Genomic DNA, 115,343 nt, shown 5'->3' with positions numbered 1-115,343 from the left:
ACGACGAGGGCGAACGTATCGAGAACGGTGACGCCAACCTCGACATCTTCGGTTTCCCGTTCAACTTCAGCCCGGTCAAGTGGGCGATGGAGAAGCTGGCGAGGAAGAGCAGCCAGTTCGGCCAGGGCGGAGACCGGGAGTCACTGACCCTGCACGACGACGACGAGCGGCTGGTCGCCGCGGTCGCCGCCGCGAACCCGCGGACCGTGGCCGTGCTGATCGGCGGCAGCGCCATCATCATCGAGGCGTGGAGGGAACAGGTTCCCGCGATCCTGCACGCCTGGTACCCCGGGATGGAGGGCGGGCGGGCTCTGGCCGACGTGCTGACCGGCGCCGCCGAACCCGGCGGCCGCCTGCCGGTGTCCATCCCCACCAGTGCCGAGCACCTGCCGTTCTTCGACGCGGAGGCGCGCTCGATCGTCTACGACGCCTGGTGGGGACAGCGCAAACTCGACCGCGACGGGAACGCCGCAGCCTTCCCGTTCGGTTTCGGGCTCGGCTACACCACCTTCGAACAGGACCTCCTCGGGCACGAAGCCACCGAGACCACCGGCACCGCGACCGTACGGGTCCGCAACTCCGGCAAGCGTGCCGGATCGACTGTGGTCCAGATCTATGCCGCGGACACCTCGGCCGCCCGGCCGATCCCGCAGCTGATCGGTTTCCGCCGCGTCGAACTTGCCGCAGGAGCCGAGGCCACCGTCGAGGTCACCCTCGATCTGACCCCGACCCGGCAACGCGATCCGCAGACCCGGGCCTGGTCACGCCGGCCGGGGACGTGGGGAATCGCTGCCGCAGCCCACAGCCCGAGCACCTTCGACGACATTCAGCCGCTCATCACCAAGGAGCAGTGATGTCGGCGGGCCATCGGGCATCCGCACCACCACACGAACGGAAATGATCATGGGAACGCTCGACGGGAAAGTCGCCATCATCACCGGCGCCGGCGGCGGAGTCGGCCGCGGCATCGCGACCGCCCTCGCCAAAGAGGGCACCGCCGTTGCCGTCATCGACATCAACGGCGACGGCGCGAAGCAGACCGTAGGCCTGATCGAGGCCGCCAGCGCGACCGGCCTGGCCATCACCGCCGACATCAGCGACTCCGCAGCCGTCGACTCGGCCGTGGCCGACGTGGTCGACCGCTTCGGCACGGTGGACATCCTGGTCAACAACGCGCAGGCGTCTCGCTCCGGCGTGCCGCTGGCCGAGGTCACCGACGCCGACCTCGACCTGGCGTTCGGCACCGGGCCGCGGGCCTGCTTCTACTTCATGCGCGCCTGCTTCCCGTACCTGAAGGACGGCTACGGTCGCGTGATCAACCTGCGCTCAGCCTCCGAGCTGCTCGGCATGGCAGGGTACGCGACCTATGTATCGACCAAGGGCGCGATCGGCGCTCTGACCCGCTCGGCGGCACGGGAGTGGGGTGCGCTCGGCATCACGGTCAACTGCATCGCACCGGGTGTCATGACCCCGGGCGCCGAGGCGCACTTCAAGGCCAACCCGGATGACTACAAGGCCGTCGTAGCGACGATGTCGATCCCGCGGTTCGGCGACGCCGAGGGCGATGTCGGCCGGGCAGCGGTCTTCCTGGCCGGGCCGGACGCCTCGTACATCACCGGGACGACGCTGTCCGTCGACGGCGGCGGGGCGTTCTACGCATAACGCCCACGATTGGGGGCGCCCGTTCGGACGCCCCCAATCTCATCTTCCATACGGTAGATATTTTTCGTCATCCCGTTGACCCGATCGCAACCTGGCCGTAACTTCATCTACCGATCGGCAGATAGTCACTAGAAAGGCCGTCACCCGCCATGAGCAGCTTCACCTGCAATCCCCTCGACATCGCCTACCGGTTCTCGGACATGTCGGTCGGCCCGTTCTGGCGTGGTGTGTTCCGGGAGGCAGCCGACCCGTCCGTGATCCTCTACAAGGACCGCTACTACCTCTTCCCCTCGATGTCCGGCGGGTTCTGGCACTCCGACGATCTGGCCACCTGGGAATTCGCGGCCACCCCGACCCTGCCGACCTACGACTACGCACCGGATGTCCGCGAGATCGACGGCCACCTCGTCGTGTGCGCGTCACGCAGCGTCAAGCCCTGCTCGTTCTTCCGCACCACCGACCCTCTGAGCGGCCAGTGGCAGGAGATCCCGGGCACGTTCGCCTTCTTCGACCCCAACCTCTTCCAGGACGACGACGGCCGCGTCTACCTCTACTGGGGAACCTCGAACAAAAAACCCATTCAAGGCCAAGAACTCGACCGTACGACGTTCGAGCGCATCGGGCAGCCCGTGCCGATCATCAGCGGCGATGTACGCGCCCACGGCTGGGAACGCCCCGGCGAGAACCACGACCACCGCCAGTCCAACGGCATGGGTGTCCTCATGGAGAAGATCGCCGGAACCGATCCGTACTTCGAGGGCGCCTGGATGACCAAATACGACGGCGTCTACTACCTGCAGTACGCGGCTCCCGGCACCCAGCTCAACACCTACGCGGACGGCTATTACACCGCGCCATCGCCGCTCGGCCCGTTCATCTACTCCCCGCAGTCACCGTTCTCCTCCAAGCCCGGCGGCTTCATGACCGCCGCAGGCCACGGATCGACCATCCAGGACCGGCACGGCAACTGGTGGCACATGGCCACCATGCGGATCTCCGTGCAGCACATGTTCGAACGACGCATCGGCCTGTTCCCGGCCGGCTTCGACGCCGACGGCGTGCTCTTCTGCAACCAGGAGTTCGCCGACTACCCGATGACCGTGCCGAACGGCCCCGCGGACCCGTGGTCGCTGTCGGCCAAAGCGATGCTGCTGTCCGACCGGCGGCCCGTCACCGTCTCCTCCGCCGACCCCGCACATGCGGCCGAGCTCGCGGTGAACGAAGACGCCCGAACCTGGTGGGTGCCCGCCGACGCCACGCCGGGCCACTGGATCTCTGTCGACATTCCCGAAGGCGCCACCGTCTCGTCCGTACAGATCAACCTCGCCGACCACGAGATCCGCCCGCCGAAACCGAAGTGGGCCGAGACCCAGCAGACCCTGGTCTGGCGCCGGCGCATCGACATGGCCGAGCCTGCCGTGGAAGTGCTGCTCGAAGGCTCCGCCGACGGTGTGACCTGGGAACCGCTGTACGACACGCGAGGGGCGAAGGTCAGCCGCACCCACCTGTTCGTCGAACTCGACGAGCCGCGCGCCTACCGGCACATCCGCCTGACCGGGTACGCCCAGCCGTACGGATCAAAACTGGCCGTCAGCGGTCTGCGGGTCTTCGGCCACGGCGCCGGTGCCGCACCCGCGGCAGTGACCCCTCGTGCTCGCCATACCAGTCCTCTCAACGCCGCCGTCACCTGGAATGGCGCGCCGACTGCCCCGGGATACAACGTCCGATACGGTCTGGCCGCCGACAAGCTCTACCAGAGCTGGCTGCTCTACGACCGCACCGACCTCGACCTGAGCGCCCTCAACGCGGACCACGACTACTGGATCGCCGTCGACTCCTTCAACGAGAACGGCATCACCCGCGGACAACCCGTCCACCTCGCGGCGGCATGACATGAGCCTGTCGCTGTTCAACTCGGATTGGCAGGCGCAGCGGCTGCCGGACGGCTCCTCCACGCCGGTGACGCTCCCGCACGACGCGATGCTCGGTGAAGGCCGTCGAGCTGACAGCCCGTCGGGCGGGCACGGTGCCTATTTCCTCGGCGGCGCCTACCGCTACCAGAAGACTTGGCACGCGCCACGGGACCTCGCGGGCAAGCGGGTCAGCCTGCTGTTCGAAGGCGTCTACCGGCACAGCCAGGTGTTCGTCAACGGTCAGACGGTCGGCAGCACGGTCAGCGGTTACACCGAATTCGAGGTCCGCATCGACCCGGAACTCAACCTGGGCGCGGACAACCTGGTCGAGGTGACCGTCGACAACACGCAGGTGCCCAACTCCCGCTGGTACACGGGCTCCGGCATCTATCGCCCCGTGTGGGTGCGAGTCCAGGACGCCGTGCACATCGTGCCCGGCAGCGCCCGATTCCGCACCGTCGCCGGCGACGGCGCCGCCCAGGTCGACGTCACGCTGGACCTCGCCAATCCGGACAGCGAACCGATCGACGTGTACGTCGCGATCGGTGGCCTCGTCGCGACCACCCGCACAGCCGGCTCGACAGCCCAGGTGACACTGACCCTCCCCGCTCCCCTGCTCTGGTCGGCCGAGCAGCCGAACCTGTACGACGCCACGATCCGGATCAGCACCCACGGCCAGGTCCGTGACGAGCAGACGACGAAGATCGGGCTGCGCACGATCGACCTCGACGGGCGCCACGGGCTCCGGGTCAACGGCGTGCCGACGCTGCTGCGCGGCGCGAATGTGCACCACGACAGCGGGGTGCTGGGCGCGGCCACCTTCCGCGCCGCCGAGTTCCGGCGGGTCCGCATCCTCAAGGACAACGGGTTCAACGCGATCCGCAGCGCGCACAACCCGGCTTCCCGCGACCTGCTCGACGCCTGCGACGAGCTCGGCATGTACGTCATGGACGAGCTCTACGACGGCTGGTACGACCACAAGACCGAGCACGACGACGCCCCGCATTTCGCCGCGACCTGGCAGGCCGACGCCGACGCGATGATCATCAGGGACCGCAACCATCCCAGCGTGATCATGTACTCGATCGGTAACGAGAACAGCGAACCGGCCACGCCGTACGGTGTGGCGACGGCCCGCCGGATGTCCGACCACGTCCGCGCCCTCGATCCCGGCCGCCCGGTCACCATGGGTGTCAACCTGATGGCGGCGACGCTGAGCTGGCCGACAACGCTCAAGGGCAGCCCTGCCGAGCAGCCGTCGAGCAAGTCCGCCCCACCCATGAACAGCACCATGGTCAATGTCCTGACCAACCAGTTCGGCCGCCTGATGAAGACCGTGCCGCGCCTCAAGCGCGCCGACAAGGCGACCCGCGCGATCTTCGACATCCTCGATGTCGCCGGATACAACTACGGCACCGTGCGGTACGAGACTGACTCCCGGCTGCACCCGGACCGGGTGATCGTCGGCACCGAGACGATGCCCGGCGACATCGCCGCCAACTGGGCGCTGGTCGAGCGGCTGCCGAACGTGATCGGCGACTTCATGTGGACCGGCTGGGACTATCTCGGCGAGGCCGGCATCGGCACCTGGACCTACGGCACCCGCCGCGGCGGCCTGCACAAGCCGTACCCCCACCTCACCGGCGGCTGCGGCGCCATCGACATCACCGGCGAGCCCGGCGCTCCGGCATTCCTCGCCCAAACCGTCTGGGGGCTGCTCGACGCGCCCGTGATCACCGTCCGGCCACCGGACGTCGTCGGCCGGCCTGTCAGCCGGACGGCGTGGCGTTCGACCGACGCCGTCGCCAGCTGGTCGTGGTGCGGATGCGCCGGAAAACCGACGGAGATCGAGATCTACAGCGCCGGCGACGAGGTGGAACTGCTGGTCAACGGACAGTCCATCGGGCGTGAGCCCGTCCATGGCTTCGTCGCCCGATTCCGGACCCGCTACCAGCCGGGCGAGGTCACCGCCGTCGCCTACCGTGACGGCGCCGAGAGCGGGCGCTCATCGCTGCGCACCGCCGGCCGGGCCCGGTTGCGGCTGACCGCCGAGACCGTCGAGCTAAGGGCAGACGATCAAGACCTTGCTTTCGTACGCGTCGAACTCGCGGACGCGAACGACGTAGTCGACATGCTCGACGAGGACCAGATCCACATCACCGTAGAAGGGCCGGCGACCCTGGCTGGCTTCGGCAGCGCGGCACCGGCGACCGCAGAATCCTTCGCCGACCACGAACACAGCACTTACCGCGGCCGCGCCCTCGCCGTGGTCCGCGCCGGCCACGACGCCGGCGACATCGTCGTCACAGCGGTGAGCCGCACTCACGGCACCGCCTCGATCCAGCTCAAGCAGGTCACCCCCTACTAGACCACTGCCCTGTTCAGAGAGTTGACGCATATGTCCACTGAACTACCTGAACCCCGCGCCCTCGACGATCCGCCGGTGCCGGACACCACCGTCCGGTCCCGGGTCAGCCAGCGCCGCCTCGGCACCGGCCTGTTCCTCATCGGATTCGGCTGGCTCTTCGCCAACAGCGCTTTTGTCGGCGTCCTGGCCGCCGCGAAGATCGCCGTCCTGGAACCCGACGACAAAGTGTTCTACCTCGGTGCCGGAACCGCGCTCAGCGCGGTCGCCACCACGATCGCCCTGTTCGCGTGGGGCGCGATCTCAGACCTCACCCGCAGCCGATGGGGACGCCGCACACCCTGGATCGTCTTCGGCGCGGCCACCGGCGCCGGATTCCTGCTCCTAGTGCCACTCACACAGACCATCAGCAGCTTCTTCGCAGTCTGGATCGGCTACTCACTGTTCTTCAACGCACTCCCCGCCGCCGTCCTCGCAGTCTTCCCCGACCGGATCCCCACCGACAAGCGAGGCACCGCCTCCGCCATCTACGGCGGCGCCCAAGTCTTCGCCGGCGCTGCCGGATCAATCGCCGCATCACGCTTCATCAGCGACCCCGACGCCCTGTTCCCAATCCTGGCAGCAGTCATGCTGACCCTGCCGCTGTCGTTCGTGTTCCTCGCACCCGACTACCCCAGCACCGACCAGCCACGCACAAAACTCGACCTCCGCGGGCTTGCCGACACCTTCCGGTTCCCGACCGGCGCACCCGACTTCTACTGGGCCTTCGCCGGCCGCTTCCTGCTCCTGCTCGGCCTCTACATGGTGCAAAACTTCATGCTCTACCTACTCACCGACTACATCGGCCTAACCGACTCACAAGCCGGCGACACCGTCGCGATCGCCGGAGCCGCAAGCCTCATCACCATCGTGATCGGCACCGTCGTCGCCGGCCCAGTCTCCGACCGCATCGGACGCCGCAAGATGCCCATCTTCATCTCCTCCATGCTCTTCGGCCTCGCCGTAGCCCTACCACTGTTCTGGCCGACACCAACCTCAATGATCATCTTCTCCGCAGTATCCGGCCTCGGCCTCGGCGCATTCCTCTCCGTCGACGCCGCCCTCATGACCGAAGTACTCCCCTCCCAAAACGCCCGCGGAAAAGACCTCGGCATCCTCAACACCGCCAACACCGTGCCCGCCGTACTCGCACCCCTAATCACCTCAAGCATCATCTCCGCCGGGCTCGGCTACCGACCGGTATTCATCCTCTCGCTCACCATCATCATCATCGGCGCCGTCAGCATCTTCAAAATCAAATCCGTTCGCTGACCCCGGCACCACCGCACGACAAGGACCAGCGCCGATGAACTGCACACGACTGCGCACCAACGCCCTCGAACAGCCCCTGGGCGTGGACGCCCCGAGCCCCGAGTTCGCCTGGATGTTGACCACCCGGCAGGACGACGTGCGGCAGACCGGGTACGCCATTCAAGTCTCCGCCGACAGCAGCTTCGGCGACGTGGTGTGGGACAGCGGGCGCACCGACTCCGCCGAACCGTTCGGCGTCCGTTACGCCGGCCGTGCCCTGCAGTCGATGCACCGATACTGGTGGCGGGTGCGTGTCTGGCACACCACCGGTGATGCACCCGAGTCGGAAGGTGACTGGAGCGAACCCGCCTGGTTCGAAACGGCCATCCTCGACCCGAACCTGTGGCAGGCGAGCTGGATCGGCGGCGCCACACCCGCGTCCAAGCAGGACGACGCCGTCGTCTATCTTCGCGGACTCCTTGACCTCGGCGCGGAGGTGGTTCGCGCCCGGGCCTACGTCAGCGCGCTCGGTTGGTACCGGCTCTTCGTCAACGGAACTGATCTGACCGGGCATGCTCTGGTCCCCCGCTGGACGCCGTTCGACCAGGCGGTGGAATATCAGACCTACGACGTCACCGAAGCCTTGAGCCGGGGAAGCAACGTCCTGGCCCTCGCCGTCGGTGACGGCCGATACCGGGGCGGACTCGGCCTGGCCGGGAAACGGAACAACTACGGCACCCAGGTCGTCGCCTACGCCCAGGTCGTCGCCGAACTCGCCGACGGCACCACGGTCACCGCCGGCAGCGACAAGAACTGGCACGCCGGCCCCGGGCGGATCACCGGCTCCGACCCGAAGAACGGCGAACGCGCCGACCTACGCATCACCGACGACGATTGGCTCACCGGCCCGGCCGCACCCGCCCGTTTCCGGCCCGCCCACATCCTGGCCGATCAGGCGCACCCGCTGATCGCCGAAGAGGTCCCCCGCGTCCATGACGTCGCACGGCTACGGGCGACCGTGAGCCGGGCACCGTCCGGCGCGCAGATCCTCGACTTCGGCCAGAACTTCGCCGGAGTCACCCGGATCAAGCTCAGCGGCCCCACCGGCCGGACCGTTCGGCTGACCCACAGCGAACTACTCACCCCCGACGGCGAGCTGGACACCGACTACAACCTCGCCAGCAGCCCGAAGAAGTGGTATCAACGCGAAACCGTGGTGCTCGGTGGCCGCGACGAATGGTACGAGCCGTGGTTCACGATTCACGGCTTCCGCTACGTCGAGGTCACCGGCCTCGACGCCGACATCGACCCCGCCGATGTCGAAGGCGTCGTGCTCTCCTCCGACCTGCCGTATTCCGGCACCTTCACCTGCTCGGACCCGCGGCTGAACCAGTTGCACTCCAACGTCGTGTGGAGCATGCGGTCGAACTTCACCGACACCCCGACCGACTGCCCCACCCGGGAGCGTTCCGGCTGGACCGGCGACATCCAGGTCTTCGGCCCGACCGCCACCATGCTCGCCGACTCTCAGGCCTATCTACGCCGGTACCTGCGCAACCTGGCGCTGGAACAACACCCCGACGGCGCGGTTCCACTGTTCATCCCGTCCGAACAGCCGACCACCGGGCGTGGCCTGGGCCGGCGTCTGCTGCACGGAATGTCGCGATCGGCCGGATGGGCCGACGCCGCCGTCATGCTGCCCTGGACGCTGTACGAATACTATGGCGACCGCCATGTGCTCGAACGTCAATACGACAGCATGCGTGCCTGGGTCGTCCAGATGGCCCGGGCGGCCCGTAACCCCGGCCGCGGTTTCCCGCTCGCGGCTCTCCACCGGAGTGACCTGCGCAAGCAGGAACGCTACATCCTCGACACCGGCTTCCACTTCGGTGAGTGGCTGCGTCCCGGCGAGAACGTCGTCCTCTCCGCCCTGCGCAACGTTGCGCGTCCGCCCGCGGCCATCGCCACCGCCTACTTCGCGCACTCCTCGCGGCTGCTGGCCCGCACCGCCGCGGTGCTGGGCAACCAACAGGACGCGGAACGGTTCGAGCAGCACTCCATCAAGGTGCGTGCCGCATGGCGGGCCGCGTTCGTCCATCCGGACGGGCGCATCGGCTACGGCCGGCAGGACGACTACGTCCGTGCCCTCGCGTTCGACCTGCTGCTGCCCGAGCAGCGCCCCGCTGCGGTCGACCGCCTGGCCGCTCTGATCGAGGCCGCCGGCGACCACCTCGACACCGGTTTCCTGTCCACTCCGCTGCTGCTCGGTGTCCTCGTCGACAACGGCCGTCTGGATCTGGCGACCCGGCTGTTGTTCCAGAGCACCAACCCGTCCTGGCTGTACCAGGTCGAGCGGGGCGCCACGACGGTCTGGGAGACCTGGGAGGGCTATCACGCCGACGGGCGCGGCAAGGAGTCCCACAACCACTACGCGCTGGGCAGCGTGGCCGGCTGGCTCACCGAACGCCTGGCCGGGTTATCGCCCGCCAAACCGGGCTGGCGCACCATCCGGATCGCCCCGCTGGTCATCGAGCAGTTGTCGTCCACGGCCGCGACGGTCGACACCCCGTTCGGTACCGCCCGCAGCGCATGGCACCGCCGCGACGGTCAGATCGACCTGGAAGTGAGCGTTCCGGCGGGTGCCGTCGCCGAGATTCACACTCCGGACGGTCCCGTCCATGTCGGTTCCGGGGACCACCAGCTGACCTGGAAGTCACCCATCTGACCAGCCACGACGAACGACCACGGAGTGATCACACGACGAACCGCACGCCCGCCGTGCCACGCCAGCACCGCCATCCCCTCGGAAGATTATTCGGCCTCGCGGTCACGCCCTGCTGCGGACCGTGTAGCGCACCACGCCTCACAGTTCGAGGCACAGTGTGCCGCCCGGGCGCATCGTCTTCCTCGGCGACAGCATCACCAACCGGCCCGACGCGGGCGGGCGGCCGCGTGGACCGCCGCCTCGTCGGTGACATCGACGGCCAGGTCCGCGCCCTCGGCGATGTCGAGGGTGATCACGCGGACGCCGTCGGCAGCCAGGCGTGCGGCCATGCCGGCACCGAATCCGCTCATGCCACCGGTGACCACCGCCGTCCGGGAAGCACTCATCAGGGCCTCACACTCTCAGGGAGGTCATGCCGCCGTCGACGCGCACGATGCTGGCGGTGGTGGACGCCGCCAGCGGTGAGGCGAGCGACGCCACCGTGTGGGCGATTTCGTCGGCGGTCACCAGGCGGCCGAGGGGCTGGCGGGCACGCAGTGCCTCGGCAGCCGCGGCCGGATCGGGGGCCGAGTCGAGCAGCCGGCCGACCCATGGCGTGTCGGCGGTGCCGGGGGCGACGGCGTTGACCCGGATGCCGTCGGCGACGTGGTCGGCGGCCATGGCGAGGGTGAGCGCGAGGACCGCGCCCTTGCTCGCGCTGTAGAGGGCTCGTTGCCGGACGCCGACGTACGCGACGGCCGAGCACATGTTGATGATCACCGGATGCGCCGACTGCCGCAGGTGCGGAAGGGCGGCGCGGGACACCCGGGCGATTCCGGTGACGTTGACGTCCAGAACGCGGGCCCACTCGGTGTCGTCGTTCTCGCTGACGTCGCCGGCCGCACCGATCCCGGCATTGTTCACCACGATGTCGATGCCACCGAGTTGCGCGGCGGCTTCCGCGACGGCCCGGTCGACAGACGCGGCGTCGGTGACATCGCACCCGAAGGCCACGGTTCCCGCCGGCGCGCTCGTGACGTCCAGGTCGAGGACGGCGACCCGGGCGCCACGCTGCTGAAGCATCGCTGCAGTGGCCGCGCCGATGCCGCTGGCGCCGCCGGTGACGAGGGCGACCAGGCCCTGGAATTCGCTCATGTCGTGGTCCTCACAGGCGGGGATCAATGTGGATCTTCGGACCGGGACCGGCTCCGGGCAGGGGTTTGCCGGCCAGGACGGCGCCGACCTGATCGAGGCCGACGGTCGCAGCGACCAGCGGCCGAGGGTCGACGGCGCCGCTCGCGTACGCCGCGATCGTCGGGTCCAGCCCCGGGGACGCGGAGAGGATCCCGACGGCGGTGACGTCCTTGAGCGCCAGCCGGCGGGTGTCGATCTCGCTAGGACTACCGGCGAGGCCGATGTACACGACCCGGCCGGCCGGTTCGACGAGGCTGAGCGCCTTGGCCGGCAACGGCGCCGCGTTCGAGGCGTCGATCACGGCGTCGTACGGCAGGGTGGGCAGGTGGTCCTCGGTCCACGCGTTGGTGAAGCCGATCGAACGGGCGAAGGCCAGCGACGACTCGGAGCGGCCCATCAGGTGCACCTCGGCTCCCGCAGCCTGGGCGAACATAGCCGTCAGCAGCCCGATCGTGCCGGGCCCGAGGATCAGTGCCCGGTCTCCGGGCTGCAGGTCGGCGGCCTGCGCGGCTCGCCAGGAGTTGCCGCCTGGTTCCACCAGCGCGCCCAGGACCGCGTCGACGGAGTCGGGCAGTGCGTGCAGCGAGGTGGCCGGGACGGCGAGTTGCTCGGCGAGTGCGCCGGGCCGGCCGCCGCGGATGCCGACCTCGGTGCGGTGTTCGCAGACGTGCTGGTGTCCGCGACGGCAGCGACGGCAGGTGCCGTCGCCGAGCATGGTGTCGCCCATGACCCGCCGGCCGATCCAACCCGGGTCGACGCCGTCACCGACGGCGGAGACGGTGCCGGCCCATTCGTGGCCGAGTTGCATCGGGAAGTGCGCGTGCCCGTCGTGCAGGTAGGCCATCTCGCCGGTGAAAAACTCGACGTCGGTGCCGCAGACGCCGACGCGTTCCACGTCGACGACGACTTCTCCGGCGGCCGCCACCGGCGCCGGCACATCCTGCACCGAGCAGACACCCGGCGCGCTGAGCACGGACGCTCTCATCGGGGGCCGATCACGTTCTGCCGCTGGGAGCCGAGGCCGTCGATGCCGAGTTCGATGACGTCGCCGGGCTGCAGCCAGACCTGCGGGCGGAAGCCCATGCCCACGCCGGGCGGGGTGCCGGTGTTGATCAGGTCGCCGGGCTCCAGGACCATGAACTGGCTCAGGTGATGGACGATGAAGTACGGGTCGAAGATCATCGTCTTGGTGTTGCCGGTCTGCCGGCGTTCACCGTTGAGGTCCAGCCACATGTCCAGGTTGAGCACGTCGCTGATCTCGTCGGTGGTGGCCAGCCACGGCCCGGCCGGGTTGAACGTTTCGGCGGACTTGCCCTTGCTCCACTGGCCGCCGCGTTCCATCTGGAAGTAGCGTTCGCTGACGTCGTTGACCACGACGTATCCGGCGATGGCGTCGCGGGCCTGCTCGACGGAGTCGAGATAACTGGTGCGCCGGCCGATGACGATGCCCAGCTCGATCTCCCAGTCCGGTTTGGTCGAGCCGCGCGGGATGCGTACGTCGTCGTTCGGTCCGACCAGGGTGTTCGGCGACTTGGTGAACAGGATCGGCTCGTCCGGCACGGCCTGGCCGGTCTCGGCGGCGTGGTCGCGGTAGTTCAGCCCGATGCACAGGATCTGGTGCGGCCGGGCGATCGGCGCGCCGATGCGCTCACCGGAAAACGGGGTCACCTGCCCGGCCTCGGTGCGTTCGGCGACGACCGGGGCGATGCGGGCGAGCCCGCCGCTGCCGAAGAACGCCTCGTCGAAGTCGTCGACGATGTCGGACAGGTCGACGTAGGTGGTGTCGTCGACACGAGCGACCGGCTTTTCGGCGCCGGGGGCGCCGATGCGCATCAGGTACACGAGTGGAGCTCCAGAAACTAGAAGGTGGGACGGCCGGACCAGGCTGGTACCGGATGGCCGGGGATGTCGACACGGACCGTGAAGACCCGCCCGGAGTCGGGAAATTGAAGACGCTGATCGACGGTGAGTTCGTCGGTGGCGGTGGTGATCACCAGACGGCGCAGGTCGTCGCCGGCGAACGCGACGCTGGAGGTGTGCGGGGCCGGGACGGCGATCCGTTCGACGCAGGTGCCCTGCGGGTCGTATCGGCGGACCTCGCCGGCGCCCCAGACCGCCACCCACAGGTGATCGGCGGCGTCCATCGCGATGCCGTCGGGATAACCGTCGTCCAGGGTCACGAAGCTGCGCCGTGCCCCGAGTGGGTCGTAGTCGCGGACGAAGACGGTGCGTCGGAACGTGTCGACGCTGAACAGGCGACGGCCGTCGGTGGACCAGGCGAGTCCGTTGGACAGTGTCAGGTCGTCGTCGATGCTGGTGACCGTGCCGTCAGGCTCCAGGCGGACCAGGATCTCGTGCTGCGAGTTCCCGTCGAGGGCGAGGCTGCCGACCAGGAACCGTCCGGCCGGGTCGGTCTTGCCGTCGTTGAGGCGGCGCCGCTGGTCGGACGGCACGATCCGGGGTCCGACACGCCGGGTGCCGTCGGGGCGTACCAGCACCAGGTGTTCCTGCTCGGCGACGAGCAGAGTGCCATCGGCTGCGGCGGTGACCGCGCCGACCATGTCAGCGAACCCGACACGCTGCTCGACCACCAGTCGATCGTCGTCGAAAACGCCGCGGTACACGGCGCGGCCGAGGATGTCGACCCACAGCAGCCGGCCGCTGTGGGCGTCCCAGACGGGGCCTTCCCCGAGCCGGAACGTCTGCTCGGTGGCAGGCAGCAGAGTGCGAGTGGTCATCGGGCACGTCCCATCTCGCCGAGTTGTTCGACGATGCCGCCGACCGCGGCGATCAATGATTCCAGGGGCATCCGGTAGGTCAGAGCGCTGACGCTGACCGCGCCGGACGGCACAGCCGGGGAGGTCAGATACACCGGGACGGCGAGGCAGTTCACGCCGATCTCGTTCTCCTGGTCGTCCACGGCGAAGCCGCGTTCGCGGATCACCCGCAGGTCTTCGTGCAGTTCCTGCGCGGTGCAGCGGGTCTTCGGGGTTCGCCGTTCCAGATCGGTGTCACCGATCCACGCCGCGACCGCGTCGACCGTGGTGAGCTGAGGGGCGAGCAACAGCTTTCCGACGGCGGTGGCATGGGCGGGATTACGGCCCCCGACAGTGGAGGTGAGCCGGACGGCGCCACGCGGCGGATCGGTCTTGGCCCGGTAGACGACCTCGTGGCCGTCGAGCACGGCATAGTGCACGGTCTCGCCGTAACGCGCTGCGAGGGCTTCGATGACGGGCCTGATCCGTACGTGTTCCGGCCGTGCCTCGTGGTGGGCGAAGGCCATCCGCAGGAACTCGTCGCCGAGCACGTAGTGGCCGCGGGCGTTCTGGTCGGCGAGACCGGCCCGGCGCAGCGACACCAGGCCGCGGTGCACGGTCGGTTTCGGGCTGCCGATCACCCGGGTGAGTTCTTCGAGGCCGATCCCGTCGGGATGCCGGGCCAATTCCTTGAGCACGGCGAGGACCCGGTCCGACCCGACGAGTCGCGCGTCTTCCAGGGAGGAAACATCGGCGACATCAGGTAGTGACGCAGCGGCCGCGTCTCCCGTAGGCTTCGACATATTCCAAAAGTTAGTCCATCGTTCCGATTATTGGAAGTGATCTCGTGGCCGAGCTTCGCAGCAGCCAGTGGTACGCCGGCGACGACCGCAACGCCTACATCCATCGCGCCTGGATGCGCCGCGGCGTGCCGGACTCCGCGTTCACCGGGCGCCCGCAGATCGCCATCGCGAACACCGCCTCCGACCTCACACCCTGCAACGCCCACCTGACCGAGGTGGCCCAATCGGTGAAGAACGGCATCTACGAGGCCGGCGGCATCCCCTTGGAACTGCCGGTCGTCTCCCTCGGCGAGACACAGGTGCGCCCCACCGCGATGCTGTGGCGCAACATGGCCGCGATGGCGACCGAGGAGATGCTGCGGGCCAACCCGATCGACGGCGTCGTGTTGCTCGGCGGCTGTGACAAGACCATCCCGTCGCTGCTGATGGCCGCCGCCTCGGTCGACCTGCCCGCCGTCGTGGTCCCCGGCGGCCCGATGCTCACCGGCACCTTCCGCGGTGTGCCGCTGGGCTGCGGCACCGACGTATGGCGGCTTTCCGAGGAGGTCCGCGCCGGCACCCTGTCGCAGGAAGCGTTCGTCAAGTCCGAGTCCGCGATGATCCGCAGCCGCGGGCACTGCAACACCATGGGCACCGCCTCCACGATGGCCCTGGTCGCCGAAGCACTCGGCACCATCGTCCCCGGCCTGGCCGGTACCCCCGCCCCCGACAGCCGGCTGCTCGAAGCAGCCCACAACACCGGCCGCCTCGCCGTGGAGCTGGTCGCCGCCGACCGCCGGCCCAGCAGCACGCTGACCAAGGGCTCCTTCCACAACGCGATCGTCGCCCTGGCCGCCATCGGCGGATCCACCAACGCCGTCGTGCACCTGCTCGCCATCGCCGGACGGGCCGGGATCGAGCTGACCCTCGACGACTTCGACCGGATCGGCTCCCACGTACCCCTGCTTGTCGATCTTCAGCCCGCCGGGCGGTTCCTGATGGAGGACTTCCACCGCGCCGGCGGCCTGCTCGCCGTGCTGCGCGAGGTCCGCGACCTGCTCGACCCGGACGCGCTCACCGTCACCGGCCGGCCCCTGGTCGACTACCTCGACGACGCGCCGATCTGGGACCCGGAGGTCATCCGCACCCGCAAGGAGCCGCTGATCGCCGAGGCCGGCATCGCCGTGCTGCGCGGCTCGCTCGCCCCGAACGGCGCGCTGATCAAACCCGCCGCCGCCTCACCGCACCTGCTGCAGCACCGCGGCCGCGCGCTGGTCTTCGACTCGATCGAGGACTTCCACCACCGCATCGACGACCCCGACCTGGACGTGGACGCCGACTCGATCATGGTGCTGCGCGGCTGCGGCCCCAAGGGCTATCCCGGCATGCCCGAGGTCGCCAACATGCCGCTGCCCCGCAAACTGCTCGAACAAGGCGTCCGCGACATGGTGCGGATCTGCGACGGTCGGATGAGCGGCACCGCGTACGGAACCGTGGTTCTGCATGTCGCCCCGGAGGCCGCCGCCGGCGGCCCGCTCGCCCTGGTCCGCACCGGCGACATCATCTCCCTCGACGTCGCCAACCGCCGCCTCGACCTGGAAGTCCCCGCCGACGAACTCGCCGGGCGCAGGGTCGACGACGCCACCGCCGCCGGGTTCGCCGACCCGAAACGCGGCTGGGAACGCCTCTACGTCGACCACGTGCTGCAGGCCGACACCGGCGCCGACCTGGACTTCCTGACCGGCTCCAGCGGCTCGGCGGTGAGCCGTGAGTCCCACTGACCTCCTCGCGGCACTGGAACAGGCCGCACCCGGCGCGGTCACCGCCCGCGCCTCCGACCGGCTCGCCTTCGCCCACGACGCCTCGCACTACCTGCTCACCCCGCAGGCCGTCGTGACACCCCACGACGCCCGGCAGATCGCCGGCCTGTTGCGCGCCGCCGCCGACCAGCGCATCCCGCTGACCTTCCGCTCCGGCGGCACCAGCCTGTCCGGGCAGGCCAGCGCCGACGGTGTGCTGGTCGACACCCGCCGGCACTTCCGGTCCATCGAGGTCCTCGACGACGGCGCCCGGGTGCGCGTACAGCCCGGCGCCACGGTCCGCGCGGTCAACAACCGGCTCGCCCGGCACCGCCGCAAACTCGGACCCGACCCGGCCAGCGAGTCGGCGTGCACCATCGGCGGCGTCGTCGCCAACAACTCCAGCGGCATGGCCTGCGGCGTCGAGTTCAACACCTACCGCACCCTCGAATCCGCCGTGCTGGTCCTGCCCAGCGGCACTGTCATCGACACCGGCGCCCCCGACGCCGACGAACGGCTGCGCGTCCTGGAGCCCGGCCTGCACGAAGGCCTGACCCAGCTCCGCGACCGCATCCGCGCCGACCCGGCGTCAACAGCGACCATCCAGCGGCTTTTCACGATCAAAAACACCATGGGGTACGGGGTCAACGCGTTCCTGGACCACACCCGTCCCGTCGACATCCTCACCCACCTGGTCGTCGGCAGCGAGGGAACCCTGGCGTTCGTCGCCGAGGCCACCTTCCGCACGGTGCCGATCCGCCCGCACGCGGCCACCGCCCTGCTGGTGTTCCCCGACCTCGCGGCGGCGACCGCTGCGCTGCCCGACCTGGTCGCCGCCGGCCTGGCCACCATCGAGCTGCTGGACGCCACCAGCCTGCGCGTCGCCCAACGAGACCCCCAGGCCGGCGCGGAGCTGCTCGCCCTGGCCGTGGACCAGCACGCCGCACTGCTCATCGAGTTCCAGGAACCGACCGCCGACGCGCTCACCACCCGCCTGACCGGCACCACCGGCCCACTCAGCGAAGCCGTCTTCAGCTGCGACCCTGCCGAGCGAGCCGCGCTGTGGCACATCCGCAAAGGCCTCTACACCGCTGTCGCCGGCGCCCGCCCGTCCGGCACCACCGCACTGCTGGAGGACATCGCCGTCCCGGTCGAACGACTGCTGCCCACCTGCCAGTCACTGATCGAACTGTTCGACAAGCACGGCTACACCGGCAGTGTCATCTTCGGCCACGCCAAGGACGGCAACATCCACTTCCTGCTCAACGAGGACTTCGACAAACCCGAACTCGTGGAGCGCTACCTGGCCTTCACCGACGACCTGGTCGACCTGGTCCTCGGTCACGGCGGCACCCTCAAAGCCGAACACGGCACCGGACGCATCATGGCCCCGTTCGTGCGCCGTCAGTACGGCGACGAGATCTACGCCGTGATGCGCGAGGTCAAGCGACTGCTCGACCCGGCTGGTCTGCTCAATCCCGGCATCCTGCTCACCGACGACCCGGACACCCACATCCGGCACCTCAAATCCACCCCGACCGTCGAGACCGAAGTCGACCGGTGCGTGGAGTGCGGCTACTGCGAACCGGTCTGTCCGAGCAAGGACCTCACCACCACACCCCGCCGTCGCATCGTCCTGCGCCGCGAGATCGCCCGCGCCCGCGACGCCGGCGACACCGCTCTGCAACGCGAACTGGAGACCGACTACCAGTACGACGCGGTCGACACCTGCGCCGTCGACGGCATGTGCCAGACCGCCTGCCCTGTACTGATCGATACCGGCGACCTGACCCGGCGCCTGCGCGCCGAGAGCAACGGCCGCCTCGCGCAACGAGGCTGGACCACCGCCGCCCGGCACTGGGACGCCACCACCCGCGCCGCCGCAACGGCGCTGACCGTGGCCAAGGCCGTACCCCCGGCTCTTCCGGCCGGCGCCACCACCGCCGGTCGCCGGGTCCTGAATCCCGGCACCGTGCCCTCCTGGTCGCCGGAACTCCCGCGCGGCGGCACCCGCCGCCGTTCCCGCTCCGCCGCCGACCCGGCCGCGGTGTACTTCCCCGCCTGCGTCTCCACCATGTTCGGCCCGGCCGGCGCCGGGCCCGGCGTCCGCGACGCCGTGCTCGCGCTCTGCGACCGGGCCGGCGTCGCCGTCCGCATCCCGGACCGGATCGGCTCGCTGTGCTGCGCCACCCCCTGGAAATCCAAAGGCCTGACCGACGGGTACGCCGCCATGCGCGCCCAGGTCATCCCAGCCCTGCGGGAAGCCACCGACAACGGCCGGCTACCGATCATCGTCGACGCCGCCTCCTGCACCGAAGGCCTGATCAAACTGCTCGACCACGACCTGACCATCATCGACGCGGTCGCGTTCGTCGACAGCGAGGTACTGCCACACCTGCCACCCGCCCGGCGACTGGCGTCCGTGGTCGTGCACCCCACCTGCTCGTCCACACAGCTGGGCCTCAACCCCGCGCTGCTACGGATCGCCGCGGCCACCACCGAGCAGGTCATCGAACCCGAGGACTGGGGATGCTGCGCCTTCGCCGGAGACCGCGGCCTGCTGCACCCCGAACTCACCGCATCGGCCACCGCCGCCGAAGCCTCGGCCATCCGCCGCGAACCCCCGGCGAGCGCATACGCCTCGGTGAACCGCACCTGCGAGCTAGGCATGACCCGTGCCACCGGACAGCCGTACCGTCACATCCTGGAAATCCTCGAGGAGGTCACCCGCGGTCGCGGCTTCGGGGTCTGACGATGTGGGTGGAACGTGCGGTGGCAGAAGCCACCTGTTCCAGGACACGTGTCGCCATGGCTTCCTCCCGCTCCGTCGTCAAGACCAGGTAGGCGAAGCCCCGCAAAGGAGACGATCGTTGTCTTTCAGCCCCGGGATCATCAGGTAGCCGCCGCGGGGTTGTAGCACCAATGGCCAGGCGGCGGTGGCATGTCTGCCGGGCTCCGCGGAGGCGGAAACAAGGTCGCCTAGTTGCCGGCACGGTGGCGGATCTAGGGTGCGCAGGTCGAGGCCGGGCTACGAGGCGAAACGCTGGGTGGCGCCGAGGCCGCCCCAGCGTTTCGCAACAGGCCTAGCTCGCCAGCAGATGCTGGGGGACGACCTTGTCCAGCTCGTTCAGGGTCCAGAGGCCCTGTCCACCACCGTCCGCCTTGAAAAGGCTGGCGGAGTCCTCGAAGCGGGTCCAGCGGTTGATCTTCCCGCCATTGAGACTGAAGACCTCACCGGTCACCCCGGCGGCGGCGTCGGTGCAGAGCCACGTGATCATCGGCGCCACGAACTCCGGCCCCGGCAGGAGGTGTGACGCGAGCTCTTCCTCAGGAATGCCACTTGCCAGCAGACCGGCTTCGACCTGCTCCTTGTAGAGGTCGTAGGTGCGGGTCGCGGCTCCGGGCGCGTAGGCGTTGAAGGTCACGCCGCTGGTCGCGTGGGTGTTGGCCAGGTCGCGCATCATGCCGATGCCCCCGCTCAGGACCGTGGCGCCGAGCGGTGTGTTCTGCGTTCCGCGTGCGATCTCGGAGGTGGCGAAGATGACCCGTCCCCAGCCGCGTTCGAGCATCGACGGGAGCGCCTCCCGGGTGAGCCAGAACTTCTGGCCCAGGTAGAGGTCCAGCAGTTGCTGCCAGCTCTGGTCATCGCTGCGCATCCCCAGGTGACCGGCCTTCGTCAGGGCGCCCGCGTTGGCGATCACGATGTCACAGGAGCCATAGGTCTCGACCGCTGTCGCCACCGCGCGCCGGCAGCCCTCGGACTCCGCGATGGAGTCATAGTTGGCGACGGCCACGCCACCCGCCTCGGCGATCTGCGCGACCGTGCCGTCAGCGGCGCCGGTGTCTCGCCCCTGGCCGTCGACGCTGGTGCCGAGGTCGTTGACGACGACCGAGGCCCCTTCGGATGCGAGTTGCAACGCGATCGACTTGCCGATGCCGTTGCCCGCGCCGGTAACCAGCGCTACGCGACCCTTCAGCCGGTTGCTCATGTTCTTGTTCCTTCCGACTCGCCATCCTCCCCGCCGGTCTCGGCGGACCCGGATGACTGAACTTGAGTTCGACCACCATACTACATCCACTTTCCATATCCGACTCCAATGATCATACTGAAGTACGGTTTATATACTCGCTTCATGACGCCGAACCCCAAGTCCCCGCGCGAACGCCTCAAGGTGATGACGCGCAGCCAGTTGCTCGACTCAGCGGAAGCGCTGTTCGGCGAGAAGGGGTTCGCGCAAACGTCGATCGACGACATCCTCGAGTCTTCCGGAGTGAGCCGCGCAACCCTGTACGCGCACTTCACAGGCAAGGAAGGCCTGCTCATCGGTGTGGCTGAGCGCATGTTCGACGCCGCACAGCAGCAGTACGACGCGTTCGCGGCCCTGCCTGACTGGTCGCATCCGTCAATCGAGGGCTGGCTGCGTGACGTCGCGACCGACCGCATCAGGCTCGCGCCACGCTACCGATCGGTGCTGGGGGCGGCGCGGGCATTCCTGTCCAGCCCGATAGGCCTTGACCGGCTCGACGGGCTCATCAGCACCGTACTGGGGCACTCGGCCGGCTGGAGCCACCTGGAGCCGGAGGAAGCAGCCGTACGCTCCCGGATGCTCGTGATTCTTCTCGAGCAGCAGTTGTACGACCTTGTATCACGCGACGATCCAGCCGACGAGCTGGACGCCTTCGTACGGTATACCGCGAATGCGGCAGTGTTGCTGCGTTCCTAGCCCTTACGTGCCTCTGCGCCTCGGCACAGCGCGGCGAGAAACTGTTCGGCCGAGACACTCGACCGGGTACTCGCTCGCGCCGCTGCCTCATCATGCCGACAGGTGTCAGTCGAGTTGCCCCGAGACCGACCGCAACGCCCAGTAGCCGCCGTCGACCGGCAGGTCCGCGCCATTGACGTAGGAGGCGCTGTCGCTGTTCAGGAACAGCAGCGGACCGACCTGCTCCAGCGCTGATGAACGCCGCCCGATCGGCTGCTCGGTCGCGGTGATGAGGTCGACCGGGAAGGCCGCTTCGATCTGTTCGAGCATCGGCGTCTGCACCGCGCCGGGACTGGACGTGTTGATCCGGATGCCGCGCTGGATCAGCTTCGCCGACTCGATCATCGTCCAGACGTTGAGCGCCTCCTTGCCGAAGGCGTACGGGTGCCCGACCTGTTCCTTGTGTTTCTCGTACCAGGCGAGGCCCTCGTCGAACGTGGCGCTGGCGACGAATTCCTGGATCAGTTCCCGTGAGCGCCGCCAGGCGCCGCCGCCGTCCGACGACACGCTCACGATCGCCCCGCCGGCGGGCATCAGAGGGGCGATCCGCTCGGTGAGCAGACGTGTTCCCAGGAAGTTGACCTTCAGGATGTCGAGCGGCGGTACCAGCGGTGATGCTCCGGAGCAGTTGAACAGGGCACGGACCGGGCCGGGGGTCTGCGCTGCGCCACTCTCGATGGAGGCGGGCTCGGACAGGTCGATCTGAACGAATGAGGCCAGGTCCAGGCCGTCGGGCGTACGCAGATCCATGCCGTGCACCTCGGCTCCGAGTGCGATGAGAGCCTGAGCGGTGGCCCGCCCGATGCCGGAGGTGCATCCGGTGACGATGACCCGCTGACCGCGGTATTCAGGGAAGTTCATCGTTGCCCTTTCCATTGTGCTGTGCGGCCGTCTCGTCCGGCACGGTGGCGGACGGTAAGTGGGTGCCGACCGTGTCGACGGTCCAGCCGTGCGGGTAGATGGCGCTGATCTGCTTGTCGAGACCGCTCGGCTCGCCGGGCGCCGGCGTGGGTACGGGATCCTTTCGGCCCAACGCCCGCATCGCAGCCGTCGAGGCACGCTTCTTCAGCGCCGAGGGCAGCGGAAGGCCACATGCCCGCAGGATGCGAGGGTCGACCTGGGCGAGCAGGATCGGGGTGATCAGTCGGCGCAGTGGTGCCGGCGCGAGGGTGGGAAGGTAGGCCAGGAACGCTTCGGCAAGCCGTTGGTTCTGTGGTTCGTACGCGGTCTGGGTATCCAAGTAGTGCTCCCAGAAGGCGCGCATCTCGGCAAGCGTGGCCGGCAGCGGCCGGTGGGATCCGAATGCCCTGGCTTCCTTGCTGTAGTGGATGCGCAGCGACTCGCGCTCGGCATCGGTGACCGGCCGCCAGCCGAACCGGTCCGCGATCTCCAGCGACATCAGGGGCACATCGCAGCCGACGGCGACGAAGTCGTCGGGGTGGATGTCGTAGTGCCGGTGCATGCCGTTGACCCGCCGCGCCGCCTCGCGGCCCGGACCCGGTTCGAGACCGTGGTGCAGAACCGTCGACACCAGCAGCGCGGTGTCGAGCACCCGTTTAGCCGTGTGATGTTCGAACTGCCTAGTCGCGCTGAGGATGCGTGACATGCGGGGCACGGCGAACGTCATCAGGTTCCCGGTCACTGACTGGAGCACCGAGATCGAGCGGAAGTCCTGGTAGAAGAGTTGCGTGATGCGAAGGTGATCCTTCTCAGGGTCGAGGGTCTCGATTTCCCGCACCCGGGCGTATCGGTTCTCGGATTTCACTCGGGGCATTTATCCCGCCTCTCAGGAGTGTCGCTTCAAAACCGTACACCGGTCTGTTTTCAATCTCCAGGCAAGGCGGTGCTCGTGATGGTCACCGGCAGGTGGCTGTAGCCCCACTGGAAGCTGGACGGATGCCGTACGGCGGCGTCCTCGTCGATCTCGTATCCGGTGACCCGGCCGAGGAACTCCTCGAGGATGATCCGTTCCTCGAGGCGGGCCAGATGGATGCCGACGCAGAAGTGCTGGCCACGACCGAAGGCAAGAGTCCTCGGGATCGACCGATTCCACTGGAACCGGTTCGGGTTCTCGAACTCGCGCGGATCCCGGTTGGCCGACTGGGTGAGATAGGCAACGCGCTGGCCAGGCCGCACCGACTGGCCGGCGATGGTGACCGGCTCCCGGGCCGTGCGCCCGAACCATTGAGCTGGCCCGCAGAACCGATTCATCTCCTCAGCGGCTGCGGCGCTGTTCGCCGCCAAGTCCGAACGGACCTCGGCAAGTTGGTCGGGGCGCCGGTTCAGTTCCCACAGACCGTGCCCGACCACCTTCGGCAACGTCTCGGTGCCGCCGACGAGCACACAGGTGAGGTTGGCGGCGATCTCGACGTCGGTGAGTTCACGGCCGTCGAGCCGAAACTCCAGCATCCCGTCAACCAGCGGCCAGCTGCCGTCCGGGCCGTCTGCCCGCCGGGTGGCGACGCGTGGCCGGATGAACTCGATGAGTTTGACCTGATGTTCCTGGACGTCCTTGAAACCCGGTTCGTCGTTGTCGGTGCGGGTCAGCACATTGATCGTGTCAAGGACCTCGCCGGCATCCTCGACCGGGATGTGGAACAGGTGGCAGATCGTAGAGGCGGAGATGATGCCGGCGAACTCGTGGACCAGATCGAATCGGCCGGCCGGTATCAGCTGATCGAGACGACGTCGGACGAGGGACCGGATGAAGGGCTCGAGTTTGCGTACGTTGCCCGGCCGGAGCTGGCGGCCGTGGGCCTGCCGGACGAGTTCGTAGACCGGCGAGCCGTAGTTGAGGTGTGAGCCAAATGGCGTGGTCGGCTTGTCCTGGGGCGCCTCAGTGTTGTGCCGCAGCACAGCGGCCTGGGTGAAGACGCTGCCCTCGTTGGTGACGAACATGTTGTCGGCGAGGGAGAGGAAGTCCCAGGCGTCCTGGAAGCGCGACAGAAAGAAGGTGTCGTACTTCTCGGCGTAGTACACCGGGAAGCGGTCGCGGAGCACTTCGTAGAAGGGGAGCGGGTTGCTCATCACCTCCGGGGCGAACGGGTCGTAGACGAAATCGTCGAGGGCGACGCTCACACTGACTCCTTGGCAACAGCGACGGAGAACGAAGAAGTGGGTAGCCGGTATGCGAGCGCGAGGATGTCGTCCGCGTTGTATGCCCCGGCGACCGACGGGTGCCGATCCGTGAGGTGCGCGTTGACAGCGCCGACAAGCCCGTCCTCACCGGAGCCGGTGAGCTCGAGCCCACAGCGGCATCGCAAGCCCCACCGATCGATATTCGCGGCCCGGGTCTGCTCTTCGTGGACGTTCGAGTCCTTCGGCCGCATCGGTTCGTCTCCTCGCACACTCGCGGTATCGCTCCGGCAGGAACGTGTTACCACTGTGTGACGACGGCCACGTACTGGTCCAACAACTCGGTCAACTACCAATGGTTATGACCTGCGACCGCCTCAGCGCAGCGACACGAACCACGTCTCGGCGCTGCTTATCAGGCACGCGACGAGATCTTGGATTTCGGGTTTGCGCTCGTCCTCGGGCCGCCAGACCACCCAGTAGTCGCCGGGCTCGGCGTCGGACAGCGGGACCGTGACCATGCCCGGGTGCGGATGGGCGGCGGCAAGCGACGGCGTGACGATGCAGACGCCCAGCCCGGTGACGATGCCCTCGACCGTCTCGTCGATGGTCGTCACATACTCGAGATTCGCAAGCCGGTGCGCGCCGGTGGGAGCGAAGCGGAACCCGGACAGCATCTTCGCCTCCTTGGGGAGGACGAAAACCGTCTCATCCGTCAGGTCGGCGGGCGCGAGTTGCTGGCGTTGTGCCAGGTGGTGCGTGGACGCCATGGCGACCACGACGTCCTCCACGGCCACCCGATGGCTGCGCAGACCCCGGACAGGACGGTCGTGGGGAGTCTCGAGGAGGCCGACATCCGCGCGGCGCCCGACTACCCCGGCCCCGGGTTCCGACCAGTCAGCGCGCCTGAGTCGCAGCCGGACGCTGGGCTGACGGGCGCAGAACGCGGAGATCGCCGGTGACAGCACCTCGTTGGCCGGCGACACCCAGAACCCGATCGTCATCTTGTCGGCGGATCGTGCCGCTTGCAGGACGTCGTTGGTCGCCTGCTCCTCAAGCTCGACGATCTGTCGGGCGTACGGAAGAAGTGCCTCGCCCGCGGGTGTCAGAGCCACCCCTTCGTGCAGGCGGATGAACAACGGCGCGCCGAGGGACCGTTCGAGGCTGGCGATCTGTTTACTCAGAGCCGGCTGGGTGACGAACAAGCTCGCGGCGGCGCGCGTGATGTGCAGATGCTCGGCGACCGCGACGAAGTACCGAAGATCGCGAGTGTGGAACATCTGCCCTCCAGCTGCCCTCGGCCTGGATCGACACGGATGACGGCGAGATATCGGCGGCGTCACGCCAAGATGTCGTCATAACTGCTCGGAATGCTAACCGGCATTGGATCAGCCTGTGGTGGGGGCCACAGACTCGGGGCGTGAACGTCATTCAGCAAGCCATGGCCGAAGGCCGCCCGTCGGTCGGACTGTGGGCGGCCGGACCGTCCGCCGCGTCGGCCGAGATCCTGGGCCGCAGTGGCCTCGACTGGATCCTCGTGGACATGCAGCACGGCTCGGCGAACGCTGCCGACCTGCTGCCCCTCATCCAGGCGATCGAACTCGGCGGCTCGCATGCGCTGGTTCGTGTCCCGGCGAACGACGCCTCACTGATCATGCGGGCGCTGGACCTCGGGGCGATCGGCGTGATCGTGCCGATGGTCTCGACAGCCGCGCAGGCAAGGGCTGCCGCAGAGGCGACCCGGTACCCGCCGGCCGGGAACCGCTCCTTCGGCCCGATCCGCAACTTCTACGGCCTCGATCGCGCCGAAGCCTCGACCACCTGCCTGGTCATGATCGAGACGGCGGAGGGCTTGGCGAACGTCGATGAGATCGCCGCGACCCCCGGGGTCGACGGCCTGTTCGTCGGGCCGGTCGACCTCGGCCTCGCCCTCGGCGCGGGGCTGCGGCTGACAGCCGGCGGTGTGGTCGACGAGGCCATCAGCCAGGTCGTGGAGGCGGCCACCCGCCACGGCATCATCGCCGGCGTCGCCGGCCTAAGCCCTGAACATGCCGAGTCGCTGCTGTCGGCGGGGGCCCGTCTGGTCACGGTGGGCAGCGACCTCGGATATGTCACCAAAGGGCTGGCCGGTGACCGGGAACGCGCCGAGCAATGGGCCGCCCGATTCGCCCGCCCCGGCACGACCACCTCCGGCTGACCCACCCTTGCCGAGTTTTCGAGGAAGGAACCGATGATGAAGATCGATGTCGACTGGGATCTGTGCGACGGGAACGGCGTATGCGCGATCGAGGCACCGGGCGTGTTCGAGATGGATGACGACGACGAACTCCATGTCCTCAAGGAGGACATCGAAGAAGAGGAACGCCCGCAGGTAGACGCCGCGATCCGCGTGTGCCCCAAGCGGGCACTGTCCCTGCACCCCTGAACCGGGAGACAACCGATGCCTACGGTGGAAACCGTCCGCGGCCCCGTTCCGATCACGGAACTCGGGCCCACACTGGTACACGAGCACCTCATCTCCATCTCCACCGAATTCGCGAAGTTCTATCCAGAGCTCAGCTGGGCCGGGCCCCGCGAGGACGTGGTGGATCGCGTGACCGCCCAGGTCCAGGCGGTCCGCGACCGCGGGATCACCACCATCCTCGATTGCACCGCGTTCTTCCACGGCCGGGACATGGACTTCGTCCGAGAGGTCAACGACCGCGTCGACATCAACATCATCGTGTCGACGGGTATCTACACCTTCGACTTCCTCCCCTACCACGTGGCGCACCGGCCGTCATCGCCGGTCGCCGACGACATGCTGACCAGGATGTTTCTGCGCGACATCACCGTGGGCATCGGCGACTCCGGCATCAAAGCCCAGTCGATCAAGGTCGCCACCGACGTCGAGGGCATCACCGCGAACAACGAGCGCATCCTGCGCGCGGCTGCCTTCGCCTCCGCCGAAACCGGCGTGCCGATCACCGCTCACACCCATCCGGCCGACGGCATCGGCACTCGGATCCAGGAGATATTCCGTGACGGCGGCGTCGACCTGCGCACCGTCGTCATGGGACATAGCGGCGACAAGACCGACCTGGACTACCTGCGGACCCTCATGGACAACGGCTCGGTGATCGGGTCGGACCGTTTCGGGCTCTACCTGCCGGGAACGGCAACCCTCGAAGAACGAGTCGACGTCATCGCCACACTGTGCGACGAGGGCTACGCCGACCGCATCGCGCTATCACACGACAGCGTGATGTTCTCCGACTGGGGGCCGCCGGGGCGGGCCGCTCAGTACTTCCCGACCTGGGTGCCCACGCACATCTCCGACGTGGTCCTGCCCGCGCTGCGCGAACGCGGTGTCACCGACAAGAACATCGAGAGCATGCTGGTCACGGTGCCGGCTTCGCTGTTCGCCGGGCTCATGGCATGAAAGTCGCACCGATCGCCGTCGTCGGCGCCTCACTGGCCGGACTCACGGCGGTGCAGGCCCTGACCGAGTCACCCGCCGTCACCGCCGTCACCGTCTTCGGCGACGAGCCGCACCCGCCCTACGACCGGCCACCGCTGTCCAAGGAGGTGCTGCGCGGTGTCTGGGACGTGGGCCGGTGCGCCCTGAAACCCGTCGAGGACCCGCGGGTGACGTGGCGGACAGGGGTCACCGTAACCGGCCTGGACCAGGACGGTCCCCGTCTAAGGCTGGCCGGCGGCACCGCCGAGAGTTTTCCGGGCGGAGTTCTGATCGCCACCGGCGCCACCCCGAGGACAATCGCGGGCGCCGACCTGGACGGCGTACACGTCCTGCGATCGCTTGACGATGCCCTCGGCCTGAACGCTGACCTGGACCGGCTTCCCGGCCGGGTCGTCGTGGCCGGAGGCGGCTTCATCGGCGCCGAGGTCGCTGCCGCCTGTGTCGAACGAGGTCTGAACGTCACGGTGCTCGAAGCCCAGGACGCGCCGTTCGAGCGGGTGCTCGGCGCCGAGGTCGGCGAGGCCGTCATGGCCGAACACCGGGCCCGCGGCGTCCAGATCCGTACCGCGGCGGCGGTCGCCGCGCTGCACGGGCCGGGCCGGGTCGAATCCGTCGAACTCGCCGACGGAAGCCACCTGCCTGCCGACGTGGTCGTTCTGGGTCTCGGCGTCACCCCGTGCGTCGAGTGGCTGACCGGCAGCGGGCTGACCATCGACAACGGCGTCGTCTGCGACGCTTCCCTGGCCGCCGCGCCCCGGATCGTCGCGGCCGGTGACGTCGCCCGGTGGCCCAACCACCGCTTCGGCGAGTTCCGCAGGGTCGAGCACTGGGACAACGCCATCCGCCAGGGACGGCACGCGGCGCTGCGGCTTCTCGCCGAACACGGCTACGCCGAGAAACAGGACTTCACCACCGTTCCCTGGGTGTGGTCCGACCAGTACGCCAACAAACTGCAAGTGGTCGGTTCCACCGTTGACTTCGCCGAGGTCGTCGTAGCCCACGGCACTACCGCCGAGCAGCGCTTCGTTGCCCTCTACCGCCGTGGTGAGCACCTGGTCGCCGCAGTCGGTTTCAACAACGCCCGGCTCGTGACCCGCTACCGGCGGCTGCTCGCCCGCCCGGTGCGGTGGAACGACGCTCTCGCGTACGCGGCCTCCGGCGCCGGACCAGCATCGACTCGACCAGGAGATCACTGACATGTGGACCCAGACACTGAGCGCCCCGTTCACCTTCGAGAAGTTGGAGGTCGAAGCGCCCGACCCGGCCGACCTCCAACCCGGCCAGGTGTTACTGGCCACCACGGCCGGCGCCATCTGTGGCAGCGATCTGCCGAACTTCCGCGGTGCGCCTTTCCCGCACCCCAGAAATCTCGGTGGCCGCGTCACCCGGGTGCCCGGCTTTCCCATGCACGAGGTTGTCGGTCAGGTCGTCGCCAGCCGGCACCCGGCCCACGAGACGGGCGACCTCGTCGTCGGCTGGGCTTCCGGCTTCGACGCGATCGCCGAACTGGTCGTCAGTGACGGCGAGGGATTGGCCCGATACGACACCAGCCTGCCAGCCACCACTGCCGTCATGCTGCAACCGCTCGCCTGCGTTCTCTACGCCGCCGAACAACTCGGTGACCTGCGCGGCAAGACCGTCGCGGTCATCGGGCAGGGACCGATCGGCCTGCTCTTCAGCCACATACTCAAAAACCGGGGCGCCCGGCACGTCACCGGCGTTGATCGGATCGACCGCAGCGAACTCGCGTCGACGTTCGGGGTCGATGAGGCCGTCACCGCCAGCGCGGCCCTCTGGGCAGCCGGCCTCACCGACGCCGACCGGCCCCACGTCGTCGTCGAGGCGGTCGGCCACCAGGTGTCGACGATGAAGAACTGTCTCGACAGCGTCGCCTTCGGCGGCGAGATCTTCTACTTCGGCGTCCCCGACGACCATGTCTACCCTTTCGACATGATGACCCTGCTACGGAAGAACCTCACCCTCCGCGCAGGCGTGACCCTGGAACGGCGACGGGTCCTCGAGGACGCCGGCACCTACCTGGCCGCCAACCCCGGCCTGCGCGACGCCTATGTGTCCGACGTCTACCACGTCGGTGACATCCAGGCCGCGTTCGACGCGGCAAGCAGCCCTCGACACGGGCAATACAAGATCGCCGTCAGCATGGCATGACGAGCACAGCGGACCTTCAAACGCCGGCTGAGTTCGGCCCGGAAGGCCTGCTCAGCCCCAGCGTGGTGGTCGAACCCGATCCCATGGACGTGGACATCCGCGTCGCGGCGAACCGCCTCCGTGAGATCACTCGGATTTCGAGGAGTCATGCTCCGCGTGAAGACCCATCAAGTGCATGAAGTGCTCGACATGCCCGGCCACGTCGAGCTCCGGGGAGAACAGCGACCGCAGCTGCATCCCGTCGAGTAGGGCCGCCAGCAGCACGGTGAGTTTGCCGGGGTCGACGGACGGCGCCAACCGGCCGTCGGCGCTCAGGGCTTGCATCGCGTCGGATCCGGAATCCTGCAAACGTCGGTAGCGCTCGGCGAAATATTCGTGAGCGGGGTGACCTGGGTCGGTCGCCTCGGCGCTGAACCGGACATAGAGCTGGATGAGACCAGCAGCCTCCATGTTCTGACGGAGCGCGGCCATCAGCGTCTCCATGAAGTGTTCCGAGCCGCCCCGCGCGACCACGTCCCGGGGCACCGCGTCGCGACGGCGCAGAACTTCGACGAACAGGTCCTCCTTGCTGCCGAAATAGTGCAGCAGCCCCGTCTTGCTGAGCCCCACCGTGTCGGCGAGGTGGCGGATCGTCAAGCCGTGGTAGCCCTCCCGAGCAATGATCTCCAGAGCGACCTCAAGGATCTCCTCGCGCTTGGCTACACCTTTGGCGTACTGACCGGTTCGAGACACCTCCTGATGCTAGTCATCACCGTCAGACGCCCAGGCCGCGGCGACGACGGTGCGCAGATGGCGCTGTTGCATTGAGGGATCGGGTGCTGCGGTGCCGGCTCGGCTGGATGGTCAGGCACAGCTGACCGGTGAGGTCCGCATGCCGTTCCTGGTCTGCTCCTTCATCGGCGTTCTCGGGATTCCGATTGCCGCCGGAGGCGATCCTGGTGGCGGTGCTCTGGTACCTGCGTTACAACCTGTAGTACCGCGACGTCGAGGAGTTGCTCGCCGAGCGTGGTAACGACGTGGACCATGTCACCGTCTACCGGTGGGTGCAGCGGTTTACTTCGTTGCGGGCCGACGCAGCTCGGTTCGCCCGGCTCTCGCCGGGTGACCGCTGGTTCGTTGATGAGACCTACGTCAAGGTCAACGGCGTCTGGCGGTACGTGTACCGGGCGATCGACCAGTACAGGCAGGTCATCGACGTACTGCTGTCCGCCCGGCGGGATGCGGTCGCGGCACGCCGGTTCTTCACCCGCGCCTTGAAGGCGTTGAAGGTAGTGCCGTCGAGGTGGTGACCGATGCCGCAGCGGTCTACCCGGCCGTGGTCGCCGACCTAGTCCCGGCGGCCTGGCATCACGTCGAACGGTATGCGAACAACCCTGTCGAAGCCGATCACGCCGGCTCAAACACCGGCTCCGGCCGATGCGCGGACTACGGACCGACAGCACCGCCCAGGCCGTCATCTCCGGCCACGCCTTCGCTCAAAACCTACGCCGCGGACACTACGAGATCGCGACCGACACGCCAACCAGGCTTCGGCTCGTCGCCGCGTTCGCCGAACTCGCCAAGGCGATCGGACCCAACAGCCAGGCCAGGCCGAACGCGTCTCCCGATCGAACAACGCAACAGCGTCTCGGTTAGAACGTCAGCCTGCCGCCGAAGTTCAAATAGCTAGGCACTCTTCGCGAACTCGATTCAATCCGTTTGGAGCCCTTGACTGTCAGCATAAGGCATGCATCGATGCTGGGCTATACTTGCTGCTCAGGCGCGGTAACGACCCCCACACTGCCAGTGTGTGACACGCCGCCGGCGTCAACGGAACGGGCCTGACCTCGCAGACGTCCTTCTGCGGCTTCTTGAGCCCATACCTCAGCGCCTGAGTCACAGGAGCCGGTCGATACTCTTTTCGGCTTCAGCGCGCACAGCGGCGCAGAACTGGGCGTCGACGTCCGCAGCCTCACCGTGGACGTACCCCTCATACAGCAGCCGGCAGCCGCGAATCGCCGACACCAGGTCCTCAAGAAGATCTGGGGCAGGCCTGCTCGGATCGAGCAGGGTCAGCCGCGTGGCCGTGGGCTCATCGTCGTCCTCTGGATCGCCACCGTCTTCGAGTCCTCGTTGGATCAGAAGATCGTCCAGGTCCGAGACAACGCCCTCAGCGACCAGCATGGCGTCGCCGACCATCTCGACAACGACCCGGTACATCGTGTTGCTGAACTCGATCAGTTCCAGCACCTCGGACGGGCTGTCAAGCGGCAGAGCCTCCAGATCATCAGCGGCGGAGAGCACCCCTGCCGGGTCGATCTCGGCCACGGTCGCAACCACGTCCACCGCGGCCTTTAGCCAGTGCGCGGCCGCCACCGACGCCGCGGTCGGATCGAAAGCGCCCAACAGCCGATGCCCGCCTATCGGGTCTTCCAGCAGTGCGGCATGCGCGGCGGAGACGTGCAGCGGGTTCGCACCGGCCCGGCTCAGCACCACAGCCTGCAACGCCCGGCCCGTCAGGTCGCCTCCCTCTGCCATCTCAACAGCCCCGACCTCGGCCTCGACGTCGGCAACCACAGCGTCACGCAGCTGCTGGTCACTGATCGCGTGCAAAGCCCGGCCGACCCGATGAGCAGACTCCACGACCGGGTCGTAGCTGACGAGCAGCAATCCCTGCTCATCCGGCAGGTTCGGGTTCGCTACATTGCGGGCGACCGTGCTGAAACTGTCGCGTTCTCGCTGCCGCCGCCATCCTTCCGAGTTCTCCTCCAGGCTGGCTGCCGAACTGGCGGGATGCGTGTAGCACCTCCACAACACCGCAGACAGGTCCGTCAGCTCCGACGCCAACACCAGTGCCTGCTCTACGCCTGCGGAAGGCGGCAGAACGCTGACGACCGCCGCGCGCAGGCCTGCACCGCCCGGCCACGTCCGGATCAAGGCGCTGCCCTCGATGTCAGCGGCATAACTAGTCACGACGCACCCCGTTCCACGCAGCTCATGAACGACCCGTATCCCAGAACAACCTGCCACGATCCGTCATAAAGGCAAACAACCCGATCGACACCACCTTTAGCCACCAGCAGCCCGGCGCGCACGGGCTTTCGCCGACCGTTCCGCCAACTGCAGCATGTACGCCCGGCGCGCATGGGCGGCCATCTGCGCCCGTACCTCCGGTTCCAACACCCCGAGCGGGTCCACCTGCTTCTCGAACCGGGCCAGAAACGCCGACGTCGCCGGCGTCGTCCGGCCCTTGCGATCAGCGGTATTTGCCCACGACGCGTGCGCCGCGATCCGCGCCCGCCGCACCCGCTGCCGCTCCGTCAACGCCACAGTCAATCCCTCCCCCGAGGTCAAACCCGGTCACCGATACGCAGCCGAGCGTGCACCTGCTGCGCCCGCTCCGCCGCCGCGCTCGCCCCGTACCGGCGCGGCATGTCATCCGAGGCCCAGCCGAGAACCAGCATCAGATCCCCGGTGTCACCGCCGGCCAGCTTCCACTCGTGCGCGAAGTTGTGCCGCCATCGATGCGCATGCACGTTCGCCACCCCGGCCAGCTCACCCCGGCGCCGCAGCATGATCTTGATGCCGTTTGCCGCCAGCGGCGTCTCACCCGCCTTGGGCAGCCACAACGCCGCCGAGCCCGTAGAACGGCGGCGGGCTCGCACGCGCAGATAGCGGCTCAATGCCCGGCCGGACCTGCCACCGAACCGCACCCGGCGGTCCTTCATGCCCTTGCCGTGAAACAGCAACGTGTCATGGTCCAGATCCACGTCGTCGAGCTCAAGCCCAGCGACCTCCGAGAGCCGGGCGCCGGTGTTGTAGAAGACCCGGATGATCGCCTCATCCCGCAACGACAGGAAAGTCTTGTCCTTGCAGGTCGCCAAAATCTTGGCAGTGTCCTCGTCGCCGAGAATCGGAATCAACACCTGAGCGGTTTTCGGCTGCTTCACACGAGCCAGCGGCGACCGCTCCAGATCCTCCTCCTCGACCAACCACTTAAAGAACTGCTGCAACCCCTTGTGCTTGTTCAACGCCGTCGACGCCGACCGCGTCCGCACCATCCACGCCTGAAACTCCTCAACGTGACCCCGCGCCACCTCAGTCGGATCCTGCGAGGCCTCCCCCGCACCCAGATCCCCGGCATTCTCGATCAGATACCGGCCCAACTGCGCACCCGCGAGCAGATAGTTGTAACGCGTCGTCTCCGGATAGTTCCCGCCGCGCAGCGTGCGGTCCCAGTCCCGCAGGTAGTCGAACCAAGCCGGCGTGAGCCCGTGGCAGACCCTTTGCAGATCCAGCACCGCCACCCCCGAGCATCTCCAGCCAGCCCTCAACTAGGGCGCCAGCCATGTCAGCAGCCGGTTCTCTCATCCTCGTGCCGGAGATCTGCACCGGGGAAGATGTCCGGGGTTGTCCACAGTAGTCCCGCTTACCTCTGCAACGAACCGGCGCGCACAAACCGAACCGACAGAACCCGCGAGTCGACAAGGCTAAGAACAACAAACCCGCTTCCCGCCACATCCGAGACGATCGACATCGAGCACTGATGCGCGCCAACAAACGACAATAAAGAAATCCCCATAACGCAATCCGGATCACCTACACAATTGAGCGAGAATCACTGGACGATTCCGGAATTCCGATATAAGCTGGGAATGAGGTCGGACGCGAACCAATAACCTGCCGGGTTGCGGGTGCTATTACCTGAAGAGTTTCCGCAGCTCAGGCCACCTTTTTGGGGTCGAGCTCAGCTGCGTAACCATTCTAGCTCCTTCAGCTTTTCCACCGACGCGGGGAGTACCCGGAGCGCGTGTATGTCGCCGCGCTTAGTTGGGTGGACGACCTCGATCCACTCGCGGCCACCATAGTCCGTGAAGCACCACTGCATCGCTCGCAGGTACCGCAGCGAGAATCCGGCGTAGTACGGCGTCTTCCCAGCACGAACATCCTTTCCGTGTAGATGCAACTTCGCAGGGTCCACTCCCCGATCAATCAGGTACGCGAAGACGGCGCCGGCTGCCCGATACAGCGGGCTGGTCGTCGGCCAACGATCCCACAGGTGGTCCTCGACCACCGGGTGAGCGAGGTGACGTGGCTCCGCCTCCGCAAGCGTCACCCGCTCCACTGTGATCGCACCCGAATCGATCGCCGCAACAAAATGCTCCCGATGGAAGCGAGACACCCAGTGGTCTAGTCCCTCGAACTGCGGCAGCATCGCGTGCCGTTCAGCCCTGCCCGCGTCCGGATCGGCCTTGATTTCGGCAAGCCGGCCCAGCGCTGTGTTCAGGTCATCACCGCGACGCCAGAGCAGCGTCATCGGGAAGTCAGCGCCATCGAGGCCGCTGAACATAAACTGCACCAAGCGTTTGCGCCCCACGAACGCCTGGCGGAACCGCACATACGGGTCGTGCCCCGCTGTCATCGCGTCAATGAACCAGGCCCTCCACCGATCGTCCCTATCGATCTCCACATTGAGGTCGACGTCGCCCGGCTGCAGAGCGCCGCGTGCGAACGAACCGAAGACATACACCTCGCGGACGAGGCTCAACGGCCACTCCCCGTGGCCATCCACGAGACGCCCCAGCACCTCCTCGACCAACGCCACCGCTCGCGAGCGCTCCATAAGTTCTCACCACCTCCACTTCGGCCGCTGTCCGTAGCTTGCCCGAATCACCTGCGGGCGAGGCCGTGCAGCCACTCTTTCGAGTGGGCCGGCCTCGCCCGCTTACGGTGTTGGACTCCTTGACTACATGAAAGGGCACGTAGTCGCCCTCCATCGAACCGTGACCTCATCTTCAGGCCACGATCCACCTCAGCGGAAGTTGTCCCCGGTTGTCTCCGGTAGTCCTCCTTCAAGAGTCGGCCAGGCGGGCGGCTCAGACCTTCTCGCCGATGCCCATCTGCGTCTGGAGTTCCTGCGCCCGCTCCGCGGCCGCGCTCGCCCCGTACCGGCGCGGCATGTCCTCCGACGCCCAGCCGAGCAGCAGCATCAGATCGCCGGTGTTGCCGCCCTTCTTGTGCCACTCATGAGCGAAGTTGTGCCGCCACCGGTGCGCGTGCGTGCCCTGCACGCCGGCCGTGGCACCGCGTCGCTTAAGCATGATTTTGATGCCGTTCGGCGCAAGGGCCTTTGCGCCGCGTTCGGCCAGCCACAACTGCGGCACCTCGGCGGCGCCTTTCCGCTTCGCGCGAGCCCGCAGATAGCGGGCGATGGCCCGTGAGGTCTTCGGACCGAATCGGACCCGGCGGTCTTTGGAGCCTTTGCCGTGCAGCAGGACCGACTCGGTGTTCATGTCCAGATCGGTCAACAGCAGATTCCCGATCTCGGACAGGCGGGCGCCGGTGTTGTAGTACAGCCGGATGATCGCCTCGTCGCGCAACGCCAGGAACGTTTTACCTTTGGTGGAGTCGAGCAGCTTCTTCGTGTCGTCGTCACCCATGATCGGAACGAGTCTCTGCTCGACGATCGGCTGCTTCACCCGGGCCATCGGCGACTTGTCGATCTCCTCTTCCTCGAGGAGGTACTTGAAGAACTGCTGGAGACCTTTGTGCTTGTTCAGCGCGGTCGACGCGGAGCGGGTTTCGATCATCCACGCCTGGAAGAATTCGCAGTGCGCCTTCGTGACCATCGTCGGGTCCTGGGCGGCGTCGTCGGCGTCAGGATCCGGTGATTCGTCGCCCAGGTATTTGGCTAACTGGGCGGCCGCCAGCAGGTAGTTGTAGCGGGTCGTTTCCGGGTGATTCGCAGCCCGAAGGGTGCGGTCCCAGTCGCGGAGAAAGCCGGCCCAGTCGCCTTTCTCCAGGCCTTCGCACAGTCGGTCGAGGTTCAGTAGGGGCATGTCTCGTCACCTGCCGAGTCAAGGGGTCTACAAGCGGCGTGCTCGATCCCGGTGACGTCGTCAGACACGAAAAAGGGGCTTCCGCAAGTCGCTGACCTGTGGAAACCCCTTCGCTGTCGGGCTGACAGGATTTGAACCTGCGACCCCTTGTCGCTGACCCGGACCATTCCGAGCTTGTCATTGGTTGTCGCGCACTGGCAATAAGCTGCACAAACGTAGGACACAAATGATCACCGCTTGTCACTGATTTTGAACCACCGGCCGGGGTTTTCGGGGGGTAAACGGGGGCAGCTGCTGCCGCGGGCGCCAGCGCGACAGCCGATCGGGCATCAGACGACCAACCCCGACAACGCTGGACTACGGTCTCCTGCCTTGCTCCGCCGGCCCCGACGCGATCAGGTCGGCGTACCGCTCTGCAACAGTCCGCCCGCCGAACGCTTTCCCCAGAGACCACTCCTGTGTGAACGTAGCCCGATCAAGCCCCTGAACAGAACAAACACAGATCAGCCCTGCTCAGCCGCCGTCGCCCGACGCCACTGAACGCAGCTCGGCGCTGTTCAACGCTGCTGATTTCAACCCCGCCTGCTCCCCGTCTGATTGTCGGATTTGGGAGCAGCGCAGCACCGCCCACCCCGAATAACCCAATTTCATCGTGGCGGTGCTCCCGAGCATCACTGAGGACGACCTCCGAACAGGGCAAACATCGCGGCCGGCGAGGAGCACGTGCTCCCCCTGCCGCCGTCACCTCTGTCGAGCCCAGCGACGTGGTCGGGTCAGAGCAGTGCTCCCAACGCGCTCCCCATGGGCCAGGACCCCGAGGTCACGAAAGCGGACGTTCCGGCTACGCCGAAACACCACTCTTACTGTCATAGCCGAGGTGAGTGCGCTCAACTTTCAAGCGATGGCACGGACATGCGGGTTGGCCTTGTTCGAGTCCTGTGCACGAGACGTTCGTTTCGCGGACAAACCACAAGCCCGTGGGCGCTGCTCAACCTCCCGGCGATCTACATCGCTTCCGGCTCGTCCTCGCCTTGTGGCGATCTTCAGTGTCCCGCCAGACGAGCTGCCGGCCGCACTGAAATCCCCTGGCGACATTTCCGCTCGCGGCGGCAATAACAGTCGCCCGATCGTGTGCTGGCAGGTACGAAGATCGCGCATACGCTGATCTAGATGCAGTAATGCGAACAACGGGGGAGAGTCTGTGGCACGCACAAAGATCACGTTCAAGCCGGGTGCTCTGGAGCGGATCGGCCGGCAGGCGGTGGAACAGTTCAACGCCAAGATGCAACCGGTCATGGACGAGGTCTTCGAAGAATGTTCCGGCCGCCCGGTCGGTGAGGTGAAGCCGGTCCTCGCCCGTCACTGGACGGCTGGCGGAGGGAAGCCGATCCCCGAGCCTCAGCTCACGCGTTGGGCCGAGTTGATAAGCGGGGGTCAACGGATCGTTCTGCGGAACGGCGGCTGACAGTCAACGGACGTTTTATGTAACGGGCTGTAGTGACGCACGGTTACTACAGCCCCTGCGCGTCGTTCGACGCCCCGTCGGTTCTCGCGTATGCGGCACCGGAACGATCCGGCCCGGTGCCGTATACAAGCTCGCAAGTCTTCCGTCAGACCTTGGCGTTCACGGCTGTGGGCATATGATCCCTGCCCTGCAGGCTCCTGCAGTCGGGTAGCGCCACTACACGCTGCACTTGGCGCAGGCGATGTGCAAGTCGTGGTCCCGGAAGCCTGGAATGTTGTCGTGCTCTTCGAGGGCCCGTGCGCCGCCCAGCGGTCGGTTGTCTACCCGAGCCAGCTACGCAGCAGCCAGGCCATGAGCTGACCCAAGGCGACCTGCGCCAACACCGTCATCGCCCTACGTACCCGGCGCCACGGCTCCCGGCCTCTACCTCTACCTCTACCTCTACTTCTAGCAGCGATGACCGCGCTGTCGGCTTCATCGATCGCTCCCACGTTTCCTCGATTCCTTACGCCGGCCCCGCTAGGGATCCGGCTGTTCTGAATGGATCGAGACCCAGAATCGAGCTTCGGAACAGGCGCTTACTGACGGTCGGTGTCACAAGATCGAGTTCGGGTCGTAACCGAAGCGATCGAACGCGGCACGCGCGGCCTGCTCCATCGACCTCTCCAACCGCCGTTTGCAGCGCAACCGCATCAGCTGCGCCAGGTACTCCACCGCCCTTACGGGGACCGACGAGTCAGCGATCACCGCAGCGAGTGAGGTGACCGGCCACGTCCAACTCGAGGTCGTGATCGACAAACGCCGCCGCCCACGACGGGCCAGCGCGGCGAAGAGGTACGGCGCGTCCGTCGCGGCCCGGAGGTCTGAGCAGAGTTGATCGTCCTCTCCGACGAGCGATGCGATCACGTGCTGCATGTGTTCCTGCGTGGCGATTCGGGCATGATCGACGGCAGCATCCCGTTCAGCCGCGTCGATCAGTCCGAGGTTGAACGCCCGGTGAGCGGTCATGGAGAGCGGCTGGCTTTCCCACTCGTCGATATACCCGTCAAGCCGGACCCCATCGTCCAAGTCGATATCGGCATCACTGTCCGCCGGGACACGATCCCCATCAGGCTCCGACTTCAACTCAGCTTCCGCGTCGCCGGACGAGGCCGGATCGGCCACGTCTACAAGAAGCATCTCTATCAGCTCGTCAAGATGCACACCTCGTGCCGCGGCGGTCACGACGTCGAACCGCGGTACCGGGATTGCCTCCCCACTGGGCCCTTCGATGGTTGGCCACAGCACAGGTCGACCGACCGCACCGATGTCGAGCACGCGTCCGGCGTCCAGATGCGAACTCCAGATCGGCGGCAATAACGGGCCCAGAGGACAGACGGTCGACTGCCACCGGTCGGGCGAACGCAATGGCCACCCGGGTGGATGAACCACCCTTGTCGTGGGCGCGCCACGCTTACGTGATCGCCTCAGCCACAACAAGGTGTCGTGACGTTCCAGACAGCGTTTGGCTCGCCACACCGCCGAACCGCCGCGACCTTCGAAGTCGTGCATCGGCGGTCGGAACCCGGACATCGGATCGTCGAACTCGCTGCGGTAGATCATGGCCAGCAGAAAGTCGTCCCATTCGGGTGTGTCCTGCCCGAACAGGATGTCTTCTACGTCCTCGGCACTAGCAGGGAGTAGTTTCCGCGCTAGGAACTGAACGGCTTCGCTGCGGTATGTCGCATGCCAGGCAACGTCCTCCTCACGGAGCGCCGCCGCCACGTATTCGATCCGCGGTGCCGGGCCTGAGGCGATCCCCGCTATGCGCTGGCTGTGGCTGAGGTCCGCACGCCTGTACACGTCCAGCTCCGAGCGTGTGCTGATCGCTGCCGTCGTCAGTCGCCACAACCCAAGGGCAGCGCCGTGTCGCAGCAGCGGCATCACCCCGTCGAGAACCTCATCCGTGATCAGCTCCTGCCTGGCGATAGCAGTCATCACCGCATCAGTCAGCAGACGTGCTTGATAGTCCCGATGGGCGCGTAGGTACTGCCCAGGCAGCTGTAATGAGACCGCCCGAGCCCGATCAGCGACGCCTTCGTCAAGGCGCAACCGTAGTTGGACACCCTGCCGCGGCTGGTTACGTCCGGGCAGTGGCAGCGGATACCGCATCACGGTTGAGACGTGCGTCAGTCGCTCCCGCTCGTCGTCGATGGACTCCTGCGCAGCAAGATGTTCGTTGAGTAGCCGCCGCATCGTCTCGTCCAAGGACTGCCGCCATCGTCCGGCGATTCTCACGAGGGCGTCGCGTGCAGCCTGAGGGATCCGCACATTGGTGTCACGCGCTCTCGGCACACCCTCAGTATCGCCGGACAACGCCGCCCGAACGGATGCGGAGGTTGCGGAGCCCGAACACCAGCACCCGTCACCGTCGGCGCATACTCGGCGCCGATCCTCCGCTCACCGGTGAAACGGCCGCGGACCGGTCTGCGGTGGGTAGTGCTCGTCGACGATCGACGATCGACGGGCTGCCGGGCTGGGCCCGCTGGCGGCGGGCGACTACGACCACGGGCAGCACTCATGCCGCCCACCAACACCGAACCATGCCGGTTTACCCCACGCAGTGCCCCCAATCGTCAGCGCGCCGGCCCATACCCCGTCACTTTAGGAACGCCCGGAGCCAACCATTGCAAAATCGGATATAGAAATCTGCCGACTACATTGGGACCGGTCCGCACGCCATAACCGCGCTCTGGCAATGGGTGCGAGCAGTTGTTTTGTGTTCCGGCGATGTCGATCGCATCTGAAATTGATGCGTAATAAGACCAGAGCCAACCCACTCCGGAAGTCTCGCATTCGCTGCGGCTAACGTAAGATACGACTACACTAGGTAGGCGTCAGCGATGGAGTGAGACTATAGGTAGTCCGAGGCATGGGCCAGGCCTCCACCGGTCTCCGTTGAAGACGTGATGAGTAGTCGATGGCTCCACAATATTATAACCGCAGATGTGGTGCGAGCCCTCCAATTCCTCGACGCAAACGCATCTGATGCCAACACCAAATTGGAGGCAGACTCAACTGCGGTCGGAAATGCTTACTAGCTTAGCCAGAGACGGCCTTTACTGCCAGCCATGCACTGCGAGAGGGTACGATGACGATCGATGCTAACGCCTCGCATGCGGCGCCGAAAAACTCGTCCTTGCGGTGGCTGTGGCTGTTGCTGGTCACTCCGACCATCCGCTATCTGATCATCAGGTTCACTTCACCCGGGGGCAAATGCGTAGGCTGTGGCGAACATGTGGCCCCGGGCGGCGCGGCATGGAGGGCGTTGTCCCCGGTCGGCCGGTGTGGCCAGTGCGGTCATCGCCTTGGTGCCGCTGCTGGCATCGTCGAGGTCTGCACGTGCCCGCAGCGCTGGCCGCCGCAGAGGCGAGTCCGCATTTTCTCGGGGCCGCGGCTGCCGTGTGGTGGGTTCTCTGCGCCATTCCGCTGGCGTTCATCAATCTGAGTACGGGGCGCCTCCCAAACCAGTTGACCCACGCTGCGGCCGGTGGCGTATTCGTCCTACTCGGAGGCGCCGCCGCCGTGAGTGGCGATTGGAGGGCGTGGATCAGATCCCTGCTCGCAGCAGCTGCTGCTTACCTACTGTTTCTCAGCCTTGATCGTGTTCTACGCCTAAAAATCGGCGGAGGTTCCATAAAACTTGTGTTAAGCGTTGGCGGTTTGATTGGTTGGCGGGGTTGGGGTGTAATGGTCACCACGCTACTTCTGGGCGGGATTCTGGCGGTCATTAACGCCGTCGTCCTGCGTATCTCCGGCTCCGGCCGGAGCCGGCTGCCTCTAGGCACTCCGTTCATCGCCAGCACCGTCGGAATGCTGGCGTACCTGTCCGTTACCGGCCCGGCGTGACACGCTCTACCACACCGGCCAGGAGTGTGTCAAGCGCTTCGATGTCCGTCCATCCGTTGATCTCCACGCTTCCCTGTGGGCCAATCCTTACTTCAATGCGGTCCCGCTCGCTCGCAAGTTGATTGCGAAGGTATGCGTACCGGTCGGTAAGGAAATGAACGCCTTGGTTCGTTGAGCCCAGCCATGGCCGGGACCGGTCGATCTGGTGGCGAAGGAACGGCCCGTCGAGCAGGAGGTCCGTCGCGGCGAGCAAAGCTGCTGCCCCCGGTATAGAGTCATCGCCCGCAGCCCGCAAGTGAGCCAGCGTGTAACCCGTGAAGGTCATGACCGACCCACCGGCTGCCCGAACGCCGGCGGCAAACTCGCTGAGTGGCTCCGCCTGATCGAACGGCTCCCCGCCGAGGAGGGTGATGCCCTCGGTGCCTGCCTTTTTGACGATGCCAAGGAGCTCCCGCACCGTTGTCGTGGCTCCACCGCTGAGCGACCAGAAATGAGGATTGAAGCAGCCGGAACAGCGGATGCTGCAGCCCTGAACCCAGATTGCGGTTCGGCAGCCAGGCCCCTCGGCGTCGGTCGAGGCCAAAACCCGTCCGATGACGACGGTCGCGGACACGAGGTTGCTCCTAGAAGTCGAGGATCCGGTCAGTTGTGTTTCCGCCTGGCTTCTGCTCGGGGGGAGAGCAGGTAACCAATCCACGGATACGGACGTATTCATGCGGTGCCAGGCTTGCAGCGGCTATGAAGTCCTCCACCGTCCGGAAGCCACCTTGAGAACTCCGTTCGGCCACGACACGTCGGCCTCGGGCGAGGTCAAATCCGGGTAGCACGCTGAGCTGCTCGGCACTAGCCCGCGCCACGTCCAACGATACGGCGGTCGGCGGCGGCGCGGTCGGGTGGCTCGAGCCGTAGAACTGCTGCTGTCCGACGCCCATATCGTGGATCTGGTCCGGGAGCGGGGCATGCACCGGCATTGATTGCAGCGGCCGGACATACCACGGTGAGTTGTTGACGGCGAGCCACCGCAACCAACTCCGATTGACCAGGATCGCATGCACCATGCCGGCGATCCAGATTGCAGCGGCCAACCCGCCGACCCATTCCGACGACTTCCCCTCCTCGTTTTTCGTCGTCTCGATAAGCACGAAGTAGGCGACCGTCGCTAGAAGATACACGGCCCCCACGCCGATCCAGTAGGCCTTGCGTGCTCGGACGCCGATATAGAGGAATGCCGACCATGTCATAAGACCGAAGCAAACAAGGGTGGGGAGCAGCCAGAGGCTATTACGCCACCGCCAGCGGCTACTGGCGAGCGGACTCGGCGAGGACGGACGGTCAGACACCTTCGATTCCCTGCGCCGTCTGGCTGTGATAATCAGATTCTTCCGTCTGATGAAAATCACTGGTGTAGTGACTCTCAACAGTCTTGGCTAGCAGCAGCTTTTCCAACATTTCGATGTATTCCAGGCAGTCGACACCGGTAATCCCCTGGGTTTCGGCGCTGACGGTGCCGTCCGGGCGTACATTGACGACAATTCGCCGGATCATGGTCACCTGCCGTTGCCGACGGCGAGGACCATGGTGACACTCATGTCTTCCTCAACTGTTTGCGACTCCAGACGCATCCCGGCGGCGGGCGCCTGGTCATGGAGCCGACGGATGATTGTCTGCTGCACTTGCCTTCCGTACGCCCGGTCCACCTCGCGCACGATCCCAAGAGCCCGCTCCTCGTCCACTTGCCCGGTCAGATGAGCGGTCCAAATGCCGTCCTCCCCTCGACTGAAGACGGCTCGGACACCTTGCCAGTCGGCGACCAAGTCCAACTCGTGGCGGCTGGTGTTGGCGGATGTGTCTTGCAGAGCGGCGAGCAGTAGTTCTGCGTCCCGCATCCGGGTACCCACCTGGCATGCCCGTTGCCCCGTAACACTGCCGTCGCGTCGGGTGCCCTCCCACGCGGCTACTGCGGCAACAGCAAGCGGGACCAGAATGATCGAAATGCTCATACGCCCTCAAAAGTCAACGGTGCGGCCCCCGCGTGCAGCCGCGATCGACGGGTCGGTCCCGGCAGGCCAATTGCTGGTATCTATCGGCGTTCCTGGCAGGAATCCGTCGCCGGTTGCGGTGTACCCAGCCCGGTCTTCCGGCGCTGTCGCGGCTACCGCCCGGACGTCGGCCCACTCCCGTATTGCCGTGATCTGTTCGGACTGAGTCACGCTCAGCGGAACCATCGTGGTCAGCGCCCGAAAGAGATCTTCGGGTTGCAGAGCGCGGCGCTCCGCGTACGCGTCGAACAATGCCCCGATGACTGCCTGCTCGATCTCGGCGCCCGAGTATCCCTCGCTCAGCTGGCCCAACCGGGTGACGAATTCCTCGTCGGAAACCAGATGAGCAGCGCGACGTTGAAGCTGCATCCGCCAGATCGGTACGCGCTCCAGCAGCGTCGGCAAATCGACGAAGAAGATTTCGTCGAACCTGCCCTTGCGCAGGAACTCAGGCGGCAGGCGATCGATGTTATTAGCCGTGGCGATCACGAAAACCGGCTGGGTCTTCTCCTGCATCCAAGTCAAAAAGGAGCCGAAGACCCTTGCCGATGTGCCGGAGTCTCCCCCGCCGCTCACAGCCCCTGCGAAGCCCTTCTCAATCTCGTCGATCCAGAGCACACATGGCGCAGTGGCCTCCGCGATGCGGATGCCAGCCCGCATGTTCTCCTCGCTCGATCCCACAATTCCTGCGAACATCCGGCCAATGTCCATCCTGAGCAACGGAAGACCCCAAGCGGCAGCGACCGCCTTTGCGGTCAGCGACTTCCCGCAGCCAGGGATGCCGGTAATTAGGACTCCCTTCGGAGCCGGCAGTCCGTACGCTGCAGCCTCCGCCAGCCACGAATTTTTGCGCCGGTCCAGCCACCGCTTCAAATTCTCAAGCCCGCCGACAAAGGACAAATTCGTGTCGACATGAACGAACTCAAGTAATCCGGACTTGCGGATCGTCTGCCGCTTCTCTTCCAAGATGACGTCGAGGTCGTCGTCATTCAGTACGCCATCGTTCACCATAGCTCGCGCGAAGGCATTCTCCGCCTCGCTGACAGTGAGCCCGCACGCGGCCTTGGCAAGCTTTTCTTTGCCCAGGTCATCGACGTCGATTCTGATTCGCCCACTGCCTGCGTTGGCTTCGATCATACGGTCCAGCAGCGCCCGGACGTCACGTTCGCCAGGAAGGGGAAAGTCCACCAGAGTGAGGTCCTTCTCCAGCTCACGGGGAATCCGCAGTACCGGGGACACCAGGATAAGGACACGGGCAACCGAGCCAACACGAAATGCCGCCGCAACGTCACGCAGCTTGCGCACAACGTCGGAGTTTGGTGGACGATGCCCATCTCCAAGATCGGCATGCAAGTCCCGAAAGATGTACACCGTCGGCTCGTCGCGTCGCACGATCACGTCGAGGGCGCGCGCGGCCTCGGTCGTCGCCGATTTGTCGGCGCCTTCGGCTGGGCGCAGTCCCTCTGTCCGTGACCACGTGACGATACGCCGCGGAGTCCGCACCTGCGCCGAATCGGACGCGACGGCAGTAACTTCCGCGATAACCCGCTGCTCCTCGAAAGATTCGATGTAAAGCAGAGGGAAACGAGCTTTAAAAAGCTGCCCCAAGACATCCCGGAAGGACTCGGCCACAGTCTTCAGCCTTCGCCGTCGTCGTGCACTTATTCACCTCTTAGGCAAGCACAAGGAAGGCCACCGTAAGGGTGGAATGCCCAAGCTCCCCGGTTGAACCGCTAGGCAGTGGTCGGCACCTTCGAGCGCTCAGCACTGTGCGGCACTGCTAAGCAGTGGGACCCGCCTCGCGGAGATCAGCCCGTCGAGCTGCTCGCCAGTTCCAACCACGGATACCGACCCACCGACAAGGCGAGCCCAAGACAACTCCTGAAACTGGGGCGAGGTCAGCCGGCGTCCGAACGCTCGGCAGAGCGCTCCGGACACGAGTAAGAGGCGGCGGAATCAGGGACCCCTGCTTGCGTACGTCTTTGCGGGTCATCGGTCCAGGATTTCGGCAGGTAGAGCGCGACGTCGACCAGAGTGTGCCCGAGTGGTGAGGCATAGGACAGATGTACTGCGAGCTGGCAGTTCTCGATCTTCCCGGCCGTTCCGGAGTACTGCCGTTGCACCCCGACAGCCTGGGTGCCCTTCTTCAGATCGCCGGTCTCGTCAACCAGCAACACCCCGTCCGGATGCCCGAGCCGGGCCGTCACGAAGTCCCGGACGTCAGCACGGACCAAGGCGTCGTCCCAGCTGGCGCGGCCGATCAGGTCCTGCATCCCGCCGGGGCCGTCGTCGCCGGCGTGCTCGGCGAGCGTCCAGCAGTTCTTGACCGGCAGCGGCGCCAACAAACCGGCGACGAAATCGCGGACCCGGCGCCGGGGCTCAGGCCGGGTGAAGCGTGCCTCGATCGTGTCCATCAGGTCGCTGAACAGCTCAGACCATCGCTAAGCGTCTACTCTGTAGGCGGCAGCCACCGCCGCGTTTTCGGTAGTCCACACAACCGCTGAGACTCGACGGTGGCTGCTTGCTGTCCACGGACAAACCACACCGTCACCACAGCTCAGAACGGATCTCCTGCCGGAGTACTAGCAGCGTCCTCTGGACCGCTTGCCATTGCAACTGAGCAAGATGGCCGAAATACCAAGCCCTTCGTCATCTGATCCGGTCGTCCGGTGCTCCGGAGATCTCCACCAACAACGCACTCCAGTCTGTGCTCGACGGGGACCATGCGATCGCTGCAGCGTTTCTGAAGACCTTGGGGCGACTCGGCGATCGTGGTCTGAGCGGATCATTCATCGAGCGCGAGGCGTACCTGGCCGATCCGGTGACCGGCAAACGGTCGTTCTTCGATTTCAAGGTGTCTCGGAACGGCCAGCACCTCGCGGTGATCGAGACGAAGGTCGACTCCGCGTTGACGTCGGAGGATCAGGCTCAGCGTCGCCTGGATGCGGCGGCGGGCGACGGATTGTTGGTGTTTGTGACGCGAGACCCGTTACCCGCTGCCCTCGCGGCCGAAGTGCAGCACCAGCTTGGGGTGCCGATCACTGAACGCGGCGGGGTGTGGCATGGAACGGCCGGCGGGAAGGCTGTCCTGCTGGTGGCGTGGAACCGATTCCTGAACGATGTCGCCGACGACGACGGCAAGCGGTTCGATGAGCTGGTTGCTTTAGCCGCGGAGGTAGAGGAGGTCACCGAGTTCGTGCCGTTCACCGAGATGGTGCGTGATGCGGCAGTCGGCCGGACCACTGCTCAGGTTGTGCGGATCGCTCGCCGGATGTGCGAGCGACTCTCGGGCCGTCTAACAAACGCCGGCGTTTCCCACAAGGTCAGCACCATTCGAGACCGGGGCGATCAGGTTTACGTCGGGTAACCGTGTTTGACCACGAGTTCTGGGTCGGGTACGACGTTGACTACTGGGCACTCATCCCCGGCGACCAAGGTACCCGTTTGACGGCCCGAGCGCCTGTCGCCTGGCCGAGCCCATTCTGGATCAACCGCTCAATGCCCAGCCGAACCGGCGACATCGTCACCGAGAGGCGAAGGCGTCACCTTGACGAGCTCGGGATCGCGCGTGCGCTGGAGGTGCGCCTAAACGTCGCGGAGGGCACCGTCGTTGATCACCTAATAGACCAGGCGGTCGCACACATCCGCCGGATCCGCGACGACCTGTCCGTACATCCGGAGATGGGCACTCTCACGTGGTGAGCAGCCTCCCCAAATGGCCCTTTCCAGCCTTACCATTAGCTTTCCGCAAGATCACCAGTTGGGGGCTGTCACGAGCTGTACGGGCTCCGAGCCGAGCCGCGCTCGCCAGGCGGTTTGAACATGTGGTCGCGGATCCGGTTCAGCTGCTCCAGGTACTTCTTGTGGGTGCGGTGCGCGACGAGCGGGGCGTGCACCACGCACACCCATGGAGACCGTTCGCCCTGCACGGCGGTCACCCGGACCTCGATCTCTTCCAGCTTCGGCAGGCCTTCGTCTTCGTCCTCGAACTCGATCCGCCACGAGGCGCGATCGCCGACCTCGAGGCTGGCTGGGGTCGTGTCTTCGTAGGCGTGTACCGCTCTGAACTTGTGGTAACCGCCCGCGTCCCAACCCGCCTCGGGTGGCCGGATCGTTGCCTCGACGCCGTTCTGCCAGCGGGGGAAGGCCACCCCTTCGGTGAGCATGTCGGCCTGCAGCCGGTCGATGGGGCCGGCGGACGAAGCGATGAGGCGGACGGTGAGCTGGTGCGTGCCGTGCCTGCCTTCGGAGTCGCCGCCGGGGTTTTCGACCTCAGCGGTGAACTGTGGGGCCTGCTGGTGGCGCAGGGATTCCTCGGCGGCGTTGGCTGACCGCTTCGCCTCGTGACGGGACCAGGCCGCGTACACGCCTGCCACGAGGGCGACAACGATTGCGCCCCATTCGGGCACGTTCCCCAGGTCAGGCATGCTGTGTCCGTTCCGCTGCTGGCCGACGGGTTCGGCCGTTCCGACCCGGGATGGTAGTTGGCCGTGTCCGGTTGCGGGTACGGCCGCACGGCAGATACGGGTGAGGCCCAGGGCCGTGGGGGTCCGGGCCTCGTGGTGGTTGACCCAGCCCTACCGCTAGTTTCGCAAGATCACCCGTCGGGGGCCATTCCAGCCGAGCTCGGCGGCGAGCTGGTCGGGGGCGTAGGCGGCTCGCTGCATCGAGCAACTCCGTAGTCAGGCACCGCGGTGGGGTCCGTGCTCGGCCGACGCCGCGCCCGCCGCGGCGTCGGCCGAGGCGGGCAGTTGGGCCTTGAGGTAGAGCGAGACGCCGTCCTCGGAGCGGCGGCGACCGGCTGGCTGGTGCGGGTGACGGCGAGCGCCGCCTTAAAGGCGGCGGCCGCGGCGTACAGCTCGTCGATGTCGTCGGCGACGATCCGTACCCGGATCACGCGGTCACCGGTAAGAACCGTGTCACCAACCGCAAACGGCGGTGATCACATCTGTTCGACGTAGCCGGGCCGCTATGTCTTCGGGTGGGTTCGGGTAGCGGTGGATATAGCGCTGGGACTGGCGGCCGAGCTGGGGTTCGAGCTTGTAGGCGTCGCTGCCGGTGGCCGCGGCGAGCGCGAAGGCGAACGAGTGGCGCAGGTCGTGGGTCGCAGCGGGCTGATGTGCCGGGCCGGGCCGGTGTGCTCGGCGTCGTGCCAAAGGCCGGATCTGCTCGCAGATCAGGTTGATCGAGCGCGGGGAGAGCCGGCCGTCGCGGCGGCGGGAGCCGATGGAGGCGGCGGACAGGAACAGCGCGGCCGGTTCGGTGTCGGCGGGACGCTCGTGTTCCGGGTAGTCGGCCAGGGCGGTGCGGCCGTCGGCGCCGAGGAATACGGTGCGGCTGGTGCTGCCCTTGCCGCGGACGTTCGTCGGCACTCACGTCGCAGGCCTCTATGTCCGTACGGCTCGGACATGCCGTAATCCATGCGGCGGTCCGTGGGCGCGGCCCTGATTGAATGCATGCTCACCGAACGCGTTGGAGGACCTGGTGTCCGACTCTCATAGCCGTCGCATCCGAGCACTCGAACTTCTCTACGACCACGTACCGGAGAACGCCGGCGAGATTCCGAGTTTTGTTGATCTCCTCAGTGACACTCCTGACGACCACGCCGAGGATCTTTGGCGAGGCACGCTGCGTCTCCTTCACAACCAAGGGTTGATCAAGCTCGCCGAGACGATGGGTTTCGGTGGAACCGCTGCTTACCTGACCGATACCGGCAGGGCTGAGGTGGAGGAACGTCGCCGTCGGCGTACGAACCCAGCGGAGATGCGCAGCGCCACAGAACGAGGCATTCTTCAGTACCTCTACCAGGAAAGTCCCAACGGGACGGAGTGGACGCAGCTTCGGGGTGATGACGGCCTGAAGATCGTCCTTGAAGGATCAACACTGCCGGACAATCTCGTCGGGCGCGTCGCCGAGCAGCTCAAGGAAGCTGGCCTCATCGAAGGCGGCAGCTATGTCGCAGAGCTGGAAGGTCCGCTCACAGTACGGCTGACAGGACTGGGCCAGAGGTGCATCGAGTCAGGGGTGAGCGTGGAAGAGTTCCTGAACAAACAAAGGCAGACACAGCCGGGCCACGTCTTTCACATCGGCACTATCAGCGGCAGCAACCTCAACTGGGGCGACCACGTCACCCAGAACGCCACCACCTCGTCCGGGCTTGTCGGTGACGAGCTGCGCCAGCTGGTGCAGGCGATTGTGCTGGCGCTTCCCGTGCTCGGGCTACCGGATGACGACGTGGAGGCAATTCGCCGGGATTCCGAGATCATTGAGGGGGAACTGCAGCAGCAGACGCCGGAGTCGAAAGGGATAGTCCGGGCGGTGTTTAACCGGAACCTGAACCGGATCCTCGCCGAGGGCGAGAACCAGCTCGCGCTGTACCTGGTCGCGTCCGCGAAGGTCCTCCTGAGAAACATCGGGTGGGACGTCGCATAAGGGTCAGACAACCCGCGCCTCCACCCGTCGAGTGACGCACGGCATCGTTGCCTGCGGATCTCTGGGTGTAGTTGACTGTGAAATGTGTCCGGACGACCCGCCTTTGCTGGGCCGCTGTGACGAGCGCTGGGGAGGGCGTGTGGCCGGTCGACGAGTGCCGTGGTTCGTAATCGGCTGGACGGTGCTGCTGATCGTGTTCGCGTGGCTGGCGCTTGCCTCTTGGTGGACCCCGGGCGGGGCGTGGTGGCCGCCGGTCACGTTCGGCGCCTGCGCTCTGGTCTGCGCGGGCAACCTGTTCTGGGCGTTGAAAAACCGCCGCACGCCACGGAACCGGTAGCGGCGCACTCGTAGGGCGGCAGATCCCGCACAGCAGCGGAGCGGCTACGGTGGCACGGCTGCTGCAGCTGTGCGCGGCCGGGACGCTGACCGGCGAGCACGTGCGGCTGGCCGCGGCCGCGCACGGCGCCGACGACGAGGCTTAGGAAACTCAGCCGTTACTGGTCCTGCCGCAGTGGTGGACGACGTCGGCGGGCACCGCCCGCATCCCGCATGGTCCACGTTTAGCTATCCGCCCGACGGTCATCTCATTGACGATTTCCGCCGCCGATCAGCAGTTCCAGGGCGTGGCTGACGTCGGGGCGGTCGCTGGTTTCTGGATGTAGAACTTCTTGGTGATGCTCTCGTCGACGTGCCCGAGCTGGCCGGCGGCTTCGGTGACTAGGCCCTGTCCACTCAAGACGGTGGCGACGGTCTTACGGAACACGTGGGGACTCACCGACAAAGGCGTGGCGCTCGACGGCTCCCGTCTGCTCAAGCTTCTTGCGCACGTCGGCTTGACCGGGTGCACTCAGGAAGCCTGCCAACCAGGTGATGAACGTCTGCCAGTCCTGCTCTGCTAGACCGCCTACGCCCTGAGGGTAGAGAAGGATCTTCGGCTCCTCGTCCGGCTGCGGTAGCCGAGAGCAGAGCTGTACGACGCCGAGGCCATTGAGTTGGCGTAGTTCTTCCACCGGGGATTGGGCAAGGCTGCCGTCGGGCTGCACGAGCTCCAGAAACACGCCCGCGTCCTCCAGCCGTCGGAGGAACGCCTCCAGGGCGGGCTTAAGTGATTTGAGTTTGGCCAACTTCGAGACCGTGACGTACCAGATCCGGCCAAGCGAAGGGGAGCCCATCTCTTGGCCCCGGAAGACCAACTGATGCAGCTGGGCATAATCGGGGTCGACGTCAGACACGATCTCCACGAACGCGGTTGGACGGTCCCCATACTCGATACGAACGTCCGCCATGCTCTGAATGCTGTTGTCGTCCTGGATTACCACGCGCTCACCCGTCAGCCGAGCAATGACACGCGCGGCCAGGTACTCGAAGTCGCCCTCATACCTGCGAGCGTCGCGCCCCCGCATGCCATCGGAGCGCAGGTCGATTGGGTAGCCGGGCTGGAAGTCGTCCATCGCCGTAAGGTCCTCCTTCGCTGGCGCTCAGACGAAGAGCCTGCCATGCCCGCGACGTCGGCCAGAACTTTAGCTCCACCGCGGCTGAGCGACGACGCCGTTCGGTGTGTGGCCCAGCCTCGCCGATTGCCCGGAGCCCCACATGCTCGGTGCGGGGCCCCGGTGTCCAGGCTCACTTCGGCGTGCCGGTGTTCGTTTCGGCGTCGTTGCCCGTGCGCCGGGCAGCCGAGACCAACTGACTGAGCCTCTGCAGTTCCCGTTCGAGGCGGTCCAGGCGATTGCGGTGGCCGCCCGGCGACGGTTCGTCGGTGCCGGTCAGTTCGGCCACCAGGGCTTCCAAGTCGCGGAGGCGGCAGTCGGTCCGGAAGACGTGCGCTTCCAGGTTGCGTACGCGTGCCTCATTGGTCTGGCCGTTCTTTTTCTTGCTCCTTACCGTCGGGTGGTGCGCTGCTTCAGCCACTCGGCGTGCGCGGCGAGCACGTCGGCGGTGAGGTGGGCGGGCGGTTCGGGGTAGTGGTCCATCCACTGGTCAAGGTCGGCGCCCCAGCCGACACGGAGGCCGAGCTCCTGCGCGGCGGCTGTCAACCGGCGGTAGTAGGCGTGTCGGCCGAGGGTGGATCGATTCACCTCGCGCAGGGCGGCGTCCAATATGAACGCGTTGGCGTCGGGCAGTGAGTCAAGATGTGCCCCGAAGGCGTCGTCGACCTCGATCTCGATGTCGACCATCGTGCGGCCGTTCGCGTCGACCCAGCGCCGCGGCACAGGGGCGAACGGGTCGGGAGGCAAGGTACGGACCGTGCTCGTGCGGGCCGTGGCAAGATCTGCCAGCAGCCGGTCGACGTTCACCTGGCTGACCTCCGCTTCGGTCAGCTTTTCGCCGGCGGCATCAGCCGCGCCGGTCAAGTGTTCCAAAATCTCCGATGCCATGCGCCGGACCGTACGGACGGGGTCCGACAAGAACCCTCGGCGGATTGGGACGCCCGGCGCGCAACAGCGCGTATGCGGCGTGCACTCCACCCGTTCACCCGATCCGCTCTCCATCGTTCGGCTAGCTGGGGGCGGCGATCGAGGGACGCGGCGTCTGTCGCCGACCTAGGTTGGAGCATATGACGGCATTCGACGAGGATCACATCCTTCGGGAACTAGTGCGATTGGTGGGCAGCGAGGATTGCGACCTCATCGCGCGTTGCTCGCGTGGTGGCAAGATCTCCGCGAAGGATGCGAAGCATTTCAAGGCGTTGCGGGAAAGGCTGGCCGGTATCGGTCATGACGTCGTTGAGCAGTACATCGGCAGGGAGCCGTCGATGGCGGTCTTCACCAGCGATGTTCCGCAGGGTGCCAAGCCGGTCGACGCTATGTGGTGTTGCGTTTTCCCCGCCGAGGCGAAGAACCCGGATCTCGGCTTGCACATCGCGCTGGCGGTATCGGCCGAAGGCGTTGATCTGATGCTGCGAATAGGGGCCGGGGTGGCACCATCGCCCCTGCAGGAACGGCTCAGAACGCTCCCAGGATACGACCGTGAAGGACTCAGGAGGTTACTCCCGAAATACGGATTAGGCCGCGAAAATGATCTGGCGGACCTGGATGAATGGTTGGAGAAAGCGTCACCCGGGGCGGCGATATCACGGCATGTCAGGGCGGACGAGTTGGATTATTTCGGGTACGAAATCGGTCAAGAGATGCGACACCTCGCGATCGTCTCCATGGTTTTCATGCTCTGGTACTGCTATGAAGAGGACGAGGCAGCCACCGGGACCGAAGCGCCGCGGATCCGGACGACTGTGCAGCGCATCGTCCGCAGCACCGAGAAGGCCCGCCGGGTCAAGGATCTGCACCAGTACGCCTGCCAGGTGTGCGGCCTGCAGATTGTCACCCCCGCCGGCCGGTACGCCGAGGCGGCGCACATCCGCGCTCTGGGCCGACCGCACAACGGCCCCGACGCCAAGGCCAACATCCTCTGCCTCTGCCCGAACCACCACGTGATGTTCGATACCGGTGCGATCTACATCGACGACGACGGGACGGTCCGCGATACCGATGACCACGCGCCGGTGGGCGTGCTGCACCAAGTCCCGGAGCACCGGATCGACGCCGTCCAGCTGGCCTACCACCGCGAGCAGCACGCCCGATAATCGCAGACTGCGGTGTCCCCCTAATCCGAGCCGTTGACGCCGGCCCAGGCATCCCCTGACCGACCCGGGCCGACAAGCCGCCGACGTTGCGGTTTCAGTAGTCCGGCGATGGACCGCTTACAGCTCAGGTCGAACCGTGGAATCTGCGCGAACCACATCCGGAGTCGGCGCCAGCAGGCATATGGTGATCGATCACCAAATCTGCGCCAGAGCCAAATTTGAGCGCCACCGGAGTGCCTTGCGCGCAATCAGCTCAACGCAGATCACTGCCGGTTACCGGACCGGCAGCACAGCCGGTGCACCCCGGTGAGGAGACGGTCATCCACGCCTACCTTGCCGGGACCTCGACCCGGTTCGATGACCTGCTCTGCCGTCACCTGACCGACCTGCTTATCGGCCTCGCGGGCTGGGCGTGCTCCGCTGGTGGTGCCTGGGTCGAGGAGCCGCATCTGTCGGAGGGCCAGACCGTTGACGGCGACCAGCACCTCGACACCGGCAGTGTTGCCGGAGCCGGAAAAGCGCCGGGAACACTCCCGACGTTTCAGCACGTGATCACCAAAATCTTCACGCGTGTTCCACCCGCTGGGACCTTCGTTAGGCGGGTTTGGCGGGAGCGACATTGGCCACTGGTGTCGACTCGTTCCAGGTCTCGCGTGTCGTTGCGCGCCCAGGTTGAATGGCCGCCATGCCGAAGGTGAAGATCAGCACTGCCGACCTCGAAACGTTCACTGCACCCGCCGCCGGCGCCGGGGTTCCCGTCGCCGATTGGCTCGCCTCCGTTGGCCGACAGCAGGCCCTCATCGACGCGGTCACATCAGCTCAGCCCAGGTCCCGGATCCTGTTCGTTCCCGTCGACGCGCAGACCTCCGCAGCACTGGACAGGGAAGCCGAACGAACCGGGACTCGGGACTGGGTGTACGCAGCCCGGCTAGTGCGTGATGTCGTCTGCGCACCCGCGTTGGATCCCGACCAGTTGTGGGCGGACGTGGTCACCGACCTGTCCATGATGATCGCGTCGGCGCAGCAGCGCGCCTACATCGAACGGTCCCGGATCGAGACGATCGTCGGGGACACGGTGCTGCTGGCCGTTCCGGACTCCTTCACCCGCGACGTCGTCGAGTCTCGGCTGCGGCCCTCGCTGGCGGAGTCCCTGTCGCGTCTGCTGGGCCGAAGTATGCAGGTAGCGGTCCGCATCGACACGGTGGACCCGCATCCGGTCCGGCAGCCGGCGCCTGCGTCTGCTGGGAAGGGTTCGGGCAGCCGGGACGAGGTGCTCCGCGAGGCGCTGGAGATCATTCGAGGGCTGGAGGGCCGGTTCGGTTCCACGGCGGCCTGATACTCGCTTCCGCCAGCCGGCTACGGGCATCATGATCACGCACGTCTTGGACCATAGGACGGCGGCCACCTCGACCAAGGTTTCTATGCCAGAGCCTTTCGTGGCACAGTCCCCACCCGGGCGACCGGCGCCGTGAAACTGAAGCCCACGGCGCCGGCCGGCCGGTCAGTTCAACCCGGGCACCTGCATGCCGGCTGCCGGGTGCGCGGACCCGTCGAGCGGGTCGAGGGCGTACGCGGCCCAGCCTTCGTGGTGGCGCACCAAGTCGACGGTCACGCCGTCGAGCAACGGGAACACCGTGACGGCGTACCAGGTCCTGCGCCGCGCCGGGATCCTGGCGTGCTCGGCTAGCCGGTCAGCGACCGCAGCACGCGCCGCGGGCCGGTGCACACTGCCGACGTAGCGGCACCGGCCGCGGCTGTCCCACGTCACGTACACGGCCGAGCGGGGCGTACGCACCGCCGCGGTCAGCGCCGCAACAGGCACCGTCGCCGGGCCCGGCTCTGCGAGGTGCTCTCCGATCAGGCGGCGCACCCGGTGGATCTGCGCGGACATAGGCGCGCTGGGACGCATCAGCCGTCACCATCCTCGTCGTCGTACTCCTCCTGGAACGGATCGGTCGACGGCTCCGGGGCGTTCTGGTTGAGCTTGTCGCGGGCCTTCTGCAGCTTGCTCTTGATTTCCTCGATTTTCACCGGGTCGCCGAACACGTCGCGGCCCTGGCTGGCGGAGAGCACCACGAGGGTGTCGACGGCCGCGACCGCGTTCTTCGCCGAGTCGCGCAGCAGGTTGCGGGCCGTCACGGCCGGCGGCTCCTTCTCCTGCTGGTCGACGGGCACGTGCGCCGCGATCTCCGCCAGCGCTTCGCGGGTGCCTGCCGGGTCCGCCGCGGCGAACAAGTCCCACTCGTAGTCGATGTTGACCTGCGCGCCGGCGTTGTCGGTGACCGGGTCACCGGCGGTGAACGTGCCCGCGGGGTCGTCCTCGGTGTGGAACATCTTCGGGTTGCCCGTGCCGACGAACGCCGTGGCCAGCGAGTGCAGCATCCGCAGGCCACCGGCGGACTCGGTCAGCTTGGCGATCACCTTGTCCGGCCGGGTGCGGTATGGAACCTTACGGTCGACGCGTTCACCGGACTCGGTCAGCTTCGACCCGCGGTCGCGGGTCAGCAGGGCTTGCAGCATCGCCGCGGTCCCGCCGAGCACCGACAGCTCCGCGATCGCGCTGGACTCCCCGGCCAGCGCCCGGTCCAGGATGTCGTCGAGGACCTTCTGGGCGCTGTCGCCGGTGGTCAGCGTCCACGGCGACTTCCAGACCCGGTCGGTGATCGGTCCGCCGTCCGCGAACGCGTTTTTCGCCACCGCGTACTGAGGATCGGTCTTGTACGCCGCCAGCGCGGTCGTGGACAGCTGCTTGCCGATCACCATCCGGGTCGGGCGCCGGTTGGCGAACTCCTCAGCGAACAGGGTGGAGACGCCCTTGTCCCAGCCGTTGAGGATCGCCTGCAACGTCAGCGCGGTCGCCCACAGCCGGTTAGGCGGAAGGCCGAGACGCGCGTGCATCTCGTCGACGGTCAGCCGACCTTCGATCGCCTGACGGGTGTCCGCGTCGATCGCCCCGGTCTCCAGCACCGCGCGGCGCAGCATCCGGGTCATGGTCTGCTCGGCCTTGGCCTCCTCATCCCACGGTGCCGCCTCGGTATGAATGGAGGCGATCAGGTCCTCGCGCGCGGCCGGCAGGTCAGTCAGCGGGTTACCGGTCGCCCCGTCGGCCCAGCCGCCGACGACCACGACCGACGGGACCGTCAGCGTCTGCCCGAGCCGGATCGTGGTCTCGGTCAGCTGCTCGTCCTGCAGCCCACGATTGATCAGATTGACCTGCGCGGAGATAGCGTCACGGGCGGCGCGCTGCGTCACGTGCCGGAACGTCTTACCCGACGCGGTGCCGACGACCGCTTCGATACACGCCGTCGCGGCCTGCTCCGCGTCACCGCCGACGCGGGCCTTCCACGTCGACACGAGCCGGGAGTTCCCGTCGATAGCGACGAGGTAGTACTCCGGTTCGGAGCCGTCGGCGAAAACGACCCGCATCACGACCAGCGTCAGCGGCTCCTTGACCCCAGACTGCAGGATGCTGTTGGTGTAGTCGTTCTTGACGGCCTGCCCGTCGGGGGCGGTGCGCCGGAAAGCCTCCCGGATCCGGTCGGCGAACTCGGCGTGGTCGGTGACCGTCAGCTCGATCACCGCCCAGGGGCGGCCGTTCTCGGTGGAGGTGCCGAGCGTCGCCACCGGCCGGCCCGCGTCGAGCTGCAGGCGGCTCTTGACCTGGTGCAGCCAGCGGGCGCCGGCGATGTCCGGCAGGATGCCCAAATCCAGGAAACGGTCGTGCTGCTGGGTGACGAAGACAACGCCTTCACTGACTCGCTTCTCGACCAGCAGGGAGGCGTTGCCGTTCGCGGCCTGGTACGCCTGGACGAGCATGCTGAACCGGTGCGGGTCGACGAGCCCGCCGGTGACGGCGCCGGCGCCGTGCTCGCACAGGTTTACGTCCGAGTTGCCGAGCAGCGCCTTGCGGGCCGGGGCGAGTGATCGCGTCACGGCCGGCGCGACGGCCGGGCGGGGTCGGTGCTTGACCGCCGGGAACACGTTGTCCGGCGACGTGGCAGGTGTGGAACTCATCGTGCGTGGCCTCCTCAGGCCTAACGCACACGCGGGATGACCGCGGGCCGAGACGATCTCGACCCCGCCGCCGCCCGACGTACTGAGTACGTAGGCAGGCATCCTTCCCGTCCGGGTACAGCTCACGATGCTGCACTCGTGCGGGCCGGGTCGGAGTTGCCGCGTGTCCAGGGCGATCCCGGTCGGCCCGCCGCTCCCCCGAGACTTCGGGGTTGCGGGTACGGGTTCCCATCCTCGCGGATGGTTGCCGGTCTCGCGCTCGCCACGGCTCAAAGTGCCGGGGCGTCCAGACGTACGGACCACCGAAGCGGTGCGCGGCCGAGTCCTTGGTGGATCTCGACGCCGGTGACTGTAGCGCACGCCTACGACATCCGGCATCACTGCTACCCCGGGCGTGTCAGAGCACGACCGGCGTCGAGGATGAGTTCGCGGCGCCTGGGATAGTCGCGCGCCAGAGCTTCAACGAGTATGTCGAGACGTGCGCCTGCAGCGCGGACCAGTCGAGTGGCGGTCTCGCTATCATCCCCGGCTCCTCACGTCATGCCGGCGGCGTGCGCTGTCGCTCTACCTGGCTCGGGTCGGAGTTGGTGGGCGGGGAGGGCGGCCTTCGGAGGCTGGCGAGGACGGTGATGTGGTCACCGTCCAAGAGCGAGGTAGTAGAAGGGAGATCGACCCAACCGTCATCGCGAAGATCGCGAAGGTACTGGATGAGCGGGTACCAATCCGTGACGGTGACCATCCCTGCCGGCCAACCGAAGCGACTGCCCAGCTGCGACCGAATCCAGGTTTCCGAAACCTGGTCACCTACCACCTGATCGAAGATCTCGAGCAGAGCGGCCATCCAGTGCTCCTTCGCCACTCCACGGACCGTGAACCTCCGGGAAGCATTGTCCAGGACCATTGCAGGCAACGGTCCGTACCTCTCCTCGAGTTTCGCCTTCTCTCCCAGCCAGTTCTGGTACGGAAGCTCTTGCCTGCGGGCGGCATCTTCGGCGGCGGCTTCAGCGGCGGCCTCGTCTGCGCGCTGCTGCCGGATCGCGGTCAGCCGAGCGTCCGCCTCAGCGCTGACCTTTCTTGCCGCCGGGGTGATCAGTCCCGTCAGGTACGGAGCGATGTCGCCGGCTGTCGGCCAGCCGTGCTCCGCGTTCCAGGCCCACGACGCCGAGATATCGGTGCGGTCCCGGAACTCCAGGCGGCATTCGTCGAGTGTGCAGATGTCGATGTTTACCTGACGCAGCCCCTGTCCCCAGGCCATTAGCTTGCGCACTTCCGACGGGGTGAACGCGGCGGTGGCGATTAGTTCTTCGAACGGGTTGATCCAGAGGAGCGGCATCGCGTTGTATGCCGCTTCCCACAATGCACGGTCGATGGTGAGGGCGGTGGCCTGCTGCTCCGGGCTAGTGGCGGCGACCGGCTGGCAGAAGGCGCCGGTGTGCCCGAAAACCCAGACGAACGTGACGCCGATCCGGTCGTAGGCTGCGCGTCTCTTCCGCATTTCCGGCCACTTCAGCGGCGAGTACTGGATCTCGAACACGATCCGGTTCCCGCCGACGATGGCATAGACGTCCGGGTGCCGGCCGTTCTCGAGGACGATGTCATCGACGTGTACGACCGCGTCTGGTGCCTGCGTACGAACCCAGCGGGCAAGTTGGTGTTTCGCGGTGAAGTGGTTTATGCCCTCGCGCTGGTGCCGGACGTTGCTGCCGGGCAGGTGCCGGAAATGGTCGCGCACAGCACTTCCGCCGGCGGTAGTCAACTCCGGCGCCGGGCAGTCCGGGTACGGACATTGCAGGTACGCGCGGGTGTAGGCGCGTACCTCGTCGGCGCGGCCGCGGCCGAGGTAGAAGAGCGGTGCTTCCGGTGCGGTGATGTCGCGGGCGTAGACTTGGTGGGCATCGCCGCGGCGCAGGAACGCAGCGTGAACGTCACCGGCGGGCGGGGCAGGTGCACCGAACGCAGAGGCTGGTGGGACGGTCGACACGCGGGGAAGATACCCGGCCCCTACGACGTTCTCCGATCCGGGACCTCGTCGGATGTTCAGGCCTTCTGGCGTACCTGCCGTGGGGGGGGAACCTCGGCGCGGCGCAGTGGATCTCTATGTGTCGGGACGGCGCCCGGTCGGTCGCGTAGCAGCCCACGCAGCCCGACCGCACGCATCAAACGTTCGACGGTGCACCGGGCCACCGGCATCCCGTGGCGGTGCAGCTCCGTGCCAGATCTTGCGGGCCCCTTAGACGCCGTAGTTAGCCGTGTGGATCTGCTCGATCATGACGGTCAGCTCGTCGTCACGCCTCGCTCGGGCGCTGGCGGGGCGGGTCTTGGCGGCGTAGTAGGTCGACGGTGCGATCTGTGCCGGCGTGCCTTCAAGCGCCTGCAGGACAGGCTGGACACCGTATTCGGCCTTCTGGGAGTCGACGAAGCCGACCTTCAGCGCGACGGACGGTCCAGCTCCGCCGCGAAGAAGCTCGCCGCGGACTTCAGGACCTGGTTCGCCCGCCGCAACTCCCGATTCTCCCGCTCGAGAGCGGCGAGGCGTTCCGCGTCGCTGCTGGTCGTGCCTGGCCGCACGCCGTCATCGGTCTCGGCCTTCTTCACCCAGCCAAGCAGCGCCTCCGGATGGATCCCGAGTTGATCGGCGTTCCGCCGGATCGCCCCCACGCTCGACGCCGGATCCCGGCGGGCCTCGACCGCCAACCGGGTCGCCCGCTCACGCAACTCATCGGGGTAATTCTTCGGTGCCGATCTAACTGAATTCTCTGCCAGGTTTGGATGTCTCCATCAAACCCGGGGCGGAACAGTTCGCTGCTCGTCGAACAGATTGGTCAGCGCATCGCGTTACCATCGACGGCCGCACTGCTCGATGGTCAGTACGGCTCGTTCATCGTTCCCACTCGTCTCCGCGGTTGCGCTCCAAGTCGTCCTGGACCCTGCGCTCCAAGTCCGGGTCGAGGTCCGCGCGTTCGAACACCTCGCGCTGCTGCGCCTGCTCCAGCTCGTCAATCTTCATCTGAGCATCGCTAAATTCGCGGTGGAGGTCGTCAACGTGCTTGCTTGCGTACTCAACGAAGTCTAGCTGGGCGTCGATGGCCTCCTCGCGTGCGGTGACGTACTCAGCTGAGTCCTTGCCGTAGATGGTCTTGGCGTCCTCCATGGCTTTGTTGACCTTGTTCCACGCCAGGGACTTTGCCCGCAAACCCGAGTGGTACTCGCCAGCCATGCGGTCTCCCTCAGCTCAAGATGCGACATGAACCTCGCAGGGTCCATCGTGCGGTGCGTTGAGGAAAATTCCCAGCTTTCGGGCCAGTAAGCATTGCGATGGCAGCGGGGCACTCTCCGCTCGCTTGATCACGGCTCGCACCTTGTTGGTCATGTCCGGGTCGTGGCCGCCCTCTTGGCTAGTCTGGGATTTTGGCCAGGTCGACTCGACCGGTGAATTACATCGGTACTGTTGGATGTCCAGAAGATGACCATAATACTGTGCATCACCATCGCCACACCCCGGAGGCGGCGCTGCCGACCTCGAGTGACCGCTTGGGTGCCTCTATTCCCCCAGCCCTTCTTGCTGCGGCTCAATACCCTGCGCACTATCCATGAGCCCTGCGGGTGACTTACGCTGATAACTCCTAGCTGCGATTTGATCAGAAAGATCGATGGCGGCGAGATCACCTGGCGGACCGCGGTCGACCCGGCGAGGTCGTTCAGCCGCTTGCGCTGAACTAATAGGGCGGCTCATAAAGCGACCACCCTGCATCACACCCCGTCACGTGACTAATATCACTTAGCCGTTCTACCGAATGCGACCCCATTCCCAGTGTGATGTGGTCTGTATCTGTACCGACCTGATCACTGGGGGTGCTCATGCCGCTCTTCGGCAAGCCAAAACCGCCGCAAATTCCCCAAAACTGGCACTGGGACATGATGCGAGAGAACAACACTTTTCGCGCCTTCAATAAGCAACGCCGCTCGGCCGCTCCCGAGAACGACCGGCGCCTGTGGATCGGCATCAGCGGAGTTTCCGGTCCGATTTTCTGCAACCCAGACACCAACCTGCTGGCCATCGCGCCCGCGCGCCACGCGATTGGCAAGACCGCCTCGGTCGTCGTTCCCAACGTCATGACCTGGCCAGGCCCAGTTGTTTCGACGAGCACTAAGATCGACGTGCTACGTGCAACTGCAGCAATTCGGTCGAGCTGGGGCACTCTCTGGCACTGGACACCCGACGCGGAACCGACGGTACCCGGTTGCAACCAGCTTCGGTGGTCCCCTGTGGCCGAATCAGCCGATTGGGACACGGCGCTCGATATGTCCAGCGCCATGGTGAGCGCTTCAAAGAAGTCCGACGCTCGCCAATCAGATGCCGGCCTGCACTTTGAGGGCCGAGCCCAATCTCTCCTCGGCGTCCTGCTCTGGAGCGCCGCCCGCTACGGCCACGACATGCGGTGGGTGTTCAGCGTGATCACGGGCCAGCGCCTGACGGACGAAATCGTGCCCTTGCTGAAGCAGCTCAATCAGGACGGCCACCGACTGCAGCTTGACATCCTCGGTGGCATCTACAAAGCGCCTGATCGTGAGCGGGCGAGCGTGTTCTCCACCGCAGCGGTGACACTCCGGGTCTTCGAGCGGTCCGGCGTGCTCGATTCAACCGACAACCCGAACTTCGACATGGAAGGCTTCGTCCGCGGCGTCCCCGTCGAAGGCAACTGGGACCTCCTATATGAAAGCGACGACAGCCCTCAGGCCCGAGCCGCACAACTGGGTGTGTTCCCGAACTACGCGAGCGGCTGGTTCGACACGATCTACATCTCGGCGAAGAGTCAAGTGGAACTGGCGCCGATCGTTGTTGCTTTCCTGACCTCGATTCGCGCCGCAGTAGCGAAGGTGCGAGGTGAGAAGGCACGCCTGGGAGTGGACAGTCGGCATCGCGTGCTGTTCGCCCTCGACGAGATGGCCACCATGGCACCGATCCCCCAATTGCCTGAAATCCTCGCCATCGGTGGAGAAGGCATCGTGACCCTTGGAGTGCTCCAGGACATGGGGCAGGCCCGCCAGCGATGGGGCGAGCAAGGCATGGCGTTGCTTAGCCTCTTCCAGAATGTCCTCGTATTTCCTGGAACGCGCGACACCGCGACCATCAACACCTTCTCCGAGCTCGGCGGCGACTACCTCATGCCCATGCAGACCACGTCGCAGACACAAGGCAAGGGGTCAGGGCTTTTCGAGTACACCGAGTCGAAGTCGCAGAACGAGGGCTACGAACGCTGGAAGCGGCTAACGCCGGACGAGATCGCCAACGGCAACCCGGAGCGGCCCGACGAGGTCTTGCTGTTTCCCCACGGAACAGCCGAAGCCCTGCATATCTACCTTCTGCCTTACTGGTCGGCCAACTTGTGGCTTTGCGCAACTGTCGACCAGACGAAGCAGTGGCTGGTGGGCGGGGTTGACGCTGAACCATGGCGCTACAACCTGCCCCTGCCCGAGCTTGATCGCAACTCATCGAGAAGTCTACGGAACCTGAACGAGGAGTACGTCAAGACCTGGGCGTTCGTGAAAGGCAACTGGACCAAGTTTGCGGAGATGATTCAGTCACGGCCACAGGACGGAAACGACGCCATCATCGTTATCGCGCTCAGCGCAGAAGAGATGGCTAACGGTTGTAACCAGGTCATCGCGATGGATCACCGGGGAACGGTGGGAGAATTCGTCACCGCCCAAATCCCGCCAGGCGTCGAGCCAGGCATGAGAGTCCGCTTAAAGGGCTTGGCCATTCCGGGGAGGAACGGCGGCGCCGACGGAGACCTATACATCGAGATCGCCGCCGGATAGCTCCGCAGCATTTACAACACCATAGAGTTTGTCATGGGACGGTCGTTTTTATCCAATGACGATCGACGCAGGTAGTGGCAGTTAGCCGGCCTGTACGCCTTGTCCGCCGGCACCCGGCCCGAGCGCACCCGCGTTCGGGATCGACCGACCAAGGCACCCGGATATACTTCAGCACCGCCACGAATTATGGGAAATGCAAGCGACAACGAACTGGCGCCTAACATTCGTGGCCTTAAGAGAATAAGATGCCCTCTTAGAGCGTGACGCTCATTGCCACGAACTCTATCCCTCAGCCCCACACAGACGTGCCGGGGCGTTCCTGATTGCGCATGTCAACCCCCTTCCTGGAACTGCATTGCTGTTTCACGGTTACTGCCCTTATAATGCCGTCCCAGGCGGCCGAGTTTCCATGCAGACGCCTATGTTTTGCCGTATGGGCCGAGGAATCTTTCGCCATTGAAGTGGATGAGATGCGTAGGATTTTCCGCACACCACACCTCTGTTTCCCAAGCGATATCTGCCAAGTACTTCCGCATTTCACGCCGATCAGGGAAGCACGACACATACACCAGGCCGGCGGTCGAACCCTCGAACAATTTGGCTAGCTCGCGATGGCGTTTTGCGTCAACTGGCCCATGGGACGAGGCTGCTTCCAAAAGCACAAGCCAGTTGCGTTCGCGCAAATAGATTACCAAATCCGGCATTTTTCCGTGCTGATCGAGGGTGACGCCCAGCGCTGCGAGCGACTCGCGCACAAGAACCGCCCATTTTGCATCGGCATCGCCGATGTAGAGCACTTCGCCGCCGGGGGTGAAGTACTCGCAAAATTCTTCGACCATACTTTTAATTAACACATTCTGCCCACCCGGGCTTAGACTTACCGCTCCTCCCCCAGGGAGTGTGACAGGGATGCGGCGGAGTTCACGCGCGGCGGCATACATTGACCGGAGACCCGGAACTTCATCTAGGTACTCGACAAGCAAGTCCTGAAAATCAGATTCACCGACATGCTGGAGTAATTCCAGGGCGCGAGGGTGAATCCGGTAGCACCACTTGGGAGAGTTGACCGGGCGGCTTGGGTTGTCGGGGTTCTGTTCCACGAGCAACGCGTCTGCGAACTGGTGGAGCGTGAAGCGGCGGATCGTCTCACGTGTGTTGGGCGCATAGTTACGACCGTACTGATCTCTGATCCAATCCATGATCGCACGCGTCCCGACGAGCGGGCTGGTCGCGCTCGACCATGGGGACTCTCGGGTCATCCCCAGGAGAGCAAGCAATACCAGCGCGGACCTCTCGTTGGCTCGCTCGCGGTCAAAGCCAAGTCGGGCCAAAATGCCCCGCGCTTCTTCGATGCGAAGGTCCTCAGGATCACTCACCGGCCTGGCCCCCTAGCAGTTCAAACATGGCGGCTACCTTAGCGTCAATTTCCTTTTGCTCAGGTAGTGCAATTTCAAGCATGCCGCCCCACTGCTCCAGCACTTCGAGCGAGGGGTAACGCAATGACCGTAGATCAGTCGCATTAACTTGCGTGTGGCCAGAGAAGGTCCGAAAGAACCGATCTACGACAGAGCCGTTAAGCCAGTAGCTCAGCCCTACGGCAAGATTTCGGGGCAACCCCTCACCACCTCTGTGGAAGATGTTGAGATGGTTCTCGAATGCGACTGGGCCAGAGTTGATTGAAGGGTCCCATACGGAAGCGACGACTCGCCGACGTTCTTCCTTTGCGGAAAATCGCTTAACAACGACATAATAGCCCTGCGGCAGCAGGAAATTTTGGTCCTTGGGTTCACGCGCCGCAAACGCTTGAGGCTTCTTGAGCTTCCGAGGCCACTCAATAAGACCATTCCGCACATTACCGGGATAAATTAAAGGATAGCTTTCGTTATCAGGTTGCGATAGCAAGCACTCGCGGGATCTAAAGTCCACGACTCGTCCCGTAGATACTTCTACCTTGATGTCGCCGAGTGTGGCTGGCATCGCAGCCATCGTCTCGGCAGTGACGGTATCTTCGTCGTCGACAAGAAGTCGAATGAACCGATGAGAATCCCCAGGTTTGACGACATCCGCGTACTCCACCCGGCGCATGACAATCTCATCCGTATGTCCATGGCTAACGGATAGCACGACGGAACCAGGGCTGGCCGCGCGAGTCGCTGAGAAAATAATATTCTCTTGAAGGACTCCGGTGTCGGAAAACACCGTCGAGCGCGACTCGAAGACGTGAATCCTATCGAGATTTACCCGGTCCAGCAGGAAGTTTCGGAATTGGTCAAAATATGGACCATTTGCGAAGGATCTCGGCGTAATAGCTACCAATTGCCCACCATCGCGAAGTCCCAATGCTCCGAGCGCAAGGAAGCCGGCGTAAATATTGGGGCAATCGGCTCCCAGCCGAGACAGTGCCTTGCGATGGGCCGAGCTAACGCTGAGCTTTCGGTAGGGCGGGTTCATAATCACAAGATCGAACTGCTCCGCCTGGCTAAGCACATCGACCACTCCAGTACGTAGCTCGACGTAGTCTCCCGGCTTGATTTCGTAATCAAGCTTAATTCCACAATCAGATACCGTAGATTTGAGATCCGCAAGTGTCGCCTTTAAGTACGGCATCACATGGGAATCTAGTTCGACTGCCACGAGGCTTAGCGAGACGTCCAGGCACTCTTCCAATGCTCGAGCTGCCAACGCAGCAAGGAGCATTCCTGATCCAGCCCCTGGGTCAAGTACGCGGAGCTGCCCGCTTTTGGGGAGACGGGGAATTGAGGCAACTAACTGGGCTGCACGATTCGGAGTGAAGAACTGCCCTAGACTAGATTGCTGATCCTGAGGTATGTTCCGTAGGGCAGCAACGCGATGAACCTCTGCGCGCTTCAGCATTTGCCGTGCAACTTCAGAGATTGCGCCACCCTGTTCAAGCATCCTATTTACCGTTCCACTCACTCGGCAGCGTCATTCGTCATTCGAAAATGGCACCTGTAATTGCTCGGCACAGCCGGCACGCACCTTTGGTGCAGCGCCGTCGGACCGATCAGCATCCCAGCACAGTTGCCGTGTCCAGGAGGCGGACGAGGGCCACTGATATCCGAATGCGGATGACAAGTTATACCATAAGCGACAAGCTAGCAAGCCCGCGGGTCTGATTCCGATTTCACATGATCAACTTCCCGGATGGATTTTCTCTTCTCATGCGTGTCAAACTTGCAACCCCCATGCATGCCCCCGGTAACATTTCGCGGCCCTGCCGCGTTTATTCGCCTCCCACTTGTCGAGTGCAACAGTAATACTACCGAAACCAATTAATAGTCAGCGGCTCGACATCCATCCAAGAACGTCACGCTGACTATCGGCACGTGATTCTCTCGCACTGGACTCAGCGTGCGCGCGCTGGCGCACGCACGCTGAGTGATTCCTCGATCCCCTTTGGTCATCGACAGTCCCGCGCCGAGCGCGGCCGAAGCTCCCGCCGCGTAACGCGCAGCCACCACTAGGGGACTGACTGCTCGCGGGCAGACTCGACGAAGCAGCTAGAGTATTCCGGTGACCCTGGGGGATACGCCCGATGGCCTGTTTGCGCTGGACCTTGACATCTCCATGCCGCCACGAGTGGCGGCTGCGCTAAGGCGAGCCGGCATCACGTCGACTGCGGGCCTTCTGCGCCTAAGCGAGCGTGAACTGCGCGCATTGCGTGGCGTAGGCGGGAAAACCGCAACGCAGCTCATGGCAGTCCTTGACGGGGCAGGGATGCGGCTCGCTCCGGATGCATGGGGTGCGTACACGTGCGCGCGCGACAGCAAGCCCGCCAGCGACGCCGGCCTGGCGGGTTTTTTTCTCTGCGACACATGCCGTAACGAGTACTCCGTTAGGGCTTTTGGTGGGAAAGATCCGGAATGGGTATCGCGCGAGGATATAGAGGGCAACTGTGGTCACTGTAACGAATCATACCGCGATTTACGATTGACCCAGTGGTTCCTGTGCGGCGTTTGCGAGCGTGTGCTTCGTTCGATAGGACGAGGTCTCGCATCAGCCAAATACGTCCTCGAAACCTGGAAAGCAGAAAATATCGAGGAACAGACGGGCCTTCGTCTCCGCGAAACGGATCCCCCACAATTGCGACCGCGGGGACGCCGGACCGACCTGGACCGCGTCAGCAATCCTGACTTCACCTTGTACGACCAGAATGATGTTCCGGTCGCTGGATTCGAACTGAAAAGCGGCAAGAAGGCTGCCGCTAGAGGTGACGGAGTCGGCGATCCCATGTCACGTTTCCAGTTGGACACCACCGACTGTGACGACATACTGACTGTGGTGGATCGTGAAAGTTTCCCCATCTACCTTGTCCATGCGCAGATCATCGGGCGAGCAAACCCTCCTACTGAGATATATCGGGGAGTCGGACTATGGTGGGCAGACCTTTGGTCCATGGAAGATAAATTCCTTTCTGTAGATGTCAGGCCGCGGGAGACGCGAAATGCCGCCTATTATAAACCTACGATGTTCCGCCCGATCCGAGAATTCTCGCCTTTTGTCCAGGAGGGCGGCATCGCCGCGAACCAGGCAAAGCTAGAGCAATATGGACCACCCTCGCTCTACACCTTGAAAGAGGGTGGGCATCCAGCGTAGTCGGTCTGTTACATCGAAGATGGCTGCTATGAACGCGACTCCGACGCAAAGGTGCGACGGGCGTCGCGGTCGCTTGATCATAATCTCGTTTACGGGCACACCACACACATGACTATTCGATTTGCGCTACGACTGTCGCCGTGTGCGGGCTCGCGTCCAGGCATCCCCGGATGAACCCGTCATCTCGGCCCTGCCACCACCGGTCGATGATGCGAGCAAGCCAGTCAGCGTCAGCGCGGACCACCACCCGGTGTCGCTCGCCGAATCGCGCGACCGGCAGGCCCGAGCGTTGCGGTTGTCACCCCGGCGAAGAGCCCGAACGGTGTGGCGCGGCGCTGCCATCGAACCAGGTAGGACGACACCGCCGAGGTGGCCCGCCCGATCGCCTTTATAAGGACCTCATCCCCGGCATCGACGACGCCGGCGACGTGCGCGGCGAGGCCGGGATTGGCGAATGTGAGGGCCTCGGCGAAACCTGGGTGGTCCCATACGGTCGCCAGCCATCGAACCGACTCCGCGACGGAGGCGGTGGGGTCAGGCAACGCTGGCCCACCGGGCTGATCCGGAAAAGTGCTGGCGCGGACCATTACCGGGCCAGCGGGATGAAACCGGGGATGAGCGAACAGCATGGCGCACCTCCCGTACACAAGAGGGTTGGGGTGTTGCCGGAGCCCAGCGGGGGGCGTGGACTCCGGCAACGTCAGGGTTGGTGCGTTTTGCGTCAGGCCGGGTCGTAGGAGCGGTGCTGCATGCGCTGCCGCTACAGGTCTCGCCGCAGCCGTCGCTGGTGTTGCATCGGCCCTGGACCAGGGTCGTGGTCAGCTCGACAACCCGCATGTCCAGCTCGAAATCGTCGGTGACGGGCTCCGCGGCCGGTCGAGGGTCGTGGCCGTGGGTGCCATTGACTTCATTCTCCAAACGGCGGGAAGGGGTGATGCCACCTGGCCTGTCCCAGGCTGAGCCGCGCGCTGCTCAGCCCTTCGGGGGCCAGGAAATCGTGACGACTCCATGGGTCTTTTCCATGACCGCGGCGTCGGAAGGAATCTTGGAAAGGTCGCTGCCGGTCGGCCAGTAACCGATCGACGGCCCAGCGACCGGACGGCCGTCGCGGTCCCATGCCCGGATCTGCTCGACCAGAGTCGCGGCGGCCAGTTCACCGTCACGGCCGTAGGCAGTGGCGCCGAATTCCACGCCCTTCCCGTTCGGCGCCGTTCGCGTTACGAAGAACGCGAAGCCGGCTCCGCTCACAACACCGAACGGGAACCATGTGCCGTGCTTTTCCAGTGCGCTGCTGTCCTCCGCCACCAGCCGACAGAATCCCGGCAGGTACCAGGCGAGCCAGAGGTAGAGATCCGCCCACGACGTCGCGGGCGGGAACACCACTCCGGACCAGTTCTCGACCGGACCAGAGGCGAGCACATCATCGAGCTCAGCGGGGGTGACCGGCGCGCCGTCGTCGAAGCGCAGCGTGATCTTCTTACCGTCCGGGCCGGCCAGGACGAACAGTCGCTCGTCATGGCGGCCGATACCTTGCATGGGGACGAACCCGGCTACCTCGATCGACGTACTCGTCAGATGTTCACCGTCGCGGCGCAGCCCGACCGTACGGGTAACGCCGTTCATGACCAGCGGAAGAACCAACGTGCCGTTCTGGGCCAGCTGCCGCAACCAGGCCGGGGCGATGTCCCACGCGCCGACCGTCACGATGATCGCGTTGAACTCTGCTCTACCGGGTACGCCGTTCTCGGCGTCTGCGGCCACGACCCGCACCCGGCTGCCGTAACCCGCCTCGTCGAGCAGCTTTGTGGCGCGGTCCGTGACCTCTGGGTCGATATCCACGGTTACCACGTGGCCCTGTTCGCCTACGATCTCGGCGATCAAGGCCGCGTTCAGCCCACCGGATCCGATCTCCAGCACACTCATGCCTGGCGAAAGCCCTGCCTGCTCCAGCATTCGAGCCTGAATGTATGCGGCCGATACTGAAGAGAGAGCCCCGCCGCCTTCGTCACGCTTGGTCACGACCGAGCTGTCGAAGCCGTACGCCGTTTCCAACGGCGTCTCCTCTGGAAGGAAATGCTCCCGGCGCACCGTGAGGAATGCCGCCTTAACTAGGGCGCTGGTGATCTTGCCTTCCGTGCGGAGCTGATCCACCAGCGCAGCCCGCAGCTCGGCTCCACGCTCAGCTTGACTCCCGCTCGCTGGCCCCGGAGCGCCGTTCTCGGGTTGCCGGAGGCGAGCGTCGGCTGCTGCGTCAGTCATCAGCGACTTCCTTTCATCTTGACCTTGTTCTGAATAACGGCATATGGAGCAAGCGGTGCTTCGAGCCATTGCACCGGTGCAGCCCGACCCTCGGCCGGGTGATTCACGGCCAGCTGACGGTCAGCACGCCGTTCTGCGTGATGACGCGCCAGCCGAGAAGGTCGCTCGTGTCCATGGTTTTAGGGTGATATTCGATGCGGGCGGCATCCCGTTTGAAGTGGTTGTTGGCCCACTCTCGGATTAGGGCCAGCAGCGTATCGGCGACCTTGGCCGCCGCCGGCCCATGTGCGACGACGCCAGTCTCGTAGCCGGTGATGATGTCCGGATTAGGACGCGAAGTGCGGTAGGCGAAGCTGCCGCCATCGATGAGGACAGGCACGCCGTAGCGGGCGCTTGTCGGGAAGACTCCCTGGTCGACCAGTTCTTGGCTGGCCTGGAGGATCGGCATCTGCGGTTGCGCGTTGGTGAGTAGAAACAGTTGTAGCTCGTCGGGCAGGTCGTGAGCCGTACCGGCCCACTGTTCGATGGGCGGCTCGTGTATGGCATGCCGGAGCGCTGGCAGGTGAAATTCCGGCGTGTGCTGGGAATCGACTCGCAACGCCACATCACGGGTGAGCGGGATCAGCCGTTCCTCGGCACAACCCTGCATTGTGACGAACGAGCCGAGCCGATAACTATGAGCGAACAGCGCCCGGCTACCGCGATTGCGGTCGAAGGCGATGACTCTGGTGATGCCGGCGAACCTCAGCGGGACAACAATCCGGCCAAAGGGCGTGAGTTCGTCAATCCAGGCGGGTGCGATGTCGCACGCCGCGGTCGTGACGATGATGCGGTCGAAGGGTGATTGTCCGGGCAAGAGCTTCGTCGCATCGGCAGTAATCACCCGGACCTGGTCGTAACCGGTCTTGTGGAGGCAGGCGCCAGCACGGGCCGTGATGCCGGAGTCAATGTCGACGCTCGTGACCTGACCCGACGGGCCAACAAGTTCTGCGAGCAGCGCGGCGTTGTAGCCGCCGGAGCCAACCTCCAGGACGTTCATACCGCGCTCGACCTGCGCTTGTTCCAACATGGCGGCCTGCACCTCGGCGGCGGACACGACGCTCGTGTCCGTGCCGTTAGCAGCGGTCTTCGGCAGAAGGGCGAGCTGAGGATCATACGCCCGCCATAGGGCCTCTCCGGGAACGAAGAGGTGGCGAGGGACGGCGGCAAAGGCCGCCGCCACGTCCCCGGAAAGAATCGTGCCTTCCTCGATCAGAGTCCGGACCATGGCTGCTCGAAGCTTGTCGGGATCATTCGAAGGCGGCGTGCTCACTGTTGCTCCATTGGTGGGGACCTCGGCATGAACGGCGCTGTCGTCCGTCGGCGGTGACCTGATCCAGGAGAGAAATCGCTGGTAGAAATCGATGGGCGAGATCGAGTTAACGCCGAAGAGATCGCCGATCGCTTCGTACATCTGCGTCGACAGGTACATCTTCAGCAGCGAAGGGAAAGCGCGGTACTCCGAGCTGAGAGCCGAGCGCGCTGCATTGCAGGGCCACGGCTCACCGCAAGCACGACAGTCCCAGCTTGGCCGTACCGGGATGTGCTCAACCATCTCCGTCGGCGGAGCAGCGAGGTGGCTCATTGTGGCCAGCTCCGAGCATCGACGGCATCCTGAGCGAAACCGCTCGGGCGTCCGACATGCCTCGCGCCGATCAGCTCCGGTCGACTGGCCCCCGGACTACGGAGCGGCAGACGCAGCGTCCGGGAAAAGATCACGACGGCGTTCTCTCGCCGCCAACACGGTCCGAACGAGTCGCAGGATAGACAGCGCCCAGTCGCGCTTGATGTCACATGCTCGTTGAGGATCGCCTGAGCCACGCCGAGCTGCGCGTCGGCTGTTGTCGCGTAGTAAGTGTTCGCCGGACGGCTCAAATCCGCCATCTGAAGCTCGTCCCTTCTTCGCCAAGGTCACGATCCGAACGCCGCTCACGGTCTACATGCGATGACGTCCGGTGAAGCCGGTGTAGATCTAGCAAAGGCTTGTTTGCCCTCGATCTCCAGAGCACGTAAGAGGCAAAATAGAAGCACGAATGAGGCAAAGCATGGCTCTGACCTGGGCCTAAGCGCACACATCGACTATCGTGTCTCGCACGCCCGCCCCTGGAGGCAGCCGCGATGGCGACCAAACGATTGCGCCTCGTCAAGTTCCGCAAGACAGCTGGTCACACCCAGGAGACCCTTGCCCAAGAACTCGGTGTCGAACGGTCGACAGTGGTCCGCTGGGAAGCTGGCGGGACGGAACCGCAGCCGTGGATGCGGCCCAGGCTCGCGCGCGCCTTGAGAATCAGCGATGACGAACTGAGGTCGGCGCTCGACGACGTCGTCCAGACACAGGACTCGGCGAGTGAACGCATCGAGGACCGCCCCGCCAGTTTGGATCTAGTCTCTGTCGCACTTCTTCATGAAGAAGTGCGCAATCTCAATGATCGCTACGACGAGTCGCCGTCGACCACGTTGCTCGGTCCCGCCGGCCAGCTGCACGGCCGGGTGGTCAACCTCCGGAAACAGGCGCCCACCGCACGTGTACGCCGGGCGCTGTTCGAAGTCGAGGCCGAATCAGCAATCTTCATGGGCCAACTCGTCTGGGACGTTAGCCAGAGACGCAATCATCTAGAGCCAGTCACGTATCTAGATCAAGCCATTCATGCAGCCCGGCAGGCACGCGAGCCGTGCAATGAATCCTACGCGCTGCTCCGCAAGAGCTTTGTTGCCCTGTATGGCGAGAAGGACCCGGACAAGGGCCGCGCGCTCGCAACTGAGGCGGCCGACGTCGCTCGTTCATGCAGCCCCTCATTGACCGGATTAGCGATGCTGCATGTGGCAGAAGGGCACGCCATGAGCGGCAACCGTACCCTCTGCGAGACAGCCCTGTCTGAGGCCGGCTCTCAGATCGGAGAGGTGAATGATGTCGACGTGGCAGCCGGCTCTTACTCAATCAACGAATACAACCGGCTCGCAGGCTCGTGTTACCTATTTCTCGGACTTCCGGAAGAGGCCCAGCCGATCCTTGAAACAGCATCGAAGTCCTTGGCCGGCCGAAAGAGTCAGGCCATCGCGTTAGGAAACCTGACCTTGGCCCTCCTTCGCCAGACCAAGTTGGATGAAGCAGCCGACACCATGCACCGGACCATCGACGCCGTAGAGCTGACCCGTGGCGGCGGAGGGCTCAATCTGGCGTTCGCCGCCGGTCGAGAGCTCCGGCCATGGCGGGACGAGCCTTGGGCTCAGGACCTCTACGACCGTCTACTCGCACTGATGGCTCCGAACTAACATCGACATCATGAGCATCGGCGACGACAAGCAAGCCATCCGCGACAAGGTCTGGGGACTCTTGGAGCGAGAGCAGGCAGTGCCGTCGGGTTCGCACGGGAAGATCCCCAGCTTCGAAGGCGCCGAGCGAACCGCGGCACTGCTGGGAGACCTCGACATTTGGCAGCAAGCCCGCACCGTCAAGGCCAACCCCGACCACGCTCAGCTTCCGGTCCGAGTCCGTGCACTCAAAGACGGCAAGCTTGTTTACATGGCCGTTCCAAGAATGGCCACTCTTAAACCATTCTACAAGCTTAGCCCCGAGGAATTAAAAGTGCCGCCCGAAGAAGCGGCCGATAAGCGTGGAGCTCAAAGCGCTGCACCGCGCGTCGCCGTAAGTGAGATGAGTCCGATTGACATCGTCATCTGCGGCAGCGTGGCAGTCAATCGGTCGGGTACTCGAATTGGCAAGGGAGCCGGCTACTCCGATCTTGAGGTAGCTCTCCTCATTGAGGCCGGCCTTATTACCGACAGCACCATTATCGTGGCCCCGGTTCATCACCTCCAAGTTATTGAGGATCAGATCCCGGAGACAGATCACGATTTCAGCGTGGATCTCATTGTCACACCCGACGAAGTGATCCCGTGCTCCCCGCGCCGGCGACCGACTGGTCTAGTCCGATCCGACCTCACCCCAGATATTGTTGAGGCGATTCCGGCGCTCGGAATTCGAGCCGAGGACCTATCGAGCTGACACGGAGCACCTCGTTCCTTGGCATGCCGTAACCCCGCTATACCCATCGGCCAGTGCAGATACCGTCCGCTGGCCGTCACCCATGCAATCTGAGGCGATCTACCCATTCTCGGCTTCGACCGGCGAGCCCTGCGCTCACTCTCCGTACCGGCTCCGGCGGCATACCCGGTTGAGCCTAGTTGTCCGACCGGATTGTGTCCGGTGACCGCCGAGCTTCCACGACGTCGCGCTCCAACTGCGCCGGGGTGTCCAGGACGAAGCCGTCTGGGCTCCGGAAACTCGATGCGACCGGTGTTCCTCCGCATGGAAGGGATCTCTCCGACCGGCCAGCAGCCAGCATCGGGGTAACCCGGATAGCGTAACTCGGCCGCACCCGTCTACCGATCATGGCGACGGCACTCCAAGATAGATGCGGGACGACCCCCTCAGCCTCAGGTGCTTCACCGGAGCTGGGTGCCGCGTCACCGGCATTGCCGTGACGTTGGGTAAGACCGCTCTATAAGAGGTCCAGGGCCGCAGAAAAAGCTTTCAATACACAAGTCGGCCCGGCCCGTCCAGCTGCGAGTCAGCAGCAGCTGGAGGGCTTTGGAAGTGACGAGGAAAGATCGGCAGTCCGTCTCCGCCGTCCCTCATCGCTACCAGAGCACGTTTCAAAATGGGGCACTACAAATATGATTTCTACTTTCAAGCCCCCACGTCGTCCGCCACCACAAGACCCAGGAAGGCTGCACATGACGCGCAGCGACACGAGGTAAGAAGCCCACTGTGGGAGCAGCCGCGGAATGGAACCCGACGGCTTCTCCCAACGCGATCGCGCTACCCGCGATGATCATCCTGGTGACGCTGACCACGGTACTGCTTGTGCCGTGGCTGGCAAGACGGCTCCAGGAGGCCCGCGGCTACGTCGAAGTTGCGTTGAAGGTCGTGGGTTTCTACTTCAAGATTTCGTTCACGCCGGAAAGCCCGCCCAGTGCTGGGGCGGCCGAAGTACAGCCACCCGAGTCGAATCCTGACGTCGGACCGGCTGGCAGCCCCGCGAGCGGGGGTGACAGCCCATGACATAGACCAGTGCGGCGCGGCACTTCGGTGCCGCGCCGCATCCGCTGCGAATGACGACAATCCCTGCCCGGCTGTCGGCGAGACCTATCAACCCAAGGGATTCATCCAGGGGAAATTGACCGAATCCTTCAGCTTTAACACCGCCGGGTAGCCCTCAGGCTCTCCCCAGCCGCTTATTAGACCTTGCCGCGGACCCACGTGACACCGCAGCCGAGCAGGATGAACACGAGGACGGTGCCGATCCGCAGCCACGGCGGGTTCTGGATGCGCCGGTCGAAACCGATCGACAGGCTGATGCCCACGCACATCGCGAACATGATGCCGAGGAACACGGTGATCGCCTTGCGGGGCGTACTCCAGTCGTTCCAGAACGCCACCGCGCCGAAGACGGTCGCGATCAGCGGCATCACGGACAGGAACGTGAGCGGGATAGCGAGACGCCATCGGGTCAGGGTTCTCACTGGTCACCGCCCGACGTTGGGTCTGCTGTGTCCGAACGAGAGCGCAGCCGGGCGGCGTCACGCTCAACGGCAGCGCGCTGGTCGAAGGAGAACGAGTCCTGTGCTCGTAGCCCGTCGGCTGCGGCCGTGGCGAGCCCTTCGCCGTACCACGACGAGCGAACGGCGCCGCGAAGCGTCGACTCCCCGCTTAACACGCTTCGGGCGAGCGAGCCGAGCGGGTCGTCCTTACCGCGGGTGTCGGCGAGATGGCGCATGACCGCCTGGGCAAGGGGCTCGTTCATGATGCCGCCGTTCATCGAAGTCCCGTCCTATCGGTAGCCGGCAGGGTGTGCGTACGGCTGCACCTCGGGAATGTCCTTCACGGACAGCGAGGCGTCAAGGGTCATCAACGACCCGCTGATCAGCTTGATCGTGTCTTCCGCCGCGCCGAAGAACGTGGAGATCTGTTTGTAGAGGTCGTAGGCCTGCCAGGCGTAGTACGCGGCGATCGAGTAGCCGGCGATCGGGCCGAGGATGGTCTCGATCGTGGCGGTGCCGGCGGCAAGGCAGCCACTGATCACCAGCAGCATGTCGAGCAGGTCGCCGATGGCGCTGGCGGCGACGTCGTACAGCTTCTTGATCGCTTCCGCGGCCTGGTCGTAGAGGCGGTTGTAGTCCTGGCACACCTGCTCGAGGCTCACGGCCGCCGTGGCGAGCGTGAGCTCGAACTCGCGGAATCCGTCGGCGGCGTTACCTCGCCACGCCTCCGGTACGTCGGCTACGCCTGCGAGCAGGTTGCGCCCGATGGCAGCGGCCACTCCCCCGGCCTGACCCATCGCGTTGCCGCAGTGCACGTACCCTTTCCAGTCCCCACTGAATTGGCTGGCCCATCCTTCAAACGGGTCGTGACCGAATACCCAGATGATCGTCTGCCGCAGCCAAGCGGAAGGGCTGACCAGGTCCGCCATCGGATTGATCGACCACATCTCGATCCCGATGGCGTACTCGGGATTACGCAGCAAACGGGTCGGCTCGCTGACATCGGCGAAGGCAGGGTGGCTCGCTTGCAAGTCCTCCCGCTGCTCTGTCAGTGCGCTGTTGAGGGCAACGGGATCTTTGGCGCCGGGGTAGGCGGCATCGAGCGCTGCGGCTGCTTCCTGATCCGTCCGCTGGTAGTCGATCTGCGCACGGTTGACCTGGCTCCCGGCGGCCTGGGCGAGACTGCTCAGACGCGTCAGCGCCGCGGTGAGCTCGGTATAGGCCTTCTCGTGCGGGGAGAACAGCTGGGATAGCATGCCGACCTCAAGAAAGTCCAGGTTGCAGTGCTGTTTCACGTAGCTGAGAGTGTCGGTCGCGTCGTCACTTGCTCGCAGGAGCTGGTTATACAGCCGGTTGATCCCGTTGACGTCCACGTACAGCTGTTCCACGACACCCCCGCACCGTCACCGCAAGTCCGACGGCACCTGGTCAACATCAGTGCCGCTCAATTTCTTGCCGCCTGAAGAGGTCTACGCCGTCGAGGCTCGGACGGTTCAGCGGGTAGTCAAGACAAGCCCAGCGCGCCAGAGGTGGTGATCGCCAGAAGCCACCCGGCCAACAACGCAGGGCCGAGAGGCAGCTTGACCCCCTGCCCTCTCGCCCGCCAGGTCATACCGATGACGACCATCATCTGAACGGCACAACCTGCTGCGAACCCCAACGCTGCTGTTGCTGGACTCAGCCAACCCAGCGACGTCGCAATCGTTCCGGCGAGACCAACGTCGCCCAAGCCGAGCTGTCCGGGAAATCCCAAGGCCACGCCCAGCATCAGTACGGCTACGAACACCCCGGTCACGACAGCCACTACAAGGCGGTGTGCCTCGCCGGTGACCAACGCGTCAACGACGAAAGAGCCGAGACAAGCTATCCAAAGCGAGCCCGTCAGAGAATGCGGAAGACGCCGGCGGCGTAGATCGATAATGGCGAGGACGACGCCAACAACGGCGAAGAGCCAGAACGCCAGGCGCGCTGGTGAAGGGGGCACACGCACCCATACGAGGCCAGCGCTCAGGCCAGCGATGGCAGATACCGCGACAATGATCCCACGAGTCGCCGGTCGGCCCTTCCACCAGCGCCGCGGAAAGCGCACCGGCCCCTCGGAGCCAACAGAGCAGGCGACGGCCGCCGCAGGGATGCCCGCTGCCGCGGCGGCCAGGCCAGCAACAACAGCCAGGGACGAGGTCACGTCTCGTGACGCCTACTTATCTTCGCCAGTGCGGTACTCCCTGATCCAGCGCTCAAGCTCGCCAATCAGCTCTGTCAGCTCGGCGCCGCCTACGGTGAGGCGGTAGTCGGTGCCGTGCCGATCTTGGTGTCGCTCGATCAACCTTGCATCGCGCAAAAAGTTCAAGGTGTTCGTAAGCGTCTTGGGGTGCACGACATCAGGGCTGGCGCGCGATACGGCATGTTGCAGCCGGGAGTAACGCATCGAGCCATCTCGGAGGATCCTCAAGATCAGGATTGCTAGCTTTCGCCGACCTATCGCAAGCACATCTGCGAGGTCGTTGGGTTCATGTGTCAGCGTGACTGCCCTCCCCGACGTGAGCACGCGACTCCGAGGCGGGCGACAGTCTATTGGATCAAACCAATAGATGACTACCTTATTGTGATCATAAAATCACACAGTGTCTGGACAGCTTTGAAGGGCACTGCGGAACACCCGCAGGCTCGGAGGCGCTAGCGAATTCGGCGATCTTGTTCAGCTCTTGCAGGCTGCGCGTCGAGCCATTGCCGCAGCCGCATGAGGTGGCCGAATATAGCCTCGCCCTTCGCCGTGAAACAGAACTGAGCGTCCGCCACCGGCTCGACATCCAGAGTGCCGCCCTGCTGGCAGGCGACGAGCTCTGCGGCCACCATCGCGCGAAGGAGCCGAGCTGGAGTCGACACCTGGGCCGATATGGACACGAAAGTCGCTGCCCCACCCCGCTCGTGCAGGGTCAGCAGGATCGCGTACGCCGCGGGATGCGCGAGCAGCTTTAGCGCGTGGTCGACGCGGTCGTGGTCCCCCATGCCTTCGCGCCGCCTCCCCTGCGACCGCTCGAACTGCGGTGAGCGTAGCCCGTAACTGACACTCCGGAATGTGTCAGCTGAGCGACAGGATCGCCGCCCTCCAGTGCTGCCGCCAACGGCGACAGCGAAGTACGTACCTGAAGGTACGTGACTTTGCCGCAACAGAGGTGCGTGCATGTAGGTAAGGACCTTGTGATCATTAGGGGGTGATGGTGTAGACACGACCAGTGACCTTGGGGCGCTGGTCCACTGTGGTGGTTGTTCCGCCGACACGCCACGACTATGAGCGTGCTGGTCACTCACTGGGAGGTTCTGCCGTGCTCACCCGATCGGTCATCGTCGGCCTGATCACGACGGTCACGCTACTCGCGAGCGGATGCAGCGCTGAGCAACCGACGGAACTCCCAACCAAGTTGCCCTCCTCGGCGGTGCCGGCGGCACCAATTCTTGAGCCGGGTGCCGCTGCCAAAGAGGAAGCCGTGAGCGCGTACCGCGGCATGTGGGACTCCTTCGTCGAAGCGGCGAAGACTTCCGACCCAGAGGCACCGGAGTTGCGTGAGTACGCCACAGGTGACGCCTTGAAGTTGATCACCGGCGCCCTCCTGACCAACCGGGAAGAAGATCGAGTGATTCTCGGCGAGTTGAAGATTGATCCGAAGGTGAAAGCCATGACACCGGCGGATGCGCCGAAAGAGATCAACATCCTCGATTGCGTCAACGATGAGAAGTGGCTGCTCCACAAGAAATCTGGCGGGCTCGTCGATGACGTCCCAGGTAGCGCGAGCCGCACTACTGCCAAGGTCATCCGTACCGACGACGGGTGGAGGGTCAGCGGTTTCACCATCGAGGATGCGTCGTGCTGAGGCTGGCGATTCAGAGTGCGCTGCTCGTACTTATGTGCATCTCCTCCGTTCTTTTTTCGCCCTCCACCGGCCACGCGGGCGGTGGCACGGGCACGGTGAAGTGCACGGAGAACGATCCCCGCCCTGCATGCAACGTCACGGTCGGAACTCCGCAGCAGCCCAACAATGGCACCGGTGAAGGTGTCAAGGACGGGGAAGGGAACGACGGCAAGTGCCGTAATCCCGGAGGCACCGTGATTCCCTGTGAACGGGATGGCGGCAAGGTCGGAGCGGATGGCTGCTACTACAAGGCCGCCACCGGCCTGAGTCCAGCCATCATCGAGGTCCTCGGCGGTCAGCCCGCCGGGGAAGGTGGCTGGTATTACCGGGACTGTGGTGACACCGAGGGGTACGTCGGGCCGATCTGGATCGCGGGCGCTCCACCGGTGGTATCACCGGAGGTGCTGGCGCGGCAGGCTCGGGCCAAGTTGCAACTGCCCGACGTTGTGATCGAGTTGAATCCGCCGGGTAACCAGCTCCGTTACCTGCCGGTCTGGATGGCGCTTGACCAGGGTTCCTGGGCTACGGAGTCAGCGACAGCTTCTGTTCCGGGAGTAAGCGTGACGGCGACCGCCCGGCCGGTGAAGGCGACATGGTCGATGGGCGACGGCTCGGGCGTGACGTGTGCCGGGCCGGGGACGCCGTGGACTCCGGACGTCGATCCGGAAAAGCCTTCACCTGATTGCGGGCACACCTATCAATCGCCTGGTGTCTTCACTGTGCTCGCGACGGTGGAGTGGGAAGTGACCTGGGCTGGGGCGGGCCAGTCGGGCACCGCGGCAGGGCTTGCCACGTCCGGTCAGGTTGAGGCCCAGGTTCAGGAGTCGAAGACCCTCATCAGCCGTTAACCAGCGATTTCGTCAGTCGTAGCAGCGCCACATCAAGGAGGACGTCGGTCATGGCGCTTGGTTCCGTGCGCCCGAAAACAGGTTCGGACGACCGTTCGGCCGCTGCCCCTCCGCGTGCTGGACGCGGTCCGTGGCGGGCGGCCCGGCGTCGCCGCCGACTGCCGTTCGTCGCGTTGGGGTCGTTGTTGGTCATCGTGTGTGTGTTGGCGTACGCCTGGGGTGCGGTCCGGCTCGGTGATCGGATCCAGGTGCTCTCGGTGGCGCGGCCGGTCGCGGCCGGGCAGAGCATCACCGCTGCGGACCTCATCCAGGTTTCGGCCGCTGAGGACCCCGGAGTGTTGCTCATTCCGGTCGCCCAGGTTGACGAGGTGATTGGGCGTACGGCGGTGGTGCCTTTGGTGGCCGGCACCCTGTTGACTCCCGCGCTGATCGGTGAGGCAGCCTTCCCTCCTGTGGGGAAGGTGACGGCGTCGCTGGCGCTCAAACCCGGCCAATACCCGCAGGGTCTCCCCAACGGGGCACAGGTGGCGGCTTTCGTCTCGACGGGCGGCACGGGCACAGATGTCTCGAATACGGCGGCCGACAGGGCTACGGCGGCACCGACCCGAATACAGGCGGTGGTCCTCGGCGTGGACCTCGCTGGTGATGGTCAGGGTTCCACGGTGATCACGCTGTTGTTGAACGCCTCGGACGGGCCGCGGCTGGCCGCTGCTCCGGAGGGCGCGGTGGTGCTGATGCAGACCGCGCCGGGAGGTCGCTGAAAATGCCGTTGCTGGCCGTGACCTATCTCAAGGGCCGTCCTGGTGTGACCACGACCGCGCTCGGGCTGGCGATTGCCGCCCCGGTCGAGGCGCGGGCGACCGTGGTGGAGTGCGACCCAGCCGGCGGGGATGTAATGCGCCGTCTCCATCTGGCAGCCACGCCGAGCCTGGTGGATGTGGCTGCCGCCGCACGCGGTGCCACCGATGCGGATACGGCGTTCGCCGCTGGAGTCCAGCCGGTGACCGTGGGGAATGTCGTGGTGTCGGTGGTGGCGGCTCCGGCCGGTGGCGGTCAGACCCGAGCCGCGTTGCCGGAGCTGACCGGTACCGGCCGGGCGGCGCTGACGGCCCCAGATCGGCTCGTAGTGGCCGATTGCGGGCGGCTGTCGGCCGGGGCGGCGGCGTGGCCGTTGCTGGGGCTTGCCGACGTGGTGCTGGTGATGGCGCGTGCCCGCGCGGACGAGCTCGCTCACGTACGTGAGTCCCTGGCGGAGCTGGTGGACGTGTGCGGGGGTCGGCTCGTGGTGCTGCTCGCCGCCGGAGGCGTGTACCCGGCCGCCGAGGTGGCCCAGGTCCTGCAAACCTACGTCGCGGAGGAGTTGGCGCGCCATCCCAGTGCGGTGGAGGTGCTTGGACCGTTGCCGGACGACCGGAAGACGGCGGCGTTGCTCGGCGGGGAGCTGCTGGCAGGGAAACGGTGGCGGCACCTGCCGTTGATGCGTGCGTACGCCGCCCTGCTCGACGACCTCAACACAGATCTGACGGTCACGCCGCCTGCCGGATTCGACCCGGCCACTCGTGAAGGGGCGAAAGGATGAGTTCACCGCTTGCCCTGCCGTTGAACGGCCATCGTCCTGGCAGTTTCCCGCAACCGGTGGCGCAGGCCAGCGAGATCACGGTGGTCCGGCGGATCCGCCGGGACGTCGCCGAGCGGCTGACCCGCGCCACCCGCACACACGAAGCCGAGACCGGTGTGCCGATGTCTGCCGCCCAGCAGCAGGAGACCACCAAAAGCCTGGTCGTCGAGGCGTTAGATGTGTTCGCCACGGAGGAGATGCGCGCCGGCCGGCCGCCGCTGCGTCCAGACGTGGAGTCGCGAGTGTCCCGCGCGGTGACGGACATGTTGTTGGGAGCAGGCGGCCTACAACCACTACTAGCTGACGAAGGCATCGAGGGGATCACCGCGAACGGCTGTGACCGGGTCTTCGTGCGCTATGCCGACGGCACTCGTAAACGGGTCGGCCCGATCGCCGACTCTGATGCGGAGATGGTGGCGCTAATCCGCCGACTCGCCGCTGACGCCGGCCGCGCTGAAGCGGATGGGGAAGGCGCGGAAGAGCGGCGCTGGGACCGGGCCTCGCCTGAGTTGAATCTTCAGCTGCCGGACGGGTCGCGTCTGCACGCGATTATGTCGGTAACCCGGCGCCCGGCGCTCTCGATCCGCCGGCACCGCTACGTCAAGGTCACGCTAACGGAGTTGGAGCAGCTCGCCACCCTCAACCCAGCGCTGCGCGAGCTGCTGACGGCCGCGGTGCGGGCCAGGCTCAACGTACTCGTCGCCGGGCAGACCAACGCGGGTAAGACCACCATGCTCCGAGCGCTGGCCTCGGCGATCGCACCGGACGAGCGGATCGTGACGATCGAGGACACCTACGAACTGGCCTTGGACGCGGACGAGGATCTTCACCCCGATGTGGTGCCGATGCAGGCGCGGGAGGCCAACGTCGAAGGCGCTGGGGCCTTTACCGTCTCGCAGCTGTTCCGGTCGGGTCTGCGGATGTCACCGGACCGGGTCATCGTCGGCGAGGTACGCGGTGCCGAGGTCATCCCGATGCTCAACGCGATGAGTCAAGGCAACGACGGCTCGTTGGGCACCATCCACGCCTCCTCGTCGGCCGGCGTGTTCAAGAAGCTGGTGCTATACGCGGCGCAGGCCGGGTTGGATCCGGCCACCACGAACCTGCTTGTCGCCGAGTCGGTGCACCTGATCGTCCATCTCGCGTTGACTGACACCGGCCGCCGGGTGGTTACTTCGGTCCGTGAGGTGGTCGACAGCGACAGCACCGCCGTCTCCTCCAACGAGATCTTCCGGCCTGGCCCGGACGGCTGGGCGGTACCTGGTGCTCCGGCCTCGACGGCTCTGGTGCACGTGCTGGCGGCGGCCGGGTTCGATCCTGGGCTGCTCGATCAGGCCCGGTCGGCGCCGGGTGGCGGGTGGCCGTCATGACCATGACGGTGCCCCTAGCCGCGCTGCTGGGGCTAGGAACGGCGTTCGGGCTGGTGCTGGTTGGTGTCGGGCTGTCCGGCCGTCAGGATGGGCCCGCCAAACTCGACGCGCCTTCATGGTGGTCGAGGCTTGCCTCGACCCGTGATCCCGTCGACCGGCGGCGGGTAGGGCTGTGCGTGGCTGTGGCGATGGTCGTTGCCGTGGTGACCCGCTGGCCGGTCGCCGCCGGGCTCGCGGCGGTGGGCGCGTGGATGCTTCCGGCGGTCATCGGCCCGGACCGCGATCATGCCCGCCGGGTCTCACGGATCGAGGCCATCGCCACCTGGACCGAGTCGCTACGCGACAACCTGGGCGGTGCGGCCGGTCTGGAACAGGCCATCGCCGCCAGCGCCATCGAAGCCCCGGAACCGATCCGGGACGAGGTGACCCGCCTAGCGACCCGGCTCCGCCGCAGCTGGCAACTGACCGATGCGCTGCGCGGATTTGCCGCCGAGCTAGCCGACCCGACCGCTGACCTCGTCGTCGCCGGGCTGCTGATGGCGGCACGCGGCAGCGCCGGGCAGCTCGGCGAAGTGCTGGGCGAGCTAGCGGAATCCGCACGGGCGAAAGTCGCCTCCCGGCAACGCATCGCAGCCGGACGTAAACGCAACCGCACCTCCGCACGGGTGATCGTCGGCGCGACTCTAGCCATGGCCGGCGTGCTGACCTTGCTCAACCGAGGCTATCTGGTGCCGTTTGACACCTCCTTTGGCCAACTCGTGCTGCTGGCGGCCGGGGCGTGTTTCGCGTTCGCGTTCTGGTGGCTCGCGAAGCTGATGCGTGACCGCGACAATGCCCGCGTCCTCGCGGGCGTGGCCGCCCCAGCCGAGCTGACAGCGGTGCGGTCGTGACCGGGATGGTGCTGCTGGCCGGACTCGGCACCGGGCTCGGACTCTGGCTGATCGTCGTCGGGTGGTTTCCCCGGCCGCCGCGCCTGGACAAGGCCCTCGACGCCCCGCAGCAGATGTACCTCGCTGCCGAAGCGCACGGCGCGCCTTCTGGGTGGACCGGACGGTGGGGCCGCCCGGCCGTACGGTGGCTCCGTGCCGCCGGGCTCCCGGTCACCAGTACCCGCCGGGATCTCGCCGCGCTGGACAAGCCGGTCGACGTGCACCTGGCCGAGCAAGCGACCGCCGCCGTGGTCGGGTTACTACTCCCTCCGGCAGCCGCGGCAATGCTCAGCTTCGCCGGGATCTCTATCGGCGTGAGCACGCCCGTCTTCGCGTCGCTGGTTCTCGGCGCGGCCGGCTTCCTGGCTCCCGAGCTATCCGTAAGGGCGGACGCGGCCACGTACCGGGCGGCGTTCCGGGACGCCTTGAGCTCGTTCCTGGACCTGGTGGTGATCAGCCTCGCGTCCGGCGCCGGCGTGGACCAAGCCCTCGACGATGCCGCGAAGGTCGGATCCGGGCCGGCATACACGGAGCTGCGGTACGCCCTCGCGGAGGCGCGGCTAGCCCGGGTGCCGCCGTGGGACGTGCTCGGGGCGCTGGGGCGTCGCGTCACCGTCGCGGAATTGCAGCAGCTCGCCGCGACCGTAGGTCTCGCGGGCACCGAGGGCGCGCGCGTACGGGCGTCACTGCGTTCGCGGGCGGTGGCCTTGAGGGATCGGCAGCTCACCGATGCCGAAGGCGAGGCGAACGCCGCGACCGAACGCATGGCGCTGCCCATCGTGTTCCTCTTCGCCGGATTCCTGATCTTTCTCGGCTATCCGGCAATGGCGGCCGTGATGAACGGCCTCTAGAACTTCCGAACCGGCGAGAGGTCGCACACGCCGAAGGCCGCTCCAGCGGCACATTGACCGTCACCCACAGAGAAGGGACAGGGAATGAACGCCCTGCTGAACCTCATCGCCGCCGAGATGCGACACCGCTGGCAGGCGGTACGCGACACCAAGGACGGCGGCTACACCACGGAAGCCGTCGTGGCGACAGCGGTGCTGGTCACCCTGGCGATCCTCGCCATCGGGATCATCTACTCCAAGGTGTCAGGCAAGGCCAACAGCATCAACCTCGGCTAAGACCGTGCTGATGACCGGCATATGCGTTCCCCATGCCGACCGCCCACCGAAGGCGGCGCTCGTCGGGGCTGGGCAGCTGCGAGCCCGGTGGCGTCGGGCCGCTGCCCATTCCGACACGGGCGCGGCGACGGCCGAGCTGGTCATCGCCATGCCGTTGCTGCTGCTCATCATCATGATGGTCATCCAGGCCGGAGTATGGATGCACGCCACCCACGTCGCGCAGGCCGCCGCAAGCCGGGCCGCGACCACCGCCGCCGCATACGAGTCGAGTGCCGGTGTCGGCCGGCGTACAGGTCGCGACACGCTCTCGGCGATCGGCAGCGGAGTACTCAAGAATCCGTCGGTGTCGGTGACCCGCACCGCCACCGAGGTCCGCGTAGAGATCCGGGGCCACGCCGGGACAGTCGTGCCCGGGATGGCATGGGATGTCCGAGCCGTAGTGGTCCGCCCGGTAGAACGCTGGGTCACCGGTGGAGGCATTTCATGACGCGCCTTCGCCGGGCTATCGTCGCCCGCATCCGGAAGGTGGCCGCGACACCGGATGCTGGAGCCAGCACCGCCGAGATGGCCCTGTTGACACCTTTACTGGTCGCGATCCTGCTATTCGTGGTGATGTGCGGTCGTCTCGTCTCGGCACAGATCGACGTGGAGGCCGCAGCCAGCAGCGGCGCTCGAACGGCGTCGTTACTCGGCCACGGCGGCGGCGTCGCGGAGGCTGAACGTAACGCCCTGGCGACGTTGGCCGCGCACACCGGGACCTGCCGCTCAGCCAGCGTCACGGTCTCCGGCAACCCGCAGCCCGGCGGCTCGGTGACGGTGCGGGTCTCGTGCCGGGTCGCCCTGTCGGATCTGCTCCTGCTCGGTGTTCCCGGCAGCCGGACGGTGGAGGCGAGCGCGACCTCGCCGGTAGATAGGTGGGCGGGACCGTGATCCGCAGAGTGCATGCCGTGGCAGCGTGGATGCGCCGCCGCACCGGCGGCCGGGACGCCGGACAGATCACTCCGTTCGCGGTGTTGTTCAGCGTGGCCCTGTTCGCCGTCGCCGGGCTCGTCCTGGATGCCGGGCTGGCGCTGTCGGTCAAGGTGTCCGCGCTCGACACCGCGCAGGCCGCCGCCCGCGCCGGAGCACAAGAACTCGACCTGTACCTATACCGCACGCAGGGCCGCGCTCAGCTCGATCCGGACCGGGCCGCATCGGCGGCTCGGTCCTGGCTCGCCCGCGCCGGCGTCACCGGCGAGGCGACCGCGACCACCACGACCGTCTCTGTGACCGTGCGGCGTACGAGCCGCACCCAGCTTCTGCAACTGGTCGGAGTGCGAAGCCTTCGCGTCTCCGCCTCCGCGACCGCGGTCGCGGTGCAAGGCATCACCGGCCCCAACACCTGAGCCTTCGAGGAGAAACCGGGTATGGTCCGCGCCTTCGTCACCCTGGGTCGCCTGGTACGCGCTCTGGTCGCCGCCGCCATGCTGCTCGGCTTCGCCGCCGGGGTGCCCTGGCTTCTGATCGCCTCGGCCGGATGGCCTTTGGACTGGATCGGCTGGGTAAAGCTCGGCGTACCGCCCGGGGTGTCCGACCTGGTTGTGACGATCACGAGTCCCTGGTCGGATCAAATGATCGTGGCGCTGCTCGCCTCGATTGGCTGGGTGCTGTGGGTGCAGTTCGTCCGCGACACCGTCATCGAAGTCATCGAGGCATCGGCCACCGCAGCAGCCGCCCGTCACGGCAGGCTTCGGCCGCCGGTCGCCGGTCGTGGCCCGATCCGGTGGGTCGCGGCCATGCTCGTCGGCGCGATCCTCGGCGGCCTGCTGTTCGACGTCGGCCGTACCGCCTCGATCGGCGGGGGCAGCGCCGCCGCTGATGCCGCCGCGCACCGGCCCGCTATCGCCGTAGCCCCGGCACAGGCCGTTTCAGTGTCAATGACCGTTCCCCGCACTCACTCGGCGATCGTCGTTGCCGCCGCCACTGCCCGGCCGTTGTCCGCGCACAGGGACAACGACATACCTGCCTGGGCGCGCGACGCACCGGGCGGCGTGCACCACGTCGTCGAGCACGACAACCTGTGGGATATCGCCGAGCATAAGCTCGGCGACGCCCATCGGTGGCGTGAGATCTACAAACTCAACCGGGGTCACGAGCAGGTCAACGGGCACGCTCTCAGGGATCCGGACGAGATCCACGTCGGCTGGGTGTTAGCGCTGCCCACCCACGGCGACTCGCCAGCCCGTCAGAAACCCGCCACGCCGTCCGGAGCCTCCACCGAACCCGACTCGGCAACCGAAGAGAAGCCCAGCACCGATGCACCACCCCGGACGGCCTCACCGCTGCCGGTGATTCCCGCGCCGAATGGGACGGTGAGCCCGGCGCCGGTCGACTCCAGCCCGGCCGCAACCTTCCCGAGGCCGCCAGGCGCGATCTCCAGCGCCCAGCCAGCGGCTAGCAGTTCCATGACCGCCGGATCGGAGGCGACCAGCGCAACGGCACCAAATGACAATGGGCACGATCGTGACGAAGCCGGGATCGCGTTGCCGACTCAGGGGTGGGTGAGCCTCGGCCTGGCCGCACTACTGGCCGCCGTCGCTTCGCTGGTACGACTGCAACGCCGCCGCCGTGCCCGGCTGACCTTCCCCGTTCCCGCCCGGCTCGAGCCACAACCAGCACCGTTACCCGAATCCCTGACACCGATCGAGGCCGCCGCAGATCGCCGCTTGCGTTCCGACCCCGGCCAGCAGCAGCCTTCCGTCCCGGCGGTCGCCGCGCCCATTGGCGTGGACGCCAACGCTAGGGAGGTGAGCTTGTTCGACCTGCCCGGTTCTGGCCTCGCCCTGCACGGCGACGGAGCCGAGGCAGCGACTCGCGCGCTGCTCGCCGCTGTCCTCGCTAGCGGCGCCATCCAGAGTTTCGAGGCCCGCCCGATCGTGGTCACCACCACCGAGGTACTCACTCGCCTCTTGCCCGACGGCGCCCCATTGCTCGGTCTTGACCCTGATGGAACCAGTTACGACGGCGAACGGCTCATCGTGCTCTCCGACACTGCGGCGGCCGTCACCCACGCCGAAGAGGAGATGATCCTGCGGCGCAGGCTGCTGGACACCTTCGACGCGGACAGCATCACCGCCCTCAACGCCCGCACAGATCACGCCGAAACTCAACCGGCGTACGTACTACTAATCGAGGCGAGCCCTCGGCACGTACCCCGGCTTCTTGCTGTCGGCGCGCATCGCACCGCCTTGCACCTGCACCCGGTCGTCTTCGGCGAGGTGGAGGGCTTGATCGCCTTCGAGGTCACCGCCGACGGCACCATCGACGAGCAGCCTCTTGGCTTACGCCGGCTGTCCACCCTCGCCGCCACCGGCCTCGCCGCAGTGCTCGCCGCGCTGGCCGATACGACACCGCGGCCCGCGCCTGGCCATGACATCGACACCCCCGCACAAGCCAACAAGCAGGTCACCACGGCATCCGGCCCTTCACCCAATGAGGCCTCCGAACCGGCACCTGCACAGACGGCCGAAGTCACCGCTCCGGTGCGGCTGCACGTGCTCGGGCCGGTTCGGATCACCACCGACACCGGACCGGTTACAACCGGGATGCGCAGCGGCTCGTACACCGTGCTCGCCTCACTCGCCGCATACTCGGCGGGACGCAGCCTGGAACAGCTTGCCGCTGACCTACACCCCGATACCGACCCTGCCACCGCCGCCAAACGCATCCGTACCGACATCAACACCGCACGCCGCGTGCTGCGTAACGCCACCGGAAGAACCGGCGAAATGTTCGTCGTTTACGACCCGGGCATCGGCCGCTACCAAATCGACGCGCGACTATTCACCGTCGACCTCTGGCAGATGCTGACCGCGCTCGACCACGCCAACAAGGCTTCCGACGACGCCGTTGCGCTCGTCATGCTGCGCGAAGCCGCCGACCTGTACAACGGGGACTTCGCCGAAGGCCAGGACCGAGCCTGGGTCACCGACTACGCGGGCAGCTACCGCCATCAAATCCTCGTCGCGTACGCGCGGATCGCCGAGATCATCGAGGTCGACTTCCCGGAGCAGGCCATCGCCGCGCTACAGCGAGCCGTCGACCTCGACCCGATTAACGAGGAGCTCTACCAGCGGATCATGCGCATCCAGGGTCGCGTCCAGCACCCGGACGCAGTCCGGCAGACGCTGCGTCGTTTGGAGGAACGCTTGGCTGATCTCGACGCCGAGCCGTCGGAAGCCACTCGCCGCGTCGCTGACCGGCAGTTGCGGCCCATCACCAGCGGAGGCCACCGATGACCGGAACCCGAGCAACGGCTCGACGGTCGTCCCCGCGATAGTCGAGCGCCACTTCGACCCGCTACTCCCGTAATCAGCCGGCGGGGCGCATACGCCGAAGGGCTTGGGCCGCTTGGCCCAGCGTCTGGTCAATTTGTTGCGTGACGGACTCGGCCGGACCTGCGGAGGGTGACTGGACGGCTCAGAGCCAAACGGATGTCAACCCGCAGCGCTAATTAGACTTCCTCGTCTGGTTTCCGCTCGACTAGACTCGCAAAATCGGCGCCGGGCACGAGGTCCCACCCCGCGGGCCAGCAGTCTTGGCTGTCGCTTCGGTTCACAACACGACTGTTATCGAACCTCACATCCCCGTCGAAAGCCGATTTGGCGAAACTCACGTCGTCCCCGGAGAACATCACCGTGCCGAAGTAGGTTTCGCCTCGGAAAACTGATTCGATGAAGGTGCAGCCGTTGAGAAATCGCGCATGGCTGAAAATGGTGAAGTCGCCGAACGTAGCGCGCGTGAACCAGGCAGCTGCGGTAAACACCGACGAATGGAACATCGCATCCCCGGAGAAGCGGACCGCTCCAAACATCGCGTGCGCGAGGAACTCTACCTCGCCGAAGGTCGCCGACCTGTGAAAACTCGCCCTGCCGAAGTAGGCGTCCTTACGAAAGGTGGCGCCGCTGAAGTATGCGTCGCCCAGAAACTCGGCACTGCCGAATTGGACGTCTTCGAGGAAGGTGGCTTCACCGAAGCCGACCGAGCCATAGAACGAAGCGCGTCCAAATTTGGCCACACGCACGACACAGCTGCGGAAGTCGAAGCCCAAGAGAGTGGCCTCGCTCAGGTCGACGTCGATGTCCGGCCAGAAGGCGCGATCAGGCGACCCGCCCCGCCGAATCAGGTCGTCGACATTGCCCCCCTCCGGTATCCGAAGGTGGTTTCGCAGGATTCTTTGGGCGGTCACGCGTACCTGGAGCTCTTGGCGCTCATCCCGGCCGCCGCCCATAGCGGCTCCGTCGGCAGGGTCGGCAGACGCCTTGGATAGCATCTGCTTCTCTTCGTCCGAGGAATATCGTGAAGCAGGCGGCTCGTACGGCATGCGAAGGTAACCGCAGATGACATCGACAACGGTCTGCCGCTGGTCGACGTTCTTCTGGGCTACCCGTTCCAGGGCATATAGCCCGCCAAGACGGACCACGCCATCGGCGTGGCCCAGTTGCTCGACCGCTTTCACGTAGAGTTCCGTCACCCTCCGCTCTGCCGCGTCGGCCTCGACATGGGACTGCTTTCGCAGTTCGAGATCGTGCGCATATTCCGTGACCAGTTGGCGGCGGAAGTTCAGGAGAAGAGCGGCCACGGCGGCAGCGGCGGCGAAGCATCCGAGGCCGTACTTGACAGAGGAGATGTGCAGGGAGGGCTGCTCCGCGCTGGCGGCGCCATTCGCGATGATCCACATGAAAGCGAATGCAGCGACGCCGAGGCCAGCAACCCCGAAGCTTGCCAGCAGAATCCCTGTGTTTGACAAGAAGCTGGGCCGGGGTGGGCTGTACCCGCTGCCGCCTGACTCTGTCCCGGCGCCGCTGATCTGCTGGCCTGGCACTAGCTCGCCGTCCACCGAGACCGATGCCCGGCGCCAACGGATTCTTGGTCGCTTCAACACGAGCAGCATGGTCGCAGACATGGGCAGGAACGCCGCGGGGAGGGTTACTCCGGTACTAATTGTCGGACTTAAGCCGGGCTGGTCTCCTCGTCGCCCCGATGCACGCTCATCAACTAGGCAGTGCACTCGGCTTCACGTCCCGAAAGGGCACGTAGACGGCAAGCTGAGCTGCGGTGGAGCCGCACCTCAAGCCACTACCGCGACTCAAACGGCGGGCATACGGTTCTGCCGTGAACATCGAGCGAAGCGCCAATGCTGATGCAGCCACCTCGTTGTACGTCGTTGTCCTTCGCGCCACCAGCGCCGCTCGTTTCTGGCCGGAGGAGGGCTGCGAGACCACTGTGCACGAGCCCAAACTGGCGCCGCATGGCGTCCGAATTCGGATCTTCACACGCTGGGTCGACGAGGGCGGCACGGGGGTTCCACGCGAACTAATCGTCGAAGTCCGAGGCCGCGCTGCCTCGCTGGATGATGCGATCGACTCCTTCTCCAGGATCGCGCGACCAGTCGCCACCATCGTTGGCTTCGCGGCAAACGTTAGAGTCGGTGCCCTCGAGGTCCACCTCGCATACGACGCAACGCCAACGCAACAGAGCCGAGAATTCGCCGAGGTCTTCATCCCCGACGAACGCGGTCCGGTCTCGGAGGGGCAGCGTGTGCGACCGCATCTCCTGGAGGCCCTCTGGAAGGCGATATTCGCCGAAACACCCGACGGCGCCCGGATAACCCGTGCCCTGCGTCACTACGAACTCGCCTTACGGAACTGGCACATTGGCGGAGAATGGCTCGCACTCAACCACTTGTGGATCGCCAGCGAGAACCTCACCAAAGCGGTTGTCCGCAAGACCGCCGAAGCGCGCGGGATCACCGAGGAAGAACTAGCCCGCAGCTTCCAGCTGGTTACCAATGACCCGAGCCGACCGCGTTGGAAGGACCTACTCGGTGCACGAGTCCGACAAGAGATCATTTTCGCTGGCGACACCGACACCTACCAGCTAGCGAAAAACGCCAGCGACGGAATCGAGCACGGCATATGGGAGATAAATAAGATCACGTCGAACGCGCTCAAGTGCGCCGACAAGACGTTTCGCTATATCCGGTTGTCCCTCACCGATCTCCTCGCGCTCGATCAGCAAACGGCAGACGAACTGATGACCATCGAGCTCCGAGACGTCCAATCGACCCGCACGATAATGCGAGGACGGCTGGTCGGCGACGCCGCGGACCCTGCCCCCGAGGGACAGTTGTACCCCTCGCTGGAGTGGCACGCCGGCGTCGGATCGATCACACGCAACGGCACCACCATTGCCGTCCACCGGAAGGATCGGTTCACGGTGCGTGCCCGACCAGGGGTGGGCTTCCAGCCAGAACGCCTTGAGGTGCGCGGGCGGCTCCAGCATGGCCAAGCCGTCGTGGAGATTGCCGAGCAGGATGTCGACGTCGAGCACGAGACGCTCGCCCCATCGGCACGGGTTCTTGACGCAGTCATGCCGCTCGTTGATGGAGCAGCTGCCACCGGCGAGGGGATCGGGCACGACGAGGCAACGATGATCGCGTTCAACCTGTTCGGTCAGGCCGTTGCGTACTTCAAGAGCATCACCGTTCTGCTTGACGCCCATCAACCGGTCGAGGCGCTACCCGGGTTGCATTGCCTGGTGATCTTGGCAGCACGCTTTGAGCAAATGACGGACATCGGCAGCCCAGGTGTCGGCGTCGCCCTCCGCCTCGTCTATGACGAGATCGATGCTTTCGCATCAGGCCAGGGGGTGGATGCGGAGCTAGTGAGATCACGCAGAGCAGACTTAGCGGCCATGGCACACCAGCGAAACATCGTGGTCCCGGATGTTCTCGCCACGCCGGAGACGTCCCGGGTGTACATGAGTCTCGGCTCGGAGATGCAGATGGCCCACGCTGCGGCCAATGCGGCGTACTCTACGGCGACCTGGCATGTCCAGCGCGTTGACGATGAGCACCGAAGATTCCGGGTGGCTGTCGAGACGCGCCCGCTGATCGACCTCGTCAGTAGTGCAGCCGCGATAGCCATGCTGGAGCTTCTCGAGCACGCGAATACTCTCTTCGGATGGTCGGGCGAGGTAGCGGAGATCGGAGGACTTCTCCGCGAAGCTCGCGACATCAATGAGGTGGCCGCTCAGGCACTAGACGAACCGTGAGCGATTGACACCCCCACCATTTCAAGAGATTCATGCCAGTGGTTGAGCTTAAGGCGTCCGTCGTCCCGCCTACCGCCCGCCTCTGTCTCCCGGAAGCTTCCGGCCGCACAGGCCGGAAGCCAGCCCTCGACGGGGAGTAACGGCTCGCCGCCAGGTATCGCCATAGCCATGCCTGGCGGCGCCCCATGTCCTTAATGTCAATTGGGCTGATCTCCCTCGACAGCGGCCAGCAATCGCTGCGCGGTGCGCGGTCGAATGCCCAGGCGGCGAGCGAGTTCCGCGCCGAGGCCGCGCCGGTCGCGTCCGGCGGCCTTTACCTCGGCGAGCAGGTCGGCGGCTACTTGGAGACGAGGGTCGTCGGAGTAGGAGTAAGCCTTGCGGGGGCCGGTGGTGCGGGGTGCGTGGCCGGTGGATCGGCGGCCGGTGCGGGCGTCGGCGTGCGCCCATACGGTGCGCCGGTACCAGAACCGCCGTCTGCGCCCGTCAGAAAGAATCTCGATGTCGTCCGGGTGCCCGGTCAACTCGTCGGGCAGGTTCCGATACGAGCTGTAACCGAGGATCCGCGCGGCTTCTCCGGAGGTCACTAGTTCGTTGGGGTCGCCAGTGCGGTCGACCTTCGTTAGCTCGGCCAGCTTCGCGGCCTTGTGCGCGACACGAAAGGCGTCGATGTCATCGACCCAGAACCACTCGCGGCCGGAGCCGTCTGTGAAGGCGTTCGGAAAACCAAACCGAGCTCGATTCTGGATCCAGTTGATGACTGTGGTGCGTGCCGCGCCGGTGTGCGCGGCGACGCCGTCGCGGTCGAGGGCGACACGGTCGTGAAAGGAGCGGCGAGCCACGGTGGTCATTGTCGCGGGTCTTCGGGGTGCGAGCGAGCTGGCAACGTGAGAGCCGCCTTTGGCGGCCGGATTAGCATCGGCGACACGCTGCTCGACTCTGGTGCGGCTGATGGGCCGAGGGGTGGCTCAGGCAGCGAGGTAACCGGTCGGGGGTTGCGCACGCCCTTTCGAGGGTGTGCCCCGACCGGCTGCCGACGGTCCGAAAAACTCGTTACGCCGCGAGGCGGGTTACTCGGGCAGCGTAGTCGTTTCAGCGGTCTGTTTCGCGTCCCGACCCTTGTTGCGGTTCCTGCCACACGCCGAGCGGGTGGTGCTGGGTGATCTGGAATCGGCCGGGTTGGAGCGTGTCGAGCACGGTGCTGAAAGTACCGTGGAGGTGCCCGCGCACGCTCATGAGCCGTTTGCCGCGCGTCAGTTTGGCGGGCATGGCATCGGTGACCCGGGCGATCAGGCCGTAGAGGTCACGATTCTCGATCAGTTCGGCGCAGCCGTCGCAGGCGCTCCACCGTTCACCCCAAATCTGCACCGGGCCGGGAGCGGTCTCGACAGCGCGAGTCCGTGCGGCATGGTGGCGGCGCTGGTAGTCCCCGAGGTTTACGGTGCGCCGGGTGACAATCCGGACGTCGGACTCCTGGTCGGCGCACACGTATACCCAGGAGGCGTTCGGGCCCGAGCAGAAGTCGCACTCGATGATCGGATCCGGGATCTCGGTTACCGGCGCCGGCCGAGCCGGATGCTCGACTTCGCCGCCGCGGACCTCGGCCGGGTGTAGGAAGGTCACCGCTCCGCTGGGAGCCTGGTGGCGGTGCAGAGCGCGGCGACAGGTACGGCAGTGGAACGGCACCTCGTCGGGCGTCGGCGCCGTCCACGCGGGAGTGAGGGTCATTCTGCCGCCCCTTCGCGCTCGCTGGCCAGGATGTTCCAGGCCAACGACGCCATGAGTGTCAACGGCAGGGTCGCGATCTTTGCCTGTGTCTTGGGAGTCGCAGCGTCGTAGACGGTGAGGATTGCTGAGGCGGTGGTGCCGTCCACCACGACTCCATCGATCTTGCGGGTATGCCCGGCGCTCGCCTCCCGGAGCATCTCGATGAGGTGCGGATCGCCGGTGCTGGCGTCGTCCGGGATGAGTTCAGTCTCGGCAGCGTCGGGGCAGTCCGGGCAGGTGACGAGGCTCGGTTCGGCGGTGACGCGGGTATGCGGTCCGTTGTCGGCTCCACAGACCGCGCCGGAGTGCCGGGTGGATCGGCCGTGTGTCCAGGCGGGTATCACGTGCACCTCTCCTCCCTGCCCCAGTCAAGGTCCAGGTGAGTCGCGGCGATGTGTGTGAGGTGATCGAGTACCGCGCTGACCTTCATCTGGAGGACGTCCTCGGGCCGGCGCTCGGCGAAGACGAAATCGAGCAGCGTGCGAGCGGCAGCGAGTCCATAGACCGCTGCCTGCTGGTCGACCGGCAACGGCTCGGTGATCGGTTTGCTGTTCCAGTTGATGAGGGTGGCTCCGTACCGGAACTCGACTCGGTATCGGTCGCCGTTGGGCAACTCGGGTTGCAGGTAAATGTCGATGACGACGCCGCCCTTTTCGTTGTACGGGGCGAGTCCGTCGGTAGTGGTGGCCACACCGCTCAGATGCTGCGGCCGACGGGTTGAGGGGTTCGAGGCGTGATCGACTTCGATGACGGCCGGCGCCGCTCCGGAGCCGTCGCTGGCCTCGCGAGTAAGAGCGAGCACGAGGTTGTCCAGGACTTCGGCTGGGGTGCAGCCATCGGTCTCGGCCCGGCGTGAAAGCGTCGTGAAGGTGGTGGCGGCTATTTCGATCTGAGGCATGCGCGATCTCCATTGAGGGAGGTAGCGGCGCGACCGGTGCCATCGTCCCGGCCGCGCCGACGGCGGATCAGCGGGTCGCCGCGTGCGGCATAGCGGCGGGCGGCGGTGCGCCCGGCACCACCGGGGCCGAGCCTGTGGCCCGCATCGGGGAAGGAGTGGGTGCCGGGTACATCGGAGTCTCCGGACCCGCCGTGAGCGACGGCAGCGCCTCGGCGACTCTGACGCCGGAGCGGTCGAGGCTGATCGCGGCGTACGCGGTCAGGTGCGTACCCACGGTGAGGGCCTGCGCCCCGGTGAGCTTGAGCCGTACGGAGTTCGCGTGGTCGTCGCGTGCGTGGAGGGCTACCTCGCCGGTCGGCAGTGGCTGTACCGGCAGGAACTCCTCGGCGCTCACGTCGTAGGGCACGGTGTCGACGAGCATTTCCAGGAGTGCGGCGTAGTTCTCCTGTGTCACCTCATGGGCGCGCAGCGAGCGGGCGTACTGGTCGGCATGAGCCTCGGCGGTGGTGGCGGTACGAGAGCGCTCGTGCGCTACCAGCGAGTCCGCGTACGTTATGCACAGGCTATTGATAGCGGCGAGAATGTCGTCTCGGTTGGTCATGGTGGGGCTCTCCCTCGAAGGCTAGATCGTTCGAGTCAGGGGTGAGGGAACCGGCGGCGGTGCGGCTGCCGGGCAAGCCGGTGCCGTGTGGTGTCGGCCCCGGTACCTGCGGCGGCTCGTTAGACGGCGCGGAGCCCGTACATGCGGGCCTTGACGTCGGTGTCTGCCGAGGTCGGCGTTCGAGTCCCGCGGTCCTCTGCGCTCGTGGCCGGGGCGAGGTGAATGCTGCGTTCGTTGAGTCTCGGCGGCTCGTGTGCCATGGCTTGCAATTCCTTCTCGTACTGGTGGGATGGGGTGCGGCATGTCGCCGGTGGGTTGCACCCCGGCGATAAGCCGTCAATGTCAATGTTTCCTACCTGCGCAAGTGCATCAAGGCCGCCGGCTGGAGTCGATCGAGGTTTCTAGGGCGAATCTGACGCCGTGCACCGGTGCCGCCCTACCCGGCGGCGGCCCGGTCGGACAGGTGCCCGTCCGGGCCGTACAGATAGGTCTGCGTGGTGCGGAACGGGGCCGGTAGGTACACGGTGAATCCCTGGGCGGGCACTATGCGGTATTGACGGGTGATGCCCAGGGTCCATCCGGTGGGTTTGTCGCCGTGCGACCCGGCCGGGATGACGCCAGCGCCGGGCCGGTCGGCGCGGGCGCGCCGGTGCCGGGCAATCGCGATGTGCGGGCACAGCGTCAATGCCGAGCGCATGCAGCCGGGGTGGCCCGGCGGGTCAGTGAACCGCATCAGCTCCGCCGTGCGAGGCCTGCCGAGAAAGGCGACCCAATACCCCATCGGCTCGGCGCACAGCGAGCACGAGCGTGCGGCAGCGAGTTCCGTCGAGGACACCGTGTTGATCGTGGTGAAGTCGACGCGGGCGAAGGTGCTGCCGCCCAGGGCCGGATGGATGTTGACCGGCGGGATCGGCAGGTTACGTCGTTCGTCGCGGGGACGGGCAGCCAGCGATGCGGGCATGTCCGGCGGTGCGGGTTCGGCGGGGACGGTCATGCCGGGCCGCTTTCCTCGGTGCCGCGCCGGACTTCGGTGATGACGAGGCCCGGGTTCACGTCGAGGATCAGTTCACGGGCCGCGTCCCACTGCGCCGGGGCGAGCCGGGCGGAAGCGGTGTCGAGTCCGGCGGCCTCCATGACGGCCCGTTGCGTCGCGGCACTGTCGGCGTAGTCGAACACGGCGACCATGTCGCCGCCCGCGACGAGGTACACGAACCCCTCCGCCAACAGCGCGGCCGGACCGGTGATCGGGTCTGCCGGTTGCGAGCCGGGGACAGGGCATGGCGGGGTGCCGTGAGCGGGATCGTTCGGTGGGGCGGTCATCAATGCGCCTTCCGGGTCGGGTGCGAAAGACCGGGGCCGGGCGTGATGCCCGGCCCCGGTAGGGGTGCGTGTCAGGCCGCGGCGGCGGCGGGTGTCGTGTCGGTGGTGTCCGTGCCGGGCGTGTCGTTACCGGCCTCGTCGTTCGTGGCGGTGTCGCCGGAGTCGGCCGCCGGGACGGTCACCGGCGGGGCCATGAGGGCGCGGACATCGGCGGCCGGGGCCGGGGCGTTGTCCGCCATGGCGTACGTCTCCGGGGCCGGGCGGGTCATGACCAGCACGCCGTGCGCGCTGAGTTTGCGCTGGGAGTTCACGATCGCGCCGGGGCTACGCCCGATCGCCTTTGCGATCGTGCCGGGGGTCAGCTCGTGGCCGGTACCGAGGTCGCGGTGGAACGCCTCGACGATGCGCTCCAGCTCACCCTTTGCGAGCTTCGTCGATCCGTCGGTGTTGATCTCGCTGGCGGTCGTGACGGCGGGGCGGGCCGGGGCCGTCGTGGTGCGACGCGCCATCATCGCCACGCGGCGGATCTTGCGCTCCTGGCCACAGGTCGGGCATGCGGGGCTGGTCGGGGCGTTGTCCAGGTCCACGGTGGCGAGGTCGGTGTTGTCGCCGGGCACCCACAACTCGGTGCCGTCAGCGGCAATCGGCAAACGGTGAGCAGCGGCGGCGGCCTCCATCGCGGCCAGGATGACCTCGCCCACGGTGAGCGCGAGGCCGCTCTCGTCAATTGCCTCGTCGGCGGTAATGCCGTCCGGGTGGTCACCGAGCACCCCGGCCATAATCATGACTTTCAGGTCGGTCTTGCGCGGCACGACCGGCGGGGCGGACACCGGGGCCTCCGGCAGGGTCGCCTCGTCGGCCGGTGCCGGGGTGTCGCCGGGCTCGTCTGCCAGGGTCACGGCGGCGGGGGCATCCGCGTCCTCGGTGGTCTCGGTCCCCGGGGTGGTGTCGGCGGCGGGGGCCGCGTCGACCGGGGTGGCGGAGTGCCAGGTATCGGCGGACTTACGGCCGTTCGGGTTGGCATCGCGGCGGGCGGTGCCGTCGGCCTCCATGCTGGTCAGTGCCTTCGAAACCACGGCGACGGTGAGGCCGGTGGCGTCGGCGAGGCTGCGGGTTGTCATGCCGTCCGGGTTGGTGGTCAGGGCGGCGGTGACGGACTCTGTGGCGGTCGGGGCGGTGGTTGTGGTCATGGCGCGGAAACCTCCGGAAAAGGGATGGGAATAGCGTTCCCGCAATACGCGGTGCGCTTTTGTTTGGCGGGGCGTTTTATTGCCCACGTCCATGGACCCTCTGCGCCGGGCGAATGTCAACCCGCATTTCCAAGACTCTTTGCGACCCCGGGCACTAATCCTCATTCAGCTCAGGCCCATGATGGCTACGCATGACACACAACGCATTTAAACGGCCCACCGTGGCCGCATGCCGGTTTTCACGACGCATTGGTAGGTGGGTCAGGACCGCCAGCACAGGCGCGCGTATCGCGTTGTGACCGGATCGGGAATTGGCGGTAACGCGACGCGCGCCCGGCCATCGGCCGGGCGCGCGGGTGGGAGGTTTGGGTGTCCGCTCATCGGGCCTCCGGACGGCCGCCGTTTCGCCCGTGAAGGCCCAAACATCGCCGGTCAGCCCGCGTGCCGGGGGCGCGACATGTGGGCGCTACGGCTTTCACGGTGACTTGAACAGAATTGATAGCAACGGCGCATCCGGCGGTGTTCGTCATTTCGTTTTCCGGCGGTAATTTCTAGGTTTTCATAAACCCTCGAAACGGCCATGAAGTCAAGTCCATGATTGTGTGAAGAATCACTTTACCGACCTACAGCCGAACGCCTTTACTGATCATGAATGAGACTGGATCGGTGGCGTTACTTTCCGTGGCTGGATAGCCTTGGTGGACTTCGTAATGCAGGTGCGGTCCGGAAGAGTTGCCGGAGGTGCCGACATAGCCGATCGGCTGACCGGCGGTCACGGATTGGCTGACCTGCACGATGGGTTGGCGCACCATGTGGCAGTACCGCGACACGATGTCGCCTGCGTGCCGGACTTCCACGTACCACCCGCACCCACCGAGGCCCGGATATCCGTCGGTGTCGCACGGCATGGAGGCGCTGAACGGGGCGTCCCACGACCCGCCGCCCGCATTGCACCGCACCCGTACGACCACACCGGCGGACGCCGCCCGGATCACTGTTCCCCTGTCAGCCATGATGTCGGTCCCGTCATGGCCGGGCCGTTCGGGCGTACGAAACCCCGATCCGACGTCACCGGCCACAGGGCGAGCCCACCCGGCCGGGCTCACGCCCAGGTTGTCGCATACAGGCATCGTTCCGCCGGTGAACGCCGCCACGATCACCGAGGCACGCGGCTCGTGTTTGGCGTAGGCATCCGGGTACGCCGACCGTTGCACCTTCTGTGCGGCCACGGTGAGCGGCAACGATTGCCACCCCGGCACCACGAGAAGGCGCTCGTAGAACTTCCCGGCCGCGTAGTCAGGCGACATGATCTGTGCCGGTGTCCCCCAGCCCTGCGACGGCCGCTGCTGGAACAGTCCCAACGAGTCGTGATCGCTGGGCGTACGGAGGTTGATCAGGTTGGATTCCTGAAGTGCGGTCGCGACGGCGATCACCCACCCGCGCACCGGTACCCGCATCCGCTCACCCTCAGCAACGATCACCCCGGCGTTACGGGCCTGTTCGGCGGTCAGGCCCGGCGGACTCGCGCCCGGCGTGGTCACGGTCGCGGCGCAGCCAGTGCCGTCCCCGCCGAAAACAGCGCCGATCACCCCGGCGGCAGTAGCCCCGATCAACACGACGAAGACCAGGAATGCCACTGCGGCACCGGCCGCTAGGCGTCCCAACGGGCACCGTCCCCCGACGGGATCAGGTCAGCCAGGTTCACCCGCCCACCGCGTCCGGCGACCCGCCACACCGGCCCGGCCGGACCACCCAGCTCGGCCGCGTCGTCGGCGGCGGCAGTCGCCACGGTCAGACCATCGGGCACCCCGGCACGGGTCAGATAGGCGTGCAGGTTCAACTCACGCGCACCGGTGGCCAGCCAGAACAGCACCGGGTACGCCCGCGCGGGTGGTAACGCTCCGTACCCGTCGAGTTTGCCAGCGACCCGCGACAGCGTCTCGGTGCCGAGGTCGGCCTCCACCCAGAACGGCACCGCCCGCCCGGCCACCTGCCACACGCCGTGACCATCAGGCCGCACGACCGCGCCGACCGCCTCACGGCACCGCGCCTCGTTCCACCACCGGGCCAGGCGTACGCCGTAGTGCGTGCGAGCGTGCCCGGTCAGCGCGACGAAGAACCCGTTGGCGGTCAGCAGGTGGGCCAGCGTCGGGGACATCGCGAGCCGGGCCGTGGCGTCGCGTACGGCGGACGGGCGCGGCAGCGTGGCCCCGCTGGTGGCGGCAATGATGGCCGCGCCGACCGGGCCGAGTGTCCACCTCCACGACTGCGAGCCGGGGCGCTGGTAGTGCCGGAACCGGTCGAGAATGTCTCGTGTGTGAAGGGTGTTGAGCCGGTTGCGGGCTCGGCCGATGGACCCGAAAGCGAGATCGACAAATTGCTCGGTGGTGAAGGTCTTGTGCTGGTCGAGCAGGTCGAGCAGGAGTCGGTCTCGGGGAGTGAGTCTCGTAAGTTCGCCGGCCACGACGGAGGCGGTGAGCCGGCCTGCCGATGAGGCGGCGCCGGCGGCGCTAGTAGGAGGGATATCTCTTATCAGTCGGTTCCGGTCCACCAGTCCTCCGCACCGTCATCCACCTGTGCAGGTGGCGTGTTCATGGGGGCCTGTTCAGGCGAGTGTTCGGCCTCGTTGGATTCCTCGTTGGACCGCTCGTTAGAGGTCTCGTTAGACCCCTCGCCCTGAACAGCGAAGGTTTGACCAGCGAAGGTATTGCGTCCGACCAGCGGCAGCGGCGAATGCTCTTCGTTCGGCTCCGGGTCGGCGCCGGCCGCCACCGTTGCCGTACCGAGCAGCCGCTTGCGCTCGGCCCGAGGTAGACCGGTGAGCTCGCGTGCCGCTTGGCGTAGCTCGGCGGCTCGGCCTTTGATCACGGCCGGCGGCGGCAAGGTGTCGGCGGTGACCGGCGGCAGCGCGCGGCCGCCGGCGATCGGGCGGAGAACGACTTCGTAGCCGCCGAGCCGGATCAAGTCGCCGTCATCGAGGTACGGGCGCAGATGGCGGGCCTGGTCGATGGCGTCGCGTGGGGCGAGCGCGAAGTACACCTTGTTGCGAGCGTTGGCGTCGATCGCCTCTTGCATTTCGCCGGACAGCTGGCCTTTGAACTGGTGGGCGAGCAGCCAGGAGACGTGCAGGCCGCGGGATTCGGCGAGGGCGTCATCGATGCCGATCGGCAGGTGCAGGAAGTTGTGACACTCGTCCAGCACGACGCTGGCGTCCGGCCGCTGATGCTCGGGGATGCGCGCGCGTGCGGTGGTGGCCTGCCACAGTCCGGCCAGCAGCAATGACCCGATCAGCCGGGCTCCGTCTTCCCCGATCACGCCTTTGGGTAGGCGGGCCAGTAGAACGCCGCCGTCGAGGATCTCGGCGAACGAGAAGGTGGTGGCCGGGACCCCGAACAGTTCCATGGCGAACGGGTGTGCCAACACCAGCCGGAGCCGCGACAGCAGCGGCGCGGCGAGTCCGGCCCGCTGCCCGACGGAAAGGGAGTTGAAGCCCTCCCAGAACTCGCCGAGGGTGTTGCCCTCCCAGGCTTTCAGTCCGCGTACGACGGCCTTGACCCGGGCGGCGCGCCATTTCGCGTCGGACAGCAGGCGCGGCAGTTGCGGGAGGGTGGAGCCGTCGAGGTGGGCGAGGGTGAGCAGCCCGTGGTAGCAGAGATCGGCCTGGCGTGGCCCCCACCAGCGTGCGAAAACTTTCGACATCACGGCGGTGACGTTGGCGGCGACATCGTGCGGGGTGCCGCCGTGCACACGTGGGTCGAGCAGGTTGATAGCCGGAGGTGCACGTTTCTCGTCCGGGTCGATTAAGACGAGGCGTTGTCCGGCGTCGGCGGGCATCCGGTCGAGAAGGTCCCGGATCAGGTCGCCTTTGGCGGGGTCGAACGCGGCTACCCCGCGCCCGGCCTCGACGTCGTCGAGTATCAGGCGTTGCAGCAGGGTGGTCTTGCCGGTGCCGGTCGGCCCGAGCGCATGGAGGTGGTAGCGGCAGTCGGGCAACGAGATGCCGATCCTCGTACGCGGGCCGGCGTTGGCAACTCCGATCACCTTGCCACCCAGCCCGTGCCGTTGGTCGACCGGTACGAGAGTGAGCCGCCGCTCCGGGTTCGCCGCGGTGGTGGTCACGGGGTGCTCCACACCGTCGGCTCTCTGCCGCCATCGCCCCGCTGCTGCTCAGGTCGAGTCCGACGCTCAGGGACCGGCCCGGCACGGAAGACGTCGCGGCCACCGGGCCGCCGCCGGGACGCGGCAGCCGGAAGCCCGTGCAGGGCCGGTTCGATCGGCAGCCCGGCCAGGGCGGCAAGCTCCTGCACCCCGGCGAGGCTCATCCGCTGCGGCCGGACCCACCGGTCGGCCGCCGCGCTCGCACCTCGGCGAAGGCGCCGTCGCGTGAAATGCGCCGACAGCAGGCTGTATCCGCCCGTAATAGCGGCGGCGGCCGAGCGCGCGGCAGGCTTCGTCGGACCGCCGGCGGTGGCGAAGACCGCGACCAAGAAATGCGGCCCGGCGCTGTACTTCGTACGTGCGCGGCGTGCCAGCTCCGTCAGGTATGGATCAGTTGCAGTGTTCCGCTGATAGCTGGTTCTCGACGAACCGGGCATGAACACGCCGGCCACCCCGAGTAGGACTTGACGAAGACCGTCGGTCAGCAGTAGCGCCACACGAAGCGCTCCGCTGGGGCGGCGGGCACGCTCGGGATGGGTCATCGCCCGATACAGCACCCGGAGCCGGAAGGCGGGGGCGCGGCTGACGTGAACCTGCAACAGGCCGCCGCCGGTGCGCCCCGCCGCCGCCAGGCCCTCGTACACCGCGCGGAGCTGATCTTCGTCCGGCTGGGCGTTCCCCCACGCTCGGGGTGTCGCGGTCGGCGGGTCATCCACGATGGGGAGCCAGTCGGGCTGGGTAGGGCGTACTGCCAGCGTGGTCGTCGTGCCGGTGGCGGCGACGTTCGGTGCGGCGGTTTGTTCGACGCGGACGCCGGGCCAGGCACTTTCGAGGATGCGGCGGACGGCCGTCGGGGTGATCCCCGGTGAGAGCCAGAGACCGCACCGCATTGCGTACGCATCCGCGCGGATCTCCCAGACCAGACGAGCCGGGCGCAGCGACCACCGACCAGGGACCGGCAGGGCGGTGGCGAGCAATCTCCACAGCCCGACGGTGGCGGCCGAGGTCGCGGATACCGGAGGGGTGATCTCCAGCCACCGCGCCGACCGGGCGTGCCTGCGCCAAGCCCTACGCTGCCAGACGCGCCACGTCACCGTAAGCCCGACGGTGACGGCGATGCCGGCCGTCCAAAGAGGCCACGAAGCTTGGAGGCTGTGCCACAACGCCTCCGGCGCTGCCTGCCCCCATGATCCGCACATCAAGTCACCGATCACCGAGCCGGGAACGCCGCCCTGCCCCGGGACGCACACGACCGGGGACGAGAGAACGGGCACTAACATGACGGGTCTCCGATCCTGAAGGAATTAGCTGCGGGCCTGGACAGAACCTGTGATGACCAGGTCGTGTTCGACGTCGTCAGAGGCGATGCTGCGGAACGCCACCCGGGACGTGCCGGCCGCGAGCAAGGCGTCACCGCGTGAGCAGCACAGCAGGAACGCGCGTTCGCCGTCAGTGAGCCCGAACGCCTCGGTGACCGCGTCGATGGCCTGCGGCGCCTGCCGCAACAGCACCTGCGTAGCCGCGTTCGACACGACCGCCCGGCCGACATCGGTGGCCAGAACATCGGCGGCGTCCTGCGTGATCACACCCAGGCCGGCCTCGTACTTACGCGCCGATTTCGCCAGCCGGAACAGGAACTGTGCGCCGAGTCCGGCGCGCAGCATCAGCCATGCCTCGTCGACCAGGACGAGGCGCTTGCGGCGCGTGCCGGCGTGGTGAGAGGTGCTGACGGTACGCCAGATGGCGTCCAGGATCAGCAAGGTGCCGATCGGTTTCAGTTCCTCCGGCAGGTCCTTGATCGCGTACACAACGAGGTGCCCGGTCGCGGCGTTGCTGGTCGGGCCGTCGAACAGGCCCTTGAACGAGCCCGCGACATACGGGTAAAGCCGAGCGGCCAGGACTCGGCCCGCGTCACCGGATTTGTCCAGGGCGGCAGCGACGTCGGCCAGCAGTGGCGCGGGCCGCCGCCAGGTGCGCCTGTCAGTGGTGATGCCTTTGGCCCGGTATGCGGCAAGAACCGCCACGTCGAGCGCGGCGGCTTCCTCAGGCGATACCCCAGCCCTGCCAGTCAGCACCGAGACGAATGTCTGCATAAATAGCGCCCGCCGCACCAGCGCGTCGTCCCCGTCCCCGGGTGACAGGTCGAGGGGGTTGATGCGTACTCCGGGGACGCCGGGCCGGATGATCGTCCCGCCGACCGCCTCGGCAAGTCGCACATATTCGTCTTCGGGGTCGATAACGAACGCTTCGACGCCTTGGTAGAGGTTGCGCAGCAGGTCGAGTTTGGCCAGGTAGGACTTACCTTCACCGGAGCGGGCGAGGATGACGGAGTTGTAATTCGGCTGCGCCCACCGGTCCCAGACCACCACGCCGGGCGAGTGCAGGTTCAACCCGTACAAGACCCCCGCTCCGGTGGTGCTGGGCAGGTCTGGGCTGGTGAAAGGGAACACGGCAGCGAGCGCGTCGGTGTCGAACACCCGCTTCATCCCGAGGGCATCGAACGCCAGGGGCAGGCTGGTGATCCAGCCTTGCAGCTGCCGCCAGGTGGCCGGGGCGACATCCAGCAGCAGCGATGCCGCGAGGGCGCGGACCTCGGTGACCCGGTCGGCCAACTCCGGCTCGCTGTCGGCATGAACGGTCAAGTAGAGGCCGAAGCGGAACAGGCGGGATTCGCCGCGGGCCAGGCGGGAGGCCAGATCGGCGGCGTCGGCCGCGGCGGCGTCCAGCTCCGGATCATCGAGGCGGCCCTTGCCGGCGTCGTGGCGGCGCGATGCCTCGAACCGGGAGCGCTGCTTGCGCAGCCGTTGGGAGGCGATGACCGGCGGGACGGGTTCGATGTGCAGCGACACATCGACCCTGCCGGGGTAGGACAGCAGCGGTTCGAGCCAGCCAGGACCGACCTCGGCCGGGTAGCCGGTCACGGCCAGGGTCGTCGAACAGCCGTCCCCCACCCGTACCGACCGTGCCCCGACCTCAACCGCGTCCGGCGCACCGGGGACGACCGTCCCCGGCTCGGGGACAGCGCCGGAACGGCGACGCGACAGGAAGCTCACAGCGGCTCACTTTCATCGAAGTCGGCCACCTGCGTACGAACGACGAGGGCGCCATGGGTGGACGGTTTGAGTGCGTCGGCCAGAACGGCAGACGTGTCCTCGGGGCCGAGCGTTCGAGCGGCGACCTCGCAGCCGGACAGCGCTCGAACCGTCTCGGTGGCCTGGTGGATCGTGTGGCCGGGGCTGCGAGTGCTGCGGACCGCGACGGTGACCTGCCGGTGTAGCAGCTCCCGGCGGGCGGCGAGGTCCTTGAGGAATGCGGCGTGCGAGCGTGCGGCTGCTTCGAGAGACGGGTCCGGCAGGCCGGGTGCTTCGGCAAGGAGCCGGTCAGCCAGATAGGTCAGATCGACGCGCTGAGCCCGCACGTGGATCTGCGCGGGGCCGTCGAGGCTGTGCAGCCAGCGGGCGAACGCGGCTACCAGCCCGTTTTGCTCGGCGGATGTGCGCAGCCCGAACGCAACGGTCGAGGCGCTGACCAGGCCGGTGGTGCCGTCCGGGCCGAGATCGATCAGCCCGTCGCCGGTGATGCCCCGGGCCGGGAGCCGCAGCGGTGCAGGTAGCGGGAGCCGGTCACCTGGCCCGTGCGTGGTCGCGACCCAGGCGGGGGCTGGGGTAATCGGGCCGTTGACCGGGACGAGCTGGTGCGGGGCATGACGATGCCGGATCGCGTTGAGCAACCACAGGTCGAGGCTGATGCCATCGCGACGGCCAACCGCGACGAAGAATGCCGCTCCGGCGATCGGGACTGCGACCAGGAGGAACACCAGCGGCGGCACGACCGTGGCGACGGAGGTCCAGGCGGCGTACAGCAGCAGGCCGGTGATAGTCAGGGTGACCAGCTGCCGCCAGGTCATGCCGAACGCGACCCGATCCGGGCGCTCCACATCAGCAGGGATGCGAGCGCGCATGGGTGCCTCGTCGGTACGGCGGCTCACTGAGCACCTCTTCCGGGACAGCGCCGCACAGGCAGAGGGGACGCAGGCGGAGACGGCTCCGCCCCGGTGTCCGCGTCCGGGGAAGGCGGCGGCGTTGAAGCGGGACGAAAGACCGGTGCCGTGGTGCCGCGCGGCCCAGGGCGCGGAGGCAGCTCCGCTGACGAGGCAGGCGGAGGTGTCTGCCGCCGGCCGCCAGTGGCGTGTCGAGGACTCGCCGGGGCCGGCGGATCAGCGGCTCGCCGCGCCGCGGTCGGCCGCCCGGCGGTTCTCGTTCTCGTGGCTGTTCGGTCTGGCGCCGGAGCCGAAGGACTCGGCGGGACTACCGGCGGATTGGAGAACACCGGTGCGACTGGAGCCGGCGGACGACGCGGTGCGCTCTGTCGCGCCGGCGGCGAGGAGAAGGCTGCCGCAGGTGGCGGCCCGGTCGTTGATGGGATCGGCGGTGCGGGTGTGCTGTTGCTGAAGGCCGGGTTCGCCGCTGGAGTGCTCGGCCGCGCGGTGGCCGGTCCGGTGGTGGGTGGATGAGAGAACGGCAATGCTGGCGTGCCGGTCGAGGCCGGAACGGGTGCCGCAGGCTGCGGCGGGTTGCTGAATGCCGGTGGCCCGTTGACGCCTGCCGGTGCCGCGAGCGGGGTTTGCGTGGCCGGAGCGTGACTGAACTGGACCGGGACGGCCGGGGACGGCCGCGACCGGCCTGGGGCCGGCAATACTCGCCGAGCGGGGACGGCCCGTGTTGCCATCCCCGCCCCGGTCGCTCGGTTCGGGCTCGGCGGCCGGGTCGGTAGCGCGTTGCGGCCCGCGCTGAGTACCCCGGCGGCAGCGCCGAGAGTTTTGAACGTGACATACGCCTGGAGTAGTTGCCCGATCAGCCCTCGGCCCTGGCTCTGCAAGCCGATCGGGGCGAGCACGAACTGTTTCATGAGTCCGGGGAGCTTGATCAACAGCCAAAGCATCGTGATGCAGACCAGCACCCCGATCAAGCCCTTCGCGTTGGCCGGGATGCCCAGCACCTGCATGCCTTTGGGGGTCAGGAACACCTTGACCGTGGCCAGCATGATCACGGCCTGCCCGACCTGGAGGCCCGCGCACGCCCCGACGGCTCGCCACCAGGTGTAGGCGATGCCTTCGGTCTGGGGTGTGGCGTGCATGACCAGCACGATCGGGCCGATCCCGATCAGCGCGAAGAACAGCCCGACCCGCATCACGAAGGTAATCACCGCGACGATGCCTAGCGCCGCTACGGCGATCCCGAGCAGGCCGAACATGATGTTGGCCGAGGGGCCGGTCAGCGCCGACATCAGGTACTCACCGATCGCGTCAGCGCTGTCCTGCGGGTCGACGCCTTCACCCATCACGCCGGCGGTCAGCGCGTTGGCAACCTCAATGACCTTGCCGCAGATGATCAGGCTCAGGTTCGAGAGCACCGCGCCGGCGGCCACCCGAGGTGCGATCTCCTTGAGCCCGTACTGGGTCTGCACGGTCTCGCGGGACATGACGATGAAGCAGCCAGCCAGCATGAGCAGCCCATAGAAGGCGTTCGCGGTGACCATGCTCATGGTCCATACAGCCTTCACCGCCGGGTTCCCGGTGAGGTCTGGCGTGGACAGCACCGTGGAACCGAGGACCTCCAAGACCGGGTCCAGGACCTTCTTGGCCAGCCAGATCAGAAAGTCATTGATCGCCTTCCGGATCTGCCCGGGGATGTCGAAGAGGCCCGGGTCGTCTTCGTCCCCAGTTCCCAGAGCCGGAGACGGTTGAGGAGATGGCTGCGGCACCTGTGGGGACGACGTCGGAGAGGGGCTCGGCCCGTCTGGCGGAGGTACAGGAATCGGGGACGGCGTCCCCGGCGTAGGCGCGGGAGCCGGGGACGGGTCCGCCCACGCCGCCTCGGCGGCAGCCAGCCCGATGAGAATCGCAAAGAGTACGAGCACGGGCGGGACGAGTCGACGCGTGGTGCTACGGCGGGCCGTCACTTGGTCCACGCCGTGACGATGGTGAGCAGCAGCGGTATGAGCAATGCTCCGGCATAGCCGATGGCGGCGCTTCGCAGCGCCGTCTTGCCGCGTTCCACCTCGCCCGGCTCACCGCTGGTGTAGCGCAGGAAACCGACGGTGGCGCACAGCGTGGCCCAGGCGGCGAGGAACCCCATCACCCAGGCCCGGATGTTGCCCAGGACTGCACCGATGGATTCGGCGGCGAGCACCGTACCGGCCGGTGCAGCGGCGAATGCCGCTTCCGGTGCCGCAACAAGCAACACCACCACGGCAATCGTGGCGGCAAACCGGGCAATGCGGATGGCGTAATGCGGCTGCGGAGTGGGCCATTTCAGAGGTTGGCGGTTCATGAGACGTGGGCACCTCCGGGTGGCCCGGCCTCACGCCATCGAAGGGCGCGGGGCCGGGCGTCACGGGTGATAGATGCGGCAAACCCAGATACGACCGGCGCGGATGGCCGTCCTCCTCATCAGGAAGGGGCAAGCCGTCACGGGGTGTCAGCGCCGTCAGCGGGGCCGGTCGAAGCGGGGTCACCAGGTGCGGAAAAGTCCCGCATCAAGAGATACCGATTTCGGCCCAGTTTTCGACAGACCCGAGGTCAGAACCGGTGCGGAGGATCAGCACGGAGTGTCATCGTTGCCTCGGCGATGACCTCGGCATCCTGATCGGACAGCAGTCCGGCGTGCAGGGCCGCCACTAGCTGGGCCTCGGCCCGGTCCCGCGCTTTGTAGATCGCCTTGGCACCCTTGCTGGTACTCGCGGCGTAGTCGGCGACTGAGGTCCCGGCCAGGCGAGTCGCGCCGATCAGCTCTGCGTCGGCGGCGGTAATGACACCGGCGGTGACCGCACGGGTCAGCACCACATCCGGGTGTCCAGCCTTCGGCCACGACGCTGTGGTGTCGAGGTAGCCGGCTTCCCGGTGCGACTCACTGGCCCGCAACTCTGTACGGGCAGCGGTGAATGCGGCGCTGAGCAGGCGCTGTACAACCCGGGAACCGGCCGGGTTGACCGTACGCAGCGCCGCGACGAAGCCGGTCAGCAGCTCGGCCTGCACGTCACCGGAGTAGCGACGCAGCCGGTAGGCCGCCTGCCGCAGACCCGGCAGCGCCACCCCGACGGCACCGACCACCCAAGCCGGGCCGTCCGTACGGGAACGCTCGATCAGCAGCCGCCACACCTCGTCACTCGTTGTGTGGCCGCACGAGGGATGCATCAGGACCGAAGCCAGTTCCGACAGCACGATCCGGCGACGGGGCAGGCCACCGCCGAGGACCGCACCATCCACCGATAGCGGCCCGGGGCCGGCGGTGAGAAGCCGCAACGCCGTCGCGGCCACGTCGAAGGGCTGCTCACCGAGCACCAGACGCGGAGCATCGAAGCCGGCGGGCACGACAGAACGAACAGACTGAGACATGAGGATTCCCCCGAGATGTGGGTGACGAGTGCCCGGCGGCTCGTAGGTCGCCTGGCGGGTGCGGCACCCATCCCGCCACTCGGGTTACACAGATCTTGAACAAGTAGATCTTGCTCAAGGAGCCTCCCTGCGCGCTTGATAACGGCCTGGTGCCACGATGGGCGATCCAGTCGCGGCCTATGCCGACCCGCCGCTACACCTCATCGCGCTCACAGTTCAACGCCGTCGCCGTGATGGCGAACCCGCGTAGCCCAGACCGCAATAACGACGGTGAACATCGATGCGAAGCCAACTTGCAGAACGGGGTAAGAAAACCCCTGGATTGGCGTGCCATGCTTCGCGTTCAAGCCTCGGGAGCCGAGATTGATTCTAGGTTGATCCTGTTCAACGCCACTTCGATCTTGTTCACGCTGCGGCCCGATCTTGTACAACGCTCGGATGATCTTGTTCAAGCACTACTGAAAGAAGGTGAATTCCCGCAGCCAACGAGGCCCGTCTCAACGCTGCTGAATCCTGCCCCCGCCAGCACGCCGGACGGGTGATGGCACTACCGACGGCCCCTCACGAACGAGACAGGCCGATCACGACCGACCCATTTTCGGCGCGTCCGCAACGCTAGGCTCGCAACCTGCACCTGCCCTGTGTCACTCGCAGACGCGGACGGATGCGCGGATCGCGGCAATTGCGGATGCTGACCACCTGGCGCTGCTGGGATGATCTCGGCATGGACGCAAGGCCGCTGACACAGCGAGAGCGAGCTGTACTTGACGCGCTACTGGCCGTTGATTTCCCTGACGTTGAAACGCTGCGCTGGCAGGCGACAGAAGTAGTCGTCGTCGACACGTGCGGTTGCGGGTGCCCGTCCATCGATTTCCATCATGGCCTCGGAATGAGGATGCGAGCCGATGCGAGCGTTCGAGGCTCCTACGCCGGTCTGTTCCTCTACACGGTCGGGGACCCGCAACGGGGGGAAGTCCTCGGCGGCATCGAGTGGGTTGGCCACGAGGAGCCGGATCCAGACGAATTCCCATCGCCGGACCTGCTTCACATCAAGTTTGCTTGATCCGCTTGCCCACCCCTCGCTGGATCCTCGGCTGATTCGCGCATCTGCCGACTCTGCGTTCCGTTACGGCTGATAGCGCGTGGATCGCGGCAGATCAGTGCGCTGACCGAGCCGCCCCTGTGAAAGTGGCAGATTACGCGTGGCTGACCCGGAGTTCCTCACACCGCCTCAGCGCTAGGGGCCGAGATATGCAACAGTCCGGACGAGATGATGGCTGCTCGCATGTCTCGTGTGGTAGCCGAAAGGGAGGGCACCATGTCGCATATGCCAGCAATCAACGGCTTCGACGAGCCGTCTAAGGAGCCAGTCGTCGTCGGGGTGATCCCGTACGACCCTCAGCGTGGCCTGATCAGCGACTGGAACGACGCCACCGTTCTTCGGGTAGAGGTGCTCAGGTCTTGGCGGGCGGCGCCGGTGCCCCGATACCGGAAGACCGCGCCCTGCTGCCGGCGGTGTCGCTCGAGTTCGGCGGCCGCGGCGGCCAGGAACGTGACCGCGCGGGCCTCGGTGGTCATCAGCAGCAGCAACGGCGGGCAGTGCGGCCACCGGCCCGCCCATACCTGGTCCTCGGCATACGCGAGGTAGCGGCGCACCTTGTCCCGCAGCCGGGTCTGGGTCATCGTCGCCAGGTCGATCTCCACGAACGCGGCCGCCGGCCCGGCCGTCTCGCCGGTGGTCAGGTTCGCGGTGACAATCGCGTCCGGCGACAGCGTCACGTCCTGCCCGCCCGTCGGCCGCCAGGTCAGCCACGCCTGCCGGTCCGGCCACCAGCCCGATACCTCGATCCCGGCCGCCGGCCCGTGCTCACAGACGGCGAGATAGGCCTCGGCGATCAGGCTGGCGTGGGCGGCGAACATCGCGCTGGGTGCTCGGCCCTCGGCCGGCGCGACACCGGTCACCAGGCGGGCGCCGGCGGCGGTCAGCCACCAGTGCCGCAGTCGCCGTGCTGCTACGCGACCCGGCGTAAGGCCGATGATGCGGCCTGACCTGCCTGTTCAGCTAGCAACAGCGGTTGGTGAATCTTGCCGTTCGGGTCAACGGCAAACGGCAAGATTCATCGGTCCAACCGGCGCCTGTCATGGGGTCTCATTTGCGGCGATCGCTGACCGTCGCCTGTCAGCTCTGCCGAACACTCGGTCAGTTGGTGAGCCGCCGTGTCGATCTGCTGGCGCAGCAGCTACATGATTCCGGAGGCCTACGGTGGCCATAACCTTGTCGTGCACTCGATTGACCTGCCGCCCGGGGCGGTTTCCGGCCGGGGCGGTTTCCGGCCGGGGCGCAGCTGAATAAGGGCTTGCATGCCGCGCGGCCAACCGGTTGGAGAACACCGCCCCACCGCGTGCCGAACCAAGTTCGATCAACTGCCTACCGGTATGCCGTGGTGGTCTGTCCCAGTAGCGCCACCTCGGATTCTGTATCCGCCCGAGGGCATCGGGTCCGAGCGAGACACGATGCCCTCGGACATCCCGGCAGGCCAGTGGGTTGATGTATTCCAAGTCGCAGCGGAGAGGTCCGCCGCGATGAGGATTGCGGCGCTGAGGTCCGCCCCGGTGAGGTCCGCCCCGGTGAGGTCCGCCCTGATGAGGTGCGTCCCGCTGAGATTCGCGTCGGTGAGGTCCGCCCTGGTGAGGTTCGCTCCAGTGAGGTTCGCTCCGGTGAGGTCTGCCCGGATGAGGTTCGCCCTGGTGAGGTTCGCGTCGACGAGTATCGCTTGAGCGAGGCCAGCCCCGGCGAGGCCCGCCCCGGTGAGGTTCGCTCCGGTGAGGTTCGCTCCGGTGAGGTCCGCCCTGGCGAGGTCCGCCGTGGCGAGGTCCGCCCCAGTGAGGTTCGCCCTTACGAGGTGCGCCTGGGCCAGATCCGCCCAAGTGAGGGCCGCGTCGGTAAGGTCCGCCCCGGTGAGGGCCGTCCTGGTGAGGTTCGCCCCGATGAGGGCCGCCCCGGTGAGGCGCGTCCTGGTAAGGGTCGCGGCGACAAGGTTCGCTCCAGCGAGGTTCGCCCTGGTGAGGTGCGCGCCGGTGAGGGTCGCGTCGGTGAGGGTCGCACGGCGGAGGGACGCGTCGGTGAGGTTCGCCCTAGTCAGGTTCGCCTTGGTGAGGTTCGCGTCGGTGAGGTTCGCCCTGATGAGGTGCGTCCCCGTGAGGTTCGCCCCAGCGAGGTTCGCCCTGGTGAGGTTCGCGTCGGTGAGGTTCGCTCCGGTGAGGTCTGCCCGGATGAGGTTCGCGGCCGTGAGAAGCGTCCTGGCAAGGTCCGCGTAGAGCAGGTCGCCAGGCGCAAAGCGGCCATGCTGAATGGCTGACATCGACGGCAGCGGCCGAGTGTCTGACGCCTGACGGAAGCGCTCCGCGGCTCCGTCGAGGTAGCGGTTCACTTCCTCGGCGTCCCTGGTGGGGAAGGCATTCCGTAGGTAGCGTTCGCCCAGCTCGCGGAAACCTGTCGGCGGCGGGGTGAGTTCAGTGTCCATCGGTCGACTCCTTCCGTTCCGCGTCAGTCCCGCGTTTACATATTGGGCACCAGGGCCAGTCCCTGTCATCGCTGAGAAAGGCTGCGGCGACCTCCACCGCTTGTTTGATCGCCCTACCGCCGGTGGCCCGTCGTTCGACACC

General features: G+C 66.3%; 111 protein-coding genes and 3 pseudogenes (2 of these 114 only partly in view). 42 read left to right on the top strand and 72 right to left on the bottom strand.

Annotation, left to right across the window (positions count from 1 at the left end; genetic code table 11):
• The 6 genes from B0I29_RS35295 to B0I29_RS35270 all read left to right on the top strand — a co-directional run.
• A protein-coding gene (locus B0I29_RS35295; protein WP_111653466.1) for a beta-glucosidase family protein crosses the window boundary here: on the top strand, positions 1-854 show its 3' end. The gene continues 1,318 nt to the left of window position 1, outside the view; 854 of the gene's 2,172 nt are visible here — the last part of the coding sequence; its start codon lies beyond the left edge, outside the window; the stop codon is at positions 852-854.
• A gap of 49 nt (positions 855-903) precedes the next feature.
• Entirely contained in the window at positions 904-1,662 is a 759-nt protein-coding gene (locus B0I29_RS35290; RefSeq protein WP_111653535.1) for an SDR family NAD(P)-dependent oxidoreductase, read from the top strand.
• Positions 1,663-1,811: 149 nt separating this feature from the next.
• A complete protein-coding gene (locus B0I29_RS35285) occupies positions 1,812-3,554 on the top strand; it encodes a family 43 glycosylhydrolase (protein ID WP_111653465.1) in 1,743 nt (580 codons plus the stop codon).
• A gap of 1 nt (position 3,555) precedes the next feature.
• Positions 3,556-5,943, top strand: coding sequence for a glycoside hydrolase family 2 TIM barrel-domain containing protein (locus tag B0I29_RS35280; RefSeq protein ID WP_111653464.1), 2,388 nt, complete (start codon positions 3,556-3,558; stop codon positions 5,941-5,943).
• Between the two features lie 30 nt (positions 5,944-5,973).
• Positions 5,974-7,251 (top strand): MFS transporter, encoded by a 1,278-nt coding sequence (locus B0I29_RS35275; protein WP_111653463.1) that lies wholly within the window; start codon positions 5,974-5,976, stop codon positions 7,249-7,251.
• A 34-nt stretch (positions 7,252-7,285) separates the two neighbouring features.
• The gene (locus B0I29_RS35270) at positions 7,286-9,955 is read left to right on the top strand and encodes an alpha-L-rhamnosidase (protein WP_111653462.1); all 2,670 of its coding nucleotides are present in this window, start codon (positions 7,286-7,288) and stop codon (positions 9,953-9,955) included.
• A 194-nt stretch (positions 9,956-10,149) separates the two neighbouring features.
• Here B0I29_RS35270 and B0I29_RS35265 read toward each other — a convergent pair whose 3' ends face one another.
• From B0I29_RS35265 to B0I29_RS35240, 6 genes are read right to left on the bottom strand one after another with little or no spacing between them, the layout of a single operon-like run.
• Positions 10,150-10,341: a hypothetical protein gene (locus tag B0I29_RS35265; RefSeq protein WP_181558136.1), complete on the bottom strand. Its 192-nt coding sequence runs from the start codon at positions 10,339-10,341 to the stop codon at positions 10,150-10,152.
• 7 nt (positions 10,342-10,348) lie between these two features.
• Positions 10,349-11,089 carry an SDR family NAD(P)-dependent oxidoreductase gene (locus tag B0I29_RS35260; RefSeq protein ID WP_111653461.1) on the bottom strand — a complete coding sequence of 247 codons (741 nt, stop codon included), beginning with the start codon at positions 11,087-11,089 and terminating at the stop codon, positions 10,349-10,351.
• Between the two features lie 10 nt (positions 11,090-11,099).
• Complete coding sequence (locus B0I29_RS35255; RefSeq protein ID WP_111653460.1) at positions 11,100-12,113, bottom strand: zinc-dependent alcohol dehydrogenase; 1,014 nt, start codon at positions 12,111-12,113, stop codon at positions 11,100-11,102.
• Positions 12,110-12,961 carry a fumarylacetoacetate hydrolase family protein gene (locus B0I29_RS35250; protein WP_221402259.1) on the bottom strand — a complete coding sequence of 284 codons (852 nt, stop codon included), beginning with the start codon at positions 12,959-12,961 and terminating at the stop codon, positions 12,110-12,112. The genes B0I29_RS35255 and B0I29_RS35250 overlap by 4 nt, the downstream gene beginning before the upstream one ends.
• Positions 12,962-12,987: 26 nt before the next feature.
• Positions 12,988-13,866, bottom strand: a complete 879-nt coding sequence (locus B0I29_RS35245) for an SMP-30/gluconolactonase/LRE family protein (protein WP_111653458.1) — start codon at positions 13,864-13,866, stop codon at positions 12,988-12,990.
• Complete coding sequence (locus B0I29_RS35240; protein WP_111653457.1) at positions 13,863-14,687, bottom strand: IclR family transcriptional regulator; 825 nt, start codon at positions 14,685-14,687, stop codon at positions 13,863-13,865. The genes B0I29_RS35245 and B0I29_RS35240 overlap by 4 nt, the downstream gene beginning before the upstream one ends.
• 44 nt (positions 14,688-14,731) lie before the next feature.
• Here B0I29_RS35240 and B0I29_RS35235 point away from each other — a divergent pair, with 44 nt between their 5' ends.
• On the top strand, positions 14,732-16,447 hold the full coding sequence (locus B0I29_RS35235) for an IlvD/Edd family dehydratase (RefSeq protein ID WP_111653456.1): 1,716 nt from the start codon (positions 14,732-14,734) through the stop codon (positions 16,445-16,447).
• Positions 16,434-19,217, top strand: a complete 2,784-nt coding sequence (locus B0I29_RS35230; RefSeq protein ID WP_220091518.1) for an FAD-binding and (Fe-S)-binding domain-containing protein — start codon at positions 16,434-16,436, stop codon at positions 19,215-19,217. Before B0I29_RS35235 ends, B0I29_RS35230 begins: the two co-directional genes overlap by 14 nt.
• 331 nt (positions 19,218-19,548) lie before the next feature.
• Here B0I29_RS35230 and B0I29_RS35225 read toward each other — a convergent pair whose 3' ends face one another.
• Positions 19,549-20,454, bottom strand: coding sequence for an SDR family NAD(P)-dependent oxidoreductase (locus B0I29_RS35225; RefSeq protein ID WP_111653455.1), 906 nt, complete (start codon positions 20,452-20,454; stop codon positions 19,549-19,551).
• 144 nt (positions 20,455-20,598) lie between these two features.
• Between B0I29_RS35225 and B0I29_RS35220 the strand changes: the two genes are divergently transcribed.
• Positions 20,599-21,189, top strand: a complete 591-nt coding sequence (locus tag B0I29_RS35220) for a TetR/AcrR family transcriptional regulator (RefSeq protein ID WP_181558135.1) — start codon at positions 20,599-20,601, stop codon at positions 21,187-21,189.
• A gap of 105 nt (positions 21,190-21,294) precedes the next feature.
• On the opposite strand, the gene B0I29_RS35215 is transcribed toward B0I29_RS35220, so the two are convergent.
• The 5 genes from B0I29_RS35215 to B0I29_RS35195 all read right to left on the bottom strand — a co-directional run bounded on the left by B0I29_RS35215 (position 21,295) and on the right by B0I29_RS35195 (position 25,583).
• Positions 21,295-22,089: a coniferyl-alcohol dehydrogenase gene (locus B0I29_RS35215; protein ID WP_181558134.1), complete on the bottom strand. Its 795-nt coding sequence runs from the start codon at positions 22,087-22,089 to the stop codon at positions 21,295-21,297.
• Positions 22,076-23,002: an oxygenase MpaB family protein gene (locus tag B0I29_RS35210; RefSeq protein WP_111653533.1), complete on the bottom strand. Its 927-nt coding sequence runs from the start codon at positions 23,000-23,002 to the stop codon at positions 22,076-22,078. The genes B0I29_RS35215 and B0I29_RS35210 overlap by 14 nt, the downstream gene beginning before the upstream one ends.
• 50 nt (positions 23,003-23,052) lie before the next feature.
• The gene (locus B0I29_RS35205; RefSeq protein ID WP_220091517.1) at positions 23,053-24,306 is read right to left on the bottom strand and encodes a cytochrome P450; all 1,254 of its coding nucleotides are present in this window, start codon (positions 24,304-24,306) and stop codon (positions 23,053-23,055) included.
• Entirely contained in the window at positions 24,303-24,557 is a 255-nt protein-coding gene (locus B0I29_RS35200; RefSeq protein WP_111653452.1) for a hypothetical protein, read from the bottom strand. Before B0I29_RS35200 ends, B0I29_RS35205 begins: the two co-directional genes overlap by 4 nt.
• Positions 24,558-24,680: 123 nt before the next feature.
• Positions 24,681-25,583: a LysR family transcriptional regulator gene (locus B0I29_RS35195; protein ID WP_111653451.1), complete on the bottom strand. Its 903-nt coding sequence runs from the start codon at positions 25,581-25,583 to the stop codon at positions 24,681-24,683.
• A gap of 140 nt (positions 25,584-25,723) precedes the next feature.
• Between B0I29_RS35195 and B0I29_RS35190 the strand changes: the two genes are divergently transcribed.
• Genes B0I29_RS35190 through B0I29_RS35170 form a run of 5 tightly spaced genes read left to right on the top strand, consistent with a single transcriptional unit; the run spans position 25,724 to position 29,932 of the window.
• Positions 25,724-26,500, top strand: a complete 777-nt coding sequence (locus B0I29_RS35190) for an HpcH/HpaI aldolase family protein (protein WP_146616998.1) — start codon at positions 25,724-25,726, stop codon at positions 26,498-26,500.
• Between the two features lie 33 nt (positions 26,501-26,533).
• Positions 26,534-26,728 (top strand): ferredoxin, encoded by a 195-nt coding sequence (locus B0I29_RS35185; RefSeq protein WP_220091516.1) that lies wholly within the window; start codon positions 26,534-26,536, stop codon positions 26,726-26,728.
• 15 nt (positions 26,729-26,743) lie between these two features.
• Entirely contained in the window at positions 26,744-27,724 is a 981-nt protein-coding gene (locus B0I29_RS35180) for a phosphotriesterase family protein (protein ID WP_111653449.1), read from the top strand.
• Entirely contained in the window at positions 27,721-28,959 is a 1,239-nt protein-coding gene (locus B0I29_RS35175) for an NAD(P)/FAD-dependent oxidoreductase (protein ID WP_111653448.1), read from the top strand. Before B0I29_RS35180 ends, B0I29_RS35175 begins: the two co-directional genes overlap by 4 nt.
• Before the next feature lies 1 nt (position 28,960).
• Positions 28,961-29,932, top strand: a complete 972-nt coding sequence (locus B0I29_RS35170; RefSeq protein ID WP_111653447.1) for a zinc-binding dehydrogenase — start codon at positions 28,961-28,963, stop codon at positions 29,930-29,932.
• 126 nt (positions 29,933-30,058) lie between these two features.
• On the opposite strand, the gene B0I29_RS35165 is transcribed toward B0I29_RS35170, so the two are convergent.
• Positions 30,059-30,664, bottom strand: coding sequence for a TetR/AcrR family transcriptional regulator (locus B0I29_RS35165; protein WP_111653446.1), 606 nt, complete (start codon positions 30,662-30,664; stop codon positions 30,059-30,061).
• Between the two features lie 128 nt (positions 30,665-30,792).
• Here B0I29_RS35165 and B0I29_RS35160 point away from each other — a divergent pair.
• Positions 30,793-31,501 (top strand): annotated as a pseudogene (locus tag B0I29_RS35160) (IS6 family transposase); the annotation flags it as partial.
• A 306-nt stretch (positions 31,502-31,807) separates the two neighbouring features.
• Here the strand turns inward: B0I29_RS35160 and B0I29_RS35155 are convergent.
• From B0I29_RS35155 to B0I29_RS35135, 5 genes are all read right to left on the bottom strand, one after another.
• The gene (locus tag B0I29_RS35155) at positions 31,808-32,884 is read right to left on the bottom strand and encodes a hypothetical protein (RefSeq protein WP_220091515.1); all 1,077 of its coding nucleotides are present in this window, start codon (positions 32,882-32,884) and stop codon (positions 31,808-31,810) included.
• Between the two features lie 96 nt (positions 32,885-32,980).
• Positions 32,981-33,241, bottom strand: a complete 261-nt coding sequence (locus tag B0I29_RS35150) for a hypothetical protein (protein ID WP_220091514.1) — start codon at positions 33,239-33,241, stop codon at positions 32,981-32,983.
• A gap of 20 nt (positions 33,242-33,261) precedes the next feature.
• Positions 33,262-34,218: a tyrosine-type recombinase/integrase gene (locus B0I29_RS35145; protein ID WP_111653445.1), complete on the bottom strand. Its 957-nt coding sequence runs from the start codon at positions 34,216-34,218 to the stop codon at positions 33,262-33,264.
• Between the two features lie 440 nt (positions 34,219-34,658).
• Complete coding sequence (locus B0I29_RS35140) at positions 34,659-35,516, bottom strand: nucleotidyltransferase family protein (protein ID WP_146616997.1); 858 nt, start codon at positions 35,514-35,516, stop codon at positions 34,659-34,661.
• A 271-nt stretch (positions 35,517-35,787) separates the two neighbouring features.
• Positions 35,788-36,750 (bottom strand): tyrosine-type recombinase/integrase, encoded by a 963-nt coding sequence (locus B0I29_RS35135; protein WP_111653443.1) that lies wholly within the window; start codon positions 36,748-36,750, stop codon positions 35,788-35,790.
• Between the two features lie 1,201 nt (positions 36,751-37,951).
• Between B0I29_RS35135 and B0I29_RS35130 the strand changes: the two genes are divergently transcribed.
• Complete coding sequence (locus tag B0I29_RS35130) at positions 37,952-38,215, top strand: hypothetical protein (protein ID WP_111653442.1); 264 nt, start codon at positions 37,952-37,954, stop codon at positions 38,213-38,215.
• A gap of 594 nt (positions 38,216-38,809) precedes the next feature.
• Here the strand turns inward: B0I29_RS35130 and B0I29_RS35125 are convergent.
• On the bottom strand, positions 38,810-40,462 hold the full coding sequence (locus B0I29_RS35125) for a hypothetical protein (protein WP_111653441.1): 1,653 nt from the start codon (positions 40,460-40,462) through the stop codon (positions 38,810-38,812).
• A gap of 1,008 nt (positions 40,463-41,470) precedes the next feature.
• Between B0I29_RS35125 and B0I29_RS47960 the strand changes: the two genes are divergently transcribed.
• The gene (locus tag B0I29_RS47960) at positions 41,471-42,103 is read left to right on the top strand and encodes a prepilin peptidase (RefSeq protein WP_111653440.1); all 633 of its coding nucleotides are present in this window, start codon (positions 41,471-41,473) and stop codon (positions 42,101-42,103) included.
• Here B0I29_RS47960 and B0I29_RS35115 read toward each other — a convergent pair.
• From B0I29_RS35115 to B0I29_RS35090, 6 genes and pseudogenes are all read right to left on the bottom strand, one after another.
• Positions 42,087-42,716, bottom strand: a complete 630-nt coding sequence (locus tag B0I29_RS35115; RefSeq protein ID WP_245973006.1) for a 4Fe-4S single cluster domain-containing protein — start codon at positions 42,714-42,716, stop codon at positions 42,087-42,089. The genes B0I29_RS47960 and B0I29_RS35115 overlap by 17 nt on opposite strands.
• Before the next feature lie 10 nt (positions 42,717-42,726).
• Positions 42,727-43,344 carry a ComEA family DNA-binding protein gene (locus B0I29_RS35110; RefSeq protein ID WP_111653438.1) on the bottom strand — a complete coding sequence of 206 codons (618 nt, stop codon included), beginning with the start codon at positions 43,342-43,344 and terminating at the stop codon, positions 42,727-42,729.
• A gap of 91 nt (positions 43,345-43,435) precedes the next feature.
• Complete coding sequence (locus tag B0I29_RS35105) at positions 43,436-43,648, bottom strand: DUF2997 domain-containing protein (protein WP_181558143.1); 213 nt, start codon at positions 43,646-43,648, stop codon at positions 43,436-43,438.
• Between the two features lie 2 nt (positions 43,649-43,650).
• Positions 43,651-44,103: a hypothetical protein gene (locus B0I29_RS35100; protein WP_111653436.1), complete on the bottom strand. Its 453-nt coding sequence runs from the start codon at positions 44,101-44,103 to the stop codon at positions 43,651-43,653.
• Positions 44,104-44,109: 6 nt separating this feature from the next.
• Positions 44,110-45,774 (bottom strand): AAA family ATPase, encoded by a 1,665-nt coding sequence (locus tag B0I29_RS35095; protein ID WP_111653435.1) that lies wholly within the window; start codon positions 45,772-45,774, stop codon positions 44,110-44,112.
• Between the two features lie 323 nt (positions 45,775-46,097).
• A pseudogene (locus tag B0I29_RS35090) lies at positions 46,098-46,556 on the bottom strand (IS701 family transposase); the annotation flags it as partial.
• Positions 46,557-46,849: 293 nt separating this feature from the next.
• Here B0I29_RS35090 and B0I29_RS35085 point away from each other — a divergent pair.
• Both B0I29_RS35085 and B0I29_RS45385 read left to right on the top strand, forming a co-directional pair.
• Positions 46,850-47,509: a hypothetical protein gene (locus B0I29_RS35085; RefSeq protein ID WP_111653434.1), complete on the top strand. Its 660-nt coding sequence runs from the start codon at positions 46,850-46,852 to the stop codon at positions 47,507-47,509.
• Positions 47,510-47,640: 131 nt separating this feature from the next.
• The gene (locus B0I29_RS45385; protein WP_146616996.1) at positions 47,641-47,844 is read left to right on the top strand and encodes a hypothetical protein; all 204 of its coding nucleotides are present in this window, start codon (positions 47,641-47,643) and stop codon (positions 47,842-47,844) included.
• Positions 47,845-47,912: 68 nt separating this feature from the next.
• On the opposite strand, the gene B0I29_RS35075 is transcribed toward B0I29_RS45385, so the two are convergent.
• Entirely contained in the window at positions 47,913-48,569 is a 657-nt protein-coding gene (locus B0I29_RS35075; RefSeq protein WP_146616995.1) for a hypothetical protein, read from the bottom strand.
• Positions 48,570-49,061: 492 nt separating this feature from the next.
• Positions 49,062-49,514 (bottom strand): tyrosine-type recombinase/integrase, encoded by a 453-nt coding sequence (locus B0I29_RS35070; RefSeq protein WP_111653431.1) that lies wholly within the window; start codon positions 49,512-49,514, stop codon positions 49,062-49,064.
• A gap of 112 nt (positions 49,515-49,626) precedes the next feature.
• Here B0I29_RS35070 and B0I29_RS35060 point away from each other — a divergent pair, with 112 nt between their 5' ends.
• Complete coding sequence (locus B0I29_RS35060) at positions 49,627-50,574, top strand: hypothetical protein (protein WP_146616994.1); 948 nt, start codon at positions 49,627-49,629, stop codon at positions 50,572-50,574.
• Between the two features lie 139 nt (positions 50,575-50,713).
• Entirely contained in the window at positions 50,714-50,911 is a 198-nt protein-coding gene (locus B0I29_RS35055) for a hypothetical protein (RefSeq protein WP_146616993.1), read from the top strand.
• Between the two features lie 270 nt (positions 50,912-51,181).
• On the opposite strand, the gene B0I29_RS35050 is transcribed toward B0I29_RS35055, so the two are convergent.
• From B0I29_RS35050 to B0I29_RS35040, 4 genes are all read right to left on the bottom strand, one after another.
• The gene (locus B0I29_RS35050; protein ID WP_245973004.1) at positions 51,182-51,337 is read right to left on the bottom strand and encodes a hypothetical protein; all 156 of its coding nucleotides are present in this window, start codon (positions 51,335-51,337) and stop codon (positions 51,182-51,184) included.
• The gene (locus B0I29_RS35045; RefSeq protein ID WP_111653426.1) at positions 51,327-52,025 is read right to left on the bottom strand and encodes a hypothetical protein; all 699 of its coding nucleotides are present in this window, start codon (positions 52,023-52,025) and stop codon (positions 51,327-51,329) included. The genes B0I29_RS35050 and B0I29_RS35045 overlap by 11 nt, the downstream gene beginning before the upstream one ends.
• Before the next feature lie 172 nt (positions 52,026-52,197).
• Complete coding sequence (locus B0I29_RS46085; protein WP_181558132.1) at positions 52,198-52,353, bottom strand: hypothetical protein; 156 nt, start codon at positions 52,351-52,353, stop codon at positions 52,198-52,200.
• A gap of 101 nt (positions 52,354-52,454) precedes the next feature.
• Positions 52,455-52,952 (bottom strand): hypothetical protein, encoded by a 498-nt coding sequence (locus B0I29_RS35040; RefSeq protein WP_146616992.1) that lies wholly within the window; start codon positions 52,950-52,952, stop codon positions 52,455-52,457.
• Between the two features lie 179 nt (positions 52,953-53,131).
• Here B0I29_RS35040 and B0I29_RS35035 point away from each other — a divergent pair, with 179 nt between their 5' ends.
• On the top strand, positions 53,132-54,157 hold the full coding sequence (locus tag B0I29_RS35035) for an HNH endonuclease (RefSeq protein ID WP_245973002.1): 1,026 nt from the start codon (positions 53,132-53,134) through the stop codon (positions 54,155-54,157).
• Positions 54,158-54,420: 263 nt separating this feature from the next.
• Here B0I29_RS35035 and B0I29_RS35030 read toward each other — a convergent pair whose 3' ends face one another.
• On the bottom strand, positions 54,421-54,705 hold the full coding sequence (locus B0I29_RS35030; RefSeq protein ID WP_111653424.1) for a hypothetical protein: 285 nt from the start codon (positions 54,703-54,705) through the stop codon (positions 54,421-54,423).
• Between the two features lie 137 nt (positions 54,706-54,842).
• On the opposite strand from B0I29_RS35030, the gene B0I29_RS35025 reads away from it, so the two are divergent.
• Positions 54,843-55,493 (top strand): hypothetical protein, encoded by a 651-nt coding sequence (locus B0I29_RS35025; RefSeq protein WP_111653423.1) that lies wholly within the window; start codon positions 54,843-54,845, stop codon positions 55,491-55,493.
• Positions 55,494-55,658: 165 nt separating this feature from the next.
• On the opposite strand, the gene B0I29_RS35020 is transcribed toward B0I29_RS35025, so the two are convergent.
• The 6 genes and pseudogenes from B0I29_RS35020 to B0I29_RS35000 form a co-directional block, all read right to left on the bottom strand.
• Entirely contained in the window at positions 55,659-56,066 is a 408-nt protein-coding gene (locus B0I29_RS35020) for a hypothetical protein (protein WP_146616991.1), read from the bottom strand.
• The gene (locus B0I29_RS35015; RefSeq protein ID WP_146616990.1) at positions 56,066-58,171 is read right to left on the bottom strand and encodes a hypothetical protein; all 2,106 of its coding nucleotides are present in this window, start codon (positions 58,169-58,171) and stop codon (positions 56,066-56,068) included. Before B0I29_RS35015 ends, B0I29_RS35020 begins: the two co-directional genes overlap by 1 nt.
• A 538-nt stretch (positions 58,172-58,709) precedes the next feature.
• Positions 58,710-60,152, bottom strand: a complete 1,443-nt coding sequence (locus B0I29_RS35010) for a competence protein CoiA family protein (RefSeq protein WP_181558131.1) — start codon at positions 60,150-60,152, stop codon at positions 58,710-58,712.
• A 137-nt stretch (positions 60,153-60,289) separates the two neighbouring features.
• A pseudogene (locus tag B0I29_RS47875) lies at positions 60,290-60,401 on the bottom strand (IS3 family transposase); the annotation flags it as partial.
• A gap of 197 nt (positions 60,402-60,598) precedes the next feature.
• Positions 60,599-60,934 carry a transposase gene (locus tag B0I29_RS35005; protein ID WP_111653419.1) on the bottom strand — a complete coding sequence of 112 codons (336 nt, stop codon included), beginning with the start codon at positions 60,932-60,934 and terminating at the stop codon, positions 60,599-60,601.
• 115 nt (positions 60,935-61,049) lie between these two features.
• Positions 61,050-61,388 (bottom strand): hypothetical protein, encoded by a 339-nt coding sequence (locus B0I29_RS35000; protein WP_111653418.1) that lies wholly within the window; start codon positions 61,386-61,388, stop codon positions 61,050-61,052.
• A gap of 641 nt (positions 61,389-62,029) precedes the next feature.
• On the opposite strand from B0I29_RS35000, the gene B0I29_RS34995 reads away from it, so the two are divergent.
• Entirely contained in the window at positions 62,030-63,994 is a 1,965-nt protein-coding gene (locus B0I29_RS34995) for a type IV secretory system conjugative DNA transfer family protein (protein ID WP_146616989.1), read from the top strand.
• Between the two features lie 419 nt (positions 63,995-64,413).
• On the opposite strand, the gene B0I29_RS34990 is transcribed toward B0I29_RS34995, so the two are convergent.
• The gene (locus tag B0I29_RS34990; protein ID WP_111653416.1) at positions 64,414-65,370 is read right to left on the bottom strand and encodes a BsuBI/PstI family type II restriction endonuclease; all 957 of its coding nucleotides are present in this window, start codon (positions 65,368-65,370) and stop codon (positions 64,414-64,416) included.
• A complete protein-coding gene (locus B0I29_RS34985) occupies positions 65,363-66,868 on the bottom strand; it encodes an Eco57I restriction-modification methylase domain-containing protein (protein ID WP_245973016.1) in 1,506 nt (501 codons plus the stop codon). Before B0I29_RS34985 ends, B0I29_RS34990 begins: the two co-directional genes overlap by 8 nt.
• A 660-nt stretch (positions 66,869-67,528) precedes the next feature.
• Between B0I29_RS34985 and B0I29_RS45380 the strand changes: the two genes are divergently transcribed.
• On the top strand, positions 67,529-68,611 hold the full coding sequence (locus B0I29_RS45380; protein ID WP_146616988.1) for a DNA-directed RNA polymerase subunit alpha C-terminal domain-containing protein: 1,083 nt from the start codon (positions 67,529-67,531) through the stop codon (positions 68,609-68,611).
• A gap of 230 nt (positions 68,612-68,841) precedes the next feature.
• Here the strand turns inward: B0I29_RS45380 and B0I29_RS34980 are convergent, their stop codons facing one another.
• From B0I29_RS34980 to fxlM (B0I29_RS34965), 4 genes are all read right to left on the bottom strand, one after another.
• Complete coding sequence (locus B0I29_RS34980; protein ID WP_181558129.1) at positions 68,842-69,153, bottom strand: lantibiotic dehydratase; 312 nt, start codon at positions 69,151-69,153, stop codon at positions 68,842-68,844.
• A complete protein-coding gene (locus B0I29_RS47115) occupies positions 69,146-69,448 on the bottom strand; it encodes an FxLD family lanthipeptide (protein WP_245973014.1) in 303 nt (100 codons plus the stop codon). Before B0I29_RS47115 ends, B0I29_RS34980 begins: the two co-directional genes overlap by 8 nt.
• A 135-nt stretch (positions 69,449-69,583) precedes the next feature.
• Positions 69,584-70,870 (bottom strand): methyltransferase, FxLD system, encoded by a 1,287-nt coding sequence (gene fxlM / locus B0I29_RS34970; RefSeq protein ID WP_111653413.1) that lies wholly within the window; start codon positions 70,868-70,870, stop codon positions 69,584-69,586.
• 103 nt (positions 70,871-70,973) lie between these two features.
• Positions 70,974-72,341 carry a methyltransferase, FxLD system gene (gene fxlM, locus B0I29_RS34965; protein ID WP_181558128.1) on the bottom strand — a complete coding sequence of 456 codons (1,368 nt, stop codon included), beginning with the start codon at positions 72,339-72,341 and terminating at the stop codon, positions 70,974-70,976.
• Between the two features lie 686 nt (positions 72,342-73,027).
• Here fxlM (B0I29_RS34965) and B0I29_RS34955 point away from each other — a divergent pair.
• The 3 genes from B0I29_RS34955 to B0I29_RS34945 all read left to right on the top strand — a co-directional run bounded on the left by B0I29_RS34955 (position 73,028) and on the right by B0I29_RS34945 (position 75,974).
• Positions 73,028-74,182 carry a helix-turn-helix domain-containing protein gene (locus tag B0I29_RS34955; protein WP_111653411.1) on the top strand — a complete coding sequence of 385 codons (1,155 nt, stop codon included), beginning with the start codon at positions 73,028-73,030 and terminating at the stop codon, positions 74,180-74,182.
• A gap of 10 nt (positions 74,183-74,192) precedes the next feature.
• Positions 74,193-74,915, top strand: coding sequence for a 5-formyltetrahydrofolate cyclo-ligase (locus B0I29_RS34950; RefSeq protein WP_111653410.1), 723 nt, complete (start codon positions 74,193-74,195; stop codon positions 74,913-74,915).
• Positions 74,916-75,740: 825 nt separating this feature from the next.
• Complete coding sequence (locus tag B0I29_RS34945) at positions 75,741-75,974, top strand: hypothetical protein (protein ID WP_111653409.1); 234 nt, start codon at positions 75,741-75,743, stop codon at positions 75,972-75,974.
• A gap of 176 nt (positions 75,975-76,150) precedes the next feature.
• On the opposite strand, the gene B0I29_RS34940 is transcribed toward B0I29_RS34945, so the two are convergent.
• From B0I29_RS34940 to B0I29_RS34915, 6 genes are all read right to left on the bottom strand, one after another.
• Positions 76,151-76,435, bottom strand: a complete 285-nt coding sequence (locus tag B0I29_RS34940; RefSeq protein ID WP_146616986.1) for a hypothetical protein — start codon at positions 76,433-76,435, stop codon at positions 76,151-76,153.
• On the bottom strand, positions 76,432-76,731 hold the full coding sequence (locus B0I29_RS34935; protein WP_111653407.1) for a hypothetical protein: 300 nt from the start codon (positions 76,729-76,731) through the stop codon (positions 76,432-76,434). Before B0I29_RS34935 ends, B0I29_RS34940 begins: the two co-directional genes overlap by 4 nt.
• Before the next feature lie 12 nt (positions 76,732-76,743).
• Entirely contained in the window at positions 76,744-77,826 is a 1,083-nt protein-coding gene (locus B0I29_RS34930) for a hypothetical protein (protein ID WP_146616984.1), read from the bottom strand.
• A gap of 131 nt (positions 77,827-77,957) precedes the next feature.
• Positions 77,958-78,638, bottom strand: a complete 681-nt coding sequence (locus B0I29_RS34925) for a prepilin peptidase (protein ID WP_245973000.1) — start codon at positions 78,636-78,638, stop codon at positions 77,958-77,960.
• Positions 78,639-78,650: 12 nt separating this feature from the next.
• Complete coding sequence (locus B0I29_RS34920) at positions 78,651-78,944, bottom strand: winged helix-turn-helix transcriptional regulator (protein WP_281270943.1); 294 nt, start codon at positions 78,942-78,944, stop codon at positions 78,651-78,653.
• Positions 78,945-79,129: 185 nt separating this feature from the next.
• On the bottom strand, positions 79,130-79,462 hold the full coding sequence (locus B0I29_RS34915) for a hypothetical protein (protein WP_181558127.1): 333 nt from the start codon (positions 79,460-79,462) through the stop codon (positions 79,130-79,132).
• A 317-nt stretch (positions 79,463-79,779) separates the two neighbouring features.
• On the opposite strand from B0I29_RS34915, the gene B0I29_RS34910 reads away from it, so the two are divergent.
• The 12 genes from B0I29_RS34910 (at position 79,780) to B0I29_RS34855 (ending at position 90,533) form a co-directional block, all read left to right on the top strand.
• Positions 79,780-80,325: a hypothetical protein gene (locus B0I29_RS34910; protein WP_245972997.1), complete on the top strand. Its 546-nt coding sequence runs from the start codon at positions 79,780-79,782 to the stop codon at positions 80,323-80,325.
• 32 nt (positions 80,326-80,357) lie between these two features.
• On the top strand, positions 80,358-81,212 hold the full coding sequence (locus B0I29_RS34905; RefSeq protein ID WP_111653404.1) for a hypothetical protein: 855 nt from the start codon (positions 80,358-80,360) through the stop codon (positions 81,210-81,212).
• Positions 81,213-81,370: 158 nt separating this feature from the next.
• Positions 81,371-81,973: an SAF domain-containing protein gene (locus tag B0I29_RS34900; protein WP_245973013.1), complete on the top strand. Its 603-nt coding sequence runs from the start codon at positions 81,371-81,373 to the stop codon at positions 81,971-81,973.
• 2 nt (positions 81,974-81,975) lie between these two features.
• Positions 81,976-82,791, top strand: coding sequence for a hypothetical protein (locus tag B0I29_RS34895; RefSeq protein ID WP_245972995.1), 816 nt, complete (start codon positions 81,976-81,978; stop codon positions 82,789-82,791).
• The gene (locus tag B0I29_RS34890; protein ID WP_111653402.1) at positions 82,788-84,200 is read left to right on the top strand and encodes a TadA family conjugal transfer-associated ATPase; all 1,413 of its coding nucleotides are present in this window, start codon (positions 82,788-82,790) and stop codon (positions 84,198-84,200) included. Before B0I29_RS34895 ends, B0I29_RS34890 begins: the two co-directional genes overlap by 4 nt.
• The gene (locus tag B0I29_RS34885; protein ID WP_111653401.1) at positions 84,188-85,090 is read left to right on the top strand and encodes a type II secretion system F family protein; all 903 of its coding nucleotides are present in this window, start codon (positions 84,188-84,190) and stop codon (positions 85,088-85,090) included. The genes B0I29_RS34890 and B0I29_RS34885 overlap by 13 nt, the downstream gene beginning before the upstream one ends.
• On the top strand, positions 85,087-85,980 hold the full coding sequence (locus B0I29_RS34880) for a type II secretion system F family protein (protein ID WP_111653400.1): 894 nt from the start codon (positions 85,087-85,089) through the stop codon (positions 85,978-85,980). The genes B0I29_RS34885 and B0I29_RS34880 overlap by 4 nt, the downstream gene beginning before the upstream one ends.
• An 84-nt stretch (positions 85,981-86,064) precedes the next feature.
• Positions 86,065-86,256: a hypothetical protein gene (locus B0I29_RS34875; RefSeq protein ID WP_111653399.1), complete on the top strand. Its 192-nt coding sequence runs from the start codon at positions 86,065-86,067 to the stop codon at positions 86,254-86,256.
• A gap of 10 nt (positions 86,257-86,266) precedes the next feature.
• Positions 86,267-86,743, top strand: a complete 477-nt coding sequence (locus B0I29_RS34870) for a TadE family protein (protein ID WP_111653523.1) — start codon at positions 86,267-86,269, stop codon at positions 86,741-86,743.
• Positions 86,740-87,186: a TadE family protein gene (locus tag B0I29_RS34865; RefSeq protein ID WP_111653398.1), complete on the top strand. Its 447-nt coding sequence runs from the start codon at positions 86,740-86,742 to the stop codon at positions 87,184-87,186. The genes B0I29_RS34870 and B0I29_RS34865 overlap by 4 nt, the downstream gene beginning before the upstream one ends.
• A gap of 29 nt (positions 87,187-87,215) precedes the next feature.
• On the top strand, positions 87,216-87,641 hold the full coding sequence (locus tag B0I29_RS34860; RefSeq protein WP_111653397.1) for a pilus assembly protein TadG-related protein: 426 nt from the start codon (positions 87,216-87,218) through the stop codon (positions 87,639-87,641).
• A gap of 21 nt (positions 87,642-87,662) precedes the next feature.
• Positions 87,663-90,533 carry a BTAD domain-containing putative transcriptional regulator gene (locus B0I29_RS34855; protein ID WP_111653396.1) on the top strand — a complete coding sequence of 957 codons (2,871 nt, stop codon included), beginning with the start codon at positions 87,663-87,665 and terminating at the stop codon, positions 90,531-90,533.
• A 215-nt stretch (positions 90,534-90,748) separates the two neighbouring features.
• Here the strand turns inward: B0I29_RS34855 and B0I29_RS34850 are convergent, their stop codons facing one another.
• Positions 90,749-91,975 (bottom strand): pentapeptide repeat-containing protein, encoded by a 1,227-nt coding sequence (locus tag B0I29_RS34850; protein WP_181558126.1) that lies wholly within the window; start codon positions 91,973-91,975, stop codon positions 90,749-90,751.
• Between the two features lie 434 nt (positions 91,976-92,409).
• On the opposite strand from B0I29_RS34850, the gene B0I29_RS34845 reads away from it, so the two are divergent.
• Positions 92,410-94,350: a hypothetical protein gene (locus B0I29_RS34845; RefSeq protein WP_146616983.1), complete on the top strand. Its 1,941-nt coding sequence runs from the start codon at positions 92,410-92,412 to the stop codon at positions 94,348-94,350.
• A 197-nt stretch (positions 94,351-94,547) separates the two neighbouring features.
• On the opposite strand, the gene B0I29_RS34840 is transcribed toward B0I29_RS34845, so the two are convergent.
• The 17 genes from B0I29_RS34840 to B0I29_RS34760 all read right to left on the bottom strand — a co-directional run bounded on the left by B0I29_RS34840 (position 94,548) and on the right by B0I29_RS34760 (position 111,677).
• Positions 94,548-95,198, bottom strand: a complete 651-nt coding sequence (locus tag B0I29_RS34840; RefSeq protein ID WP_111653393.1) for a hypothetical protein — start codon at positions 95,196-95,198, stop codon at positions 94,548-94,550.
• Between the two features lie 241 nt (positions 95,199-95,439).
• Complete coding sequence (locus B0I29_RS34835) at positions 95,440-96,075, bottom strand: hypothetical protein (protein WP_111653392.1); 636 nt, start codon at positions 96,073-96,075, stop codon at positions 95,440-95,442.
• On the bottom strand, positions 96,072-96,464 hold the full coding sequence (locus B0I29_RS34830) for a hypothetical protein (RefSeq protein ID WP_375790598.1): 393 nt from the start codon (positions 96,462-96,464) through the stop codon (positions 96,072-96,074). Before B0I29_RS34830 ends, B0I29_RS34835 begins: the two co-directional genes overlap by 4 nt.
• The gene (locus B0I29_RS34825; protein ID WP_111653391.1) at positions 96,455-97,012 is read right to left on the bottom strand and encodes a hypothetical protein; all 558 of its coding nucleotides are present in this window, start codon (positions 97,010-97,012) and stop codon (positions 96,455-96,457) included. Before B0I29_RS34825 ends, B0I29_RS34830 begins: the two co-directional genes overlap by 10 nt.
• 67 nt (positions 97,013-97,079) lie before the next feature.
• Positions 97,080-97,613, bottom strand: coding sequence for a hypothetical protein (locus B0I29_RS34820; RefSeq protein WP_111653390.1), 534 nt, complete (start codon positions 97,611-97,613; stop codon positions 97,080-97,082).
• Between the two features lie 436 nt (positions 97,614-98,049).
• On the bottom strand, positions 98,050-98,607 hold the full coding sequence (locus tag B0I29_RS47110) for a hypothetical protein (protein WP_245972993.1): 558 nt from the start codon (positions 98,605-98,607) through the stop codon (positions 98,050-98,052).
• Positions 98,604-98,933, bottom strand: a complete 330-nt coding sequence (locus B0I29_RS34810; RefSeq protein WP_111653389.1) for a hypothetical protein — start codon at positions 98,931-98,933, stop codon at positions 98,604-98,606. Before B0I29_RS34810 ends, B0I29_RS47110 begins: the two co-directional genes overlap by 4 nt.
• 71 nt (positions 98,934-99,004) lie before the next feature.
• Entirely contained in the window at positions 99,005-100,123 is a 1,119-nt protein-coding gene (locus B0I29_RS34805; protein ID WP_245972991.1) for a helix-turn-helix domain-containing protein, read from the bottom strand.
• A 623-nt stretch (positions 100,124-100,746) separates the two neighbouring features.
• Complete coding sequence (locus tag B0I29_RS34800) at positions 100,747-101,787, bottom strand: M23 family metallopeptidase (RefSeq protein WP_111653388.1); 1,041 nt, start codon at positions 101,785-101,787, stop codon at positions 100,747-100,749.
• Positions 101,775-102,587: a replication-relaxation family protein gene (locus B0I29_RS34795; protein ID WP_111653387.1), complete on the bottom strand. Its 813-nt coding sequence runs from the start codon at positions 102,585-102,587 to the stop codon at positions 101,775-101,777. Before B0I29_RS34795 ends, B0I29_RS34800 begins: the two co-directional genes overlap by 13 nt.
• Before the next feature lie 68 nt (positions 102,588-102,655).
• Positions 102,656-104,242 (bottom strand): type IV secretory system conjugative DNA transfer family protein, encoded by a 1,587-nt coding sequence (locus B0I29_RS34790; protein WP_111653520.1) that lies wholly within the window; start codon positions 104,240-104,242, stop codon positions 102,656-102,658.
• Positions 104,239-105,375 (bottom strand): hypothetical protein, encoded by a 1,137-nt coding sequence (locus tag B0I29_RS34785; RefSeq protein WP_146616982.1) that lies wholly within the window; start codon positions 105,373-105,375, stop codon positions 104,239-104,241. The genes B0I29_RS34790 and B0I29_RS34785 overlap by 4 nt, the downstream gene beginning before the upstream one ends.
• Before the next feature lie 210 nt (positions 105,376-105,585).
• On the bottom strand, positions 105,586-107,334 hold the full coding sequence (locus B0I29_RS34780) for a VirB4 family type IV secretion system protein (protein ID WP_111653385.1): 1,749 nt from the start codon (positions 107,332-107,334) through the stop codon (positions 105,586-105,588).
• A complete protein-coding gene (locus B0I29_RS34775) occupies positions 107,331-108,242 on the bottom strand; it encodes a PrgI family protein (RefSeq protein WP_221402055.1) in 912 nt (303 codons plus the stop codon). The genes B0I29_RS34780 and B0I29_RS34775 overlap by 4 nt, the downstream gene beginning before the upstream one ends.
• Positions 108,243-108,265: 23 nt before the next feature.
• Positions 108,266-110,044, bottom strand: a complete 1,779-nt coding sequence (locus tag B0I29_RS34770; RefSeq protein ID WP_281270936.1) for a TrbL/VirB6 family protein — start codon at positions 110,042-110,044, stop codon at positions 108,266-108,268.
• A 194-nt stretch (positions 110,045-110,238) separates the two neighbouring features.
• Positions 110,239-110,613: a pilin gene (locus tag B0I29_RS34765; protein ID WP_111653383.1), complete on the bottom strand. Its 375-nt coding sequence runs from the start codon at positions 110,611-110,613 to the stop codon at positions 110,239-110,241.
• Positions 110,614-110,861: 248 nt separating this feature from the next.
• Complete coding sequence (locus tag B0I29_RS34760) at positions 110,862-111,677, bottom strand: hypothetical protein (protein WP_111653382.1); 816 nt, start codon at positions 111,675-111,677, stop codon at positions 110,862-110,864.
• 179 nt (positions 111,678-111,856) lie between these two features.
• Between B0I29_RS34760 and B0I29_RS45375 the strand changes: the two genes are divergently transcribed.
• Positions 111,857-112,219, top strand: a complete 363-nt coding sequence (locus B0I29_RS45375) for a hypothetical protein (RefSeq protein ID WP_220091513.1) — start codon at positions 111,857-111,859, stop codon at positions 112,217-112,219.
• A gap of 230 nt (positions 112,220-112,449) precedes the next feature.
• Here B0I29_RS45375 and B0I29_RS46080 read toward each other — a convergent pair whose 3' ends face one another.
• The 4 genes from B0I29_RS46080 to B0I29_RS46075 all read right to left on the bottom strand — a co-directional run.
• Positions 112,450-112,725, bottom strand: a complete 276-nt coding sequence (locus B0I29_RS46080; RefSeq protein ID WP_181558125.1) for a hypothetical protein — start codon at positions 112,723-112,725, stop codon at positions 112,450-112,452.
• A 350-nt stretch (positions 112,726-113,075) separates the two neighbouring features.
• Positions 113,076-113,678, bottom strand: a complete 603-nt coding sequence (locus B0I29_RS34750) for a replication-relaxation family protein (RefSeq protein ID WP_221402250.1) — start codon at positions 113,676-113,678, stop codon at positions 113,076-113,078.
• A 419-nt stretch (positions 113,679-114,097) separates the two neighbouring features.
• Positions 114,098-115,201 carry a pentapeptide repeat-containing protein gene (locus B0I29_RS34745; RefSeq protein ID WP_181558123.1) on the bottom strand — a complete coding sequence of 368 codons (1,104 nt, stop codon included), beginning with the start codon at positions 115,199-115,201 and terminating at the stop codon, positions 114,098-114,100.
• A protein-coding gene (locus tag B0I29_RS46075) for a hypothetical protein (protein WP_181558122.1) crosses the window boundary here: on the bottom strand, positions 115,191-115,343 show its 3' portion. It continues 198 nt past the right edge of the window; 153 of the gene's 351 nt are visible here — the last part of the coding sequence; its start codon lies beyond the right edge, outside the window; the stop codon is at positions 115,191-115,193. The genes B0I29_RS34745 and B0I29_RS46075 overlap by 11 nt, the downstream gene beginning before the upstream one ends.

It is taken from the genome of Actinoplanes lutulentus (assembly GCF_003259845.1).
Lineage (GTDB): Bacteria > Actinomycetota > Actinomycetes > Mycobacteriales > Micromonosporaceae > Actinoplanes > Actinoplanes lutulentus.
This window is presented reverse-complemented; position numbering and strand designations above follow the sequence as displayed.

Bases quoted from the DNA above. Each gene is read 5' to 3' on its own strand.
- B0I29_RS35245 (WP_111653458.1), bottom strand. From the start codon at position 13,866: ATGACCACTCGCACTCTGCTGCCTGCCACCGAGCAGACGTTCCGGCTC.
- B0I29_RS47110 (WP_245972993.1), bottom strand. From the start codon at position 98,607: ATGACCGTCCCCGCCGAACCCGCACCGCCGGACATGCCCGCATCGCTG.
- B0I29_RS35275 (WP_111653463.1), top strand. From the start codon at position 5,974: ATGTCCACTGAACTACCTGAACCCCGCGCCCTCGACGATCCGCCGGTG.
- B0I29_RS34775 (WP_221402055.1), bottom strand. From the start codon at position 108,242: ATGCGCGCTCGCATCCCTGCTGATGTGGAGCGCCCGGATCGGGTCGCG.
- B0I29_RS35265 (WP_181558136.1), bottom strand. From the start codon at position 10,341: ATGAGTGCTTCCCGGACGGCGGTGGTCACCGGTGGCATGAGCGGATTC.
- B0I29_RS35280 (WP_111653464.1), top strand. From the start codon at position 3,556: ATGAGCCTGTCGCTGTTCAACTCGGATTGGCAGGCGCAGCGGCTGCCG.
- B0I29_RS35015 (WP_146616990.1), bottom strand. From the start codon at position 58,171: ATGAGTTCCACACCTGCCACGTCGCCGGACAACGTGTTCCCGGCGGTC.
- B0I29_RS34915 (WP_181558127.1), bottom strand. From the start codon at position 79,462: ATGGGGGACCACGACCGCGTCGACCACGCGCTAAAGCTGCTCGCGCAT.
- B0I29_RS34945 (WP_111653409.1), top strand. From the start codon at position 75,741: ATGATCATCCTGGTGACGCTGACCACGGTACTGCTTGTGCCGTGGCTG.
- B0I29_RS34860 (WP_111653397.1), top strand. From the start codon at position 87,216: ATGCGCCGCCGCACCGGCGGCCGGGACGCCGGACAGATCACTCCGTTC.
- B0I29_RS34825 (WP_111653391.1), bottom strand. From the start codon at position 97,012: ATGCCTCAGATCGAAATAGCCGCCACCACCTTCACGACGCTTTCACGC.
- B0I29_RS34955 (WP_111653411.1), top strand. From the start codon at position 73,028: ATGGCGACCAAACGATTGCGCCTCGTCAAGTTCCGCAAGACAGCTGGT.
- B0I29_RS35040 (WP_146616992.1), bottom strand. From the start codon at position 52,952: ATGGCATCGGAGATTTTGGAACACTTGACCGGCGCGGCTGATGCCGCC.
- B0I29_RS35175 (WP_111653448.1), top strand. From the start codon at position 27,721: ATGAAAGTCGCACCGATCGCCGTCGTCGGCGCCTCACTGGCCGGACTC.
- B0I29_RS35075 (WP_146616995.1), bottom strand. From the start codon at position 48,569: ATGCCTGACCTGGGGAACGTGCCCGAATGGGGCGCAATCGTTGTCGCC.
- B0I29_RS34840 (WP_111653393.1), bottom strand. From the start codon at position 95,198: ATGACCACCGTGGCTCGCCGCTCCTTTCACGACCGTGTCGCCCTCGAC.
- B0I29_RS35045 (WP_111653426.1), bottom strand. From the start codon at position 52,025: ATGGACGACTTCCAGCCCGGCTACCCAATCGACCTGCGCTCCGATGGC.
- B0I29_RS34895 (WP_245972995.1), top strand. From the start codon at position 81,976: ATGCCGTTGCTGGCCGTGACCTATCTCAAGGGCCGTCCTGGTGTGACC.
- B0I29_RS35260 (WP_111653461.1), bottom strand. From the start codon at position 11,089: ATGAGCGAATTCCAGGGCCTGGTCGCCCTCGTCACCGGCGGCGCCAGC.
- B0I29_RS34850 (WP_181558126.1), bottom strand. From the start codon at position 91,975: ATGTGGATCATCGCGAATGGCGCCGCCAGCGCGGAGCAGCCCTCCCTG.
- fxlM (WP_111653413.1), bottom strand. From the start codon at position 70,870: ATGACTGACGCAGCAGCCGACGCTCGCCTCCGGCAACCCGAGAACGGC.
- B0I29_RS34760 (WP_111653382.1), bottom strand. From the start codon at position 111,677: ATGTCTCAGTCTGTTCGTTCTGTCGTGCCCGCCGGCTTCGATGCTCCG.
- B0I29_RS35215 (WP_181558134.1), bottom strand. From the start codon at position 22,089: ATGAACTTCCCTGAATACCGCGGTCAGCGGGTCATCGTCACCGGATGC.
- B0I29_RS34865 (WP_111653398.1), top strand. From the start codon at position 86,740: ATGACGCGCCTTCGCCGGGCTATCGTCGCCCGCATCCGGAAGGTGGCC.
- B0I29_RS35285 (WP_111653465.1), top strand. From the start codon at position 1,812: ATGAGCAGCTTCACCTGCAATCCCCTCGACATCGCCTACCGGTTCTCG.
- B0I29_RS47115 (WP_245973014.1), bottom strand. From the start codon at position 69,448: ATGCGGGTTGTCGAGCTGACCACGACCCTGGTCCAGGGCCGATGCAAC.
- B0I29_RS35025 (WP_111653423.1), top strand. From the start codon at position 54,843: ATGCCGAAGGTGAAGATCAGCACTGCCGACCTCGAAACGTTCACTGCA.
- B0I29_RS35210 (WP_111653533.1), bottom strand. From the start codon at position 23,002: ATGCCCCGAGTGAAATCCGAGAACCGATACGCCCGGGTGCGGGAAATC.
- B0I29_RS35250 (WP_221402259.1), bottom strand. From the start codon at position 12,961: ATGCGCATCGGCGCCCCCGGCGCCGAAAAGCCGGTCGCTCGTGTCGAC.
- B0I29_RS34935 (WP_111653407.1), bottom strand. From the start codon at position 76,731: ATGAACGGCGGCATCATGAACGAGCCCCTTGCCCAGGCGGTCATGCGC.
- B0I29_RS34855 (WP_111653396.1), top strand. From the start codon at position 87,663: ATGGTCCGCGCCTTCGTCACCCTGGGTCGCCTGGTACGCGCTCTGGTC.
- B0I29_RS45375 (WP_220091513.1), top strand. From the start codon at position 111,857: ATGCCGACCCGCCGCTACACCTCATCGCGCTCACAGTTCAACGCCGTC.
- B0I29_RS35240 (WP_111653457.1), bottom strand. From the start codon at position 14,687: ATGTCGAAGCCTACGGGAGACGCGGCCGCTGCGTCACTACCTGATGTC.
- B0I29_RS34890 (WP_111653402.1), top strand. From the start codon at position 82,788: ATGAGTTCACCGCTTGCCCTGCCGTTGAACGGCCATCGTCCTGGCAGT.
- B0I29_RS34875 (WP_111653399.1), top strand. From the start codon at position 86,065: ATGAACGCCCTGCTGAACCTCATCGCCGCCGAGATGCGACACCGCTGG.
- B0I29_RS34870 (WP_111653523.1), top strand. From the start codon at position 86,267: ATGACCGGCATATGCGTTCCCCATGCCGACCGCCCACCGAAGGCGGCG.
- B0I29_RS34745 (WP_181558123.1), bottom strand. From the start codon at position 115,201: ATGGACACTGAACTCACCCCGCCGCCGACAGGTTTCCGCGAGCTGGGC.
- B0I29_RS34805 (WP_245972991.1), bottom strand. From the start codon at position 100,123: ATGACCACAACCACCGCCCCGACCGCCACAGAGTCCGTCACCGCCGCC.
- B0I29_RS35000 (WP_111653418.1), bottom strand. From the start codon at position 61,388: ATGGCTGGCGAGTACCACTCGGGTTTGCGGGCAAAGTCCCTGGCGTGG.
- B0I29_RS35135 (WP_111653443.1), bottom strand. From the start codon at position 36,750: ATGCCCCTACTGAACCTCGACCGACTGTGCGAAGGCCTGGAGAAAGGC.
- B0I29_RS34820 (WP_111653390.1), bottom strand. From the start codon at position 97,613: ATGACCAACCGAGACGACATTCTCGCCGCTATCAATAGCCTGTGCATA.
- B0I29_RS35225 (WP_111653455.1), bottom strand. From the start codon at position 20,454: ATGAGCAACCGGCTGAAGGGTCGCGTAGCGCTGGTTACCGGCGCGGGC.
- B0I29_RS35200 (WP_111653452.1), bottom strand. From the start codon at position 24,557: ATGCGGCCGAAGGACTCGAACGTCCACGAAGAGCAGACCCGGGCCGCG.
- B0I29_RS35220 (WP_181558135.1), top strand. From the start codon at position 20,599: ATGACGCCGAACCCCAAGTCCCCGCGCGAACGCCTCAAGGTGATGACG.
- B0I29_RS35100 (WP_111653436.1), bottom strand. From the start codon at position 44,103: ATGAGCATTTCGATCATTCTGGTCCCGCTTGCTGTTGCCGCAGTAGCC.
- B0I29_RS35170 (WP_111653447.1), top strand. From the start codon at position 28,961: ATGTGGACCCAGACACTGAGCGCCCCGTTCACCTTCGAGAAGTTGGAG.
- B0I29_RS35020 (WP_146616991.1), bottom strand. From the start codon at position 56,066: ATGCGTCCCAGCGCGCCTATGTCCGCGCAGATCCACCGGGTGCGCCGC.
- fxlM (WP_181558128.1), bottom strand. From the start codon at position 72,341: ATGTACCTGTCGACGCAGATGTACGAAGCGATCGGCGATCTCTTCGGC.
- B0I29_RS34985 (WP_245973016.1), bottom strand. From the start codon at position 66,868: ATGCTGAAGCGCGCAGAGGTTCATCGCGTTGCTGCCCTACGGAACATA.
- B0I29_RS34950 (WP_111653410.1), top strand. From the start codon at position 74,193: ATGAGCATCGGCGACGACAAGCAAGCCATCCGCGACAAGGTCTGGGGA.
- B0I29_RS35185 (WP_220091516.1), top strand. From the start codon at position 26,534: ATGATGAAGATCGATGTCGACTGGGATCTGTGCGACGGGAACGGCGTA.
- B0I29_RS35180 (WP_111653449.1), top strand. From the start codon at position 26,744: ATGCCTACGGTGGAAACCGTCCGCGGCCCCGTTCCGATCACGGAACTC.
- B0I29_RS45385 (WP_146616996.1), top strand. From the start codon at position 47,641: ATGCCCAGCCGAACCGGCGACATCGTCACCGAGAGGCGAAGGCGTCAC.
- B0I29_RS35195 (WP_111653451.1), bottom strand. From the start codon at position 25,583: ATGTTCCACACTCGCGATCTTCGGTACTTCGTCGCGGTCGCCGAGCAT.
- B0I29_RS35270 (WP_111653462.1), top strand. From the start codon at position 7,286: ATGAACTGCACACGACTGCGCACCAACGCCCTCGAACAGCCCCTGGGC.
- B0I29_RS34905 (WP_111653404.1), top strand. From the start codon at position 80,358: ATGTGCATCTCCTCCGTTCTTTTTTCGCCCTCCACCGGCCACGCGGGC.
- B0I29_RS34995 (WP_146616989.1), top strand. From the start codon at position 62,030: ATGCCGCTCTTCGGCAAGCCAAAACCGCCGCAAATTCCCCAAAACTGG.
- B0I29_RS35290 (WP_111653535.1), top strand. From the start codon at position 904: ATGGGAACGCTCGACGGGAAAGTCGCCATCATCACCGGCGCCGGCGGC.
- B0I29_RS35255 (WP_111653460.1), bottom strand. From the start codon at position 12,113: ATGAGAGCGTCCGTGCTCAGCGCGCCGGGTGTCTGCTCGGTGCAGGAT.
- B0I29_RS34810 (WP_111653389.1), bottom strand. From the start codon at position 98,933: ATGACCGCCCCACCGAACGATCCCGCTCACGGCACCCCGCCATGCCCT.
- B0I29_RS47960 (WP_111653440.1), top strand. From the start codon at position 41,471: ATGCGTAGGCTGTGGCGAACATGTGGCCCCGGGCGGCGCGGCATGGAG.
- B0I29_RS35110 (WP_111653438.1), bottom strand. From the start codon at position 43,344: ATGACATGGTCGGCATTCCTCTATATCGGCGTCCGAGCACGCAAGGCC.
- B0I29_RS35035 (WP_245973002.1), top strand. From the start codon at position 53,132: ATGACGGCATTCGACGAGGATCACATCCTTCGGGAACTAGTGCGATTG.
- B0I29_RS35105 (WP_181558143.1), bottom strand. From the start codon at position 43,648: ATGATCCGGCGAATTGTCGTCAATGTACGCCCGGACGGCACCGTCAGC.
- B0I29_RS34765 (WP_111653383.1), bottom strand. From the start codon at position 110,613: ATGAACCGCCAACCTCTGAAATGGCCCACTCCGCAGCCGCATTACGCC.
- B0I29_RS34835 (WP_111653392.1), bottom strand. From the start codon at position 96,075: ATGACCCTCACTCCCGCGTGGACGGCGCCGACGCCCGACGAGGTGCCG.